This window comes from Kitasatospora sp. NPDC002965, assembly GCF_040611255.1.
Taxonomy (GTDB): Bacteria; Actinomycetota; Actinomycetes; order Streptomycetales; family Streptomycetaceae; genus Kitasatospora.
Genome location: NZ_JBEXNT010000021.1, coordinates 1 through 89,386 on the forward strand (window position 1 = coordinate 1; position 89,386 = coordinate 89,386).

General features: G+C 73.0%; 73 protein-coding genes and 4 tRNA genes. 19 read left to right on the plus strand and 58 right to left on the minus strand.

The window, feature by feature from the left end; all coding sequences use genetic code 11:
• The coding region (locus ABZY91_RS11745; protein WP_355401711.1) for an MFS transporter at positions 1–1,460 on the minus strand (1,460 nt) is incomplete at its 3' end.
• 103 nt (positions 1,461–1,563) lie between these two features.
• Between ABZY91_RS11745 and ABZY91_RS11750 the strand changes: the two genes are divergently transcribed.
• Positions 1,564–2,553 (plus strand): helix-turn-helix transcriptional regulator, encoded by a 990-nt coding sequence (locus tag ABZY91_RS11750; protein WP_355401713.1) that lies wholly within the window; start codon positions 1,564–1,566, stop codon positions 2,551–2,553.
• A gap of 151 nt (positions 2,554–2,704) precedes the next feature.
• Here the strand turns inward: ABZY91_RS11750 and ABZY91_RS11755 are convergent.
• From ABZY91_RS11755 to ABZY91_RS11790, 8 genes are all read right to left on the minus strand, one after another.
• Positions 2,705–2,777, minus strand: a tRNA-Ala gene (locus ABZY91_RS11755).
• 37 nt (positions 2,778–2,814) lie between these two features.
• Positions 2,815–2,887, minus strand: a tRNA-Ala gene (locus ABZY91_RS11760).
• 134 nt (positions 2,888–3,021) lie between these two features.
• A complete protein-coding gene (locus ABZY91_RS11765) occupies positions 3,022–3,669 on the minus strand; it encodes a histidine phosphatase family protein (protein ID WP_329885199.1) in 648 nt (215 codons plus the stop codon).
• Entirely contained in the window at positions 3,666–4,136 is a 471-nt protein-coding gene (gene rsfS / locus ABZY91_RS11770; RefSeq protein ID WP_329885155.1) for a ribosome silencing factor, read from the minus strand. Before rsfS ends, ABZY91_RS11765 begins: the two co-directional genes overlap by 4 nt.
• Before the next feature lie 128 nt (positions 4,137–4,264).
• Positions 4,265–6,160, minus strand: coding sequence for a LytR C-terminal domain-containing protein (locus tag ABZY91_RS11775; protein WP_355401715.1), 1,896 nt, complete (start codon positions 6,158–6,160; stop codon positions 4,265–4,267).
• Between the two features lie 18 nt (positions 6,161–6,178).
• Positions 6,179–6,811 carry a nicotinate-nucleotide adenylyltransferase gene (nadD, locus tag ABZY91_RS11780; protein WP_329885153.1) on the minus strand — a complete coding sequence of 211 codons (633 nt, stop codon included), beginning with the start codon at positions 6,809–6,811 and terminating at the stop codon, positions 6,179–6,181.
• Between the two features lie 153 nt (positions 6,812–6,964).
• Positions 6,965–7,123: a hypothetical protein gene (locus tag ABZY91_RS11785; RefSeq protein WP_327676842.1), complete on the minus strand. Its 159-nt coding sequence runs from the start codon at positions 7,121–7,123 to the stop codon at positions 6,965–6,967.
• 185 nt (positions 7,124–7,308) lie between these two features.
• On the minus strand, positions 7,309–7,455 hold the full coding sequence (locus tag ABZY91_RS11790) for a hypothetical protein (RefSeq protein ID WP_329885152.1): 147 nt from the start codon (positions 7,453–7,455) through the stop codon (positions 7,309–7,311).
• A gap of 299 nt (positions 7,456–7,754) precedes the next feature.
• Here ABZY91_RS11790 and ABZY91_RS11795 point away from each other — a divergent pair, with 299 nt between their 5' ends.
• Positions 7,755–8,837, plus strand: coding sequence for a M48 family metallopeptidase (locus ABZY91_RS11795; protein ID WP_355401718.1), 1,083 nt, complete (start codon positions 7,755–7,757; stop codon positions 8,835–8,837).
• A 78-nt stretch (positions 8,838–8,915) separates the two neighbouring features.
• On the opposite strand, the gene ABZY91_RS11800 is transcribed toward ABZY91_RS11795, so the two are convergent.
• The 11 genes from ABZY91_RS11800 to ABZY91_RS11850 form a co-directional block, all read right to left on the minus strand.
• A complete protein-coding gene (locus tag ABZY91_RS11800; RefSeq protein WP_355401719.1) occupies positions 8,916–10,004 on the minus strand; it encodes a hypothetical protein in 1,089 nt (362 codons plus the stop codon).
• A 124-nt stretch (positions 10,005–10,128) separates the two neighbouring features.
• Positions 10,129–10,716 carry a hypothetical protein gene (locus tag ABZY91_RS11805; protein ID WP_329885149.1) on the minus strand — a complete coding sequence of 196 codons (588 nt, stop codon included), beginning with the start codon at positions 10,714–10,716 and terminating at the stop codon, positions 10,129–10,131.
• Positions 10,717–10,864: 148 nt separating this feature from the next.
• Positions 10,865–12,187 carry a glutamate-5-semialdehyde dehydrogenase gene (locus ABZY91_RS11810; protein ID WP_355401721.1) on the minus strand — a complete coding sequence of 441 codons (1,323 nt, stop codon included), beginning with the start codon at positions 12,185–12,187 and terminating at the stop codon, positions 10,865–10,867.
• Between the two features lie 102 nt (positions 12,188–12,289).
• Positions 12,290–12,814, minus strand: a complete 525-nt coding sequence (locus ABZY91_RS11815) for a hypothetical protein (RefSeq protein WP_355401722.1) — start codon at positions 12,812–12,814, stop codon at positions 12,290–12,292.
• A gap of 141 nt (positions 12,815–12,955) precedes the next feature.
• Positions 12,956–14,092: a glutamate 5-kinase gene (gene proB, locus ABZY91_RS11820; protein WP_329885146.1), complete on the minus strand. Its 1,137-nt coding sequence runs from the start codon at positions 14,090–14,092 to the stop codon at positions 12,956–12,958.
• Positions 14,093–14,346: 254 nt separating this feature from the next.
• Positions 14,347–15,825 (minus strand): GTPase ObgE, encoded by a 1,479-nt coding sequence (gene obgE / locus ABZY91_RS11825; protein ID WP_329951482.1) that lies wholly within the window; start codon positions 15,823–15,825, stop codon positions 14,347–14,349.
• Between the two features lie 112 nt (positions 15,826–15,937).
• Positions 15,938–16,195 (minus strand): 50S ribosomal protein L27, encoded by a 258-nt coding sequence (rpmA, locus tag ABZY91_RS11830; RefSeq protein WP_209416555.1) that lies wholly within the window; start codon positions 16,193–16,195, stop codon positions 15,938–15,940.
• 12 nt (positions 16,196–16,207) lie between these two features.
• Positions 16,208–16,525, minus strand: a complete 318-nt coding sequence (gene rplU / locus ABZY91_RS11835) for a 50S ribosomal protein L21 (protein WP_329885143.1) — start codon at positions 16,523–16,525, stop codon at positions 16,208–16,210.
• 219 nt (positions 16,526–16,744) lie between these two features.
• A complete protein-coding gene (locus ABZY91_RS11840) occupies positions 16,745–20,446 on the minus strand; it encodes an Rne/Rng family ribonuclease (protein WP_355401725.1) in 3,702 nt (1,233 codons plus the stop codon).
• A 396-nt stretch (positions 20,447–20,842) separates the two neighbouring features.
• Entirely contained in the window at positions 20,843–21,643 is an 801-nt protein-coding gene (locus ABZY91_RS11845) for a TIGR03936 family radical SAM-associated protein (protein ID WP_355401727.1), read from the minus strand.
• 238 nt (positions 21,644–21,881) lie between these two features.
• Entirely contained in the window at positions 21,882–23,810 is a 1,929-nt protein-coding gene (locus ABZY91_RS11850) for a TIGR03960 family B12-binding radical SAM protein (protein WP_355401729.1), read from the minus strand.
• A gap of 653 nt (positions 23,811–24,463) precedes the next feature.
• On the opposite strand from ABZY91_RS11850, the gene ABZY91_RS11855 reads away from it, so the two are divergent.
• Positions 24,464–25,753 (plus strand): M14 family zinc carboxypeptidase, encoded by a 1,290-nt coding sequence (locus tag ABZY91_RS11855; protein WP_329885139.1) that lies wholly within the window; start codon positions 24,464–24,466, stop codon positions 25,751–25,753.
• A 100-nt stretch (positions 25,754–25,853) separates the two neighbouring features.
• On the opposite strand, the gene ABZY91_RS11860 is transcribed toward ABZY91_RS11855, so the two are convergent.
• Positions 25,854–26,990: an SGNH/GDSL hydrolase family protein gene (locus tag ABZY91_RS11860; RefSeq protein ID WP_355401731.1), complete on the minus strand. Its 1,137-nt coding sequence runs from the start codon at positions 26,988–26,990 to the stop codon at positions 25,854–25,856.
• A 138-nt stretch (positions 26,991–27,128) separates the two neighbouring features.
• Here ABZY91_RS11860 and ABZY91_RS11865 point away from each other — a divergent pair, with 138 nt between their 5' ends.
• Positions 27,129–27,635 carry a MarR family winged helix-turn-helix transcriptional regulator gene (locus tag ABZY91_RS11865; RefSeq protein ID WP_329951476.1) on the plus strand — a complete coding sequence of 169 codons (507 nt, stop codon included), beginning with the start codon at positions 27,129–27,131 and terminating at the stop codon, positions 27,633–27,635.
• Positions 27,636–27,685: 50 nt separating this feature from the next.
• Positions 27,686–28,339, plus strand: a complete 654-nt coding sequence (locus ABZY91_RS11870) for a nitroreductase family protein (RefSeq protein WP_329885136.1) — start codon at positions 27,686–27,688, stop codon at positions 28,337–28,339.
• Positions 28,340–28,433: 94 nt separating this feature from the next.
• On the opposite strand, the gene rodA is transcribed toward ABZY91_RS11870, so the two are convergent.
• From rodA to ABZY91_RS11910, 8 genes are all read right to left on the minus strand, one after another.
• Positions 28,434–29,633: a rod shape-determining protein RodA gene (gene rodA, locus ABZY91_RS11875; RefSeq protein WP_329885135.1), complete on the minus strand. Its 1,200-nt coding sequence runs from the start codon at positions 29,631–29,633 to the stop codon at positions 28,434–28,436.
• A complete protein-coding gene (gene mrdA, locus ABZY91_RS11880) occupies positions 29,630–31,900 on the minus strand; it encodes a penicillin-binding protein 2 (protein WP_355401733.1) in 2,271 nt (756 codons plus the stop codon). The genes rodA and mrdA overlap by 4 nt, the downstream gene beginning before the upstream one ends.
• A gap of 60 nt (positions 31,901–31,960) precedes the next feature.
• Positions 31,961–32,605 carry a rod shape-determining protein MreD gene (mreD, locus tag ABZY91_RS11885; protein ID WP_355401735.1) on the minus strand — a complete coding sequence of 215 codons (645 nt, stop codon included), beginning with the start codon at positions 32,603–32,605 and terminating at the stop codon, positions 31,961–31,963.
• 3 nt (positions 32,606–32,608) lie between these two features.
• A complete protein-coding gene (gene mreC / locus ABZY91_RS11890) occupies positions 32,609–33,562 on the minus strand; it encodes a rod shape-determining protein MreC (RefSeq protein ID WP_329885132.1) in 954 nt (317 codons plus the stop codon).
• A gap of 89 nt (positions 33,563–33,651) precedes the next feature.
• Complete coding sequence (locus tag ABZY91_RS11895; protein ID WP_327683829.1) at positions 33,652–34,677, minus strand: rod shape-determining protein; 1,026 nt, start codon at positions 34,675–34,677, stop codon at positions 33,652–33,654.
• A 311-nt stretch (positions 34,678–34,988) separates the two neighbouring features.
• Positions 34,989–35,402: a nucleoside-diphosphate kinase gene (gene ndk, locus ABZY91_RS11900; RefSeq protein ID WP_329885131.1), complete on the minus strand. Its 414-nt coding sequence runs from the start codon at positions 35,400–35,402 to the stop codon at positions 34,989–34,991.
• Positions 35,403–35,517: 115 nt separating this feature from the next.
• Positions 35,518–35,868, minus strand: coding sequence for a DUF4233 domain-containing protein (locus ABZY91_RS11905; RefSeq protein ID WP_329951474.1), 351 nt, complete (start codon positions 35,866–35,868; stop codon positions 35,518–35,520).
• Between the two features lie 2 nt (positions 35,869–35,870).
• Positions 35,871–37,262 (minus strand): folylpolyglutamate synthase/dihydrofolate synthase family protein, encoded by a 1,392-nt coding sequence (locus tag ABZY91_RS11910; protein WP_329951473.1) that lies wholly within the window; start codon positions 37,260–37,262, stop codon positions 35,871–35,873.
• Between the two features lie 174 nt (positions 37,263–37,436).
• Here ABZY91_RS11910 and ABZY91_RS11915 point away from each other — a divergent pair, with 174 nt between their 5' ends.
• The 3 genes from ABZY91_RS11915 (at position 37,437) to ABZY91_RS11925 (ending at position 41,821) form a co-directional block, all read left to right on the plus strand.
• Positions 37,437–38,870: a glycosyltransferase family 2 protein gene (locus ABZY91_RS11915; RefSeq protein ID WP_355401738.1), complete on the plus strand. Its 1,434-nt coding sequence runs from the start codon at positions 37,437–37,439 to the stop codon at positions 38,868–38,870.
• Between the two features lie 97 nt (positions 38,871–38,967).
• Entirely contained in the window at positions 38,968–40,128 is a 1,161-nt protein-coding gene (gene wecB, locus ABZY91_RS11920) for a UDP-N-acetylglucosamine 2-epimerase (non-hydrolyzing) (protein ID WP_355401740.1), read from the plus strand.
• A gap of 160 nt (positions 40,129–40,288) precedes the next feature.
• Entirely contained in the window at positions 40,289–41,821 is a 1,533-nt protein-coding gene (locus ABZY91_RS11925) for a glycosyl hydrolase family 18 protein (RefSeq protein ID WP_355401742.1), read from the plus strand.
• A 31-nt stretch (positions 41,822–41,852) separates the two neighbouring features.
• On the opposite strand, the gene ABZY91_RS11930 is transcribed toward ABZY91_RS11925, so the two are convergent.
• The 8 genes from ABZY91_RS11930 to ABZY91_RS11965 form a co-directional block, all read right to left on the minus strand.
• A complete protein-coding gene (locus tag ABZY91_RS11930; RefSeq protein ID WP_329885125.1) occupies positions 41,853–42,374 on the minus strand; it encodes a hypothetical protein in 522 nt (173 codons plus the stop codon).
• A 262-nt stretch (positions 42,375–42,636) separates the two neighbouring features.
• Positions 42,637–45,276, minus strand: a complete 2,640-nt coding sequence (locus tag ABZY91_RS11935) for a valine--tRNA ligase (protein WP_329951469.1) — start codon at positions 45,274–45,276, stop codon at positions 42,637–42,639.
• A gap of 149 nt (positions 45,277–45,425) precedes the next feature.
• Positions 45,426–46,715, minus strand: coding sequence for an ATP-dependent Clp protease ATP-binding subunit ClpX (gene clpX, locus ABZY91_RS11940; RefSeq protein ID WP_329885123.1), 1,290 nt, complete (start codon positions 46,713–46,715; stop codon positions 45,426–45,428).
• 296 nt (positions 46,716–47,011) lie between these two features.
• Entirely contained in the window at positions 47,012–47,674 is a 663-nt protein-coding gene (locus ABZY91_RS11945) for an ATP-dependent Clp protease proteolytic subunit (RefSeq protein WP_329885122.1), read from the minus strand.
• A gap of 50 nt (positions 47,675–47,724) precedes the next feature.
• Positions 47,725–48,330, minus strand: a complete 606-nt coding sequence (locus ABZY91_RS11950) for an ATP-dependent Clp protease proteolytic subunit (protein WP_327683831.1) — start codon at positions 48,328–48,330, stop codon at positions 47,725–47,727.
• A gap of 322 nt (positions 48,331–48,652) precedes the next feature.
• Positions 48,653–50,050: a trigger factor gene (tig, locus tag ABZY91_RS11955; RefSeq protein ID WP_329885121.1), complete on the minus strand. Its 1,398-nt coding sequence runs from the start codon at positions 50,048–50,050 to the stop codon at positions 48,653–48,655.
• Positions 50,051–50,306: 256 nt separating this feature from the next.
• The gene (locus ABZY91_RS11960) at positions 50,307–51,794 is read right to left on the minus strand and encodes an MDR family MFS transporter (protein WP_329951468.1); all 1,488 of its coding nucleotides are present in this window, start codon (positions 51,792–51,794) and stop codon (positions 50,307–50,309) included.
• A 99-nt stretch (positions 51,795–51,893) separates the two neighbouring features.
• Positions 51,894–51,967 (minus strand) — tRNA-Pro (locus ABZY91_RS11965).
• A gap of 144 nt (positions 51,968–52,111) precedes the next feature.
• Between ABZY91_RS11965 and ABZY91_RS11970 the strand changes: the two genes are divergently transcribed.
• Positions 52,112–52,182: transfer RNA gene (locus ABZY91_RS11970), tRNA-Gly, on the plus strand.
• Between the two features lie 99 nt (positions 52,183–52,281).
• Here ABZY91_RS11970 and ABZY91_RS11975 read toward each other — a convergent pair.
• Positions 52,282–52,833, minus strand: a complete 552-nt coding sequence (locus tag ABZY91_RS11975) for a hypothetical protein (protein WP_329951467.1) — start codon at positions 52,831–52,833, stop codon at positions 52,282–52,284.
• Positions 52,834–53,051: 218 nt separating this feature from the next.
• On the opposite strand from ABZY91_RS11975, the gene ABZY91_RS11980 reads away from it, so the two are divergent.
• Complete coding sequence (locus ABZY91_RS11980) at positions 53,052–53,861, plus strand: DUF6348 family protein (RefSeq protein WP_355401746.1); 810 nt, start codon at positions 53,052–53,054, stop codon at positions 53,859–53,861.
• 105 nt (positions 53,862–53,966) lie between these two features.
• Here the strand turns inward: ABZY91_RS11980 and ABZY91_RS11985 are convergent, their stop codons facing one another.
• The 4 genes from ABZY91_RS11985 to ABZY91_RS12000 form a co-directional block, all read right to left on the minus strand.
• Complete coding sequence (locus ABZY91_RS11985) at positions 53,967–54,161, minus strand: hypothetical protein (RefSeq protein ID WP_329885117.1); 195 nt, start codon at positions 54,159–54,161, stop codon at positions 53,967–53,969.
• 515 nt (positions 54,162–54,676) lie between these two features.
• A complete protein-coding gene (locus ABZY91_RS11990; protein ID WP_355401748.1) occupies positions 54,677–55,906 on the minus strand; it encodes a PP2C family protein-serine/threonine phosphatase in 1,230 nt (409 codons plus the stop codon).
• A 322-nt stretch (positions 55,907–56,228) separates the two neighbouring features.
• The gene (locus ABZY91_RS11995) at positions 56,229–56,720 is read right to left on the minus strand and encodes a ribose-5-phosphate isomerase (protein ID WP_329885115.1); all 492 of its coding nucleotides are present in this window, start codon (positions 56,718–56,720) and stop codon (positions 56,229–56,231) included.
• Positions 56,721–56,923: 203 nt separating this feature from the next.
• The gene (locus tag ABZY91_RS12000) at positions 56,924–57,538 is read right to left on the minus strand and encodes a biotin transporter BioY (protein WP_329951465.1); all 615 of its coding nucleotides are present in this window, start codon (positions 57,536–57,538) and stop codon (positions 56,924–56,926) included.
• Positions 57,539–57,914: 376 nt separating this feature from the next.
• On the opposite strand from ABZY91_RS12000, the gene ABZY91_RS12005 reads away from it, so the two are divergent.
• Positions 57,915–59,222, plus strand: a complete 1,308-nt coding sequence (locus ABZY91_RS12005; protein ID WP_329885198.1) for an amino acid permease — start codon at positions 57,915–57,917, stop codon at positions 59,220–59,222.
• A gap of 88 nt (positions 59,223–59,310) precedes the next feature.
• On the opposite strand, the gene ABZY91_RS12010 is transcribed toward ABZY91_RS12005, so the two are convergent.
• Positions 59,311–59,943: a DsbA family protein gene (locus tag ABZY91_RS12010; protein WP_355401750.1), complete on the minus strand. Its 633-nt coding sequence runs from the start codon at positions 59,941–59,943 to the stop codon at positions 59,311–59,313.
• 230 nt (positions 59,944–60,173) lie between these two features.
• Here ABZY91_RS12010 and pepN point away from each other — a divergent pair, with 230 nt between their 5' ends.
• The gene (gene pepN / locus ABZY91_RS12015; protein ID WP_355401752.1) at positions 60,174–62,738 is read left to right on the plus strand and encodes an aminopeptidase N; all 2,565 of its coding nucleotides are present in this window, start codon (positions 60,174–60,176) and stop codon (positions 62,736–62,738) included.
• 102 nt (positions 62,739–62,840) lie between these two features.
• Here pepN and ABZY91_RS12020 read toward each other — a convergent pair whose 3' ends face one another.
• Positions 62,841–64,259 carry a glycoside hydrolase family 18 protein gene (locus tag ABZY91_RS12020; protein WP_355401754.1) on the minus strand — a complete coding sequence of 473 codons (1,419 nt, stop codon included), beginning with the start codon at positions 64,257–64,259 and terminating at the stop codon, positions 62,841–62,843.
• Positions 64,260–64,423: 164 nt separating this feature from the next.
• A complete protein-coding gene (gene acnA, locus ABZY91_RS12025; protein ID WP_355401756.1) occupies positions 64,424–67,084 on the minus strand; it encodes an aconitate hydratase AcnA in 2,661 nt (886 codons plus the stop codon).
• A gap of 337 nt (positions 67,085–67,421) precedes the next feature.
• On the opposite strand from acnA, the gene ABZY91_RS12030 reads away from it, so the two are divergent.
• Positions 67,422–67,838, plus strand: a complete 417-nt coding sequence (locus tag ABZY91_RS12030; RefSeq protein ID WP_355401758.1) for a type II toxin-antitoxin system VapC family toxin — start codon at positions 67,422–67,424, stop codon at positions 67,836–67,838.
• 175 nt (positions 67,839–68,013) lie between these two features.
• Positions 68,014–68,649: a superoxide dismutase family protein gene (locus ABZY91_RS12035; protein ID WP_355401760.1), complete on the plus strand. Its 636-nt coding sequence runs from the start codon at positions 68,014–68,016 to the stop codon at positions 68,647–68,649.
• A 27-nt stretch (positions 68,650–68,676) separates the two neighbouring features.
• On the opposite strand, the gene argF is transcribed toward ABZY91_RS12035, so the two are convergent.
• From argF to ABZY91_RS12050, 3 genes are all read right to left on the minus strand, one after another.
• Entirely contained in the window at positions 68,677–69,678 is a 1,002-nt protein-coding gene (argF, locus tag ABZY91_RS12040; protein WP_355401762.1) for an ornithine carbamoyltransferase, read from the minus strand.
• A 105-nt stretch (positions 69,679–69,783) separates the two neighbouring features.
• A complete protein-coding gene (locus ABZY91_RS12045; RefSeq protein ID WP_355401764.1) occupies positions 69,784–72,570 on the minus strand; it encodes a polynucleotide kinase-phosphatase in 2,787 nt (928 codons plus the stop codon).
• The gene (locus ABZY91_RS12050) at positions 72,567–73,928 is read right to left on the minus strand and encodes a 3' terminal RNA ribose 2'-O-methyltransferase Hen1 (protein WP_355401766.1); all 1,362 of its coding nucleotides are present in this window, start codon (positions 73,926–73,928) and stop codon (positions 72,567–72,569) included. The genes ABZY91_RS12045 and ABZY91_RS12050 overlap by 4 nt, the downstream gene beginning before the upstream one ends.
• 126 nt (positions 73,929–74,054) lie before the next feature.
• Between ABZY91_RS12050 and dapD the strand changes: the two genes are divergently transcribed.
• Complete coding sequence (gene dapD, locus ABZY91_RS12055) at positions 74,055–75,053, plus strand: 2,3,4,5-tetrahydropyridine-2,6-dicarboxylate N-succinyltransferase (protein WP_329951456.1); 999 nt, start codon at positions 74,055–74,057, stop codon at positions 75,051–75,053.
• Between the two features lie 322 nt (positions 75,054–75,375).
• On the opposite strand, the gene ABZY91_RS12060 is transcribed toward dapD, so the two are convergent.
• The 6 genes from ABZY91_RS12060 to ABZY91_RS12085 form a co-directional block, all read right to left on the minus strand.
• Complete coding sequence (locus ABZY91_RS12060; RefSeq protein ID WP_355401768.1) at positions 75,376–76,431, minus strand: DUF6099 family protein; 1,056 nt, start codon at positions 76,429–76,431, stop codon at positions 75,376–75,378.
• Positions 76,432–76,520: 89 nt separating this feature from the next.
• Positions 76,521–76,883 carry a nucleotide pyrophosphohydrolase gene (locus tag ABZY91_RS12065; RefSeq protein WP_355401782.1) on the minus strand — a complete coding sequence of 121 codons (363 nt, stop codon included), beginning with the start codon at positions 76,881–76,883 and terminating at the stop codon, positions 76,521–76,523.
• 32 nt (positions 76,884–76,915) lie between these two features.
• Entirely contained in the window at positions 76,916–78,358 is a 1,443-nt protein-coding gene (locus ABZY91_RS12070) for an ATP-binding protein (protein WP_355401770.1), read from the minus strand.
• Between the two features lie 198 nt (positions 78,359–78,556).
• Positions 78,557–79,387: a putative RNA methyltransferase gene (locus ABZY91_RS12075; protein WP_355401784.1), complete on the minus strand. Its 831-nt coding sequence runs from the start codon at positions 79,385–79,387 to the stop codon at positions 78,557–78,559.
• Between the two features lie 51 nt (positions 79,388–79,438).
• Positions 79,439–80,494 carry an alpha-L-glutamate ligase gene (locus ABZY91_RS12080; protein ID WP_355401772.1) on the minus strand — a complete coding sequence of 352 codons (1,056 nt, stop codon included), beginning with the start codon at positions 80,492–80,494 and terminating at the stop codon, positions 79,439–79,441.
• Entirely contained in the window at positions 80,491–81,549 is a 1,059-nt protein-coding gene (locus tag ABZY91_RS12085; RefSeq protein WP_355401774.1) for a hypothetical protein, read from the minus strand. The genes ABZY91_RS12080 and ABZY91_RS12085 overlap by 4 nt, the downstream gene beginning before the upstream one ends.
• A 282-nt stretch (positions 81,550–81,831) precedes the next feature.
• Between ABZY91_RS12085 and ABZY91_RS12090 the strand changes: the two genes are divergently transcribed.
• Positions 81,832–82,779, plus strand: coding sequence for a GNAT family N-acetyltransferase (locus tag ABZY91_RS12090; protein ID WP_355401776.1), 948 nt, complete (start codon positions 81,832–81,834; stop codon positions 82,777–82,779).
• Between the two features lie 3 nt (positions 82,780–82,782).
• Here ABZY91_RS12090 and ABZY91_RS12095 read toward each other — a convergent pair whose 3' ends face one another.
• Positions 82,783–83,205 carry a fic family toxin-antitoxin system, toxin component gene (locus ABZY91_RS12095; protein ID WP_329879923.1) on the minus strand — a complete coding sequence of 141 codons (423 nt, stop codon included), beginning with the start codon at positions 83,203–83,205 and terminating at the stop codon, positions 82,783–82,785.
• On the minus strand, positions 83,202–83,435 hold the full coding sequence (locus ABZY91_RS12100) for a toxin-antitoxin system HicB family antitoxin (RefSeq protein ID WP_329879922.1): 234 nt from the start codon (positions 83,433–83,435) through the stop codon (positions 83,202–83,204). The genes ABZY91_RS12095 and ABZY91_RS12100 overlap by 4 nt, the downstream gene beginning before the upstream one ends.
• A gap of 178 nt (positions 83,436–83,613) precedes the next feature.
• On the opposite strand from ABZY91_RS12100, the gene ABZY91_RS12105 reads away from it, so the two are divergent.
• Positions 83,614–83,811, plus strand: coding sequence for a hypothetical protein (locus ABZY91_RS12105; protein ID WP_329879921.1), 198 nt, complete (start codon positions 83,614–83,616; stop codon positions 83,809–83,811).
• A 145-nt stretch (positions 83,812–83,956) separates the two neighbouring features.
• On the opposite strand, the gene ABZY91_RS12110 is transcribed toward ABZY91_RS12105, so the two are convergent.
• Both ABZY91_RS12110 and ABZY91_RS12115 read right to left on the minus strand, forming a co-directional pair.
• Complete coding sequence (locus ABZY91_RS12110; protein WP_329951647.1) at positions 83,957–85,318, minus strand: class I SAM-dependent RNA methyltransferase; 1,362 nt, start codon at positions 85,316–85,318, stop codon at positions 83,957–83,959.
• A gap of 371 nt (positions 85,319–85,689) precedes the next feature.
• Positions 85,690–87,771, minus strand: coding sequence for an APC family permease (locus tag ABZY91_RS12115; protein ID WP_355401779.1), 2,082 nt, complete (start codon positions 87,769–87,771; stop codon positions 85,690–85,692).
• Between the two features lie 230 nt (positions 87,772–88,001).
• Between ABZY91_RS12115 and ABZY91_RS12120 the strand changes: the two genes are divergently transcribed.
• Together ABZY91_RS12120 and ABZY91_RS12125 are read left to right on the plus strand one after the other, a co-directional pair.
• Positions 88,002–88,670 (plus strand): TrkA family potassium uptake protein, encoded by a 669-nt coding sequence (locus ABZY91_RS12120; RefSeq protein ID WP_329879918.1) that lies wholly within the window; start codon positions 88,002–88,004, stop codon positions 88,668–88,670.
• The gene (locus tag ABZY91_RS12125; protein ID WP_329879916.1) at positions 88,670–89,341 is read left to right on the plus strand and encodes a TrkA family potassium uptake protein; all 672 of its coding nucleotides are present in this window, start codon (positions 88,670–88,672) and stop codon (positions 89,339–89,341) included. Before ABZY91_RS12120 ends, ABZY91_RS12125 begins: the two co-directional genes overlap by 1 nt.
• Positions 89,342–89,386: the final 45 nt, after the last annotated feature.

Here is an 89,386-nt window from a genome sequence, read left to right on the forward strand (position 1 = left end):
TGCTCGGCGACGCGGCGGCAGCCGTCGTCATCGAGGCCGAACCGGAGGCCGAACGGCGCGGCGCCCCCGTGCTGGCCCGGCTGGCCGGCTGGGGCGGGTGCCGGCACGTCGACCGAGCCGAGGAACACCGAGCCGAGCAGCGCCACCCCGGCGACCTGGCCGAGCTGGATGGTCGTGACCATCACCCCGCTGGCATCCGCCGCGTCCGCCGGGGCGACCCGGCCGAGCGCCCGGGCGAACAGCGGCGCGTAGGAACAGCCCGCGACCAGCCCCAGCACGGCGGTCAGCAGCAGCGCGCCCGCACCGACCCCGGTACCGCCGCCCAGCATCAGACCGAGCAGCACGTAGCCGGGGGCGAGGAGCGCGGTGCCGAGGACCGGCAGGGCGCCGTGCAGCCGGCGGGGCAGCCGCTGCCAGTGCAGGCTCGCGACGCCGAAGCCGACCGCGATCGGCGCCGAGCAGAGTCCGGCGTGCAACGCGCTGTAGTGGAGTCCGGTCTGCTGGTGCAGGGCGAAGGCGAACATGAAGCCCGCGAAGGCCGCCATGATCATGAACAGGGCGCCGGCCGCCGGAAGCAGACCGGCCGCTCCGAGGACCCGGCCGGAGATGAGCGGCTGCCCGCCGCGCCGCGCGATCCGCCGTTCGACCACCACGAACACGACGACCAGCGCGGTGCCGGCGCCGAGCATCGCCCAGCCCCAGACGGGCCAGCCCAGTTCGTGGCCGAGCACCAGCGGCACCACCAGCAGGCCGAGGGCTGCGGCCAGCACGACCAGGCCGGGGACGTCGAAGCCGCGGTCGCGGTCCCCGGGCAGGTCGGGCAGCAGCCGGGCGCCGGCCGCGAGGAGCAGCAGCCCGATCGGCACGTTGACCAGGAACACGGGGCGCCAGCCCGAACCGAACAGGTCGGCGTTGACGAGGATCCCGCCGAGCACCTGACCGGCCGCCACGCCCCCGGCCAGCACGGCCGCGTAGAGCCCGAGCGCCCTGGTCCGGGCCGGTCCGGTGAAGGTCCGCTGCACCAGGCTCATCACCTGGGGCACCATCAGGGCCGCGCCGGCGCCCTGGAGCAGCCGGAACGCGATCAGCCAGCCGGTGGAGGGGGCGAGCCCGCAGGCCAGCGAGGCGGCGGTGAAGAGGGCCAGGCCGTACTGGAAGAGCCGGCTGTAGCCGTACCGGGCGCCCAGCCGGGCACCGGTGATCAGGAGGACCGCGTAGGCGACGGTGTAACCGGCCACGACGAACTGGAGGGCGGCGCCGGAGGCGCCCAGGTCGGTGCGGATGGTCGGTACCGCGACGTTGACGACGGCGGTGTCGAGGACGGCCGTGAACTGGCCGCAGAGCACGAGCGCGAGGAGCAGCCCGGGCCGGGTGCCCGGCGCTGCGGCGGGTGGGGCGCCGAGCGGGTCGGCGGGTGGGGCGGCGCCGGACGGGCCGCGCCGGGTCTGGAGATCCGTCATGGACCGAGCGTCACCGAGCGCCGGTACCGGTGGTTAGAGCCTGCTGATCCTGGTACTGGCAGCACCCTGTCCGGCCCGGGCGGGCTGCGGCACGATGGCGGGTATGACCGTCCTGGACGACCGCGGCGCCGCCGGGCTCACGACCGAACGCCCCACCACTCCGCCCGCCTCCACCACCGGCGGCGCCGCGCCCGGCCGCCGGGACCGCCGCCGGTCCGAGCTCGCCCGGTACCTGCGGGCCTGCCGGGCCCGGGTGGCCCCCGAGGAGGTCGGCCTGCCGCCGGGGCTGCGCCGCCGCACGCCGGGGCTGCGCCGGGAGGAGGTCGCACAGCTCGCCGGCGTCGGGGTGACCTGGTACACGTGGCTGGAGCAGGGGCGTCCGATCAACGCCAGCGAGCAGGTGGTGACCGCGGTGGCGCGGGCACTGCGGCTGGACGCGACCGAGCGCGAGCACCTGCTCCGGCTGGCCGAGGTAGCGGTGCGTCCGCCGGTGCAACCGGAGCCGCCCGTCCTGGACCCGTCGACCCAGGTGATCCTGGACGCGCTGGTGCCGCTCCCCGCCGCCGTCTCCAACACCCGGTTCGACGTGCTGGCCTGGAACGGCCCGTACGAGGCGCTGTTCGCGGCGAGCCGGGCACGGACGGACGAGGGCTGGTTCAACAGCCTCTGGTGCACGGTGACCAGCCCCGCGTGCTGCAACCCCTTCCTGAACCGGGAGGAGGCGCTGCCGCAGATGGTCGCGGTGCTGCGCAACGCGTACGGCAAGCATCTCGGCGAGCCTGTCTGGGAGAACCACGTGCGGGCGCTGGCCGCGGTGAGCGAGGACTTCCGGGAGCTGTGGGCCCGGCAGGAGGTGGCGCCGCAGCGGACGTCGTTGAAGGTCTTCCGGCACCCGGACGTGGGGGTGCTGCGGATGAACGCGACCTACCTGACGATCCCGGGGGTGCCCGAGACGTTCGTGGTGGTCTACACGCCGGACGGGCCGGCGGACCGCGAACGGATCGAGCGGCTGGCCACCCTGCCGCCCGGCGGCTGGGCCAACCCGTGCGACCACTCCGACACCTGTCCCGACCGCTCCGGCGGAACGAGCTGAGCGAGCCGAGCGACCGACCCGACCCACCCGACCGCCACGACCGGCGACCGGCGACCGGCGACCGGACAGGGCCCGCGCGGCGAGCGCCGCCCGGACGCAGCGCACGGCAAGAAGGCCGCCACCCGGTGGGGGGCGGCCTTCTCGTCATCTGTGGAGCTACGGGGAATTGAACCCCGGACCTCTTGCATGCCATGCAAGCGCTCTACCAACTGAGCTACAGCCCCGCGACACGCACGGCCCTCGCGGACCGCAGGTGCGGAGTGGAGCTACGGGGAATTGAACCCCGGACCTCTTGCATGCCATGCAAGCGCTCTACCAACTGAGCTACAGCCCCGCACTCACCGGATTTCCCGCTTCCCTGACCGGGTTGCGTTTCCTCCGTGCGAACGAGGAAGACTCTAACCGGTCAGGCCCGGAACTGCGAAATCCGCTCCCCGTAGACCACTCCACGCCCCCTCCGCGCACCGCTCAGGTGTCGTCGCCGATCACCGGCTCCGGCAGCGTGCCGGCGTTGTGCTCCAGCAGTCGCCATCCGCGCGCGCCCCGGCCCAGCACGGACCAGCAGCAGTTGGACAGCCCGCCGAAGCACTCCCAGAGTTCCGGCTCCAGGCCGAGCATCCGCCCCAGCATGGTGCGGATGGTGCCGCCGTGGCTGACGACGACCAGGGTGCCGTTCTCGGGCAGCTTGTCGGCCGCGTCGAGCACCACCGGCACCGAGCGGTCGGCGACCTCCGTGGAGAGTTCACCGCCGCCGCGCCGGACCGGCTCGCCCTGTGCCCAGGCCGCGTACTCCTCCGGGAACCGGGCGCGGATCTCGGCGTTGGTGAGGCCCTGCCAGGAGCCCGCGTAGGTCTCCTGCAGCCCCTCGTGGTGCTGCACGTCGAGGCCGGTGACCTTGGCCAGCTCCTCGGCGGTGCGCCGGGCCCGCTTGAGGTCGGAGGAGATCAGCAGGTCGGGGCGGAGGCCGGCGAGCAGCCGGGCGGCCCGCTGCGCCTGCAGCACGCCCTGCCCGGTCAGCTCGATGTCCGTGGTGCCCTGGAACCTCGACTCGAGGTTCCAGGACGTCTGGCCGTGCCGCCAGAAGACGATGCGCGGGCCCCGCGCGTCCCGGCTCAGCTGTAGTCCTCGGCGCCGAAGTCGTCCGCGGGCGCCTGCTCGGCCGGGGTGACGGCGTTGCCGACCGCGTCGGTGTGGGCGTCGGGCCGGTTGCGGGAGGCCAGGGCGTCCTCCGGCAGGGGCAGCTCGGGGCAGTCCTTCCAGAGCCGGTCGAGCGAGTAGAAGGAACGCTCCTCGGAGTGCTGGACGTGCACCACGATGTCCAGGTAGTCGAGCAGGATCCAGCGGCCGTCGCGCTCGCCCTCCCGGCGGACCGGCTTGATGTCCAGCTTCTCGCGCAGCTGGTCCTCGATCTCCTCGGCGATGGAACGGACCTGGCGGTCGTTGTTGGCCGAGGCGATCAGGAAGGCGTCGGTGATCGACAGCACCTCGCTGACGTCGAACGCGATGATGTTGTGGGCCAGCTTGTCGGCCGCCGCCTGGGCGGCGACGTTGATGAGTTCCTGGCTGTGGTCAGTGACGGTCACGGTGTTCTTCCGGCTCGGAGGCTTGGGGCGCCCCGGAGCGCGGGGCGCCGGGATCGCCTTCCAGGATCTCACGCCGCCCCGGCGGCCCCGGAACCGTTTTCCGGAGCCGCCCGACGCGAGCCGGGTGCCTACTGCGTCTTCGGCGGGGCGTAGTCCTTGCCGAGAACGACCAGCAGGTCCGCGTTCTGCGCCTCGGTGACCTTCTTCACGGCCGTCTCCGGCAGGCCGAGGCTGGTCGCCAGCGACTTCGCGGCGGCCTGCCGGGCGTCGTCGGTGTAGCGGATCTCACTGGCCGGCTGCGGCGCGGTCCTGGCCCCGCCGGGGACGAAGGTGAGGCCGGCGTTGACCACCTGGACCTGTGCGGCGGCGGCCGCCTGGTCGTTCCCGGTGGCGTCCTGGACGGAGACGCGGGCCGGCGCGTCGGCGGAGGTGGCCGCCTTGACGGTGCCGCCCAGCACGTCCTTGACCTGCTTGCCGGCGGTGGCCTCGTCCAGCGTGCCGTCCGGCTTCACGGTCAGTGCGGTGGCGCCGAACTGACCGTTCCTGGCCAGCTGGGCGAGCTGCGTGAGCACACCGGCCAGGGCGTCCTCGGGCAGCGAGGGGTCGAGCACCGCGTTCATCCGGTGGACGTCGTCCTTGGCGTCCTTGAACTCGACGGGCATGGTGCGCACCACCGCGTCCATCACCTGGCCGAACCGGGCCAGCTGGGCGTCACGGCTCTCGCCCTGGTTCTGCAGGGTGGCGTAGGCGACGGCCGCCTTCCCGTTCAGCAGGGTGTTCTTCCCGGCGGCGGAGAGCACCTTGCCGTCCGGCCTGCCGCCCTCGCGGGTCTCCGCGTCGGTGTCCACCCGGACACCGCCGAGCTGGGCGACCAGCAGTTCCAGGTACGGGGTGTCCAGCCGCCAGGTGCCGGCGACGGGGGCGCCGAGCACGGTGGCCAGGCCGTCGCGGGTTCCGGAGGCGCCGAGGCTGTCCATGGCCTGGCCGACGGTGGTGATCGGCGGGTCGCCCGGGCCGGGCAGCCGCAGGGTGTCCGGGAGCAGCAGGACGGTGCCCTTCTTGCCCGCGGCGTCGTTGACGAGCAGCGCGCTCGACACCTTGCCCTGCAGGTCGCGCAGGTGGACGACGTTGACCTGGCGCGGTCCGGCGGCGACGGCCGCGCTCTCCTTGTCACCGGTGAACCAGAGGTAGCCGCCGACGCCCGCGCCGACGAGCGCCAGCGCCGCGCCGGCGCCGATCAGCCGGTTGCGCAGCTTGCGGCGGCGTTCCGCGCGCACCTCGCTGCGGGACTCGGCGAACTTCAGCCAGTCGATGACGTCCTCGGAGTCCTCCCCCTCCTCGTCGTCGACGAAGGTGAACTCGCCCGTCGGGTAGTCGCCCTTGGGGGCCTTGCCCTTGGCGGCGCGGCTGCCGCCGACCTGCTCGGACGGCGGTTCGGGCCGGGCGGGGGCCGGCTCGGCGGCGGTCGGCCGGGGCAGCCGGGGGCGCGGCGTCACCGGGGCGGGCGCGGGCACGGCGGCGGGCGCCTCGGGCGCGGTCTGCTCCGGCTCGGCCACCACCGGCATCTGCGCGGTCGCGTACGGCTGCTGGGCCTGCTGCTGGTACGGGTCGTAGACCTGCTGCTGCTGGTACGGGTCCTGGTAGCCGTAGCCGCCCTGCTGCGGGTACGCCTGCGGCGCGGGCTGCACCGGCTGCCCGTACTGGTCGTACTGCTGCTGCTCACGCTGCTCGTACGGCTCGTACGCCGGCTCCTGCTGCTGCCCGCCGTAGCCGCCCTGCTGCGGGTAGCCCTGCTGGTACTGCTGCGGGTACTGCCCGGTGGACCAGTCGTCCTGCTGCGGGTACGCCTGCGGCGCGGGCTGCACCGGCCGGCCGTACTGGTCGTACTGCTGCTCGGGCTGCTCGTACGGCTCGTACAGCGGCTCCTGCTGCTGGTAGGCCTGCTGGTACTGCTGTTGGTACTGCCCGGCGGGCCAGTCGTCCGGCTGCCCCTGCTGCCCCTGCGGTCCCCTGCGATCGCTCATCCGTCGGCCCCTCCGGGATCAGGTCCGGTGCGGCGCGTAGAGCGCACGCTTGTCGATGTAGCGGACCACGCCGTCCGGGACGAGGTACCAGACCGGTTCGCCCTTGGCGACCCGGTTGCGGCAGTCCGTGGAAGAGATGGCCAGCGCCGGGACCTCCACCAGGGAGACCCCGCCCACCGGCAGCCCGGCGTCCGTCAGAGTGTGCCCCGGCCGGGTGCAACCGATGAAGTGGGCGAGCGAGAAGAGCTCGTCGGAGTCCCGCCAGGAGAGGATCTGGGCGAGCGCGTCGGCGCCGGTGATGAAGAACAGGTCGGCGTCGGGGTGCAGCGCCCGTAGGTCGCGCAGGGTGTCGACGGTGTAGGTCGGTCCCTTGCGGTCGATGTCGATCCGGCTGACCGAGAACTGCGGGTTCTCCGCGGTGGCGATGACCGTCATCAGGTAGCGGTCCTCGGCGGGCGTGACGTGGCGGTCGCTCTTCTGCCAGGGCTGTCCGGTCGGGACGAAGATCACCTCGTCCAGGTGGAACGCGCTGGCGACCTCACTGGCGGCGACGAGGTGTCCGTGGTGGATCGGGTCGAAGGTGCCGCCCATCACACCGAGGCGCCTCTTCACCGGCGCCGATCCGCCGGAATTCCCGGTCTGCTCTCCCATGGCGCCACACCTTACGCGACGCCCGTTACGGTGCGGGAACGCCCGGGGGCCGGGTCCTCCGGGCACACGTACGGGAGCGGCCGGCTACTCCGCCGGACGCTCCCCCGGGCCGTCGGCCGCCGGGTCGAGCGCCCGGCGGTCGTGTCTGCGGGCCTAGCGGTCCTTGTTGAAGCGGGTGGTCACGAAGAGCAGCAGCAGGAGGACGAACAGGGCGGCGCCACCCGTCAGGTACGGGTTGAGGCTGTCGTGGTTGCCCCCCTCGCCCTCGTTCGCGAGAAGGTTCAGGACGGGGAGTGCGGCGGCAGTGCTCATGGTCGGCGGACCTTCTCGGCTCGGTGACGGGCAGGAGGTGTCGTCGGGCCGGTGAGGGCCCGTCCGTCATCGTACGGGGGGTTACACGGCAACCGCTCGGCGGCCCACCGCGTCTGAACCGCCGTGAGCCCGCGCCCGTGGACGTCCCCGCGCCGATGCACGGCCGACCGCCGGTCCGCGGCAGGTCAGTTGTTGCGGCCGGCCCGGAGCAGGAGCCAGGCGAGCAGGCCGACCCCGACGAACGAGGCCACCACGATGATCCGCAGGAAGATCCCGGGACCGTTCTCCGAGGAGATCGGGGCGGCCAGGCTGACAAGGGCTTCGGTGGACATCTGCGGGCTCCTCGGACTGCTCGGTGCCGCGGCCAGGTCTGGCTCGGCTCTCCCGGGCATTCAGGGTAAACCGGCCTCACACCGGCGCCGCCCACCGCCCCCTCGGCCCCGGAAACGCGTCGCCGGGCACGCACCCGGGCCCCGCCCAGGGCCCGCCAGGGGCGCACGCCCGGGCGCACGTAGGGTGACGGCGGGGACGAGTACGCAACCGCGGACGTTGCAGAGACAGTCGTTGTAGGCGAAGACCAGCGGGGGCCGGCCAGCGGCCGGGGCCGCCGTCGACCAGGAGGTACTCACACATGACCGACACGACCGCGAAGACCCCGAGCCGTCGCCGCCAGCGGTTCCCGGAGATCTCCACCCGGGCCTGGGAGCATCCGGCGGACCGCTCGGCGCTGGTCGCGCTGCGCAAGCTGACCGGCTTCGACGACGTGCTGAAGAAGCTCGCCGGTCTGGTCTCCGAGCGCTCGATCCGCCTGATGTTCCTGGCCACCGCCGTGAAGACCTCGGAGCGCCAGTTCCCCGAGCTGCACGCCATGGTCCGCGACGCCGCCTACGTGCTCGACCTGGACAAGGTCCCGGACCTGTACGTCACCCAGGACCCGGCGGTCAACGCGTTCTGCATCGGCATCGACACGCCGATCATCGTGGTCACCAGCGGCCTGGTGGAGCTGCTGGACGAGGAGGAGCTGCGCTCGGTGATCGGCCACGAGGTCGGTCACGCGATGTCCGGCCACGCGGTGTACCGGACGATGCTGCTGATCCTCACCAACATCGCCGCCCGGATCGCCTGGGTGCCGCTGGGCAACCTGGCGATCATGGCGATCATCACCGCGCTCAAGGAGTGGTTCCGCAAGGCCGAGCTCTCCAGCGACCGGGCCGGCCTGCTGGCCGGACAGGACCTCCAGGCGTCCATGCGGGCCCTGATGAAGCTGGCCGGCGGCCACAACCTGGCCGAGATGAACGTCGACGCCTTCCTGGAGCAGGCCGAGGAGTACGAGAAGGCCGGGGACCTGCGCGACGGCGTGCTCAAGCTGCTCCAGGTGCTGCCGCAGAGCCACCCGTTCGCGGTGGTCCGGGTCGCGCAGCTGAAGAAGTGGGCGGAGGGCGACGAGTACCGCTCGATCCTGGCCGGCGCCTACCCGCGCCGCACCGACGACTCCGAGACCTCGGTCGGCGACCAGTGGAAGGCCGCCGCCGACCACTACACGACCACGGTGAAGGAGAGCAAGGACCCGCTGATGGGCCTGATCCGCGACGTGGCGGGCGGTGCGGCCACCGTCGGCGGCAAGCTGCGCGACACCTTCACCGGCGCCACCCGCAACGGCAACGGCACCAACGGGAACGGCAGCAACGGCGACGGTTCCCGCGACGGCAGCTGACCCGCTCCCCCGCACACCAGGACGGCCCTCGGCACCCGCCGGGGGCCGTCCCGCTGCCCCGGCCCGACGGCTCCCGCCTCAGCTCCCGGCGAGCACCCCGCACATCTGCCACGCCGGCCGGGCGTGGTTGCCCGGATCGACGGGCGGCGGCACCGTCGACGCCGCGGCCGGTGGCGGCGTGGGCGGCGCGGCGGCGTCCGCGGTCGCCAGCACCGGCTGGACGGCGCCGGCCAGCGAGCCGTCGCACGGCGCGGGACCGGCCTGCAGCACCGAGTCCACCAGCCGCAGCCGCGCCGACGCCAGGTCGGTCCGGTCGAACTCGAAGCTCAGCTGTCGCCGCACGGTCTCCAGGGTGACCGGCGCGCCGCTCGGCGCACCGGCCGCCTTCAGCGCGTAGACGAAGGTGTGGTCGGTGGCGATCTCCAGGGTCCCGTTGTCCGCCTCGTCGATCCGCATCGCGCCCGCGACCTTCACCGTGTCGGCGGCCAGCGCGACCTGCGCCGGGTCGAACCGGACCAGCCAGCCGGTCAGCGCGTGGTGCCGGTCGTCGGTCGGCTGGACCACGCTGGCGTCGAACTGCGCCTGCTCGCCCGGCGTCACGAAGGCCCGGACGTCGGCGGTCGCGCCCTGCACCAGCGTGGCGGGCGCGAGCGAGGAGGCGACCAGGTAGCGCTGGACGGTGTCGAGCGCCTTGGTCACCTCGATCCGGGAGAAGTGCCCGGTCGCGGCCCCGGCCGGCGTCCCGAGCCCGACCGCGCCGTCGCCGTAGCCGGGCGGCAGTCCGGCGAACGGGTCGGCCGGGTCGGCGACCGCCCGGACCGCCGAGGCCGGACTCAACGCCACCAGGCTGACGGTCAGTTGACTTCCCTCGGGCCGGGCCGCGGGGCGCGTCGGCGAGCTCACTCCGAAGTAGACGGCGGCGCCGAAGGCCAGCAGGATCACCAGCAGCAGGGCGAGCGCCTGGCGGGGCACGGTGCCCAGCGGCCCGAGGCGGACCTTGGGCCGGGTGGCCCTGCCGTACGCGCCGGCCAGCCGCTCCCGCGCCGACAGCTCCTGGATCCGGGCAGCGCGGACGAACGACTCGTCGAAGACCACGGACCGGTATTCGTCGTCGTTTCCGGAACCACCGTCGGGCGCACCCTCCGGAGGCTCACGCGGGTCACCCATGACACCAGGGTAAGGCGCACCCTCGCCCCGCCACGAGGCCTCTGGCACAGAACACCGGAAGCTCTCCGTGACCGGTGGCAGCCGCCCCGGGGCGCAACGGACCGCCGTCCCGCCGGTCGGCGGCTCAGCCCGCCGGGGCCGTGACCACCAGCGACGGCTCAGCCGGGGGCGGCGCCGGGTCGTTCCCCGGGCTGCTGTTCCCGGACTCGGGCCGCCTGGGCGCGCCCCCGGGGCCGCCCACACCCTGGTAGACGGCGGCGACCGCCATGGCGATCAGGCCCACGCCCATGATCACGGCGAGCACCCAGGCCACCGGCCGGTGCCAGCGCTGCTGGGCGACGTAACGGCCGCGCCGAGCGCCGAGCGGGTCGAAGCCGACCCGGCCCCAGCGGCGCGCACGCCGCTGGGTGGACCGGCCCGGGCCGGTCCACGGATCGGGATAGCGGTGATCGTCGTCGAGTCCGCCCGGGTACGGGCGGAGCTCCAGCGGCACCCCGTCACCGGCCGGGGCTTCGTAGCCCCAGGCCGGACCGGCCGCGTCCGGCTCGAACCGGGCCTCGGCAGCGGCGAGCTGCCGCTCCTTGGCCGTCGGCTCGTGCACGGCGGCGGACCGCACGAAGGCCTCATCGAAGACCACGGTGGCGAACTCGTCGTCCGCACCACCGTGGTCGGCGCCGTCGGGGTACGGCAAGCCCCCCACATCCTCAGCCACGGATTCAGCGTATTACCGGGAGGGCGATTTGTCTGTGGCTCCTCGCAGTTGGTCCATCACCCGTGTGACGCGGGCCTGCCCGGACCGGCCCCCGGTCGCTGCCGGTCTCCGGCCAGGGCCCCTGGCCGGAGACCGCTCCGGACGCCGGTCAGACGGCGTCGGCCGTGCCCCCCACGGTCTGCGTCGCCTCGCCCCGCACATGCCCGTCACCAGTGACGATGTACTTGGTGCTGGTCAGCTCGGGCAGCCCCATCGGGCCGCGGGCGTGCAGCTTCTGGGTGGAGATCCCGATCTCGGCCCCGAAGCCGAACTCGCCGCCGTCGGTGAACCGGGTGGAGGCGTTGACGGCCACCGTGGTCGAGTCGACCAGCTGGGTGAAACGGCGGGCGGCGGCCTGCGAGGTGGTGACGATCGCCTCGGTGTGGCCGGAGGACCAGCGGCGGATGTGCGCGACGGCGGCGTCCAGCGAGGGCACCACGGCCGCGGCCAGGTCGTAGGAGAGGTACTCGGTCTCCCAGTCCTCGTCGGTGGCGGGCAGCACCGTGGCGGCCGTGCCCTCGGCGGCCTTGAGGACCTCGTCGTCACCGTGCACGGTGACCCCGGCCTCGGCGAGCGCGGCGAGGGCGAGCGGCAGGAAGGCGTCGGCGACGTCCTGGTGGACCAGCAGGGTCTCCGCCGAGTTGCAGACGCTGACGCGCTGTGCCTTGGAGTTGAGCAGGATGCCGACGGCCATGGCGAGGTCCGTCTGCGCGTCCACGTAGACGTGGCAGTTGCCGGTCCCGGTCTCGATCACCGGAACGGTCGAACCCTCGACGACGGCGCGGATCAGCGAGGCACCGCCGCGCGGGATCAGCACGTCGACCAGGCCGCGGGCCCTCATCAGCTCCTGGACGGAGTCCCGGCTCTCGCCCGGCACCAGCTGGACGGCGTCGGCGGGCAGCCCCGCCCCGGCGACGGCGTCGCGCAGGACGGCGACCAGTGCGCTGTTGGAACGGTAGGCGGAGGCCGAGCCGCGCAGCAGCACCGCGTTGCCGGACTTCAGGCAGAGCGCGGCGGCGTCCACGGTGACGTTCGGCCGGGCCTCGTAGATGATGCCGACCACGCCGAGCGGCACCCGGACCTGGCGCACATCCAGACCGTTGGGCAGGGTGTAGCCGCGGATCACCTCGCCGACCGGGTCGGGCAGACCGGCCACGTCGCGGACGTCGGAGGCGATCGCGGCGATCCGCTCCTCGGTGAGGGTCAGCCGGTCGATCACCGACTCGGGGGTGCCGGCCGCGCGGGCGCGGGCGACGTCCTCGGCGTTGGCGGCGGTGATCTCGGCCGCGCGGGCCACCAGGGCGTCCGCGACGGCCTGCAGCGCGGAGTCCTTCGCCCCGCGCGGCAGCGGGGCGAGCGCGGCGGCCGCCTCCCGGGCACGGCGCGCTACGGCGAGGACGGGGCTGTCGGCGGTGGCGAGATCGCTGGTCATGCGCCAAGGGTAGCGACTGCCCCGACCCCGCCCGCCGGGTATTTCGCCCGGTGAGACACCCCCGGCCCGACCCGGCCCCCGGGGGTGTCCCGCCGGGGGCGGTCAGTAGGGGTGGACTCCGCCCAGGTGCGGCTGCGCGCCGCCGAACCCCTCGGCGACCCGCTTGTGGTAGGTCGCCCGGTCCACCACCTCCAGGCCGACGATCTCCCACGGCGGCAGGCCGGCGGTCACCTTGTGCTCGCCCCAGAGCCGCAGCGCGATCGCGGCCGCGTCGTGCAGGTCCCGGGCCTGCTCCCAGTACCGGATCTCCGCGTGGTCGGCGGCGTAGCGGGCGGTCAGGAAGAACGAGTGGTCGTGCGCCAGCCGCTCCAGCCCGGCCCGCAGCGCGGTGAGCGGGGTGACCTGCCCGGCGACGCTCAGCACCACGTGCCAGAGCCGGGCCTGCTCGGGCCCGACGGGCGGCTCGGTCTCGTCACGCCGGTCCGGCCGGAGCGGGCGCACCGTGCCCGGCCCCTGGGACGGCGGACCGGACGAACCCGCGGGAGCGTCGCCCCCGCCGCCGTCGATGCTGGTCAGCCGCCGGCCTGCCGTCCCTCCGGTCAGCGCTGCCTCGCGCCTGCTTTCCACCGGCGGCCTCCTGTTCGGCGATGTCGTGTCGTCGTGCCCGCCGGCCCCGGCCCGACGCGTACGGCTGCGCCCCTCCTCGCCCGCGGCCGGACGTGTCCCCGTGCGGAGCCGCCCGCCTTCCGCCGGCCGGCCCACGGCCGGTCAGCCGCGCAGGACGACCAGGTCGTCGCGGTGGACGACCTCCCGCTCGTAGGCGGCGCCGAACTCCTGGGCCAGGTCTCGGGTGGACCGGCCGAGCAGGCGGGGCAACTCCCTCGCATCAAAGTTGACCAGTCCGCGCGCCACGATGTGGCCGTTTTCGGCAAGAAGGTCCACCGGATCGCCCGCGGCGAACTCGCCGTCCACCCCGACCACCCCGGCGGGCAGCAGCGAGGCGCCGCCGGAGACGACGGCGCGGACGGCTCCGGCGTCGAGGTGCAGGGCGCCGCGCGGGCTGCTGGCGTGGGCCAGCCAGAGCATCCGGTCGGAGGAGCGGCTGCCGGTGCGCCGGAAGAGGGTGCCGGTGGGCCGGCCGGACAGGGCGTCGGCGGCGTGGCTGGCCGCGGTGAGCACCACGGGGATCCCGGCGCCGGTGGCGATCCGGGCCGCCTCGACCTTGGTGACCATGCCGCCGGTGCCGACGCCCGCCTTGCCCGCGCTGCCGATCTCGATGCCGTCCAGATCGTGCGGGCCGGACACCTCGGCGATCCGGCTGGTGCCGGGGCGGCTGGGATCGCCGTCGTAGAGGCCGTCCACGTCGGAGAGGAGGACGAGCAGGTCGGCCCGGACCAGGTGGGCGACCAGCGCGGCCAGCCGGTCGTTGTCACCGAACTTGATTTCGGCGGTGGCGACGGTGTCGTTCTCGTTGACGATCGGCATCGCGCCCATCGCCAGCAGCTGGTCGAGGGTCCGGTAGGCGTTGCGGTAGTGGACGCGGCGGCTCGCGTCCTCGGCGGTGAGCAGCACCTGGCCGACCCGGAGGCCGTAGCGGGCGAAGGAGGCGGTGTAGCGGGCGACCAGCAGGCCCTGGCCGACGCTGGCGGCGGCCTGCTGGCGGGCGAGGTCCTTGGGGCGCCGCTCCAGTCCGAGCGGGGCGAGGCCGGCGGCGATCGCGCCGGAGGAGACGAGGACCACCTCGGGGGCGTCGGCGCGGGCGCGCACCTTGGCGAGGGCGTCGACGAGGGCGTCGACGCGGTCGGCGTCCAGGCCCCCGGCCGCCGTGGTGAGTGAGGAGGAGCCGACCTTGACGACGATCCGGCGTGCGGTCAGCACCTCCGTCCGCAGGGAGTCCTCGCTCATCTCGCTGTTCGCCCTTCCGGTGTGGTGCGCTACGGCGGGGCCGGGCCCGGCCGCCACCCCCGCAATCTACGCGATCGGTACGGACCGTCCGCCGCGCGTTCCAGCCGCCGGACAGCGAACCGGACGGCGATCCGGACGACGGCCCGGAGGCGGCCGGACGGCGACCCGGAGGCCGCGCCTTCCGCCGACCCCCCGTCAACGAGCAGGCCCCCGCCTCCCGTTCGGGAGACAGGGGCCGTAGGGGCCGGTACCGGCTACTCTTCCTCGTCGTCGCCTTCCAGGGCGGCCGGACGACCGCTGGAGAGCGCCTCGAAGGCCAGGAACTCCGCCTCGGCGGCGTCCCGGTTCTTCTGCTTGTCACGGCGGCGGTCGACCGCGGGACGCGGGCTGTCCATGCGGTGGTCCTCACCGCGGCGGCCGAGCATCTCGGCGCCGGCAGCCATGGTCGGCTCCCAGTCGAAGACGACGGCGTTGTCCTCCGCGCCGATGATGACGGTGTCGCCCTCGTGGGCGCCGACCTTCCAGAGCTTCTCCTCGACGCCGAGGCGGGCCAGCCGGTCGGCCAGGTAGCCGACGGCCTCGTCGTTGGAGAAGTCCGTCTGGCGGACCCAGCGCTCCGGCTTGACGCCGCGGATGCGGAAGGCGCCGTCCTCCTCGGTGATCGTGAAGCCGGCGTCGTCGACGGCGGTCGGCCGGAGCACGATCCGGGTGGACTCCTCCAGCGGCTTGGCGGCGCGGGCCTCGGTGACGATCTGCGCCACGGCGAAGCTCAGCTCGCGCAGGCCCTTGCGGGAGGCCGCGGAGACCTCGAAGACGCGGTAGCCGAGCTCCTCCAGCGAGGTGCGGGTGAGGTCGGCGATGTCCTGGCCGTCCGGCACGTCGATCTTGTTGAGCGCGACCAGGCGCGGCCGGTCCTCCAGCCCGCCGTACTCGGCGAGCTCGGCCTCGATGGTCTCCAGGTCGCTCACCGGGTCGCGGCCGGGCTCCAGGGTGGCGCAGTCGAGCACGTGCACGAGCACCGAACAGCGCTCGACGTGCCGCAGGAACTCCAGGCCGAGGCCCCTGCCCTGGCTGGCGCCGGGGATCAGGCCGGGCACGTCGGCGATGGTGTAGACCGTGTCGCCGGCGGTGACCACGCCGAGGTTGGGGATCAGGGTGGTGAACGGGTAGTCCGCGATCTTCGGCTTGGCGGCGGAGAGCACCGAGATCAGCGAGGACTTGCCGGCGCTCGGGTAGCCGACCAGGGCCACGTCGGCGACGGACTTGAGCTCCATGACGATGTCACGGGCGTCACCGGGCTCGCCGAGCAGCGCGAAGCCGGGCGCCTTGCGGCGGGACGACGCGAGCGCCGCGTTGCCGAGGCCGCCGCGGCCGCCCTGGGCGGCGACGAAGCTGGTGCCGTGGCCGACCAGGTCGGCGAGCACGTTGCCCTGCCGGTCGAGCACGACGGTGCCGTCCGGGACCGACAGCACGAGGTCGTGGCCGTCGGCGCCGGTGCGGTGGCCGCCGGCGCCGGGCTTGCCGTTGGTCGCCTTGCGCTTGGGCGAGTGGTGGTACTCCAGCAGGGTGGTCACCTGCGCGTCGACGGTGAGGATGACGCTGCCGCCCTCGCCGCCGTTTCCGCCGTCCGGGCCGCCGAGCGGCTTGAACTTCTCCCGGTGTACGGAGGCGCAGCCGTGGCCCCCGTTACCCGCGGCGACGTGGAGCTCGACGCGGTCCACGAAGGTGGTCATGGGGTGTGCCTCCAGTACGAAGAGTGTGCGGTGCGATGTCGCTACCTGCGGTAAAGCACGAAGGGTGGACCGGATCATTCCGGCCCACCCCTCATTGTGAGTCTGGTGTGACTCAGGCCTCGGTGGCCACGATGTTGACGACCTTGCGGCCGCGGCGGGTGCCGAACTGCACAGCACCGGCGGTCAGCGCGAACAGGGTGTCGTCGCCACCGCGGCCGACACCGGCACCCGGGTGGAAGTGGGTGCCGCGCTGGCGGACGAGGATCTCGCCGGCCGAGACGACCTGGCCGCCGAAGCGCTTGACGCCGAGGCGCTGGGCGTTCGAGTCACGGCCGTTACGGGTAGAGCTTGCGCCCTTCTTGTGTGCCATCTCGCTATCCCCTTACTTGCTGACGGAGTCGATGCTCGTGATCCGCACAGCGGTGTGCTGCTGGCGGTGACCCTGGCGGCGACGGTAACCGGTCTTGTTCTTGTAGCGCAGGATGACGATCTTGTCGCCCTTGGTCTGGTCGACCACCTCGGCGTGAGCCTTCACACCGGCCAGCACCCACGGGTCGGAGGTGACAGCGTCACCGTCGACGATCAGGATGGTGGAGAGCTCCACCGAGTCACCCGACTTGGCCTCGATACGGTCGATCTCCAGCACGTCGCCGACGGCGACCTTGTGCTGGCGGCCGCCTGCGCGAACGATCGCGTACATGCGGTACCTACTTTCCTAACTCGGTCGGAGCTCCTGATGCCAGCCGCCTGGGTACGGACACAGGGGCCTCTCCCCGACACCTCTGACGAGGGCCCGGAAGGTGATGTGCTCGGGAGCAAGGCGTAGACACGCCGATGGTCAAGAATACGGACCGGCCGCCTCGGGAGCAAACCGGCACGTACGGGCCCGGGGCGGACTGGGTCCGCCCCGGGCCGGGCACTACTCGGCCGCCGTATCACCCTCGGCGGCCGCCGCCTTCTTGGCCGCCGCGCTGGTCCGCTTGGTGGCGGTCTTGCGGGCGGTGGTCTTCTTGGCCGTCGTCGTCGTCTTCTTGGCGACGGCGGTCTTCTTGGCGGCGGTCTTGCGGGCGGCCCGCTTCTTCGGTGCCGGCGCCTCCTCGGCGGGCTCCTCGGTCACGGTCTCCGTGTCCGAGTCCGTCCCGTCGGCGACCGCCTCGGCGGCCTCCTCCGTGGCGGCCGGCTCGACGGCGACAGGCGCGGCGGCAGGCTCGGCCGGCTCGGCGACCGGCTCGGCCGGGGCCTCCTCGGCGGGCTTCTCGGCGGCCGCGAAGGCCGACTGCAGCGCCGCCTCGGCCTTGGCCTGCAGGACGACGATCTCCGCACCGCCCGGGGCCCCGGCGGGGGCCGTGGCCTTGCGCACGGCACGGCGGCGGGTACGACCGGCCGGCGCAGCGGCGGGAGCCGGCTCGACGGCCTGCGGGGCCTCGACGACGGTCTCGACGGTCTCGACGGCCACCGGCTCGGCGGCGGGGACCTCGGTCCCCGGCACCTCGATCGCCAGCTGTCCCTCGATCTCCTCGCGCACCGGCGCGTCGAAGTCCTCGGCCGCCTCCAGCGTCTCCTCGGTCTCCTCGATCTCCAGGGCCTCGACGGCCTGCGGCTCCTCGTGGGCCGCACCGCCCTTGCCCCGGCGACGGCGCTTGCCGCCACCCGCGCCGGCCTCGACGGCGAGCGCGCCGCCGCCGTTGCCGTGGACGTGGGAGCTCGGCTGCTCCATGTGGACGATCACGCCGCGGCCGTTGCAGTGGACGCACGGCTCGGAGAAGGACTCCAGCAGGCCCTGGCCGACCCGCTTGCGGGTCATCTGCACCAGGCCCAGCGAGGTGACCTCGGCCACCTGGTGCTTGGTCCGGTCCCGGCCCAGGCACTCCAGCAGGCGGCGCAGCACGAGGTCCCGGTTGGACTCCAGGACCATGTCGATGAAGTCGATCACGATGATGCCGCCGAGGTCGCGCAGCCGCAGCTGGCGCACGATCTCCTCGGCCGCCTCGATGTTGTTCCGGGTGACCGTCTCCTCCAGGTTGCCGCCCTGGCCGACGAACTTCCCGGTGTTGACGTCGATGACGATCATCGCTTCGGTGCGGTCGATCACCAGCGAACCGCCGCTGGGCAGCCAGACCTTGCGGTCCAGCGCCTTCATCAGCTGCTCGTCGATCCGGTAGGTGGCGAAGACGTCCACCTCGGAGGTCCACCGCTGGAGCCGCCCGGCGAGGTCCGGCGCCACGTTGGAGACGTAGTCGTGGATGGTGTTCCACGCCTCGGTGCCGGAGACGATGACCTTGGTGAAGTCCTCGTTGAAGATGTCGCGGACGACCCGGACGGTCATGTCCGGCTCGCCGTACAGCAGCGCCGGGGCGTTCCCGCTGGTGGCCCGCTTCTGGATGTCCTCCCACTGCTGCTGCAGCCGCTGGACGTCGCGGGTCAGCTCCTCCTCGGAGGCGCCCTCGGCGGCGGTGCGCACGATGACGCCCGCGTCGTCCGGGACGATCTTCTTGAGGATCTGCTTCAGACGGGCGCGCTCGTTCTCCGGCAGCTTGCGGGAGATGCCGGTCATCGAGCCCTCGGGCACGTACACCAGGTAGCGGCCGGGGAGCGAGATCTGGCTGGTCAGGCGGGCGCCCTTGTGGCCGATCGGGTCCTTGGAGACCTGGACCAGCACGGACTGGCCGGACTTCAGCACCGACTCGATCCGGCGCGGGCCGCCGTGGCCGCCCAGCGCGCCGAAGTTGACCTCACCGGCGTACAGGACCGCGTTGCGGCCCTTGCCGATGTCGACGAAGGCGGCCTCCATCGACGGCAGCACGTTCTGGACCTTGCCCAGGTAGACGTTGCCGACGTACGAGGTGGCCTGCTCCTTGTTGACGTAGTGCTCGACCAGCACGCCGTCCTCAAGGACGCCGATCTGGGTCCGCTGGCCGTTCTGGCGCACCACCATGACGCGCTCGACCGACTCGCGGCGGGCCAGGAACTCGGCCTCGGTGATGATCGGCACCCGACGGCGGCCCAGCTCGCGGCCCTCGCGGCGGCGCTGCTTCTTGGCCTCCAGACGGGTGGAGCCCTTGATGGACTGCACCTCGTCCGGGTCGAACGACGGCTCGGTGGAGCGGCGGCGCGGCTCGCGCACCTTCACCACCGTGCGGACGCCGTCCTCGGTGGTCTCGGCGGCCTCGACGGCGCCGGACTCACCGCTGCGGCGGCGACGGCGACGGCGACGGCGGGAGGAGGACAGGCCGGAGGCCAGGTCGTCCTCGTCGTCCTCCTCGTCCTCGGCGGCGGCGAGCGCAGCGTCGGCGGGGTGCACGGTCTCCGGGGCCTCGGCCTCGGTCTCCTCGGCCTCACCGCGGCGGCGGCGACGGCCACCCCGGCGGCGGCGGCGCGACGGGCGACCGTCCTCCCACTCGTCCTCGGCCTCGGCCTCGGGGCCGGTGGCGGGGGCCTCGACGACGGGCGTCTCGACCGGCTCGGCGACGACGACGGGCGCGGGACGCTCGACGGCGGCCGGACGCTCGACGACGGGTGCGGGCCGCTCGACGGCGGCCGGACGCTCGACGGGCGGCTTCTCCGCGGCGGCCCTGCGCTGCCGGCCCGAGGACTGCACGCGGACCTGGGTGCGGGTGCGACGACGGCGGCCGACGCCGCTGTACTCGAACTCGTCCTCCTCGCCACGCTCCTCCGGCACGGCGGGTGCCTCGACCGGGGCAGCCGCCGCGGCGGGCTGCGCCGCGGGTGCCGCGGGCGGGGCGACGTAGGGGGCCGGCTCCTGGAAGACCGGAGCCTGGAAGATCGCGGTGGACGGGCGGACCGCGCGGCGGCGCACCCGGCCGGTGACCGGCTCGGGCTCGGCGACCGGTGCGGGCGCCGCGGCGACGGGCTCCGCGACGGCGGGCTTCACCTCGACGGCCGACTCCTCGGCCGGCTCCTCCTCGGCCACCGGCTCCTCGACAGCCGGCTCGACCGGGGTCTCGACGACCGGGGCCGCCTCGACCACACGGCGGCGGCGGGGACGGCGGGCCGGCGCGGCGGGCGCCTCCTCCACCGGAGCGGCCTCGACCGGCGCCACCTCGGCGACGGCCGGCTGCTCGGCGGCGGGCTGGTCCTCGATGGCCGGTGCCTCGACCGGAGCGGCCTCGGCCTTCTTGCGGGTCCTGCGGGCCCGCACGGGCTTCTCGGCCGCGGGCGCCTGGTCGGCGGCCTTCTCGGCCGGCTTCTCGGCCTTCGCGGCCCTTCCGGCGGGCTTCTCGGCCGCCGGGGCCTCGGCCTCGGCCGGGACGGCGCTCGCACCGGCGTCCGGCGCGGTGACGACGATCGAGGTGGCCTCGGGCGCACCGGCGGGCGCCTCGGCCCGCTTGCGGGTCCGACGGGCGCGCACGGGCTTCTCGGCCGCCGGTTCGGCGGCGGGCGTCTCGGCGGCGGCCGGCGTCTCGACCGGCTTCACCTCGGCATCGGCCGGGATGACCGTCTCGGCGACCGCCGAGGCCGCGCCCTGCGGGGTTCCGGCCGGGCGGGACACCGCGCGGCGGCGCCGACGCGGCGGCGCGGCGGACGCGCCGTCGCCACCGGTCACGGTGGTGTCGTTCTGTTCCGTTGCCGCGGACTGCTGCGGATCGGTGTTATCGAGCATGCGGGTGGATCTCCCGTCAGGCCCCCGGGCTCCGCATCCTGGCACGGCGGGGCACCGGTGGCGCCGGCCGGCATCATGACGATGCTCGGGCCGGACCCTTTCACGGTGCCGCCGCGCGGACGCGAGGCCGCACAGGGGCTCGTAGTCTCGCTCGGCGCCCCGCACTCGCGGGGTGTCGAAAGTCTTCTGGTCTGACCAGTCTTCTGAGGTTTTCCCAAGCTGCGCCGTTCCCCAACCCCGGGTGGCTCCCGGACGGGGTCCTCGGGCCCACCGACCATCGGGGTCGGCGGGCCACAAGAGGCCGGCCTGTGCTTCGACGACGCTCGCTCCCCTGGGGAGCAGCGGGGGCCTGGAGGACCAGCGGGCCCAGTGTGAACTGGACCCGGCCTCCGCCCGCTAGGCGGACGCGGTTGCGCGCGGCTCGCCGGCCGTCAGAGGGCCGGCCGTGGCCGCGGCGCGGTCGAGCGCCAACGGGTCGGTCACCGTGCCGGTCTCCTCGTCTAGCGGCCCCTGCGCCAGCCTGGTCACCTCTGCGGGGACCGGCGGCGCCAGGTCGGCCGTCACACGGAGACCGGACAACACGTCGTCGGGTCGTACGGCGGGTGTGGCCTGTCGTACTACCAGGCGCAGTATCGCACAGGGACGGCCGGTCCGAACATCGCGGCCCCCTTCGCCGTCCGTGTCCGCACCGCCGTCGACCTGCGGCGAGGCGATTTCGAGCGCCGCCACCGCGCCGCGCGCGTCGAAGACACGCACGCCGTTCTTGGTGAGGCGTTCGACCTCGACCCGCTCCTCGGCCAGGAACGCCGCGATCGCGCGGGCCGCCTCCTCCGGGGTGACACCGTCCAGACGGACCAGCCACTCGGAGGCTTCCAGGCGCTCCACGAAGTTCGGCGTCCGCACCTCGACGGCGTCGATGACGTCCAGACCCGCGGGGAGCGATTCGTCCAGTTGGGCGCGCAGCTCCTCGGGGTCGCGCAGTGCGGCGAGGCCGATCTCCAGGTACTCCGCCTCGCTGGCCACACCGGTCGGCGCGGCGTTGGCGTACGACACCTTCGGGTGCGGAGTGAAGCCAGCCGAGTAGGCCATCGGCACGGCCGACCGGCGCAGGGCGCGCTCGAAGGCGCGCTGGAAGTCGCGGTGGCTGGTGAAGCGGAGCCGGCCGCGCTTGGTGTAGCGGAGACGGATCCGCTGCACGGTCGGTGCGGGCGGCGGACCGTCGGGCGTGCGGCGTGCCAGGTCGCTCAGTCCTTAGTCAGTTGTCCCCGTCCGTCGCAACGGCGGTTTCCCGCCACTGTCCGGACTCTGTCACCCCAAAGGGTACGCGTCCCCGCCACCCCCTCGCTCCGTTCCTGCTCAGGGGGGTCCGGTCCGGCGTCCGGAGACGACGGGACGCCCCCGCCGGACAGGTCCGGCGGGGGCGTCCCGGGTGCCGCTACTTGCCGACCACGCTCAGCGGGAGGAGCTTCTTCCCGGTGGGGCCGATCTGGATGCTCGTGTCCATCTGCGGGCAGACGCCGCAGTCGAAGCAGGGGGTCCAGCGGCAGTCGTCCACCTCGACCTCCTCCAGGGCGTCCTGCCAGTCCTCCCAGAGCCAGTCCTTGTCGAGACCGCTGTCCAGGTGGTCCCAGGGCAGCACCTCCTCGTAGGTGCGCTCACGGGTGGTGTACCAGTCGACGTCCACGCCCGTGCCGGCCAGGCCCTTCTCGGCGGAGGCCATCCAGCGGTCGTACGAGAAGTGCTCGCGCCAGCCGTCGAAACGGCCGCCGTCCTCGTAGACCGCCCGGATGACGGCGCCGATCCGGCGGTCGCCGCGCGAGAGCAGGCCCTCGACGATGCCGGGCTTGCCGTCGTGGTAGCGGTAGCCGATGTTCTTGCCGTACTTGCGGTCGCCGCGGATGGAGTCGCGCAGCTTGGCCAGGCGGGCGTCGGTGGCCTCGGCGGAGAGCTGCGGGGCCCACTGGAACGGGGTGTGCGGCTTGGGCACGAACCCGCCGATGGAGACGGTGCAGCGGATGTCGTTCTGGCCGGTGACCTCGCGGCCCTTCTGGATGACGTTCTTCGCCATCTCACCGATCTGGAGCACGTCGTCGTCGGTCTCGGTGGGCAGGCCGCACATGAAGTACAGCTTCACCTGGCGCCAGCCGTTGCCGTAGGCGGTGGCGACGGTGCGGATGAGGTCCTCCTCCGACACCATCTTGTTGATCACCTTGCGCATGCGCTCACTGCCGCCCTCGGGGGCGAAGGTGAGCCCGGAGCGGCGGCCGTTGCGGCTCAGCTCGTTGGCGAGGTCGATGTTGAAGGCGTCGACGCGGGTGGACGGCAGCGACAGGCCGATCTTGTCCTCGGTGTAGCGGTCCGCGAGGCCCCTGGCGATGTCGCCGATCTCGGTGTGGTCGGCGGAGGAGAGCGACAGGAGGCCGACCTCCTCGAAGCCGGTGGCCTTGAGCCCGCGTTCCACCATCTCGCCGATGCCGGTGATGCTTCGCTCCCGCACGGGGCGCGTGATCATGCCGGCCTGACAGAAACGGCAGCCGCGGGTACAGCCGCGGAAGATCTCGACGGACATCCGCTCGTGCACGGTCTCGGCGAGCGGGACGAGCGGCTGCTTGGGGTAGGGCCACTCGTCGAGGTCCATGACGGTGTGCTTGGAGACCCGCCACGGGACGCCGGGGGCGTTCGGCACGACGCGGCCGATCCGGCCGTCGGGCAGGTACTCGACGTCGTAGAAGGCGGGCACGTACACGCCGCCGGTGCGCGCGAGGCGCAGCAGCAGCTCCTCGCGACCGCCGGGGCGGCCCTCCTCCTTCCAGGCCCGGACGATCCGGGTGATGTCGAGCACGGCCTGCTCGCCGTCGCCGACCACGGCGCAGTCGATGAAGTCCGCGATCGGCTCGGGGTTGAACGCGGCGTGGCCGCCGGCCAGCACGATCGGGTCCTCGTCGGTCCGGTCCCGGGCGTTCAGCGGGATGCCGGCCAGGTCGAGGGCCGTGAGCATGTTGGTGTAGCCGAGCTCGGTGGAGAAGGAGAGCCCGAACACGTCGAAGGCGCGCACCGGCCGGTGGGCGTCAACGGTGAACTGGGGGACGCGGTGCTCGCGCATCAACGCCTCCAGGTCCGGCCAGACGCTGTAGGTGCGCTCGGCCAGCACACCCTCCTGCTCGTTGAGCACCTCGTAGAGGATCATGACGCCCTGGTTGGGCAGGCCGACCTCGTAGGCGTCGGGGTACATCAGCGCCCAGTGGACGTCGCAGGCGTCCCAGTCCTTGACGGTCGAGTTGAGCTCGCCGCCGACGTACTGGATCGGCTTCTGGACGTGCGGGAGGAGGGCCTCCAGGCGTGGGAAGACCGATTCGACAGTCATGTACTAGGAACCCTTACGACGTTTGATGGCCGCCGTGCTCACCGATGGGCGACGGCTGGGAGGGGTGACCCTCAAGGGTAGCCGAATCGCGGCAGGCTCATCCCGGCCGGCCCGTGCCGCGCTCCGCGGCCGGGGCCGCTCCGGCGGGTGAACGGCGCCCTACGGCGCGGCGTCGACGGTGGTTGACACGTTCGAAGGACGCGTGCGCTACTGGCAAGGCTCTGCCGGAGGGTCCTGCACGCCGTCGAGGCAAGGGAGTTGACCATGCACAAGGCAACCGGCCCCGGCCTCCTGCCCGGGACCGTGGTCCTCCCGCCCGGAGCCGCGGGCGGCTGACCCCGCGGGCGGCCCGGCGCAGGCCCCGGCGCAGGCGCCCCGTCCACGCGCGGTATCCGGACGCCCCACCGGGGTATGTCCCGCAGACGGGTCTCACCGACCGGCCCTCACCGACCGGTCTCCGTCGTACAGCCTTCACAGCCTTCGCCGAACAGCCCCCACGGATCGGCCTTCACCGGTCGGCCCCCGCAGTGCCCCCTCGCATTCCCCCACCGCATTTCCCACCGCATTCCCCCGTCGAAACGACCCCGAGGACAGCCCCCGAGGACAGGCCACAGCGCCGCCCGCACACGGGCGTGCCCGAGGACAGGAGAGCCATGACCGACACGGGCCCACGGGTACGCCGGATCGGACCGCCGCGCCAGGACATCGAGAGTTACCCGACGGTCGCCCGCGCGGTCGCGGCCGCCCAGCGGCTGGCCCGCCGCCACCCCGACCGCTGTCGCGTCCGCGAGGTGGGCCGCTCCCGGGCCGGCCGGCCGCTGGTGCTGCTCTCCGTCGACGACGGGGAGCACACCGTCCTGGCGGTCGGCGGCCCGCACCCGAACGAGCCGGTGGGCATGGCCGCCGCGGTCCGGCTGGCCGAGCGGGTGCTGGAGCTGCCGCCCCGCCCGGGGGTCGGCTGGCACGTGCTGCTCTGCCTGGACCCGGACGGCGCCGCGCTCAACGAGGGCTGGCTGCACGGCCCGCTCACCCCGGCCCGGCACTACGAGCACTTCTTCCGGCCGGCGTTCGACGAGCAGCCCGAGCTGCCGCCGGCCCCGGACGGCGACCGGCCGCCGATGCCGGAGAGCCGGGCGCTGACCGGCCTGATCGACGAGCTGCGCCCGGTGCTGCAGTGTTCGCTGCACGGTGTGGACTTCGGTGGCGCGTTCGTGCAGCTCACCCGGCCGCTGCCGGGTCTGGCGGAGGGGTTCGCACGGTCGGTGGCGCGGGCCGGCATCCCGCTGGACGTCGACTCCTACGACGCGGTCGGCTGGGACAGCCCGGCCCCGGGGGCGTACGTGATGCCGGCGCCGGGCGGCGGTTCGCAGGCGCTGCCGGACCGTCCGGAGCTGTCGACCTGGTCGTACGCGGGCCGGTACGGCGGGGTGACGGCCGTGCTGGAGGTGCCGATGTGGGCGATCGACGCGGTCGGCGACTCCCGTCCGTACCCGGACGCGCGCGCCGCCGTGGGGGCCGCCGCCCGGACGCTGGGCGACCGGGTCGAGGAGCTGGTCGGGATGCTGCCGCAGGTGCCGCCGCACGCCGGGGTGGCGTACGGGCCGCTGCTGCGCTCGATCGAGTTCAACCTGGAGGTCTGCCCGCTGCTGCTGGAGGAGTGGCGCACCGAGTGGTCGGTGGCGCCGCTGTCGGTGTCCCGGGTGACGACCGCCCGGATCGTCGCGGCGCGGCTGCCGCTGCGGGTCGCCTCGATGCTGCTGCGGCTGCTGGCGGACTCCGGGGGCCCGGCGGCCGACGCGGCCAGGGCGCGGGCCCGGGCGATCGTGGCGGCGAGCCTGGACGGCCTGCACCGGCTGGGCACCCGCTGGGTGCCGGTCGACGCCCAGGTCTCCCACCAGGCCCGGGCGGCACTGGCCGCCGCCGACCTGCTGCTGCCGGTCTGATCGCGAACCGGTCCGATCGCGGTACGGGCCGATCGCGGTACGGGCCGGCCCGTACCGGTCCGATCGCGGGCCCGGCCGATCACTGGCCCGTCGATGCCGGTCAGAGTCGGCCAGGTCCGGTCGGGGCCGGTCGGAACCCGCCGACCAGCGGCCGCAGGTGGGGGTCGACCAGGCCGGCCAGCCGGTACTCCCCCTGCGGTGTCGGGTGCAGGCCGTCCGCGTACAGGCCGTCCGCCTCGGTGACCGGCAGCACGTCCCGGCCGTCCACCAGGTGCAGCCGGCGGTCGCCCAGCCGCTGGAGCACCCGGACGGCCGCACCGGTCAGGTCGCGGACGTCGGCCAGGGTCAGCCCGGCCGCGTTGACCACCCGCTCGCGCTCCACCGAGGGGAGCGCGGCGATCACGGCGATCGGCGTGTCCGGGTGCCCGTCCCGGATCGTCTCGACGAAGCCGCAGACGGCGGGGCCCCAGCTGCGGGCGGTGAAGACGGAGCGGATGTAGGCGTTGGTGCCGATCTCCAGGGTGACCAGGTCGGCGGGGGTGTCGCGGATCACCCGGGCGACCAGCGGGTCCAGGTAGGCCTCGCCGGCGAACCCGAGGTTGCGCAGCCGCCAGCCGTGGCGGCGGGCGAGCAGCGCGGTCCAGCTCGCGGACGGCCCCTCGGGGAACATGGCGTGGGTGAGGGAGCTGCCGTAGGCGATCCAGCGCGGGCCGGTGCGCCCGACGGGGGCCAGCAGCCGGTGGCCGCGGAGGCCGACCGCGGCGAGCCGGGTGCGGGACAGGTGCGGCAGCCAGACCTCCACCTCCGTCGGGCCTCCCGGCAGTGCCAGGTCGAGGCGGCGCCGCCCGGGGTCGAGGTGGCGCCGGTGGAGGAGTACGCCGTCGGCCAGGACGTCCACCGGCGCGGCGCCGGGCTCGGCGTCGAGGTCCAGCAGCAGTTCGGTGGCGTCGGTGCGGACGGCGAACCGGACGCCGGCCGGGATCCGGGCGAGCCGCACGAAGTTGTCCGAGAGGGCGGTGGCGATCCGCTCCTGCGGGATCCTCAGCGGCAGGACGGTGCCGCCGACCCGTTCGAAGCCGCAGACACCGTCCCAGCCGAGCCGTGCGTCCTCGGGGTCGAGCCACTCCTCCCTCCGCCTCGCGCCGGTCGCCAGGGCCGTCGCCCCGTCGCGGCCGGCTGCCGCGCCTCCCCCGTCGCCGCCGCCCGCCACCGTGCCCGCGTCGTCGCCCCCGGCCATCCCGACCCCCAAATTAGTCTGTTGGACAACAATCTGATGTTCAATCACGTACGATCGGAAAGTAGCAGCGGAAATCATCTACCGTCAAACAATCTCTCAGGAGCGTTATGCTGGCCGTCCACCACCGAAGGAGTCCCGATGGCCAGCGCCCCCCGGACCGCCCGCCTCGCGTCCCCGAGCCGGGCGGACGACGGCGGCGAGCGCCGGCGGTACTTCGCCGCGCTCACCCAGGACCGCCCCGACGTCGCCCTCTGCCGCGCCACCACCGTGGTCGCCCGGACCATCGACGAGCAGCTCTCCGGAAACCCGCTGACGGTGGCCCAGCACCTGGTGCTCAAGATGCTCGACGCCGTCGGCAGCTGCTCCCAGCAGGAGCTCAGCGAGCAGCTGCGGATCGACCGCAGCGTGATGGTCGGCTGCGTGGACGCCCTGGAGGACGCCGGCCTGGTACGCCGCGAGCGCCACCCCCGGGACCGCCGCGCCTACGCCGTCACCCCGACCCCCGACGGGGCCGCCGCCCTGGCCGACGCCGAGCGCGCCATGGCCCCCGTCCTGGACCACGCCTTCGCCGCCCTCACCCCGGACGAGCGGGCGACCCTGGTCCGCCTCACCCGCAAGCTCCTCGACGTCCCGCCGGCCGACTGAGACCCCGCCCCGCGCGGCCGGTCGGCCCATCCCGACCGGAGGCCACGGCCGTGCCGTATCCCGACCTGACCGCTGAACAGCTCCTCACCACCACCCGCGCCGTCCGCAAGCGGCTCGACCTCACCCGCCCGGTCGCCCGGGAACTGGTCGAGGAGTGCCTCGCGCTCGCCACCCAGGCCCCCACCGGCCGCAACCGCCAGCGCTGGGACTTCGTGATCGTCACCGATCCGGCCCGGCGGGCCGCCCTCGCCGACCTCTACCGGCTCGGCCTGGTCAACCCCCGCCGACCCGTCGTCCGCACCGGCCTGGACCGCACCACCGAGGACACCGCCCGGCGGCTGCGCCTCGCCGAGAGCGCCCAGCACCTCTTCGACCGTCTGCACGAGGTGCCGGTCCTGGTGGTGCCCTGCGTCCGGATCGAGGGCCGGCACGAGTTCGACTCCCACGTCGGCCAGGCGAACGCCTGGGGCTCGATCCTCCCCGCCACCTGGCAGTTCATGCTGGCCGCCCGCTCCCGCGGCCTCGGCACCGCCTGGACCACCCCGCACCTGCACTACGAGCGCGAGGCCGCCGACCTGCTCGGCATCCCCTACGAGACGGTGGCGCAGGTCGCGCTCGTCCCGCTCGCCCACACCGTCGGCACCGACTTCCGCCCCGGCCCGCGCGTGCCCACCGACCGGATCACGCACTGGGACGCCTGGTGACCACCGCCCCCGACGACGACGGCGGGGCCGGCCCGGGATCTCCCCGGACCGGCCCCGCCGTCGGCACGCCGCCCACCCTCCGGCGACGCGCCGGTCAGGCCGCTATCGGCCGCTGGCTCTGCACCGCCTGCAACAGTCCGATCGCCACCCAGGTCGAGAACATCGACGACCCTCCGTAGGACACGAACGGCAGCGGGATGCCGGCCACCGGCATGATGCCCAGGCACATCCCTATGTTCTCGAACCCCTGGAAGGCGAACCAGGCGACCACCCCGGCCGCCACGATGGTGCCGTACAGGTCGGTGGCGTGCCGGGCGATCCGGCAGGCCCGCCAGAGCACCACGCCGAGCAGCACGATGATCGCCATCGCCCCGAGGAAGCCCAGCTCCTCGCCGGCCACCGTGAAGACGAAGTCGGTCTGCTGCTCCGGCACGAACTGCCCGGTGGTCTGCGTCCCGTGGAACAGCCCCTTGCCGGTCAGCCCGCCCGAGCCGATCGCGATCCGGGCCTGGGCCGTGTTGTACCCGACGCCGGAGGGGTCGAGCGCCGGGTTGGCGAAGGCCGCGAACCGGTCGATCTGGTACTTGCTCAGCACGCCGAGCTTCCAGATCGCCACACAGCCGCCGACCCCGGTCAGGATCAGCCCGAACACCCAGCGGTTGGCCGCGCCCGAGGCGAGCAGGATGCCGAGCACGATGACGGCCATCACCATCACCGAGCCGGCGTCCGGCATCAGCATCACTATCGCCATCGGCAGCGTCGCCCAGACCAGGCCGCGGAAGACCGCCCGGTTCGCCGGGAACTCCCGCTCACCCGCGTCCACCTGCTCGGACAGCACGACCGCCATCACCAGCACGATCGCCAGTTTGGCGAACTCGGCCGGCTGCACCGAGAAGCCGCCGCCCAGCTGGATCCAGGAGTGCTGGCCGTTGATGGTCGAGCCGAGCGGGCTCAGCGTGGCCAGCAGCAGCACGATGACGCCGACGTACAGGAACGGCACCACCGTCCGGAACCGCCGGCTCCCTATCGCTATCACCACCGCGCACAGCACGGCGCCGATCATGACGTTGGTCAGGTGCCGGTACAGGAAGTACTGCGGGTCCCCGTGGGTGAGCGAGTCCCGCCCGCGGGTGGCCGACCAGACCAGCAGCGAGCTGCCGAGCGAGAGGACCACCGCGGCCAGCAGCAGTATCCAGTCGATCCGCCAGATCGGGGAGTCCTTGGCGAGTGTCCTGGGGACCCCGCGGCGCTGCGGGGCGAGCCGCAGCTGACGGTACGAGCCGTAGGAGCTCATGCCCGGCCCCTTCCGGTGGAGCGGGTGGGTTCGACGGCCGCGACCGCCGCGACCGGTACGACGACCGTCCCGGAGGGCTGCGCCGGGTCCAGGAAGACCCGCGGCGAGCCGCCGGTGACGCCCGGGTCGCCGAACGCGCCGGCGGGGTCCCCGCCGAACGACGCCGGCTTGATGATCGCGGTGCCGTCCGCGTTGAACTTCGGCAGCTCGGCCTGCGGCGTGGACAGCAGGGCCTTGCCGTTGTCGACACCGCCCTTGTCGTCGACGCCGTAGAGCGCCTGGTAGATGCGGCGGACCGCGTCACCGGAACCGCCGGAGCCGGTGCCACCCTGGCTTATCGTCATCACGACCGCGTAGTCGCGACTGTAGGTGGTCAGGTACGAGGTGGTCTGCTTGCCCTCGACCTCGGCGGTGCCGGTCTTGGCGTGCAGCTCGATCTTCCCCTGCGGCCAGCCTGCGCCGGTGAACTTCCACGCGGCGGTACCGGTCGAGACGACGCCCTTGGTGGCGTCGTCGATGTACTGCAGCGTCTTCGCGTCGGTCGGCAGCTTGCCGTCCTCGTGCGGGGCGATCTCGCGGACCAGCTCGCCGCTCGGGCTTATCACGGCCTTGGCGACGGTCGGCCGCCACAGCGTGCCGCCATTGGCCAGCGCCGAGTAGATCCGCGCCATCTGCAGCGGGGTGACGAGGGTGTCGCCCTGCCCGATCGCGTAGTTGACGGCGTCACCGGCACGCAGCACGTAGCCGTCGGCGCAGTTCTCCTTGGCGATCAGGTCGGAGTACTCCTTGCCGCCCTTCTCGGCCTGCTTGCACCAGGCGTCCTTGTTGTTGTCGTAGAAGGACTGCTTCCACTGCCGGTCCGGCACCCGGCCGGTCGCCTCGGAGGGCAGGTCGATGCCGGTCTTGGCGCCGAGGCCGAACTGGTGGGCGGTCTTGTAGAACCAGTCCCCGGTCTCCTTCTTCGGCTTGATGCCGCCGTCGGCCAGCCACTGGTCGTAGGCGAGGCCGTAGAAGACGGTGTCGCAGGAGACCTCCAGCGCCTGGGCCAGCGTGATCGAGCCGTGGCCCTGACTCTCGAAGTTCTTGAACTCGCGGCCGCCGATGGTCATGCTGCTCGGGCAGGCGTAGTTGCCGTTGAGCGCGTAGCCGGCCTGGGCGGCGGCGGCCGTGGAGACCACCTTGAAGGTGGAGCCGGGGGCGGACTGACCCTGTATGGCCCGGTTCAGCAGCGGGTAGTTGGAGTCCTTGTTGGTCAGCCCCTGGTAGTCCTTGCCGGAGATGCCGCCCTGCCAGATGTTCGGGTCGTAGCTCGGGGCACTGGCCATCGCGACGATCCGGCCGGTCTTGACGTCCATCACGACCGCGGCGCCGGAGTCCGCGTCGTAGTTGCGCTTGGTGTTCTTGTCCCAGGTCTTGCGGGCGTCCGCCATCGCCTGCGCCAGGTTGTCCTCGACGACCTTCTGCACCCTGGCGTCGATGCTGGTCACCAGGTTGTCGCCGGTGCGCGGCGGCGCCTTGTCCGCGGTGCCGATCACCCGGCCGAGGTTGTCGACCTCCAGCTTGGTGATGCCGGCGGTGCCGCGCAGGTCGCGGTCGTACACCGACTCCAGCCCGGCCCGGCCGATCTGGTCGGCCGGGAGGTAGCGGTCCAGCCCGGCCTTGTCGGCGGTCTTGGAGACCTCCTCGTCGGTGACCGGCGAGAGGTACCCGAGCACCTGGGCCATGTTGGCGCCCTCGACGCCGGTGTAGTGGCGTACGGCGGTGGGCTGCGCGGTGACCCCGGGGAAGTCCTCGCGGCGTTCCATTATCTGCATCGCCTGCTGGGTGGTCGCCTCCTTGGTGACCGGGATCGGCTGGTAGGGCGATCCGTTCCAGCAGGGCTGCGGGGTCTTGGCGTCACAGAGCCGGGCCTTCTCCTGGACGTCCTTGGCCGGCATCCCGAGCACCTCGGCGAGCCTGGTCAGCACCGCCTTGCCGCCGTCCTTCTGCTGGAGCAGCGAGGTGCGGCTGACGGAGACCACCAGCTTGGTCTCGTTGCCCGCGAGGATGCGGCCGGAGGCGTCCAGGATCTCACCGCGGACGGCCGGTTCGACGACCTCGCGGATGTGGTTGCCGGTCGCCTTGGCCGTGTACTCCTTGGCGTTGCGGATCTGGAGGTACCAGAGCCGTCCGCCGAGGGTGGCGAGCAGCGACAGCACCAGGATCTGCAGCACCACCAGACGGATCGTCACCCGCCGGGTTCGGCCGGTCTCGGGGATGTTGCTCACGTCTCGTGCGCTCCAGGAAATCGCGAGGGCGGTCTGGTCGGATCGGGGGCCGGGGCCGGACTACGGGCGCTTGCCCGCGCCGAGCAGGCGCTTCTTCTTGTACATCGGGCGGGACGCGGCGTCGCGGGTGGTGCGGTAGCGGGCCAGGGTGCCCAGACCCGGGCCGCCCTCGTCGTCGCCGGGGCCTGCGGCGGCCACCGGGTCCTTGCCGAAGCGGCGGCCGAGCACCATCACGACGGGCACCACGAACGGGGCCAGCAGCAGGTCGTAGAGCATCGCGGTCAGCACCAGCGAGCCGAGCCCGACGTGCCGGGCGGCCGTGTCGCCGACCAGGGCGCCGACCATCGCGTACAGCAGGGTGGAGGCGATCGCGGCGACGGAGACCACGAGCAGCGCGCCGGAGACCGAGCGCTGGCGGCCGTGCTCGGGGCGGAGCAGCCCGGCGGCGTAGCCCATCAGGCAGAGCACCAGCGCGTACCGGCCGATGGCGTGGTCGGAGGGCGGTGCGACGTCGGCGAGCAGGCCGGCCGCGAAGCCGACCAGGCAGCCGCCGGTCGGCCCGTAGACCATGGCCAGGCCGACCACGACGAGCAGCAGTATGTCCGGGGTGGCCCCGGGGAGTTGCAGCCGGCCGAAGACGCTGACCTGGAGGATCAGGCCGAGCAGGATCAGGGCGGCGGAGACGGGGATGCGGGCGAGGCGCATGGCTCAGTTCCCCCCATTGGGCTTGGCGGGCGGGACGGCGGCCTGGGCCGCGGGGGCGGCGGGCGCCGCCGGGGCCTGGCCCTGACCGGCCGCCGCGGGGGCGGGCGGCAGGACGGCGTCCCGCGGGTCGGTGCGCGGCGGGACGACGACGACGCCGACCAGGTCGAGCCGGGTGAACTGGACGAACGGCTCGACCAGGACGGTCTTGGTGAGCTGACCGGGGTTGGCCTCGACCTGGACCACCTTGCCGACCGGGACGCCGGGCACGAACGGGCGGCCGCTCTGCGAGCCGAAGGTGACCAGCCGGTCGCCCTCCTTCACCTGGGCCTTGCCGTTGAGCAGCGAGACCTTCATGGCGCTGCTGCCGCCGCCGGAGGCGAAGCCGATCTCGCCGGTGCCCTCCAGCCGGGTGCCGGCGGAGAAGCCGGGGTCGGAGGCGAGCAGCACGGTGGCGGTGGTCGGGGCGACGGTGGTGATCCGGCCGACCAGGCCCTGCCCGTTGACCACGGTCATGTCCCGGGTGAGCCCGTCGTCGCTGCCGGCGTCGATGGTGATGGTCCAGGAGAAGCCCTGGGCCGGGCCGATCGCGATGGTCTGGGCGGCCTTGACGGTGTATCCGCCGGCGCCGGCCGTGCGCAGCAGGTCGTCGAGCTGCTGGGTGCGCCCGCCGGCCATGTCGGAGGAGGCCAGCTTCTGCCGCAGTTCGGTGTTCTCGCGGGCGAGCTGGTCGGTGCGGCCGCTGTGGGCCGCGGCGTCGCGGAAGGCCCGGACGGTGTCGGCGACCGGGTCGACGGCGGTGGCGGCGCCCCGTTCGACGGGTCCGAGGACGGAGGCCGCGGCTCGCCGGGCGCCGCCGAGCGGGGAACTCTCACCGCCCTTGATGTCGACGGTGATCAACGCGAAGGCGACGGCCACCAGCAGGATGAGCAGCAGCCGGCTCTCTCGTGTGTCCCTCACGGTGCTGGTGCTGCCCCTTCGTACCTGGCCCCTCCGCCCGGGCTGTGGACCCGGGCGGGGACCCGCTCAGTTCGGACGTTTCGGTTCTGTTAGCGGCGCGGTGCGGCGTCGAGCACCTGCTGGAGTGCCTCGAACTCCTCGACGCACTTGCCGGATCCGAGCGCGACGGAGTCCAGCGGGTTCTCGGCGATGTGGATCGGCATGCCGGTCTCCCGGCGCAGCCGCTCGTCCAGGCCGCGGAGCAGGGCGCCGCCGCCGGTGAGCACGATGCCCCGGTCCATGACGTCGCCGGCCAGCTCGGGCGGGCACTGGTCGAGGGTGGTCTTCACCGCGTCGATGATCGAGTTGACCGGCTCGTCGATGGCCTCGCGGACCTCGGCGGCGGAGATGACGACGGTCTTGGGCAGGCCGCTGACCAGGTCGCGGCCCCGGATCTCGGCGTGCTCGTCCTTCTCGCCCTCCAGGCCGAAGGCGGAGCCGATGCTCATCTTGATCTGCTCGGCGCTGCGCTCGCCCAGGAGCAGCGAGTACTCCTTCTTGATGTGCTGGACGATGGCGTTGTCCAGCTCGTCGCCGGCCACCCGGATGGACTGCGCGGTGACGATGCCGCCGAGCGAGATGACGGCGACCTCGGTCGTGCCGCCGCCGATGTCGACGACCATGTTGCCGGTGGGCTCGTGGACCGGGAGACCGGCGCCGATCGCGGCGGCCATCGGTTCCTCGATGATGTGCACCTGGCGGCAGCCGGCCTGCAGGGAGGCCTCGATGACGGCGCGGCGCTCGACCCCGGTGATGCCGGAGGGCACGCACACGACGACGCGGGGGCGGGCGAGGAAGCGGCGGCGGTGGATCTTGAGGATGAAGTAGCGGAGCATCCGCTCGGTGATCTCGAAGTCGGCGATCACGCCGTCCTTGAGCGGGCGGATGGCCACGATGTTGCCCGGGGTGCGTCCGATCATCTTCTTGGCCTCGGAACCGACGGCCAGGATTCCCCCGGTGTTGGTGTTAACCGCTACCACCGACGGCTCGTTGAGGACGATCCCCTTGCCCCTGACGTACACCAGCGTGTTGGCAGTTCCGAGGTCGATCGCCAAGTCGCGGCCGATGAACGACAGGTTGCTCGCCATGGGGTGTGGGTGCCTTCCCGGGCTCGGTGTCATGGAGGTGGACGGAATGCGCGCGCCCACGCTTGGGCGGAGACCAGCTGAGCTGCCTTACCGGGCCCTTGAGTCGCGTCCATCGTAGTCACGCCGGCCGGCACGGACGTCGACGTGGGGCGTACCGTCCATTGTCCGGAGCGTGATCGCTTCTCCGGGCATTGGGACGCCGTGTCGGCCCCCCTGGTTCCCTATTTCCCGATAAGAATGCCCCGGCCGGGCCAATGGTCCCGACCGGGGCACCCGAAGGTCCCTGGAGCCCGTCCGGATCAGGCGTGGGCCGGGAAGAAGATCTTGATCTCGCGCTCCGCGGACTCGGACGAGTCGGAGGCGTGGATCAGGTTCTCGCGGGTGATGGTCGCGTAGTCGCCCCGGATGGTGCCGGCCCCGGCCTCCAGCGGGTTGGTGGCGCCGGCCAGCATGCGGATGCCGGCGACGACCTCCTCGCCCTCGACGATCAGGGCGAGGGACGGGCCGGAGGTCATGAACTCCAGGAGCGGCTCGTAGAACGGGCGGCCGACGTGCTCCGCGTAGTGCTGCTCCAGCGTCGCCCGGTCGAACGTGCGCAGCTCGACGGCGGCGAGGCGCCAGCCGGCCTTGCGCTCGATGCGGCTGATGATCTCGCCGGTCAGGCCTCGCTTGACGGCGTCGGGCTTGAGCAGGACGAGAGTGCGCTGGGACACGGTGCGTCTCCTGGGGAAATCGGTACGGATCGCACGCCGTTCGACGTGCGGAGTGCGACTACCGCAGAGGTTACCTTGCGTGAGCGAATGCCCGGCCGCCCGTCGGAGGTCCGGTCTAGGCCGCCGGCGCCGGTTCGGCGGCGGCGGTCCGGGCGGCCTTGATCTCGTCGATCTTCCGGCCGTAGTGCACCGAGCACCACCAGAGGCCGGCGAAGACGAGGCCGAGGCCGAACATGGTCGGCAGGACGAAGCCGCTCGCGATGAGCCCGACCTGGAGCGCCCAGCCGACGGCGACCGCGCCGGGCCTGTTGATCATGCCGCAGAGCAGCACGCAGAGGGCCATCGCGATGCCGCTGACGGTCCAGACGGTGCCCGCGGGGACGTCCGAGAGCTGCATCGCCACCAGACCGGCGAACATGATCAGCAGTGCCTCGCCGATCAGCGTCGAGGAACAGAGCGTCCTCATCGTCACTTCCTCCCGAGCAGCAGGCGGGCCTCGCCCACGGTGATGACCGAACCGGTGACCAGCACCCCGGCGCCGCCGAGGTCGCCCTCCTCCTCGGCGAGGGTGACGGCGGCGGCGATGGCGTCGTCGAGCCGGGGCTCGACCTGGACGCGGTCCTCGCCGAAGATGTCGACCGCGAGCGCGGCCAGCGCGTCCACGTCCATCGCGCGGTGGGTGGAGTTCCGGGTGATGACGACCTCGGCCAGGAGCGGCTCGAAGACCTCCAGCAGACCGGCCACGTCCTTGTCGCCGCTGGTGCCGATCACGCCGACCAGCCGGGTGAATCCGAAGGACTCGCCGATCGCGGTGACCGCCGCCTGGGCGCCGTGCGGGTTGTGCGCGGCGTCCAGGAGGATCGTCGGGCTGCGGCGGACGATCTCCAGGCGGCCCGGCGAGTCGACGCCGGAGAACGCCTGCCGCACCTTGTCCACGTCCAGCTTCCCGCCGCGGGCACCGCCGACGCCGAAGAAGGCCTCGACCGTCGCCAGGGCCAGCGCCGCGTTCTGCGCCTGGTGGCCGCCGTGCAGCGGGAGGAAGACGTCCTCGTACTCCTCCCCGCCGAGGCCGCGCAGGGTGACGAGCTGGCCGCCGACCGCGACCTCACGGCGGATCACGCCGAACTCCATGCCCTCGCGGGCCACCGTGGCGTCGACCTCGACGGCGCGCCGCAGGATGGTCTCGGCGGCGTCGAGCTGCTGGTGGGCGACGATCGCGATGGCGTCGGGCTTGATGATCCCTGACTTCTCCACCGCGATCTCGCCGGTGGTCCCGCCCAGCTTGTCGGTGTGGTCCAGGCCGATCGGGGTGATCACCGCGACGGCGGCGTCGATGACGTTGGTGGCGTCCCAGGAGCCGCCCATGCCGACCTCGACGATGCCGACGTCCACCGGTGCGTCGGCGAAGGCGGCGTAGGCCATGCCGGTCAGCACCTCGAAGAAGGACATCGCGACCGGCTGGCGCTCGTCGACCATCCGCACGTAGGGCTCGATGTCGCGGTAGACCTCGACGAACCGCTCGGGGGTGATCGGGGCGCCGTCGAGGGTGATCCGCTCGGTGACGCTCTCCACGTGCGGGCTGGTGTAGCGGCCGGTGCGCAGCTCGAAGGCGTTGAGCAGCTGCTCGACCATCCGGGCGGTGGAGGTCTTGCCGTTGGTGCCGGTGATGTGGATGGAGGGGAAGGACCGCTGGGGCTGGCCCAGGATGTCCATCAGCGCCTCGATCCGGTCGAGCGATGGCTCCAGCTTGTTCTCCGGCCAGCGCTCGGAGAGTTCCACCTCGACGTCGTGCAGGGCGTCGCCGGCGGCGCCGTCGGCGGGACGGAGGGTGTACGGGTTCGGGTCGGCCTTGTCGCTCACGTCCACAGTCTACGGAGCTGCGCCGGGCGCTCCCGACGGGGTGAGAACGACCACTTTGCCCCGGGTTGGCCGTTTCCCGCGTTTACTATCGATTTAGCGACATCAGGCCGCAATGGAGCAGCGATTCGCGCGTCAAGGAGACATATCGCCTTTGATCACGAGGAGCACAGCGCCTTGCCCGACACCCTGCGCAGTTTTGTCGAGCTCCGCCGGGACAGCATCGTCTGGATCGCCGGACTGATCTCGCTGGCCCTGCTGGTCTACATGGCCCTCGTCTTCGGGCGCTTCCTCCTCTACTGGGCCGGCTCCCGGCACGCCTTCCGGCACAACTCCGCCGCCGAGCCCGGCGACCCCTCCGCCTTCCAGTGGCACCTGATGGTCCCGTGCCGCGACGAGGAGGCCGTGATCGCCCAGACCCTCGCCGGCCTGCGGGCCGTCGCCCCGGCCGCCCACCTCTGGGTGATCGACGACGACAGCGAGGACGCCACCCGCGAGCTGGTGCTGGCCGCCGCCGCGCACGACGACCGGATCCACCTCGTCCAGCGCCGCCGCCCGCACGCCCGGATCGGCAAGGGCGCCGCCCTCAACGCCGCCTACCGGGAGATCTCCGACCGCCTGCCGGCCGGCACCGACCGCTCCCGGGTCGTGCTCGGTGTGGTCGACGCCGACGGGCAGCTCGACCACGGCACCCTCGAACAGGTCTGCAACGACCGGGCGCTCGGCCGCCCCGACACCGGCGCCGTGCAGATCGGCGTCCGGATGCGCAACGCCGACGACGAGCTGCCGCTGCCCGGCCGCGGCCGGCTCGCCAACGCGTTCGCCCGCGCCCTGGTCCGGATGCAGGACGTCGAGTTCCAGGCCAACAACGCCGGTATGCAGATGCTGCGCCGCCGCACCGGAAGCGTCGGACTCGGCGGCAACGGCCAGTTCGTCCGGCTCACCGCCCTCGACACGCTGACCGCCGAGGAGGGCCGCGCGGGCCGGCCGTGGCCGGAGCGCGCCCTGCTGGAGGACTACGAGTCCGGCCTGGACCTGCGGCTGGCCGGCTGGCGGCTCACCCACGTCACCGAGGCCGCCGTCTCCCAGGAGGCCCTGGTCTCCTACCGGCGCTTCCTCACCCAGCGCACCCGCTGGGCCCAGGGCAACATGCAGTGCCTGCGCTACACCGGCCGGGTCCTGCGCTCCCCGCACTACCGGCCCGCCGGCAAGGCCGAGGTGCTCTACACCTTCCTCCAGCCCGTGGTCTGCGTGCTGCTGGTCGTGCTCACCCCGGTGTCGATCGCGATCACCACGGCGGGCCTCGTGCTCTTCCCCGAGGAGACCGCCGAGTTCCAGCTCCGCTTCGGCCCCTGGATGGTGCTCGCCTTCGTACTGGCCACCCTGCCGATGCTCTTCTGGGGCTTCGCCTACCGCCGGCTCGTCCACCCCGACCGCAGCCGGCTCACCGGTCTGCTCTGGGGCGTCATGGTCTGGCTCTACGCCTACCACCTGTTCGCGGTCGCGGCCCGGGCCGCCGTCCGGGTGCTGCTCGGCCGCAACGGCTGGGCCAAGACCAGGCGCAACGCCGAGAAGGTCGCGCTCGGCGCGCCCACCGCCCTCGAATCCTGACCCCGGCCGCCGACCCGACCCTTCCGGCTCGCCGCCCCGACCGCTCGCCCGGCCCGACCGCTCGCCGCCCGCCCGGCCCGACCCCGGAGTTCCCGTCATGTCCTCGTGCCTCCCGCCGAATCCCGCCGCCCGCCCGCTCGCCCCCGGCAGCGTCGCCGTCGTCCTCGGCACCCGCCCCGAGCTGGTCAAGCTCGCCCCGCTGATCCACGAGCTCGGGCCGGCGACCCGGCTGGTCCACACCGGCCAGCACTGGGACGAGGCGATGTCCGGCCGCTTCCTGCGCGACCTCGGCCTGCCCCGCCCCGAACTGCTCACCGGGGTCGGCGGCCGTCCGCGCGCCGGGCAGATCGCCCAGTCCCTCGGCCAGCTCGACGCCGCCTTCGCCGAGGACCGTCCGGCCGCCGTCGTCGTCCAGGGCGACACCAACGCCACCCTGGCCGGCGCGCTCGCCGCCAACGCCCGGGAGATCCCGCTGGTCCACGTCGAGGCCGGGCTGCGCAGCTTCGACCGGGCGATGCCCGAGGAGCACAACCGGGTGATGGTCGACCACGTCTCCGACCTGCTCTGCGCCGCCACCACCGACAACGCCGCCAACCTGCGCGCCGAGTCACTGGCCGAGGAGCGGATCGCCCTCACCGGCAACACCGTCGTCGAGGTGGTCCGCCGTCAGCTGCCCGACGCCCGGACCCGGGCCGCGCTGCTCGCCAGGCACGGGGTCGAGGAGGACGGCTACGTGCTGGCCACCGTGCACCGGCCGGAGAACACCGACACCGCCGAGGCGCTCGGCGCCGTCCTCGGGGAGCTGGACCGGATCGCCCGGGCCGGGACCCCGGTGCTGTTCCCGATGCACCCGCGCACCCGCGCCGCCGTCGAGCGGTTCGGGCTGGACGCCCTGCTGGAGCGACTGGCCGTCACCGGACCGGTCGGCTACGGCGACTTCCTGGGTCTGGCCCGGCACGCCGCGCTGCTGGTCTCCGACTCCGGCGGGGTGCAGGAGGAGTGCACCGTGCTCGGCCGCCCGCTGCTGGTCGTCCGCCGCTCCACCGAACGGCCGGAGGCGGTCGACGCCGGCTTCGCCGCGCTGGTGCGGCCGGGCGAGGAGCTCGGCGACGCGGCCCGCGCCTGGCTGGCCGACACCCCCGAGCGGCTCGCCCGGCTGGCGGTCACTCCCAGCCCCTACGGCGACGGACTCGCCTCGGCCCGGATCGCCGGGCTGACCGCGCGGCTGGCATCGCCGCAGGTCACGGCCGCCGCCTGACCGTCCTCTTGACAGGCGGATTGGTCTACTCCACCTTGTGAGGCAAGTCTCCTTCCCCGACAGGGACTTGAGTTGTCGGTAGCTCCCACACGCGCACCATCGACACCCGGACGGCTCTCCCCCACAGGAGCCGACGGCCTCCCCCACAGGAGATGGAGTCATGCCACTTGCCCGACACCGGCGCCCACGCGCCGTGTATTCCCTGCTCGCCGGCGCCAGCGCGATCGCGGTGGGCCTGAGCGGACTGGTCCTCGCCGGCGGCACCGGTGCGCACGCCGCCGCCGACGCCGCCGAACTGATCACCAACGGCGGCTTCGAGGACGCCAACCACCTCGGTGGCTGGACCTGTTCCTCCGGCGCGACGGAGACCGCCACCGTGCACTCCGGCTCGGCCGCACTGCGCTCCACCCCGGGCAACAGCGCCACCGGCGAGTGCAGCCAGACCGTCACCGTGAAGCCCTCCTCGACGTACACCCTGAGCAGCTGGGTCCAGGGCTCGTACATCTACCTGGGCGCCCGCGGCACCGGCGGCACGGACCCGAGCACCTGGACCCCCGGCGGCACCGGCTGGTCCAAGCTCAGCACCACCTTCACCACCGGGGCCGGCACCACCAGCGTCACCGTCTACCTGCACGGCTGGTACGGGCAGCCGGCGTTCCTGGCCGACGACGTCTCGCTGCTCGGCCCCGGCGACCCCAAGCCCACTCCCACCCCCACCACCGCGAGCCCGACCCCGACGCCGACCGACTCGCCGACACCGACCGAGACGCCGACGCCCACCGTCACACCCACCCGGCCCGGGCCCAAGCACCTGCTGACCGGCTACTGGCAGAACTTCGACAACAACGCCACCGTGCAGCGGATCAGTGACGTCCCGGCCGCGTACGACATCATCGCGGTCTCCTTCGCCGACGCCACCAGCACGCCCGGCGGGCTCAGCTTCACCCTGGACCCGGTCCTCTCCTCCAAGCTCGGGGGCTACACCGAGGCCCAGTTCAAGGCCGACATCGCGGCCAAGAAGGCGGCCGGCAAGAAGGTGATCCTCTCGGTCGGCGGCGAGAAGGGCACGGTCTCGGTCAACAGCGCCGCGTCCGCGACCAACTTCTCCAACACCGCCTGGTCGCTGATGCAGACCTACGGCTTCGACGGCGTCGACATCGACCTGGAGAACGGCGTCAGCGCCACCTACATGGGCCAGGCCCTGCACAGCCTGGCGGCGAAGGCCGGCAAGGGCTTCGTGCTCACCATGGCGCCGCAGACCATCGACATGCAGTCGACCGGGATGGAGTACTTCAAGCTGGCGCTGAACGTGAAGGACATCCTCACCATCGTCAACATGCAGTACTACAACTCCGGCGCCATGCTCGGCTGCGACGGCCAGGTCTACTCGCAGGGGAGCGTCAACTTCCTCACCGCACTGGCCTGCATCCAGCTCAAGGGCGGGCTCCGGCCCGACCAGGTGGGGCTCGGCGTCCCCGCGTCCACCAGCGCGGCCGGCGGCGGGTACGTCAGCCCGAGCGTGGTCAACAACGCGCTGGACTGCCTGGCCGCCGGCACCGGCTGCGGCACCTTCAAGCCCGACACCAAGTGGCCCGGGATCGGCGGCGCCATGACCTGGTCGACCAACTGGGACGCCAAGGCGGGCGGCGGAATCGCCTCCACCGTCGGCTCGCACCTGCACGCGATGCCGTAACCTGCCCCGTCCGGCGGGCCCGGGCCGGGGTTCAGCCCCCGGCCCGGGCCTCCGGGATCTCGGCGCCGCCGTGCCGGCGCCGCAGCTCGGCGGTGATCTCGGCCAGCTCGCCCTCCGGCAGCAGCGGCAGCATCATCGCGACGCCCTGGAGCAGGCCGCCGAGCAGGAACGTGGTGTCCGGGGTCGCCGCGACCAGGCCGCGGACCTCGGCCACCTCACCGGCCGCGACCGCCTCGATCAGCCGGGCCGCGTCCACGCTCTCCTCGTCGACCTCCACCGCGCCGGTGTCCCGCGGCGCCCGCCGGGCCATCGCGCGCAGCACCCGGTCACCGACCTCGGGCGCGTAGGCCTTGCGGACGGCCTCGGCGGCGATCCAGGCGAGCAGGGTGGTCACCTCGCGCTCGGCCTGCTCCTCGAACAGCCGGTCCAGCGCGTGGTCGAACGCGAGCTGGTTGCCGTGCCGGAACGCGAGCAGCAGCACCGCCGCCCTCGCCTTGGCCTCCTCGACCACCTCGGCAGGCAGTTCGTCGACCAACTCCTCGGTCACCACCACGCCACACCCTCCCGTCGCTCCTCGGCTCTGCGGAACTCGAAGCACACCGTACACATCCCACCTGCCAACTTCCGCGAACGCGCGCGGGCAAGAGCGGAATGAATTCGGGCGGAAAGGGACCTCACCCGGTCCAGGATGAATATTCGCCGGAAGGGAGCAAGGGGATTGGGCTATTGGGACGCACGATTACCCGACGTCCGGAAAAACGGAGGAGCCGCACCCCGCGTCGGCGGGGCACGGCTCCTCGGGATCCGCGTCCGGATCAGCCCTGCGGCAGCGCCGCGAGCTGGGCGGTGATCCGGGCGATGTCGGCCCCGGCGGCCTCCTGCCGGACCCGGATCTTGGCGACGACGTCGTCCGGCGCCTTGGCGAGGAACGCCTCGTTGCCGAGCTTGGCGCCCGTCTGGGCCTTCTCCTTCTCGGCGGCCGCGAGGTCCTTGGCGAGGCGCTTGCGCTCCGCCGCGACGTCGATGGTGCCGGACAGGTCGAGCGCCACGGTGGCGCCGGCGACCGGGAGCGAGGCGGTGGCCGCGAAGCCCTCCTCCGGGACGGTCAGCCGCAGCAGCGCCCGGATCGCGTCCTCGTGGACGGCGAGCACGGTGCCCTCCAGGTCCAGCCGGGCCGGGACCCGCTGCGCAGGCTGGAGGCCCTGGTCCGAACGGAAGCGACGGACCTCGGTGACCACCTGCTGGAGCGTGGCGACCTCGGCCTCGGCCCCGGCGTCACGGAAACCGGCGTCCTTCGGCCACTCGGTGACGACCAGCGACTCGGCCCCGGTGAGCGTCGTCCAGAGCGCCTCGGTGACGAACGGGACGATCGGGTGGAGCAGCCGCAGCGTGACGTCTAGGACCTCGCCGAGCACCCGGCGCGAGGCGTCGGCCTGCGCGCCGCCCTTGGCCAGGGTGGTCTTGGAGAGCTCGACGTACCAGTCGAAGACCTCGTCCCAGGCGAAGTGGTAGAGCGCGTCCGAGGCCTTGGCGAACTCGTAGTCGTCGTAGAGCGCGTCGACCTCGGCCACGGTCGCGTTGAGCCGCGAGAGGATCCAGCGGTCGACCGAGGTCAGCTCCTCCGGCGCGGGCAGCGGGCCCTCGACGGTGGCGCCGTTCATCAGCGCGAAGCGGGTCGCGTTCCAGATCTTGTTGCAGAAGTTCCGCGAGCCCTTGACCCAGTCCTCGCCGATCGGCACGTCGGCGCCCGGGTTGGCGCCGCGCGCGAGGGTGAAGCGGACGGCATCGGCGCCGTAGGCGTCCATCCAGTCCAGCGGGTCGACGGCGGTGCCGGAGGACTTCGACATCTTCTTGCCGAACTCGTCACGGACCAGGCCGGTCAGGGCCACCGTCTTGAACGGCGCCTGGCCGTCCATCGCGTACAGGCCGAACATCATCATCCGGGCGACCCAGAAGAAGATGATGTCGTGGCCGGTGACCAGGACGTCGGTGGAGTAGAACTTCTCCAGGTCCGGGGTCTGCTCCGGCCAGCCGAGCGTCGAGAACGGCCAGAGACCGGAGGAGAACCAGGTGTCCAGGACGTCCGGGTCCTGGTGCCAGCCCTCGCCGGTCGGCGGCTCCTCGTCCGGTCCGACGCAGACGACCTCGCCGTCCGGGCCGTACCAGACCGGGATCCGGTGGCCCCACCAGAGCTGGCGCGAGATGCACCAGTCGTACATGTTGTCGACCCAGTCGAAGTAGCGGCGCTCCAGCTCCTTCGGGTGGATCTCCACCTTGCCGTCACGGACCGCGTCGCCGGCGGCCTGGGCCAGCGGGGCGACCTTGACCCACCACTGCAGCGACAACCGCGGCTCGACCACGGTGTGGCAGCGCGAGCAGTGGCCGACGGCGTGCATGTACGGGCGCTTCTCGGCGACGATCCGGCCCTGCTCGCGCAGCGCGCCGACGACGGCCGAGCGGGCCTCCAGACGGTCCAGACCGAGGAAGGGGCCGTGCACGGTGATCGCGCCGCGCTCGTCCATGATGCTCAGGTTCGGCAGGTCGTGGCGCTGGCCGATGGCGAAGTCGTTCGGGTCGTGCGCCGGGGTCACCTTGACCGCACCGGTGCCGAACTCCGGGTCGACGTGCTCGTCGGCGACGACCGGGATCTCGCGGTCGGTGAGCGGCAGCTTGATGGTGCGGCCCACCAGGTGCCTGTACCGCTCGTCCTCCGGGTGGACCGCGACGGCGGTGTCACCCAGCATCGTCTCGGCCCGCGTGGTGGCGACGACGATCGAGTCCGCGCCGTCCCCGTAGCGGATCGAGACCAGCTCGCCGGGGACCTCCTCGTGCTCGACCTCGATGTCGGAGAGCGCGGTGAGACAGCGCGGGCACCAGTTGATGATGCGCTCGGCGCGGTAGATCAGGCCGTCGTCGAACAGCCGCTTGAAGATGGTCTGGACGGCCTGCGACAGACCCTCGTCCATGGTGAACCGCTCGCGCGACCAGTCCACGCCGTCACCGAGACGGCGCATCTGGCCGAGGATCCGGCCGCCGTAGTTCTCCTTCCACTCCCAGACCTTCTCGACGAAGGCCTCGCGGCCCAGGTCGTGCCGGGAGAGGCCGGACTCGGCGAGCTGCTGCTCCACCTTGTTCTGGGTGGCGATGCCGGCGTGGTCCATGCCGGGCAGCCAGAGGACCTCGAAACCCTGCATGCGCTTGCGCCGGGTCAGCGTGTCCATCAGCGTGTGCTGGAACGCGTGGCCCAGGTGCAGCGCACCGGTGACGTTCGGCGGGGGGATGACGATCGTGTACGGGGGCTTGTCGCTCTTGGCGTCGGCGGTGAAGTAACCGCGCTCTACCCAGCGCTCGTACAGCTCGCCCTCTACGTCCGCCGGAGCGTAGGTCGTCGGGAGGGTGGCTGCTTCGTCCCCGGCGGGCGTACTCGCGGGGCGCTGGTTCGTGGTGTCGGTCACGACGGACAGTTTACGTAGTCCGGGAACCGGGTTACGAACCGCTTTCCCCCGGGAGCGCCGGGACGGGCCCCCGGAGCGGCCCGGACCGCACGGCGGGGGCCCCGGAACCGTGAACGGTTCCGGGGCCCCGGCCGACGACGTGCGGCAGGTCAGGCGCTCTTGTCGCGCCGCTCCCGCTTGATCATGTCGCGCGGCACCAGGGTGGGGATGGCGTGCTTGGAGACGACGTCCCCGGTCACCACCACACGGGCGACGTCCTGACGCGAGGGGACCTCGTACATCACGGACATCAGCACCTCCTCCATGATGGCCCGCAGACCGCGCGCGCCGGTGCCGCGCAGGATCGCCTGGTCGGCGATCGCCTCCAGCGCGTCCCGGGAGAACTCCAGCTCCACGCCGTCCAGTTCGAAGAGCTTCCGGTACTGCTTGACCAGCGCGTTCTTCGGCTCGGTGAGGATCTGCAGGAGCGCCTCGCGGTCCAGGTTGTGCACGCTGGTGATCACCGGGAGGCGGCCGATGAACTCGGGGATCATGCCGAACTTGACCAGGTCCTCCGGCATCACCTGACGGAAGTGGTCGCTGGAGTCCACCTCGCGCTTGGAGCGGATGGTGGCGCCGAAGCCGATGCCCTTGGCACCCGCCCGGCCCTCGATGATCCGCTCCAGGCCGGCGAACGCGCCACCCACGATGAACAGCACGTTGGTGGTGTCGATCTGGATGAACTCCTGGTGCGGGTGCTTGCGGCCCCCCTGCGGCGGCACCGAGGCGGTGGTGCCCTCCAGGATCTTCAGCAGCGCCTGCTGCACGCCCTCGCCGGAGACGTCACGGGTGATCGACGGGTTCTCGCTCTTTCGGGCGACCTTGTCGATCTCGTCGATGTAGATGATCCCGGTCTCGGCCTTCTTGACGTCGTAGTCCGCCGCCTGGATCAGCTTCAGCAGGATGTTCTCGACGTCCTCGCCGACGTACCCGGCCTCGGTCAGCGCGGTGGCGTCGGCGATCGCGAACGGCACGTTCAGCATCCGGGCCAGGGTCTGCGCCAGCAGCGTCTTGCCGGAGCCGGTCGGCCCGAGCAGCAGGATGTTGGACTTGGCCAGCTCGATGGCGTCCTCGCGGCCGTTGCCGCCGCTGCGGCCGGCCTCACCCGCCTGGACCCGCTTGTAGTGGTTGTAGACGGCCACCGACAGCGCCTTCTTGGCGAGGTCCTGGCCGACCACGTACTGGTCCAGGAACTCGTAGATCTCGCGTGGCTTCGGCAGTTCCTCGAAGCGCACCTCGGAGGTCTCGGCGAGCTCCTCCTCGATGATCTCGTTGCACAAGTCGATGCACTCGTCGCAGATGTACACGCCTGGGCCGGCGATCAGCTTCTTCACCTGCTTCTGCGACTTGCCGCAGAACGAGCACTTGAGCAGGTCGCCACCGTCTCCGATGCGTGCCACGAGGTGCTTCCCCTTCGCCAGGGGCCCCGCGGGGGTTCCGGGGCCTGGTGCTGTGGACCGTCGACGCCGACGGCGAATCGGTCTCGCTATCCGACGGTACTCTGCCGAGCCGCTGATTCCGTCCTCTTCGCCGGGTCTGCCCTACGCCCTGGGCGAATTGATACCGAACAGATGCCGTTGCGGGAGCCGCCGGTGTGCCGGGGCGGGGCGCGCGGACCTGCCGCACGCCCCGCCCAGGAGCTCCGTCCTCGCGGTCCCGCCCGCCCGGTGCCGGGTGAGCGGGACCCTTGCCGGCCTCAGGAGGTCAGCGAGGCCTTGCGGGTGGAGATGACCAGGTCGATCAGACCGTACTCGACGGCCTCCTCGGCGGTCAGGATCTTGTCGCGCTCGATGTCGTCGCGGACCTGCTCCACCGACTTGTTGGAGTGCTTCGACAGCATCTCCTCCAGCTGCTCGCGCATCCGGAAGATCTCCCGGGCCTGGATCTCCAGGTCGGACACCTGGCCGCGGCCGGTCTCCGTGTACGGCTGGTGGATCAGGATGCGGGCGTTCGGGAGCGCCATGCGCTTGCCGGGGGTGCCGGCCGCCAGCAGGACGGCCGCCGCCGAGGCCGCCTGGCCCATGCAGACGGTGGTGATGTCCGGCTTGACGTACTGCATGGTGTCGTAGATGGCCGTCAGGGCCGTGAACGAGCCGCCGGGCGAGTTGATGTACATCTGGATCTCGCGGTCCGGGTCCATCGACTCCAGGCAGAGCAGCTGCGCCATGATGTCGTTGGCCGACACGTCGTCCACCTGCGAGCCGAGGAAGATGATGCGCTCCTCGAACAGCTTGGCGTACGGGTCGTACTCGCGGATGCCCTGCGAGGTGCGCTCGACGAACCGCGGGACGATGTAGCGGCCCTCGGCTCGCATGTCCTCGACGCGCGCCTTGGCACTGGAGAGGCTGGGGATGTTCATGGGGGTTCTTGTCCTCCGGAGCGTTGTGGCTGTGGTCTCGTGGGCCAGGCTCAGGCGCCCGTGCCGCCGCCGCCGGGGACGTCCGCGGCGCTGTGCATGATCGCGTCGATCAGCCCGTACTCCAGGGCCTCCTCCGGGGTGAACCAGCGGTCACGGTCGGAGTCCGAGGTGATCTGCTCGAAGGACTGGCCGCTGTGGAAGGCGATCAGCTCGGACATCCGCTTCTTGGTGCGGAGCAGCTGCTCGGCCTGGATGCGGATGTCGGTGGCCGAACCGCCGAGGCCGGCGGAGGGCTGGTGCATCAGGATGTTGGCGTTGGGCAGCGAGAAGCGCTTGCCCTTGGCACCCGCGGTCAGCAGGAACTGGCCCATCGAGGCGGCCATGCCCATCGCGATGGTGACGACGTCGTTCTTGATGTACTGCATGGTGTCGTAGATCGCCATGCCGGCCGAGATCGAGCCGCCCGGGGAGTTGATGTAGAGGAAGATGTCCTTGTCCGGGTCCGCGGCCAGCAGCAGGAGCTGGGCGGTGATCTTGTTGGCGATGTCGTCGTCGACCTGCTGGCCGAGGAAGATGATCCGCTCGTTGAGCAGCCGGTTGTAGACCTGGTCGCCGAGGCCGCCCAGCACGTCACCAGAGGCGGCGTGCGGCGCCATCGGGCCGGGCATCTGCATCTGCGGGTACGTCACTTAGCCACCTGCTCAGTCGATTTGGACGGTCGCTCCGCGACCGTCACGGTGTCGCACAGCTTCCGGGTATCACGTCGTGATTGTTGCTGTCCATGGACCCTAACGCGCAGGCCGGGCCACTGAATCCCTCACGCAGAACTGTTCGCTGTGAGCGCAGGGTTCACGCCCGACGGGCCCGGCGGCACCGGGAACGCGGCACGGAACGCCGCGGGCGCGGCCGGGAACACAGCGGGCCCGGACGCCGTACGGCGTCCGGGCCCGCTGTCGCGCCTCAGGGCGACCGGGGAGGTCAGGCCTCGGTCTTCTCCTCGGCCTCGGCCTCGGCGGCCGGGGCCTCGACGGTCTGAGCCGACTCGTCGGTCTCGTCGTCGTCGAAGTTGATCTCGTTGCCCTCGGTGTCGACGACCTTGGCGGCCTCGACCACCGTGGCCAGCGCCTTGCCGCGGGCGACCTCGCCGACCAGCAGCGGCACCTGGCCACCCTGGACGACCTGCTGCGCGAACTGGTCCGGGGTCAGGCCCGAACCGGCGGCACGGCGGATGAGGTGCTCGGTCAGCTCCTCCTGGGAGACGTTGAGCTCCTCGTCGGCGACGATCTGGTCCAGGACGAACTGGGTCTTGATGCCCTTCTTCGCCTGCTCCTCCAGCTCACCGAGGTACTCCTCCTCCGACTTGCCCTGGGTCTCCAGGTAGGTCTTGAGGTCGAGGCCCATCGGCTCCAGCTGGTGGTGCTCCAGGTTGTGCTTGCGGGTCTCGATCTCGTCCTTGAGGAGCTTCTCCGGGAACTCGATCTCGACCAGGCCGAGCAGCGCGTCCAGCACCTTCTCCTGGGCCTGGGTGGCCTGGTCGTACTCCTTCATGCGCTCCAGGCGCTTGCGGGAGTCGCCACGCAGGTCCTCCAGGGTGTCGAACTCGCTGGCCAGCTGGGCGAACTCGTCGTCCAGCTCCGGCAGCTCCTTCTCCTGGACGGCGGTGACGGTGACGGTGACCTCGGAGGTCTTGCCCGCCTGGGTGCCACCCTTGAGCTCGGTGGAGAAGGTGGCGGTGCCACCGGCCTCCAGGCCGATGACGGCCTCGTCGATGCCGTCGATCAGACGGCCCGAGCCGATCTCGTAGCTCACGCCGGCGGCGGTGCCGTCGTCGGGCACCTCGCCGTCGACCTTGGCCTCCAGGTCGACGACCACGGTGTCGCCGTCGGCCGCGGCGCGCTCGACGTCCTTGACCGAGGAGAAGCGCTCGCGCAGCTGCTCCAGGGACTTGTCGATGTCCTCGTCGGTGACCGCGATCGGGTCGACGGTGACCTCGATGGTCGAGAAGTCCGGAAGGGTGATCTCCGGGCGGATGTCCACCTCTGCGGTGAACTTCAGGTCACCGCCGTCGGCGATCTTCTCGACACCCTCGATGTTGGTGATGTCGGGCTGGCCGAGGACCTCGATCTTGCCCTCGTCGACGGCCTGCGTGTAGAAGCGCGGCAGGGCGTCGTTGACGGCCTCTTCCAGCACGGCACCACGGCCGAAGCGCTGGTCGATGACACGGTTCGGGATCTTGCCCTTGCGGAAGCCCGGGACCGAGACCTGCTGGTTGATCTTCTTGTACGCCGCGTCGAGGCTGGGCTTGAGCTCCTCGAAGGGCACCTCGACGGTGAGTCGAACCCGGGTCGGGTTCAGAGTCTCGACGGCGCTCTTCACGGTTGGGTCTCCTATGGGCTTGCGGTCAGGTTGTCTCCGCCCTCCCCGGCCACCGGCCTGGGGCCGGTAAGCGGACGGATCGGGCGAGACGGGCGATGGGCGGTTGGAGCTGCATCTCCCGTGGGGGGTGGACGGTGAGCGTGACTCCTCGCCCTCATGCGGTTGACCTGGGTGGACGCCGCAGGGACTACCGCCAGCGCCCCATCCTACCGGTACCACGAAAGGCGGACGCCAGGGCGACGCCGTCGGGGGCCGCTCAGGCCCTGCCGACGGGCTCCGGGGCGGGTTCCCGGGCGGGACCCGCACCCTCCCGGCCGGGGGCCGGGCGCATGGTCGCCGCAGCGTCGGAGTCCCGCACCAGCAAGGCGATCAGGGCTGCCAGCAGGGCCAGCCCGGCGGCGGTGAGGAAGGCCGCGCGGTAGGCGACGAGGTTCGCCACGGGCGTACCCGAGGCGTTCACGGCGAACGGTCCGACGGCGGTGAGGACGGTGCCGAGGACGGCGACACCGAGCGCCGATCCCAGCTGCCGCTGGGCGTTGTAGAGGGTGGAGGCGGCGCCGGTGTCGGCCGGGGCGACGGTGGAGAACGCGGCGGTCTGCGAGGGCATGAAGACGTGCGCCATCGCGAAACCGGTGACGAAGAGCAGCACGCGGACGGCCCAGAGGTTGCTCTCCGGCCCGATCGCGGCCATCAGGGCGAGGCAGCCGGACACCACGGCGGCGCCCGCGACGAGGAGCCGGCGCGGGCCGAACCGCGGGTAGAGCCGGCCCGCCACCTGGGAGGCGAGCATCACACCGAGCGCTTCCGGGAACACCATCAGACCGCTGTGCAGGGCGTCCATGCCGAGCGCGTCCTGCATGAGCAGCGGGAAGAGGTAGAGCATGCCGAGGAAGGCCGCGCCGGAGAAGAGCGAGAGCAGGTTGGTGGTGCGGAAGATCCGGTCCCGGAAGAGCCGCAGGTCGAGCATCGGCTCGGGGCGGCGCAGCTCGACCACGACCAGGGCGACGAGCGCGAACAGCCCGCCGAGCGCCGAGACGAGGATCCGTGCGCTCCCCCAGCCCTCCGACGCGCCCTCGGAGAGCGCGTACATCGTGGCGCCGAAGCCGACGGCGGAGAGCAGGAAGCCGGCCGCGTCGAACCGGCCGACCCGCTCGGCGCGGTAGTCGGGCAGGAAGAGCACGCCGAAGACGAGGGCGGCGAGGCCGACCGGCACGTTGACGATGAAGACCCAGTGCCAGGACCAGCCGTCCACCAGCCAGCCGCCGAGCACCGGCCCGGCGGCGGGGGCGACGGCGGTCGGCAGCATCAGCACCCGGGTGGCGCGCATCCGCTCCTCCTGGGGGAAGGCCCGGAAGAGCATGGTCATCCCGACCGGGGTGAGCAGCCCGCCGGCCGCGCCCTGGAGGACCCGGTACAGGGTGAGCGAGGTCATCGAGCCGGCCGCACCGCAGAGCAGCGAGGCGACGGTGAACAGGGCCAGCGAGAGGAGGAAGACCCGGCGGGTGCCGTACCGGTCGCCGAGCCAGCCGGAGAGCGGGACGAAGACGGCCAGGCTGACCAGGTAGCCGACGTTGATCACGCCGACTCCGGCCGGATCGGTGCCGAACTCGCGGCCGATCGCGGGCAGGGCCACGTTGACGATCGTGGTGTCCATGATCGACATGAACAGCGCGGCGACGAAGACGACGCCGACCGCGATCTTGGGATTCATCCGCGCCGGGTTCGTCCGTGTCGGGCTGCGCATCGAGGGCTCCTGGATAAATGAAAAATCAACCACCCACGATGCCGGACGGGACCCGGAAACGACAACAGGGCCTCGTCGACGACGAGACCCTGCGCACTGTCGGGGTGACCGGATTCGAACCGACGGCCTTCCGCTCCCAAAGCGGACGCGCTACCAAACTGCGCCACACCCCGTGGTGCCGAGAGGAAGCGTACACGCCGTGCCCTGCCGGTTCGGCGAGATATTCCGAGCCCCCGAAACGAATGTGGTGTGCACGCAGCCGACCGAACCAGGTACGCTGTTCCCGACCTTCCGTCCGGCAACGGCCGGGGGATCGCGCGGGCGTAGCTCAATGGTAGAGCCCTAGTCTTCCAAACTAGTCACGCGAGTTCGATTCTCGTCGCCCGCTCAGAAGTCCGGCCCCGGAGTGATGCCCCGCATCGTTCCGGGGCCGTTCGCGTACCCCGGCGGGCCCCGCCTGCGGGCCCTCCCCCCTCCCGACCGCGGGTCAGAGGCCCAGCCGGGCCGCCCGGGCGGCGGCCCGGTCGAGCAGCCGGTGGACGTCGGACTGCCGGGTGGCGGGCCGGTCGTTGTACTCGTCCGGGGAGTTCACCGGACGACCGGTGGCGTGCAGGACCTCCATCAACTGGACCCGGGCGGTGCGGACCGTCGCCGGGGTGCCGAAGCCGTGGGCCAGGACGGCGGCCTGCGCGCCGAGCAGGCAGACCCGGCCGTCCGCGTCCCACATCGCGCCCTGGAGCCAGCCGTGGGCGGCGATGTACCGGGAGGCGAGGCCGAGGTGCTCGGCGGCGGTCACCGGCGCGGGGCGGGGCGGGCGGCGGAGCGCCCGGTCCAGCAGGGTGGCCCGGGGCACCCGGTGCCCCGCGTACCAGGGGCGGAGCGCGGAGCCGAGCGGGCAGACGTACGGGACCGGCGTGCGCGCGGGGGCGGGCAGCGTGGCCAGGTACGCCTCGATCTCGGCGACCAGGCCGGAGCCGCCCGGGGTCGGCCGGTCCGGGGCGAACAGGACAGGAGGCGGCGTCAGTTCGGTGCGGGGCATGCGGGTTCTCCCGGCGGGGCCGATGGTTTCCGCTACCCAAAATGGTGCATAGGGGGCATTTCTGCGACCGGAGCGCGCCTCGTGAGGGCTCGGCCCCGGGCCGGCGGCGGCCGCGGTGCGGTTTCCCGGGGAGCCTCCGGGCCGATAGCCTCGGCGGCGTTCGAAAGCAGTTCGACGGAGGTTCGCGACGTTCGGAGCCCGAGAGTGGAGGAGTCCCCGTGCGCCCTCAGGACCGACTGGCCGTCATACAGCGATCCGTGGTCCGGGAGATGGGGCGCCTCGGGCAGCAGTTCACCGTCGACGGCGAGGTGGTGCGCGGCCCGGGGACGACCGCGGTCGCCGTCCGCGAGCACCCGGGCGGCGAGGGCGCCGGCCATGTCGACCTCGGCTACGTGCTGGAACTCGGCCGGGCCGACGCGCCGGTGGTCTGGGACTGCACGGCCGGTCTCGGCAAGACCGAGGAGGAGAAGCTCGACAGCGCGGTGCGGATGTGGGCGACCACGACCGCCTCGGCCCTGGTCGAGCTGCGGGAGGGCGGCGGCAGGCACGGCGACCACGCCGACCATCCCGAGCTGCCCGGCTGGCACGCCGTCCAGGGACCGGCGGCGGTGTTCGGGTTCGGCAACGAGCGGCTGGCCGGCTGGCTGGCCGAGCACCGGGTCCTGCCGGCGCTGGCGCCCGCCCTGCTGCCCGCGCTGGGCGGACCGGACGGGCGGGGCGGACGGGGGCCGCACGGGGTCAAGCTGTTCCTGGGCGGCAAGGCGGGGGACGACGTCGCCGAGGTCCGGGTCGACGGAGAGGTCTCCGAGGCGGCATCGGCGGCGCTGCGCGCGCTGGACTGGCCGCGCGGCGAACGGCTCTGCTGGGCGCGACTGTTCGCGGTGCTGACGGCCCAGGGCACGGCGGTGCCGACGGCCGCGCCGGCCGGTGCCGGCGAGGTCGCGGCGGCCCGGCCGGCGGCCGTGGCGGCGGCGCGCCCGCAGGGCCTGTTCGCCCGATGGCGGCAGGCGAGACGCGCCGGCCGCTGACGGACGGCCGCTCCTCGGCCCACCGGCTCGCGTCCGGGCCCGGACGCCGCCAGGGGCATGCGTCGGACCGGCCGCGTCGGATCGGCCTGTGTCGGCCGACCCGGGTCAGCTGGCGATGTTGGAGATGGACTTGGCGACCTGCGCCAGGAAGTCCTGGATCGGCTTGGCGGCCGTGCTCTGGTTGAGCATGAACCCGAACAGCGCGGCCAGGATGAAGTGCCCAGTCTTCAGCTGCTTGTTGCGGATGAAGATGAAGCAGACGATGCCGAACAGGACCAGAGCGGAGACGGAGAGTGCCACCCGGACTCACTTCCTCGATTCGTATCGGGGTGCCACCGGCTGACAGCCCCTGCGAAGCCGGACCCCGGCCTGTCCGACGGTCCCGAGGCGGAACGGCAGATCGCCCGGCACGTCGAGGCCGGAGGAGGAGCCCGGTACGGCCGCACGGTGCCCGTCGTGCCGCATGTGACGCCCCCCATCCCCCGAATCCTGAACAGTCCCGCCCGGACTCAGTGTGGTCGACCGTGCCGATTGCGTAAAGGTCTGACTGTCAGCCGAACGCCGATATCCTGCGATGCGAGACGAGTTTCCGCCGACCGAGACGATAGTCGAGACGTTCTGACGAATCATCGGCGGGGCACCGCTGAGCGGCCGGGAAACGTCCGGGGGGCCGGACCGGAACCCGCTGGTCCGCTCTGCCGCCGGGGCACCGGAATTGGCCGAAGATCAGCTCCCAGGCTTGACAGCAGCTGCCGTTGGCATGTGCCTCCGCACGACGGTGCCCGCGACCTCGACCGGAGCCGGGCGACGGGCCGTCAGTCGCGCCAGAGCAGCAGCACCGCACGGTCGTCGTTGATGTCCCGGGCGACCGTCTCGATCAGCCGGGCGGCCGCTCCGCCGCCCGTGCCCGGACCGCTGCCCGGCACCAGCCGGTCCGCCTCGCCCATCAGCCGGTCCATGCCCTCGGAGAGGTCCCGGCCGGGCGCCTCGACCATGCCGTCGGTGCAGAGCATCAGGACGTCGCCGCGGTTCAGCCTCCCGCGCACGCCCTCGAACTTCGCGCCGTCGTAGATGCCGAGCGCCGGGCCGTCCGCGGCCTCCTTGAGGTCCCAGCGGCCGGCGCCGGCCAGCCGCTGCATCCCCGGCAGGTGTCCGGCCGAGAGCAGCTCGTACTCCCCGCTGTCCAGGTCCAGCACCAGGTGGACGGCGGTGGCGAAGCCCTCCTCCCAGGACTGCCGGAGCAGGTAGCCGTTGGCGGCGGGCAGGAAGTCGTGCGCGGGCAGGGAGCCGAGCAGCCCGCCGAAGGCGCCGGAGAGCAGCAGCGCCCGGGAGCCGGCGTCCATGCCCTTGCCGGAGACGTCCGCGAGGACGACCTCCAGCACCCGCCGGCCCGGGCCGGTCCGGTCGGCGACCACGAAGTCGCCCGAGAAGGACTGCCCGCCGGCCGGGCGCAGCGCCATGTCGGCGTGCCAGCCGTCCGGCAGCCGGGGCACCCGGCTCTGCACCCGGAGCCGCTCGCGCAGGTCGAAGAGCATGGTCGAGCCGCCCCACCAGGGCACGCCCACCCGGCTGCGGAACTGGGCCAGCAGCAGACCGCCGACCCCGGCCGCGCCGACCACCAGGGCGGCGCCGGGGGTGACCCCGTAGGTGTAGGCCTCGGGGTTGTCACTGGCCACCCGCTGCCCGGTGTGGATCACCGACTCGGCGGAGAGGCCCAGGGCGGCCAGCGCGTAGAGCACCACCAGGGAGCCGGGGCGCAGCAGCAGGGCGGCGGCCAGGATCGGCAGCACCAGGGCGGTGGGCGGGGCCCAGGCGGGCCACCAGATGTTGAGCAGGATCAGCAGCGGCACCAGCAGGGCGAGCGCGCAGAGCACCGGCCAGTCGGCGGCGCCGCCGCGGAAGTAGTCGACCCCGGCTGTGCGCAGCCTTCGGCGGACCCGGCGGAGCCTCTTGCGCAACCGGGCCGTCACGGGGTCGGACGCCGTGGCGGCGCCGGGCCTCGTCGCAGTCGTCTGGGGCGGTGAGCCCGGCGGTCTGCCAGCCATGGGGACCGACCATATCCAGCGGTCGCGGTCGGCGTCGACGGCCAGGACGCGGGCGGCCTCGCCGTGGCGCGGGCCCGTCAGCGGGTTTCGGCCGATTGCGGCGGGCGGCGACCGGTGCGTCAGGAGGCGTGCGCCGGTTGGGCGTACGAACCGCCCGCGCGGCGCACGCGCCCCGCGTGCGGGCACTGTGGCGCGCTGCGCACCGGGGCGGGTGCTGTGGCCGATCACACAGGGGCTCGCGGGTCCCGAACGTACGGCGACCGGCCGCGCCTGCGGGGCGCGGCCGGTCGCCGGGAGGGTTGCGGGGGGACGGGCGGGAGGGTCAGCCCTCCTGCTGCGGGTGGTGGGCCGGGATCGGCGGGAGCTCCCCGGTGATCTCGTAGACGCTCAGCATGTCGATCCGGCGGGTGTGCCGCTCGTCGCCGCTGTACGGGGTGCCGAGGAAGACCTCGACGAACCGGGTGGCCTCCTCCTGGGTGTGCATACGGCCACCGATGGAGATCACGTTGGCGTTGTTGTGCTCGCGGCCGAGAGCGGCGGTCTGCTCGCTCCAGGCCAGCGCCGCACGGACGCCCTTGACCTTGTTGGCGGCGATCGCCTCACCGTTGCCCGAGCCGCCGATCACGATGCCCAGCGCCTCCTTGTCGGAGGCCGTGCGCTCGGCGGCGCGCAGGCAGAACGGCGGGTAGTCGTCAAGGGCGTCGTAGATGTGCGGCCCGCAGTCGACCGGCTCGTGGCCGGCCTCCTTCAGCCACTCCACGAGGTGGTTCTTGAGTTCGTATCCGGCATGGTCGGAGCCCAGGTACACGCGCATGCCCATGAGTGTGGCATGCGGGTGGACCCGGGCTCCGCAGGGGGCCGGACGAGCCGGACGGAACCGGCAGGTCGATTCCCGAAGGCGGTCGGTTCCCGGTGGCTGCCGGTTCCCGGTGGGGGTCGGCTTCCGAAGGCGGTCGGTTCCCGGTGGCGGTCGGATCCCCGCCGGCGACGCGGTCGCCGACCGGCGTCCCGGTTCCCCTACCGGCGGCCGAGCAGCTTCCAGGCCAGCGGGAGGGCGCCGGCCGCCAGCGCGGCCTTCAGGGCGTCCCCGACCAGGTAGGGGTAGAGGCCGAGCTCGGCGGCGCGGCCCAGCGACACGTCCAGCGCGAAGGCCAGGTACGGGACGCCGACGGCGTAGATCGCGAGGCTGCCGAGGACCATCGCCGCCGCGGTGCGCAGCGGGGAGCGGTCGGCGCCGCGGCGGGCCAGCGCGCCGACGAGGCCCGCGGCCAGCACGAAGCCGATCGGGTAGCCGAGCGAGGGGATCGACCAGCCGGAGGCGGTCTGCGCGAACCACGGCAGGCCCGCCATGCCGGCGAGCAGGTAGAGGGCGAGCGAGGCGATGCCGCGCCGGGCGCCGAGCGCGGTGCCGACCAGCAGGGCGGCGAAGGTCTGGCCGGTGACCGGCACGGGGGAGCCTGCGACGTTCACCGACAGCTGGGCGGCCAGTCCGGTGAGCGCGGCGCCGCCGGCCACCAGGGCCAGGTCGCGCGCCTGGGTGCCGAGCCGGGTGCCCGCGGCGGGCAGCAGATCGGCGAGGACGGCACGGTTCAGGGTGGGGGTACCGGCGGTCGGGGTGCTGGCGGTGGCCATCGGGCTTGTCTCCTCGGTTCGTCCGTTCAGGTGAGTGAACACCTGTGAACCTACGCGTCGATCACGCCCGGCACCGTCAGGGATCCGGACAAAGCCCCGGCCACCCGCCTTGTCGGGTCCGGCCTCCGGGAGCGACGGAACGTGACGGACGGCGAAGGTCTGCGTCACGATCCGGTCCGCATACTGGTCCGGATCGGGGCATCCTTGGCATGGACAGCCTTGTCACCGGATATTGGGCAACTCGCACCGCATGTCGAACAGTCTGGATCCCTTCCCCATGGCCCGTACCTCCGCGCCCCCGGCGCCCGGGACCACGCCCGCTCCCCCGGCCGGCGGCCAGCAGCTCTCCCACGGGCTCAAGCAGCGCCACCTCTCGATGATCGCGCTCGGCGGGGTCATCGGCGCCGGCCTCTTCGTCGGCTCCGGCGCGGGAATCGCGGCGGCCGGTCCGGCGATCATCCTGGCCTTCGTCCTCTCCGGCCTGCTGGTCATGCTGATCATGCGGATGCTCGGCGAGATGTCGGCCGCCCGCCCGGCCTCCGGCTCCTTCTCGGTGCACGCCGAGAAGGAGATCGGCCCCTGGGCCGGGATCACCGCCGGCTGGATGTACTGGGTGATGCTCTGCTGCGGCGTCGCCGCCGAGGCCACCGCCGCCGGGCGCATCGTCAACGGCTGGATCCCCGGTGTCTCCGCCTGGGTCTGGGTCGCCCTGTTCATGGTCTTCTTCTGCGCCAGCAACCTCACCGCGGTGAAGAACTTCGGCGAGTTCGAGTTCTGGTTCGCCGCCGTCAAGGTCGCCGCGATCCTCGCCTTCCTGGTGCTCGGCGGGCTCGGCATCGCCGGCGTGCTCGGCCCCGGCGCCCCCGGCACCGCCAACCTCACCGGCCAGGGCGGCTTCCTGCCCAACGGGATCGACGGCCTGATCGTCGGCCTGCTCGCCTCCGTCTTCGCCTACGGCGGTCTGGAGACCGTCACCATCGCGGCGGCCGAGTCCGAGGACCCCCGGAAGAACGTCGCCAACGCGGTGCGCACCGCGGTCTGGCGGATCGCGATCTTCTACATCGGCTCGATGGCGCTGGTCGTGACCCTGGTGTCGTGGAAGGACCCGTCGGTCGTCGAGAACGGCCCCTACGTCACCGTGCTGCAACACCTGAGCGTGCCCGGCGCCGGGACGATCATGGAGATCGTGGTGCTGATCGCCCTGCTCTCCGCGATGAACGCCAACATCTACGGCTCCTCCCGGATGGCCTACTCGCTGGTCGCCCGCGGTCAGGGCCCGAAGGCGCTGGCCAAGGTCAGCGGCGGAGTGCCGCGCCTGGCCGTGATCGCCTCCTGCCTGTTCGGCTTCGGCGCCGTACTGGCCTCCAAGTTCTGGCCGGACACCGTCTTCACCTGGCTGATGAACACCACCGGCGTCGCCATCCTGGTGGTCTGGCTCTTCATCTGCCTCGTGCAGCTGCGGATGCGCCGCCGGCTGGAGCGCGAGTCGCCCGAGCTGCTCACCGTGAAGATGTGGGGCTTCCCGTACCTGACCTGGGTGGCGATGGCCGCCGTGGTCGGCATCCTCGCCCTGATGACCACCACCGAGGGCAACCGCCAGCAGCTGTACGCGGCCGGTGTGCTGGTCGCGCTGCTCAGCGGGGCGGGCCTGCTCAAGCAGCGCCGGGACGCCGCCCGCGGCTGACCGCGGGGCCGACCCGGCCGCAGGACACGGAGAGGGCCCGGAACCGCCGCGAACGCGGTTCCGGGCCCTCGTCGTACGCGGGTGCGGCCTACTCGAAGGACGGGCTGGCCGTACGGGTCCGCTTGATCTCGTAGAAGCCCGGGGTGCCGGCGACCAGCAGGGTGCCGTCCCAGAGCCGCGCCGCCGCCTCGCCGCGCGGTATCGGGGTGACCACCGGGCCGAAGAACGCCACCCGCTCGCCGTCGGCGCCCTCGACCGCGATCACCGGGGTGCCGACGTCCTCGCCGACCAGCGTGATGCCCTCCTTGTGCGAGGCGCGCAGGGCCTCGTCGTACGCGTCGGTCTCCGCCGCGTCCGCCAGCTCGACCGGCAGACCCGCCGCGACCAGCGCCGCCTCGACGGTCTCCCGGTTCTGCGGCAGGCCCTGGTTGTGGAAACGGGTGCCCAGCTCGGTGTAGAGCCGGCCCAGCACCTCGTCGCCGTGCTGCTGCGCGGCGGCGATGCAGACCCGTACCGCGCCCCACGCGTTGTCCAGCAGCTCCCGGTACTTCTCCGGCAGGTCGCGGTGCTCGTTCAGCACCGACAGGCTCATCACGTGCCAGTTCACGTCCACCGGGCGGAGCTGCTGCACCTCGATCAGCCAGCGGGACGTCATCCAGGCCCACGGACAGGCCGGGTCGAACCAGAAGTCGGCGGTCTTGCGCTCAGCGGCAGTCGTCACGGCTGTCGTCCTTCGAGAGAGATCCGGAAGTCGGTGGTGCGGGCCCGCACGGGGCATCCCACCCAGCGCCAACGCCCGCCCGACACCGCTGATTCCGGGCCGCCGCCCCGAGTTGTGCAATGGTACCGACGTGAGGGGCGTGAAAGGATGCCCCCGCGACACCACAGCGCCGCACCAACCGCACCGCCGAAGACCGCACCACCGTGCGAGCCGGACAAAGGAGTACCGCCGTGCCGGGCAAGAACCTGAGCCGCGACGAAGCCCAGCAGCGGGCCAGCATCCTGGGCGTGGACGCGTACCGGGTCCGGCTGGACGTGACCTCGGCCACCGACCCCGCGGCCGCGACCTTCCGGTCCACCACCACCGTCGCCTTCCGCTGCACCGAGCCGGGGGCGTCGACCTTCCTCGACCTGCTCGCCGCAGGCGTCCGCGCCGTCACCCTCAACGGCCGCGCCCTCGACCCCGCCACCGCCTTCGACGGCGCCCGGGTGCACCTCGACGGCCTCGCCGCGGAGAACGTCCTCGTCGTCGACGCCGACTGCGCCTACAGCCGCACCGGCGAGGGCCTGCACCGGTTCACCGACCCGGTCGACGGCGAGACCTACCTCTACACCCACTACGAGCCGGCCGACGCCCGCCGGGTCTTCGCGACCTTCGAGCAGCCCGACCTGAAGGCGCCGTTCACCTTCACCGTGACCGCGCCGGCCGCCTGGAACGTCTGGTCCAACGCGCCGCACGAGAACGTCACCGAGGACGGTGCCGCGCGCACCTGGGAGTTCGCGCCGACCCGGCCGATCTCCACCTACCTCACCGCCGTGGTCGCCGGTCCGTACCACGTCGCCCGCGACCACTACAGCCGCACCCTCGCCGACGGCACCGTGCTGGAGATCCCACTCTCGGCGATGTGCCGCCGCTCGCTCGCCCCCTCCTTCGACGCCGACGAGATCCTCGGCGTCACCAAGCTCGGCCTCGACTTCTTCCACGAGCAGTTCGACTACCCGTACCCCTTCGGCAAATACGACCAGGCCTTCGTCCCCGAGTACAACATCGGCGCGATGGAGAACCCCGGCTGCGTCACCTTCCGCGAGGAGTTCGTCTTCCGTTCGAGGGTCACCGACGCCGCCTACGAGGGCCGGGCCAACGTGATCCTGCACGAGATGGCCCACATGTGGTTCGGCGACCTGGTCACCATGCGCTGGTGGGACGACCTCTGGCTGAAGGAGTCCTTCGCCGACTTCATGGGCTCGTACGGCCTGGTCGGCGCGCGGACCCGCTACTCGGGTGCGTGGGTCACCTTCGCCAACCAGCGCAAGGCGTGGGCCTACCGACAGGACCAGTTCCCCACCACCCACCCGATCACCGCGGACATCCGCGACCTGGAGGACGCCAAGCTCAACTTCGACGGCATCACCTACGCGAAGGGCGCCTCGGTGCTCAAGCAGCTGGTGGCGTACGCCGGTTCGGAGGCGTTCTTCGAGGGCGCCCGGCGCTACTTCAAGCGGCACGCCTTCGGCAACACCGAACTCGGCGACCTGCTGGACATCCTGGAGGAGACCAGCGGCCGCGACCTCAAGTCCTGGGCCGCCGCCTGGCTGCAGACCGCGGGCGTCAACGCGCTCACCCCCGAGGTCACCGTCGACGCCGAGGGCCGGATCACCGAACTCGCCATCCACCAGGACGGCGAGGTGCTCCGCCCGCACCGCATCGCGGTCGGCCTCTACGACCGGGACGCCGACGGCGCCCTCGTCCGCACCCGGCGGATCGAGCTCGACGTCACCGAGGCCCGCACCGTCGTGGCCGAGGCCACCGGCCTGGCCCGGCCCGCGCTCGTCCTGCTCAACGACGACGACCTCACGTACTGCAAGATCCGCTTCGACGCCGAATCGCTGGAGACGCTGCGCGCCGGCCTCGGTGACATCGAGGACGACCTGGCCCGCGCGCTCGCCTGGTCCGCCGTCTGGAACCTCACCCGCGACGCCCTGATGCCGGCCCGCGACTACATCGCGCTCGTCCTGCGGTTCGCCGGCCAGGAGGCCAACATCGGCGTCCTGCAGTCGCTGCACAGCCAGGCCAAGAGCGCCGTCGACCTGTACGCCGACCCGGCCTGGCGCGGCGAGGGCGGCCGCCTCCTCGCCGACGGCGCGCTCCGCGAACTGCGCGCCGCCGCCCCCGGCAGCGACCACCAGCTGGCCTGGGCCCGGTTCCTGGCCCAGACCGCCAACGGCTCCGAGCACCTGGGCCTGGTCCGCGGCCTGCTGGCCGGCACCGCCCGGATCGACGGGCTGGAGGTCGACCAGGAGCTGCGCTGGGCGCTCTGGCTGGCGCTCGCGGCGGCCGGCCAGGCCTCCGACGAGGAACTCGCCGAGGAGCTCGCCACCGACAACACCGCCAGCGGCCGGCGCCAGCACACCCAGTGCCTGGCCGCCCGGCCGACCCCGGAGGCCAAGGCAGCCGCCTGGTCCGCCGTGATCGACTCGGACGAGCTGCCCAACGCCCTGGTCGAGGCCAACATCGCCGGCTTCGCGCTGCCCGGGCACCGCGACCTGACCTCGCTCTACGCGGCGCCCTACTTCAAGCTGCTGGAGCGGATCTGGGCCGACCGGACCATCGAGATCGCCATGCGGATCGTCGGCGGGTTCTTCCCCCAGGCCCAGGTGAGCGAGGCGACGCTGGCCGAGGCGGACGGCTGGCTCGCCGGCCACCCCGACGCGGCGCCCGCGCTGCGTCGGCTGGTGCTGGAGCGCCGGGACGACCTGGCCCGGGCGCTGCGGGCGCAGGCCTGCGACCGGGCCTGAGGACCGCTCCCGTACCGGCACCCGAGGGGCCGGACGTGCTGAACGGGCTGGGCCCGCCCCGACGGATGTCGGGGCGGGCCCAGCCCGTTCGCACTCCGGCGGTCAGTTGCCCCGCAGCCCGCGGTCCAGGGCGGCGATCCCGCTGCCCCGGGCGTCGTCGCCGTCCAGCGACCAGACCATCACACCGGCCAGGTCGTTCCATCGCGCGTACCGGGCCTTCGCGGTGAGCACCTCGGCCGAGTCGTAGCTGTAGAAGGTGGAGCCGTCGTACCGCCAGGACGCGCCGTGGTCGCGGTCCACGTAGGTGGTGCCGGGCAGGGCGTTGATCTCCTTGTAGGAGCGGTCCGGCACGGTGCCGGTGGCCTTCTGGTAGAGGCCGTGGCGGGCGCCGGCCGGCACGCCCGTCCAGCCGTGGCCGTAGAACGGGGTGCCGAGGACGGTCTGCCGGGAGGGCAGGCCGCGCTGGGCGTAGTGGTCGACGGCCTTGTCCGCGCTGCGCTGCCGTGCGTCCGAGTCGGTCGGGTCGGAGTAGAGGTTGGCGTGGTGGTTGGCCGGGCCCTTGCCCTCCCACGGACCGTGCAGGTCGTAGGTCATCAGGTTGAGCCAGTCGACGGTCCGCGCGAGCTCGGGCAGCTCCAGCCGGTCCGCCACGGTCTCGTTGGCGGCGACGGCGGCGGTCAGCAGGTAGTGCTTGCCCTTGCCCCTGCCCTTGCCTTCGCTCGTGCCGTCGCTCGTGCCGTCGCTCGTGCCGTCGCTCGTGCCGTCGCTCGTGCCGTCGCTCGTGGCGTCGCTCGTGGCGTGCGGGCCGCGCTTGCCGCCGAGTTCGTCCAGCTGCTTGCGGAACTCGGCCATCAGCAGGGTGAAGTTGCGGCCGTCCTCGGGGCGGACGACGTTGCCGGCGTCACCGCCGCCGCCCGGGTACTCCCAGTCGACGTCGATGCCGTCGAACACCCCGGCGGCCACGCCCTTGCCGCCCTCCGGGGAGCCGGCGAGCTGCGGCACGTCGCCCTTGAGGTAGAGGTCGATGCAGGAGGAGACGAACTTCCTGCGCGCCTCGTCGGTGGCGGCCGCGTCCGAGAAGTACTTGGACCAGCTCCAGCCGCCCAGCGAGATCACGGCCCTGAGCTGCGGGTTGACGGCCTTCAGCTTGCGCAGCTGGTTGAAGTGGCCCTTGAGCTTCTGGTCGGGGGCGTCGGCCACGCCGTCCACCGAGTCGGCGGCGGAGAAGGCGCGCTGGTAGTCGTTGTAGGCGTCGCCCTGGCCGGCGTCGTTGGTCTCGAAACAGGTGCCGTCCGCCGAGACGTTGCCGAAGGCGTAGTTGATGACGGTGAGCTTCCCGGCCTGGCCGGACTCCTGCACCCGCTTCGCGGAGCTGTCGGCGCCCCACTGGGTGAAGTAGCCGACGCGCTGACCCTTGAGCTGGGGACCGTGCTGGGTCCCGGCGGCGTTGGCGGTGACGGGGGCGACGAGCAGCGCGGCGACGGTGGCGGCGGCGAGCAGGGCGGAGGAGCGAGTGGGCATACCGGACCTATTCTCTGAAGCAGCGTCAATTGGTCTGGACCAGCTGGCATAGAGATTTAGTCCATCGCGCCACGGCGCACAAGAGGACGTGCCCGGACGGGGCAGCATGCAAAAGAGGCCGGACCGCGGGAACGCGGTCCGGCCTCTCGGCAGCTGTCGGAGGATCAGCCGATCAGCGAGCGCAGCACGTACTGCAGGATGCCGCCGTTGCGGTAGTAGTCCGCCTCACCGGGGGTGTCGATGCGGACGACCGCGTCGAACTCCTTGGTGGCGCCGTCCGTGCCGACCGCGACGACCTTGACGGTCTTCGGGGTGCGGCCCTCGTTGAGCTCGGTCACACCGGTGAAGGAGAAGGTCTCCTCGCCGGTCAGACCGAGGGAGTCGGCGTTCTGGCCCTCGGGGTACTGCAGCGGGAGGACGCCCATGCCGATCAGGTTCGAGCGGTGGATGCGCTCGTAGGACTCGGCGATGACGGCCTTCACGCCGAGCAGCGCGGTGCCCTTGGCGGCCCAGTCGCGGGACGAGCCGGAGCCGTACTCCTTGCCGGCCAGGACGACCAGCGGGGTGCCGGCGTTCTGGTAGTTCTGCGAGGCGTCGTAGATGAACGACACCGGCGCGTCGGCCTGGGTGAAGTCGCGGGTGTAGCCGCCCTCGGTGCCCGGCGCGATCTGGTTGCGCAGGCGGATGTTGGCGAAGGTGCCGCGGATCATCACCTCGTGGTTGCCGCGACGCGAGCCGTACGAGTTGAAGTCGCGCTTCTCCACACCGTGCTCGGTGAGGTACTGCGCGGCCGGGGTGCCCGGCTTGATGTTGCCGGCCGGGGAGATGTGGTCGGTGGTGACCGAGTCGCCCAGCTTGGCCAGGACGCGGGCGCCGGAGATGTCGTTCACCGGGCTCGGGGTCTTGGCCATGCCCTCGAAGTACGGGGGCTTGCGGACGTAGGTGGACTCGGCGTCCCACTCGAAGGTGTTGCCGGTCGGGACCGGGAGCGACTGCCAGCGGTGGTCGCCGGCGAAGACGTCCTGGTAGCCCTTGTCGAACATGGCCTCGTCGATGGAGCCGGCGACGGTGTCGGCGACCTCCTTCTCCGACGGCCAGATGTCGGCGAGGAACACGTCGTTGCCGTCGGCGTCCTGACCCAGGGCGTCACGGGTGATGTCGATGTTCATGTTGCCGGCGAGGGCGTAGGCGACCACCAGCGGCGGGGAGGCCAGGTAGTTCATCTTGACGTCCGGGTTGATCCGGCCCTCGAAGTTGCGGTTGCCGGAGAGCACCGAGACGACCGCGAGGTCGGCCTCGTTCACCGCGGCCGAGACCTCCTCGGGCAGCGGGCCCGAGTTGCCGATGCAGGTGACGCAGCCGTAGCCGACCAGGTTGAAGCCCAGCTTCTCCATGTACGGGAGGAGGCCGGCCTTCTCGTAGTAGTCCATGACGACCTTGGAGCCGGGCGCCAGGGTGGTCTTGACCCAGGGCTGGACGCGCAGGCCCTTCTCCACGGCCTTCTTCGCCAGCAGGGCGGCGCCCAGCATGACGGAGGGGTTGGAGGTGTTGGTGCAGGAGGTGATCGAGGCGATCACGACCGCGCCGTTGTCGATCTCGTAGGACGAGCCGTCGGGGGCGGTGACGGTGGTCGGCTTCGAGGCCTCGGCCGAGTAGGTCGGCAGCGCCTCGGCGAACCTCTCGGCGGCCTCGGCCAGGATCACGCGGTCCTGCGGGCGCTTCGGGCCGGAGATCGACGGGACGACGGTGGAGACGTCCAGCTCCAGGTACTCGGAGTAGACCGGCTCGACCGACGGGTCGTGCCAGAGGCCCTGCTCCTTGGCGTACGCCTCGACCAGGGCGAGCTGCTGCTCGTCACGGCCGGTGAGCTTCAGGTAGCTGATGGTCTCGGCGTCGATCGGGAAGATCGCGCAGGTCGAACCGAACTCCGGCGACATGTTGCCGATGGTGGCGCGGTTGGCCAGCGGGATCGCGGTGACGCCCTCGCCGTAGAACTCCACGAACTTGCCGACCACACCGTGCTTGCGCAGCATCTCGGTGATGGTGAGCACCAGGTCGGTGGCGGTGGTGCCGGCCGGCAGCTGGCCGTTGAGCTTGAAGCCGACCACGCGCGGGATCAGCATGGAGACCGGCTGGCCCAGCATCGCGGCCTCGGCCTCGATGCCGCCGACGCCCCAGCCCAGCACGCCCAGGCCGTTGACCATGGTGGTGTGCGAGTCGGTGCCGACACAGGTGTCCGGGTAGGCCTGGCCGTTGCGGACCATGACGGTGCGGGCCAGGTGCTCGATGTTCACCTGGTGGACGATGCCGGTGCCGGGCGGGACGACCTTGAACTCGTCGAACGCGGTCTGGCCCCAGCGCAGGAACTGGTAGCGCTCCCTGTTGCGGCCGTACTCGATCTCGACGTTCTGGACGAAGGCGTCCGGCGTACCGAACTTGTCGGCGATGACGGAGTGGTCGATGACCAGCTCGGCCGGGGCCAGCGGGTTGATCTTGGCCGGGTCGCCGCCCAGCTCCTTGACGGCCTCACGCATGGTGGCGAGGTCGACCACGCACGGCACGCCGGTGAAGTCCTGCATGATCACGCGGGCCGGCGTGAACTGGATCTCCTGGCTCGGCTGGGCGTCGGCGTCCCAGGTGCCGAGGGCGCGGATGTGGTCGGCGGTGATGTTGGCGCCGTCCTCGGTGCGGAGCAGGTTCTCCAGCAGCACCTTGAGGCTGTACGGCAGCCGCTCGGAACCCTCGACGGCGGAGAGCTTGAAGATCTCGTACGACTCGTCGCCCACCTGCAGCGAGCTGCGGGCGTCGAAGCTGTTCGCGGACACGACTGACTCCTTCTAGGTGCTTCGTGCGGTATTCCGGCCGCCACGGTGGTAAGGTCAGCCTTACTTAGGCTGACCTTGCCCGCACCGCCGGTGAGCGCCTCTCGGCAAGTATCTTGATGTCGAGATATATCGTAGAGGGCAGTTATCTCGATGTCGAGATAAACCATAGTGCATGGCGTCGGCTCCGCCACGTCGGCACCTCCTCAGTACCACGCGGGCGCCGAACCGGCACCACCCCAGGCTGCCCCCGGTTCGGACGGCCCGCTCGCCGGAGGAGCGACACCCCCCGGTACGGTGACCGGAGAGTGACACACCGGAGCAGGCCGGGGGCCGACTGATGATCGTGGTGGACGCGTCCGCGCTGGTGCTCGCGCTGGCCGACGAGGGTGAACGCGGGGCGGCCGCCCGGGCCGAACTGGCCGCGGACGACGAGTGGGCGGCGCCCGAGCACCTCGTCATCGAGGTGATGCAGTCGCTGCGCGGCCTGTACCTGGCCCGCGAGCTCACCGCCGAGCGGGTGGGCGAGCTCGCCACCGAACTGCCCGGCCTCGCGATCCGCAAGGTGCCGGTCGGGCCGCTGCTCGGGCGGATCTGGGAACTCAAGGACAACCTCACGCCGGACGACGCCGCGTACGTGGCGGTGGCCGAGCAGTACGGGGTGCCGCTGGTCACGGCGGACCTGCGGCTGATGCGGGCCAGCGGGCCGCGGTGCGAGATCCGCGGCATCGGCCGGCCGGGCGGGGGCGCCGGGTAGCAGGGCCGGCCGGGGGCCCGGGGTCGGCGGGGCCGGCACCGGAGCCCGGGGCCGTGTCCGGGGCGCGTGTCCGGGGTCGGCGGGGCGTGTCCGGGGAGCGGCGGGCGGCGTTGAGCAGGGTGTCCGCTCTTGCGTGCGCCCTCCGGGAGCGCGCCCAGCCCGAGAAGGTCCGCCGATGTCCGCTCCGCTCGCCGCCGCCCTGCTCCCGCTCGCCCTGCTGGCACCCGCCGCCGTGCCGGTCTCGACCACCGACGCCGTCTTCGACCCCGCCACCGCCTTCGTCCCGCCGACCGCGATCAGCCACGCGCCGGACCTCGTTCCCTACGGCTCGCACGTACGGGTGGTGGTCGACCGCTCGGCGCCCGGCCGGACGGTACTGACCATGAGCGTGACCGGGGTCGCCGCCGACCGCGAGTTCCCGGTCCACCTGCACACCGGTCCGTGCGGGGCCGACCCGGCCGCGTCCGGCCCGCACTACCAGGACGCGGTGGACCCGGTCCGCCCGTCGACCGACCCCGCCTACGCCAACGACCGCAACGAGCTGCGGCTCGCCCTGCGCACCGACGGGCACGGCGACGGCACCGCCGCGACGGTGGTGGCCTGGCAGCCCCGGGCCGGGGAGGCCCGCTCGCTGGTCCTGCACGCGGGCGGCCCGACCGACCCGACCGGCGCGCGCGGCCGGCACGGCGCGCAGGATGCGGCCGGTGCGCACGGTTCGGCCGATGCGCACGGTTCGGCCGGTGCGCACGCTCAGCGCGGTCAGCACGGCGCCAACGACCGGGTCGCCTGCGTGAAGCTGGAGGAGCTCTAGCCGCTCACCGGCCGGGCCCGTCCGCCGTCAGGACCCGAGGGTCGCGACCAGGACGGCCTTGATCGTGTGCAGGCGGTTCTCCGCCTGGTCGAAGACGACGGAGTGCTCCGACTCGAACAGCTCGTCGGTGCACTCCAACTCCGCCATCCCCGTCTCCTCGAACAGCTGCCGGCCGACCACCGTGCCGAGGTCGTGGAAGGCGGGCAGGCAGTGCAGGAACTTCACCGCCGGATTGCCCGTGGCCCGCACGGTGCCCATCGACACCTGGTACGGCTTGAGCAGCGCGACGCGCTCGGCCCAGACCTCCTTGGGCTCCCCCATCGAGACCCAGACGTCGGTGTAGAGGAAGTCGGCGCCGGCCACGCCCTCGGCCACGTCCTCGGTGAGGGTGATCCGGGCGCCGGCGCCCTCGGCGAGCGTCCGGGCGGCCTTCTGCACGTCCTCGGCCGGCCAGAGCGAGCGCGGCGCGACGATCCGGACGTCCATGCCGAGCAGCGCGCCGGTGACCAGCAGCGAGTTGCCCATGTTGGAGCGGGCGTCACCGAGGTAGGCGAGCGTCACCCCGGTGAGCGGCTTGGCGGTGTGCTCGGTGATGGTCAGCACGTCGGCGAGCAGCTGGGTGGGGTGCCACTCGTTGGTCAGGCCGTTCCAGACCGGCACCCCGGCGTGGGCGGCGAGCTCCTCGACGATCTCCTGGCCGTGCCCGCGGTACTCGATGCCGTCGAACATCCGGCCGAGCACCCGGGCGGTGTCCTTGATCGACTCCTTGTGGCCGATCTGGGACCCGGCCGGGTCCAGGTACGTGGTGGTGGCGCCCTGGTCGTGGGCGGCGACCTCGAAGGCGCAACGAGTCCGGGTGGAGGTCTTCTCGAAGATCAGCGCGATGTTCCGGCCCCGCAGCCTGGGCTGCTCGGTACCCGCGTACTTCGCCGCCTTGAGCTGAGCGGCGAGGTCCACCAGGAAGCGGAACTCCTGGGGCGTGAAATCGAGCTCCTTGAGGAAGTGCCGGTTCCGGAGGTTGAACGCCATGCCAGGCTCCTGGGGTGACGGGTCGGGCGGAAAGCAGCAAGTCTATACGATGCTCGGAATTTCTATGCAAGAGCCTGCGGCTGGTCCACCGGAACCGGTCGACGCCTACAGCCGGGGGTCCACCGGCTCGGCCTCCAACGCCAGAACGGCGAAGACCGGCTCGTGCACCCGCCAGAGCGGCTCACCGCCGGCCAGCCGGTCCAGTGCCTCCAGACCGAGCGCGTACTCGCGCAGCGCCAGCGAGCGCTTCAGCCCGAGCGCGCCGCCGCGCGGACGCTCCCGGTGCCCCCGCTGCCCCCGCTGCTCCGGGTGGTCCGGGTGGTCCAGGTGGTCCGGGCTCTCCGGACCGTGGACCAGCCGCAGGTACTCCCGGCCGCGGACCTTCACCGCCGGCTGCACCAGCCCGCCCGGACGGCCCTCCCCCGCCGCGCCCCGCACCGGCGACGCGGGTGGCTTGACCACCATGCCCGGCGCACCGCCAGCCCCGGTCAGCTCCTCCCACCACGCCACGGCCGCGGCCGTCGACGCCTCGTCCCCGGTGTCCACCGCCAGCCGGGCGGTCGGGTACAGGACGGGACCGCCCATCCGGTCGACCGGTGCTCCGGGCCCGGCCGCACCGCCGGCCACGGGGCCAGCGGCACGGTCCGCCGCGACCAGCCGGTCGATGCGGGCCAGCTGCTCCTCCCGCGGGCGGAGCGCCAGGTTCGCCCCCTCCCCGGCCAGCACCTGGAACGGCGCCAGCCGGACACCCGACTGCCCCTCCCCGGGACGCGCGAACCGGCGGTACGCGTCGGTGAACGCCCGGACGTCCGCCGCACGGCGCCGCTGGCGGCCCGCCTGCGCCGCGACCTCCAACCCGCGGTCGGCAGCCCGCTCCAGCGCGGCGAGAACCGACGGGAGCGCGGCGCCCGCCACCGCGCCGAGCGCCGCGTACCCGCGGTGCGGCGAGGGCCCGTCGGCCGTCACCGGCCACGCCGCCAGGGTCGCGTCCAGCAGCAGCCAGCCGGTGTCCAGCTCCTCGAAGAGCCCGGCACGCTCGGCCGCCGCCCGCAACCGGAGCAGCAGGGCGGCACACTCCTCCTCGCCCAGCAGCGCCCCGCCCGTCCGTGACCAGACCGCCCCCGGGCCCGCCGGGCCGAAGCGCCGGGCCAGCGCCGCGTCGTCCCGGGACACCAGCACCACCGCGCGCGAGCCCGGATGCCACTCCTCGCACAGGACGTGCCGGACCCCGTCCGCGCGGTACGCGGCGAAGACCTCGTCCGGGTGCTCCCGGTACCCGGGCCGGTGCGCGGCGGGGCCCGGCGGCACCGCCGGCGGCAGGTGGACCAGCAGCCGCGGGTCGACCGCCGAGCGGCTCATCGTCTCCAGTGCCGCCGCCGCGCTCTCCGCCCGGACGGCGACCGGGCCGTGCAGCGCCGTCTCCACCACCCGGCGGCCCGCCACGTCGGCCAGGTCCAGCGGACGGCCCTCGCGCCCGCCCGGCGCGTCGCTGAGCAGCGGGCGGACCGGCGCGTACCACTGCCGCTCCGCCTCGACGGTGACCAGCTCGCGCTCCGGGTAGCGCAGCGCGGTCAGCTCACCGCCGAAGACGCAGCCGGTGTCCAGGCAGACGGTGTTGTGCAGGAAGCTCGCCACCGGAAGCGGCGTGTGCCCGTAGACCACCAGCGCCCGCCCCCGGTACTCCTCCGCCCAGGGGTGGCGCACCGGCAGGCCGTACTCGTCGGTCTCGCCGGTGGTCTCCCCGTACAGCGCGTGCGAGCGGACCCGGCCGGACGAGCGGCCGTGGTAGCGCTCCGGCAGGCCCGCGTGGCAGACCACCAGGTCGCCGCCGTCCAGCAGGTAGTGGTCGGCCAGGCCGCGGATGAACTCCCGGGCCTCGGACCGGAAGCCCTCCGGCTCGGACTCCAGCTGTTCGAGGGACTCGCGCAGGCCGTAGGAGAGGGTCACCCGCTCGCCGTCCAGCGCCCGGGCGAGCTTCTGCTCGTGGTTGCCCGACACGCAGAGCGCGTGACCGGCCGCCACCATGCCCATCACCAGGCGCAGCACGCCCGGCGTGTCCGGGCCGCGGTCGACCAGGTCGCCGACGAAGACCGCCGTCCGGCCGGCCGGTGGGACGGCGTCGACCGGGCGGCCCGCCTCGTCCCGGACGATCCGGTAGCCGAGGCGGGGCAGCAACGACTCCAGCTCGGCGCGGCAGCCGTGGACGTCGCCGACCAGGTCGAACGGGCCGGTCAGATGGCGCAGGTCGACGCGCCGCTTCTCCCGTACCACCTCGGCGGCGGCCACCTCGTCCGCGCCGTGCAGCACGTGCACCCGGCGGAAGCCCTCCTTCTGCAGACCGGCCAGGGACGCGCGCAGCTCGCGGTGCTGGCGCGGGATCACGGACGCGGGCAGGTCGCGGTCCTGCCGGAGACGGGTGCGCTCGGCGCAGACGCCCGGCGGCACGTCCAGCACGATCGCCGCCGGCCTCGCGTCGTGCTCGTGGGCGATCGCGATCAGCCGTTTCCGGGCCGCGGCCTGGACGTTGGTGGCGTCCACCACGGTCAGCCGGCCGGCGGCGAGGCGCTTGCCGACGATGTAGTACAGGACGTCGAAGGCGTCGGCGGAGGCGGACTGGTCGTTCTCGTCGTCGGCCACCAACGCGCGGCAGGTGTCGGAGGAGACCACCTCGGTCGGGCGGAAGTGGCGTCGGGCGAACGTGGACTTGCCCGCGCCGCTGGTGCCGACCAGCACGACGAGGGAGCCCTCGGTCACCGTCACCGTCACGGCCGCCGGCGCCTCGGCGTCGGCGTCGACCGCGGCCTCTGCCGCCACTGTCGCCGCCGCCGGGAGGCTGCTCGGCCCAAGGGTCCCGGGAGCGGGGGCGCCGGGGTTCGTTTCGTCGCCGGTCATCGGGACTCGCCTCCTCCGAGGGTGGGGGTACCGCGTCTGAAGAGGGCCGGCCCGGCCGGGGCGGCCATGGTGACGGTGTAGCCGTGCTCGGCCGCCACCCGTTCCGCCCAGGTGCCGAAACCGGGATCACCGGCCTGCGACGTGACGACGACCGCCGCCGGGCGCACCGTCCCGAACACCGCGTGCTCCAGGGCCGGACGCCGGTCCGGGTCCGCCCGCCCGACCACGTCGGCGTCGAGCACCGCCGCGTCGAAACCCCTCAGCCTGGCGTCCGCGTACATCAGCGCGCCCTGCACCAACCCGACCCGGACCGTCCGCCGGGTGGCCGCCCACTCCGGCGCCGGCTCCGTCGTGCGCTCCAGCCCGAGGCGGTGTGCGGCGGTGGACAGCGCACGCAGCGAGACGTCCACCCCCAGCAGTTCGGTGAACCGGGCGTCCGTCAGCAGTGCGTCGATCAACTCGCCCCGGCCGCAGCCGAGGTGCACCACCCGGGCGGCACCGACCTCGCGCAGCGCGGCCAGGACCGCCGCCCGGCCCGCCTCGACGGCGGCCGTGCGGCCGTCGCCGTCAGCACCCTCGGCCGGGCTGTCCGGTTCACCGTCGCCGTACCCGGCGCCGTCGGCCCCGGGCGGCCCGTGGTGGTCCAGGCGACGGGCGATCAGTTCACGTTCGGGGTGCCGGGCCAGCCAGTCCGCGTCGGCGGAGAACAGATTGCCGACCCCCTCCGGCGCGACCCACTGGTCCGTGACGCCCTCCAGCGCCGGCAGCAGTACGGCCAGTTGTCGGAGCGCGTCGGCCGGTCGGGCCGACGCCGCTTCCAGTGCGAGCCGGACGTACGGCGACTCCCCCCACGCGGGGAACTCCTCGTCCAGCGGGATCGCCGCCGCCTCGACCCGCCAGCCCAGCGGCTCGAACAGTCGCCGCACCAGCGCCACACGGCCGCCCTCGCCCGCACCGCTCCCGAGGCCGCGCTCACCGTCGACGCGGACGGCGGGCAGCTCGATGCGCAGCGGGAGAGCGCGATCGGCCGGGTCGGCGGCCGTGATCACCGCCCGGAAGACGGTGCGCAGCGCCGCCGCGAACCGTGACGACACGACGTAGGGGCGATCGTCGCCGGCCCGGACGCGCGCGAGGTCCGACGCGCCGGAAGGCCCGCCGCCCCGCCCCTTGCGGGACGGTGCCGGATCCGCCTCCACCAGCAGGACGGCCGTGCAGCGTTCGTCGCCGGCCTCCGGGAAGAAGACGTGCGCCTCGCCGTACGCGGTCGCGGCCCGCTGGACCGCGTCCGGCGGCCGGTTCAACAGGCGCGCCAGGTCGGTGGCCGGGCTCCCGGCGGTGCCGGTGGCTGAAATCGACATGAACACCTGTCCGAGTATCGCCCAGCTCCGAGCCCTCGGACAGCCGGTTTTCGTCCGGATGCGGCGGCTCCCCGGCCCTGTCCGGACGGTGAGCGTGTTCGGCACCGGGGGCCCGCATTCGTTAACGTGCACGATGTGACTGCAGAATCCACCACCCCCGTGAGCGGCGCCGTTGCCGCCGGTCTGGCCACCATCGCCGCCGACGGCACCATCCTCGACACCTGGTACCCGGCCCCCGTGCTGGCTGCCGACCCCGGCCCCGCCGGGACCGTCCTCCTGACCACCGAACAGGCCGAGGCCGAGCTGGGCGCCGGCGCCGCCGAGGCGCTGCGGGCCGACGCCCGCCGCGGCGTCGACGTGGTCGCCGTGCGCACCACCATCGCCTCGCTGGACGAGAAGCCGATCGACGCGCACGACGCCTACCTGCGTCTGCACCTGCTCAGCCACCGCCTGGTGAAGCCCCACGGCCAGAACCTCGACGGCATCTTCGGTCTGCTCGCCAACGTGGCGTGGACCAGCATCGGCGCGGTGCCGGTGGAGAAGGTCGAGCAGGCCCGGCTGGCCGTGCGCGCCCAGGGCGGGCAGCTCGCCGTCTACGGGATCGACAAGTTCCCGCGGATGACCGACTTCGTCGCCCCGTCCGGTGTGCGCATCGCCCACGCGGACCGCGTCCGGCTCGGTGCGCACCTGGCCGTCGGCACCACCGTGATGCACGAGGGCTTCGTCAACTTCAACGCCGGCACGCTGGGCACCTCCATGGTCGAGGGCCGGATCAGCGCCGGTGTCGTGGTCGGCGACCACAGCGACATCGGCGGCGGCTCCTCGATCATGGGCACCCTGTCGGGCGGTGGCAAGCAGGTCGTCTCGGTCGGCGAGCGCTGCCTGCTCGGTGCCAACGCGGGCATCGGCATCTCCCTCGGCAACGACTGCGTCGTCGAGGCCGGCCTCTACGTCACCGCCGGCACCCGGGTGACCACCCCGGACGGCACCGTGGCCAAGGCCGTCGAGCTGTCCGGCCAGGACAACCTCCTCTTCCGCCGCAACTCCCAGTCCGGTGCGGTCGAGGTGATCGCCCGCTCCGGCTCGTGGGGCGGCCTCAACGCCGACCTGCACGCCCACAACTGACACCTGTCTCCTTCGAGGGTGTGGTCTCTTCCCCCTTTCCCGCCGTGCCGTCCGCCTCGTGAACGCGGGCGGCACGGCGGGGAGGGTGTCCGAGGGCCCCGGCGCCGCCGCTGCGACGCCGGGGCTCTTCCCGTCCCCGGCGGCGAGCGATCACGTGCGGCGGCCCGCGTCTGACCGAGGAGGCCGCGCGGCGGCAAGCCGAGGTCACCCGGGAGGCTGACGGCCTGCGCCGGTCGGACCGCATCGGGTGGTCGTCGGTGACTCCGGTTCGGGGAGTTCGTTGGTTGCAGCGGCGGGGCGCGTCAGGCCGCCGCCGACGGCTTCACGCCGCACCACCGATCCGAAGAGGTCCCCTCATGCCCGACTTCCGGTCCGAGGCGTCCGCCGCCCCGCAGCACTCCGCCGACGACGGGTCGGCCGCGCCCGCCTCCCCGAGGAGCCTGCTGGAGCAGATGCAGGAACTACTCGCCTCGGTCACCGCGGACCTCGCCGAACTGCAGTCCTCGGGCATCCGTACCCCCGCCGCGGGCGGTGCCGGCCCGACCGGCACCGGCGACAACCGGGCCGCCGGCCCTCGTACCGACGAGGCCGGCGATCCGACCGCCACCCGCTGACCGGGCAGCCCGGCCGCCCCGCCCCTCGGCACCGCCACCTTCGCCGCCTTCGCCGCCGCGCCCGGCGGGTCGAGCCGGACCACCAGTAACGGCCCCCTCCGCCCGGCCGCCGGTGCGAGCAGCACCGGTCCGTCCTTCTCCTGCGGACACACCTCCTCGGCCCGAGCCTCCTCGGTACGGTCCGCCCCCACGCGGTTCTCCTGCGTGTGGTTCTCCTGCGTGCTTCCGTCCTCGCCGGGCGGGCCGTCCTCCTCCGTCACCCTCCCGACGGCCTGCAGCAGTCGGCCGACGAGATCGGTGCACTCCGCCCCGGCGTCGACCCCGTCGATGCACGTCCAGTAGAGGCTCTCGGTGTCGGCCCCGCAGGCCAGCACCACCAGCGTCTCGCCGACGTCCCGCAGCAACCCGCCGAGTTCGCCGAGGGCCGGTCCGAGGTCACCGAGGTCGGTGAGCCGCCCCGCCCTGCCGCCGACGCCGAACGCCGTCACCGCCGACGCGTCACCTCCCGACTGGTCCAGACAGCCCGCCGCGTGGGCCGCCGACTCGACCAACTGTTGCCCCAGCCCGGCGAGTTCACCTTCGTCCGACTCGGCCAGCCGGGCACCCACCGCCTCGGTGAGCAGCGCCGCCTGTCGCGCCTCGGCGAGCACGTCCGGCACGTTCCTGGTCTCCGCCAGGGCGTGCCGGGCCGTCTTGATCAGTCGCAGCGCCTCCATGTCCGACCACCCTTCCCTCGCCCGTGCGGCGCCCTGCCGCACGGTCACGGCGACAGCGTGCGGCCCGAGAAGGAGGGTCCGCACCGGACGGCCGGAGAGCTGTGGACAACCCGGGGGCTGTGGACAACTTTTGTCCCTCACACGGGCGATGATCCGCTCTCGGAATTGACGTCACCGCCTTCGGAGGGGGCTCCGGGCACCGGGAAGCGCAGCTCGTTCCGCTCGATCTTGGCCGCCAGCGCCGTCAGCGGATCGACCCCGACGGCGGTGCAGAACTGGAGCAGGTAGGCGAACACGTCCGCCACCTCGTCCCGCACCCGGTGCGCGCGGTCCGGGTCGGCCATCACCGCTGACGCCTGCTCGGGCGTGAGCCACTGGAAGATCTCCAGCAGCTCGCCGGCCTCCACGGTCAGCGCCGACGCCAGGTTCTTGGGCGTGTGGAAGGGCTCCCAGCGGCGTGCCGCGGCGAACTCCGTCAATCGCTGCCGCAGCCCCTCCAGGGTCGGGGCCGCGGACTCCGTCTCTCGTTCGTTCACCCGTCCAGGTCTACCGCACCGGCGTCCGCCACCTCCCCGGCGGCCACCCCGGACCGGCCGGTCCCCGGGGAAACGGCCGCCGACACGGCCGCCCCCGGGAAGGCCGTCGCGTGGGCCGACCCGGCGCACCGCGCCGCCTGCGCCGGCACCCGGGCCGTCTCGGCACGCAGCACGGTGTGTCCGGAGTCGGGGTCCCGTCGGCACTCCACCAGCGCGGCCCCGGGCGGCAGGTCGCCGGGCCCGCCGAGCGCCTCGCGGGCGGCGGCCGGCTCCTGGAGGGTGGTGAGCACGCGCAGCTGGTTGCGTCCGGACATGTCGCGGGCGAGCCGCAGCAGCGAGGCGGTCTGGTCGGTGCCGAGCCCGGCGCCGAGGTCCTCGGCGAGCACGGTGAGCTGCCGGTGCGCCCACGGCACCTCGGCGGCCACGTCGAGGTCGAGCACCCCGGCGCCGGTGAGCAGCACGGCCGAGAAGGCGAGGTGGCGGAGCATGCCGTCGGAGGCCTGGTCGGCGCCGGTGCGGCCGAGGACGCCTTCGTCGAAGACGGCGAGCACCCGCCGGTCGGCGCCGCTGCCGCGGTGCGCGAGGTCGAGGCCGAGCAGCGGGTGCGGCGCGGCGTCCTGCACCACGCGCAGCAACTGCCCGTAGCGGCGCCCGCATTCGTTGCTGAGCCGGGCGATGACGGCGGAGATGTTGGCGGCGTTGCCGAGCAGCCGGGCGCGCGGGTCGGGGCGGGCCCAGCCGCGCATCAGGGCGGGCACGGGGTGGACGGGGAAGACCTCACGGAGCGCGGTGAGGAGCTGTTCGGCGGCGGCCAGCACCTTCCGCTCGCCGGGCGAGGAGCCGGCGACGCGCAGCGGGATCTGCGCGGTGATCAGGGTGCCGCTCGGGAAGGGCGCGCGGATGTCGCCCTGCCGGGTGTCGTTGTGCCAGCTGACGTTGATCCGCCGGTTGCGGAGGTCCTGTTCGCCGGTCTCGACGAGGGTCCGGCCGTCCAGGGTGAGCTGTTCCCGGGCGATCCGGACGGGCCCGTCGGTGCGGACGACGATCTCCAGGCCGACGGGCCCGTCGGCGGACCGGACGGTGCAGCCGAGGATGACGGCGTTGCGGCCGTGCGGGACGCAGCCGTCCAGACCACCACGGACGGGGGTGGCCAGGGGGCCGGCGGCGCCGGGGACCCCGTCGAGGGAGTCGGCGATCTCCTCCCCGAGGGCGAGCCGGGAGAGCACGGCGAGGGCGTCGAGCGCGTTGGACTTGCCGACCCCGGCGGGCCCGTGCAGCACGGTGAGGGGCGCGAGGGGCAGCACCGCGCGCCGGTAGGACTTGAACGAGGTGAGCCGGACCTCCTCGACGGTCGGGCGCCGGGCGGCCGGTGGGCCGGGTTCCGAGGTGCGCTGCTGTGGGTGGGCCGGCACGGCGGTCCGGGTGGCGTCGCGGTTCACCCGTCGGACGTTAGCCTCCGGTCGAGCGGCAGAAACGTGCCTGCCCGGCAGATTCATCCCATCGGGGTCGAACCGCGGGACCCGGGCACCCGCGGCTCCGGCGGATCCGCCACCCGGGCACCGTCCGCCGCCGCACGGACAGCCGCACGGGCACCGTCCGCCGGCACCCGGACAGCCGCACGGGCCCCGACCGGGGCCTCAGCGCCGGTAGGCGGCGACGGTGACGGAAGCGGTCACCTCGACGGGGTCGGGCAGCTCCGCGAGCCGTGCCGCCAGCATCTCCGGGTCGGTGTGCCAGGCGCTCGGACCCATGCCCACCACGGTTCGCACGTCCTCGGCCGAGAGCCGCAGCGTGAACTCGACCTCCCGCCGCCCGGCGGGCGTCAGGTGGGGACCGAGCTTCTCGTCGATCCGCCGCTGCTTGTCCTCGTCGACCGAGAGGAGACCGAGGGCGGTGACGAGCTCCCGCAGGTGGCGCGGGGTGGGTGAGACCAGCAGCAGGGTGCCGCCGGGGCGCAGCACCCGGCGGATCTCGGGGCCGTTGCGCGGCGCGAAGACGTTGAGCACGAGCCCGGCGGAGGCGTCCAGGAGCGGCAGCGGCCGCCAGGCGTCACAGACCACGGCGCCGATCCGGGGGTGGGCCCGCGCGGCGCGGCGCAGCGCGTACTTGGAGATGTCGAGGGCCGCACCGGGCCGTCCGGGGAGGGCGTCGAGGACGTGGGCGAGGTAGTGGCCGGTGCCTGCCCCGAGGTCGGCGACGAGCCCTTCGGGATCCGCCGCGACCGCCGACTCGGCGAGGGCGTCGGCGATCGGCCGGTAGTGGCCGGCGGCGAGGAAGCCGCTGCGGGCGGCGACCATCCCGGCGGTGTCGCCGGTACCGGTGTGGGCGTCACCGGCGAGCAGGCTGACGTAGCCCTGCTTGGCGAGGTCGTGGCTGTGCCCGCCGGGGCAGCGCAGGGTGCGCCCGTCGAGGGTGAGCGCCTGCGCGCAGTGCGGGCAGGCCAGGTAGGGCTCGATGTCCTGCAGCAACGGTCCGTCTTCTCTCGCCATCCGGTCGCGTGGTCCGGCCGGAGGGCCAGCCTAACGACCGGCGCCGCCCGGGCCCGCATCCGCCGGACCGGCCGTCCGGCCGCCCACCGGCGGCGAGCCGTCCGCCCACGGGCCGGCACGAAGGCCGCCACGGGAGTCCGGCCGGGAGTCGGTACCGGACCCGGCCCGGGTGTCGGACGCCCGGGTGTCGGACGCCCGCGGGTCGACGGCCCCCGGCCCGGTTCCGGCCGGTCGCTGCGCCGGGACGGACCGCGGGCCCGCGCCGCCGACCCGCAGCGCGAGCGCGGCCAGCGCCTCGGGGGCGCCGGCCTGGCCCCGGATGCCGGGGAAGGCGTTGACGTCGACCACGACCGGTTCGGCGGGTCCGTCCAGCAGGTCGACGCCGTACACGTCGAGGCCGAAGACCTCGCCGACCCGGAGCGCGAGCCGGGCGCGGTCGGCGGGCAGCTCCGCAGGGCCGAACGCCCCTCCGGGGTGGTGGAGTTCACTGACGCCCGGGTCGGTGAGCTCGGAGCGCCGGCGGGCACAGAACACCTGCCCGGCGACGACCCAGAGCTTCTGGTCCCACCCGGTGCTCGCCAGATAGGGCTGGACGACGACGGATTCGCCGGGCCACTCCCCGGCGAGGGCGCGCAGCCGGGCCGCGTCGTCCACCCGGGCCACGAGGTCGTGGCGGCGGCTGTGACGACTCTTGACGACGAACGGGAAGCCGGGGGCCGGGTGGTCGGGCTGCGCCACCAGATCGGCCAGCTCGGCGACGGTGCGGGTGGCGGCGAAGGGCAGCCCGGCCCGGACCGCGAGGTCGGCCATGGCGGTGCGGTCCTGGCAGAGCTCGGTGGCCGCAGCCGAGTTGACGACGGGTGCGCCGCGCCCCTCCAGGTGCCGGGCGAGCGCCAGGGCCCGCGGCGTGTGGGCCTTGAGCAGGTAGACGTCGGCGAGTGCGCCGGGGCCGATCCGCTCGGACGGCTCGCCGGGGCCGGTGGTCGGGTCGAGGTCCTCGACCAGGTGGCCCCGGGCGGTCAGCAGCGCCGCGGTGGCGGCGAGCACGGGGTGGTCCGGGTTCGAGGCGAGCAGGCCGATCCTCATATCGCGCCGCCGGCTCCCCCGGCGCCGACGCCCGCCCCCACGGCCCCGCCGCCCTGCGCGGGCAGCCGGACCGGTTCCGGCCCGTTCCCGACCGGCACCCCGGGCTCGGCCGCCGGCGGCCCGCCGCCCGGGCCGGGCGCCCCCACGCCCGACACGCCCAGGCGCATGGCCGCCAGATCCGCCGCCGCGAGGCCGGGCACGCCCAGGCCCGCCGCCCCCAGCGCGGCCGGGGCGGTGACCGCCGTGCCGGTCCGGGCGAGCCGCAGCACCGCCCGCGCGACCCGCGCGACCGCGTCGGGCACCTGCCGGAAGCTGGGGAAGTCATTGATGTCGACGACCACCGGCCCGTCCGGCCCGAGCAGCACGTCGACGCCGTAGAGGTCGAGCCCGAACACCTCCCCGACCTGCCCCGCGATCCGCGCGACCTCGGGGGCGAGCGGCACCTGCCGCTCCCGCACCCCCTGGTCGGGGTTGAGCGGGGAGCGCCGCTCGGTGGCGTACAGCTCGCCGTCGACGCAGTAGACCTTGAGGTCCGTACCGGAGTTGGGAACGTAGGGCTGCGCGATCAGCAGGCCCTCGCCGGCCAGCAGGGGACCGAGTTCGACGAGGTGTCCGGGGTCCCGGACGAGCCGCACCGCCCGCCCGGAGCTGCCGTCGGCCGGCTTGACGACCAGCGGGTACTCGGCGGCCGGGATCTCGGCGAGCCGCTCCCAGCGGGCGGCGGCGTAGGTGACGGGGACGGGCAGCCCCCGGGTGCGGGCGATCACCGAGGCGAGCGCCTTGTCCCGGACACCGCGGATGGAGCGGGCGTCGTTGACGGTCGTGAGGCCGACGGCGGCGGCCGCCTCCAGCAGGGTGAGGCCGGGGCCGCCGGAGACGGTCTTGAGCACCCAGGCGTCGTGGCTGCCGGCCCGGACCGCCTCGGAGACGGCCATCAACGAGTCACCGGGGCGCAGCACGTCCACCCGGTGCCCCCACGCGGTGAGTTGGCGCACGACGTCGAGCGGCATGCCGTCGTACCGGTAGTGCTCCTCCACCAGAAAGCAGAGCTTCATGAGCCTGTCCATCCCCCTCGCTTCACCCAGCGCGGACGTCCGCCGTTCCCGTCCGGCAGAGCTGTAAAGGCCCCAGGATGCCACGCGGCCCGTACGCAAGATCGCCCGGCCTGTAAGCGTTCGGCAACAATCGCGCCGAAATGCCCGGGCAGGGCCGCACCCGGCTGCCCCCGGACCTTGCCGCCACCGGCCCGTCCGCATGCGCACCGGCTGCCGGCGGGAGCTTCGCCGCCCCGGCAAATACCGTGGCGGGAACCCGGCGGTCCTGCTTGGATGCACGGCGTGACTTCTGCCGATCATGACCCCGCCACCCACGACGCCCACGCCCCCGGCGCCCTCCTCGACGAGATCGAGCGCTACTACGACGCGGTCCCGCGCGCCGCCGCCCGCGTCGAGGACTTCGGACCGCTCAGCCTCTTCGTCCGCGAGGGCGAGGGCTGGCCGTACTACGCCCGTCCCGCGCTGGGCCACGACGGCCCGGCCGCCACCGCCGGGGACGTCCGCCGGGTGCTCGACCGCCAGCGCGAGCTGGGGCTGCCGGAGGCCTTCGAGTGGGTGGCCGAGCACGATCCGCTGCTGCGCGCGGCGGTCGAGGAGGCGGGGCTGGTGGTGCACGAGCACCCGCTGCTGGTCCTCGGCCCGGAGGACGAGCCGAGTCCGGACGGCGGACCGGCCGACGGCGTGACCGTCCGGGTGCTGGCTGTTGGCGACCCGGCGCTGGCGGCTGCGGTGGCCGTCCCGCATCTGGCGTTCGGCGAGCCGGGTACCGGCGTGGGGAACGCCGGGCCGGAGGAACTGACCGCGCTGGCCATGGAGTTGGCGTCCAACGGCACGGTGGAGCGGACCGCCGGGCGGATCTCCTCGGGGCGCACCGTGGTCGCCGCCGCCGTGCAGGACGGGGCGGCGCTCTGCGCGGGCCAGCACAACCCGGTGGGCCCGGTCACCGAGGTGGCCGGCGTCGGAACCCTTCCGACGGCGCGCCGGCGCGGCCTCGGTCTCGCGGTCACCGCGGCGCTGGTCGCGCACGCGCGGGCCAACGGGGTGCGGACGGTGTTCCTGTCCGCCGCCGACGAGGACGTCGCCCGGATCTACCGCCGGGCGGGCTTCCGCACCTTCGCCACCGCGCTGATCGCCGAACCCGCCGGGCCCGGCGCACCCGCCGCCGAAGCCACCCGAGCCGCCGAAGCCGCCGAAGCCGCCGCCGGCACGACCGGGCCCTCCCCCGCGTGATCCTCAGTCCGAGTCCTCGTCCTCCTCACCGCTGACGCCCTCGCCCTCGGCCTCGTCCACCACCCACGCGGCCAGCCGGTCCGCCACCCCGGAGACGCCCAGCCGCCCCTCGCGGATGGCCCGGGCGAGGCTGCGCACCTCGCGGGCGGTGGTCGCCACCGTGCAGCCGCTGGCCACCAGGTAGGCGTAGGCGACGGCGGTGGCGAACAGTTCGTTGGTCTTCTCCAGGGACGGCACCCGGATCAGTTGGTGCATCAGGGCGGCCGCCCGGTCCTGCGGCTCGGGGTAGACGGCGATGTCGAAGATCTCGGCCTGGTGCCGGGAGACCGCCGCGAGCAGCGATCCGTAGTCGGTGACCTGCGGGTCACCGGGTGTGTACTGCTCGGCGGTCATGAGCAGCCACGAGAGGTCGACCTCCAGGTTCAACGACGCACGTCCTGGAGGTCGGCCCCGCCGAACTCGGCCAGGAAGGCCGTCTCGTACTCCTTCATGAACTGCGCGGCCGCGTCGACGAACACCCGCCCGGCCTCGCCCATGTCCTGCTGGACGAGGCGTTCGATGTACTGGTTCATGCTGATCCCCTGCTGCTCCGCCCGTTCCCGGGCCATCTCCGCGGTGGTGGCGTCCACCCGGACGTTCAGCTGTTTCTTACCCATGAATCCCAAGCTAGCGCTGAAGTGCTAGCACAACAAGGGCGCGCGCACGCACCCCGCACGCGGGTGGCGACGCGCGGGCGCCCACGGAGAGTGAGACTTGAAGAGTTCTTCACCTTCGGAGAACCTGAAGTGCCCTGAGCATTCCCTGGAGCGGCACCGACCGGTGTGGAGGCCGGCAATGACAGCCATGTTCGACCAGGAGCTGCGCGAGCAGCTCACCCAGGCCCGCAAGGAACTCGCGGCCGCCCGCGCCGAAGGGGACGCCGACGGCGTCCAGGCGTACGAAGGCCGGATCGCCGGGCTGATCCGGCTCGCCGCCCAGCACGGCATCACGCTCCCGCACGGTGTCGACGAAGAGGAGCAGAACCTGCGCTGACCCCGCCCGCGCGCCCGACAGCACGGGCTCCCCGACCGACGACGGAGGCGGTACCCGGGAACCCGGGTACCGCCTCCGTCACATCCGCTCCGTCCGACCGGCCCCGCGGGGCGGCTGTCCGTCCCCGCCCGGCACCGGCGGACCGCTACTCGCCGCCGACCGGCTCCAGGATCGCCACGCACTCGAAGTGGTGCGTCATCGGGAACAGGTCGAAGGCCCGCAGCGAGACCGGCCGGTAGCCGCCCTCCCGGAAGAACGCCAGGTCCCGGGCGAGCGCCGCCGGGTCGCAGGCCACGTACGCGATCCGGCGGGCGCCGAGCCCGGCCAGGTGCGCGACGGTCTCCCGCCCGGCACCCGCGCGCGGCGGGTCGAGGACGATCAGGTCGGTGGCGGTGATGCCGGTGCGCGGCAGGAGCTTCTCCACCCGGTCGCACTCGATCCGGACGTTCTCCAGCGCCGCCAGGTTGTGCCTGGCGTCGGCCACCGCCTGCTTGGAGGACTCGATGCCGAGCACCGCGCCCTCCTCGCCGACCCGGTCGGCCAGCGCGCCCGCGAACAGGCCCACGCCGCAGTACAGGTCGAGCGCGTTCTCGCCCCACTGCGGGTCCAGGCCGTCCAGCACCGCGTCGACCAGGGTCTCCGGGGCCTCCGGGTGGATCTGCCAGAAGCCGCCGTCGCTGACCCGCCAGGTCCGCCCGGCCGCGCGCTCGCGGACGAAGTTGCGGCCGTGCACGCGGTGGGGGTCGCCCTGCTCGTCGATCCGGGTGATCGAGACCGGCTGGTCCAGCTCGACCAGCGGCAGCTGGGCGCCCGGCGCCGGGGTGAGGACCACCTGGCGGTCGGAGGAGCCGGACGCGGCGATCGCCTCGACCGAGACGATGCCCGGCCAGTCCCGGGCCTCGATGCCCAGCTCGGTGACGCCCGCGGCGGCGATCAGGCAGCGGTCGACCGGCTGGATGTCGTGCGAGCGGTGCTTGCGCAGCCCGACCTTGCCGGTGGCCGGGTCCACGGCGTACTGCACCCGGGTCCGCCAGGCGGGCACCTCACCGGGCGGCAGCTTCCCGCCGACCGGTTCGACGCTGCCGTCCCAGCCGGCCTCGACCGGGGTCAGGCCGGCGAGCTTGGCCAGCTGCTCGGTGAGCACCTGCACCTTGAGCTTGCGCTGCCCGCCGGGCGACACGTGCTGCCAGTCGCAGCCGCCGCACTTGCCGGGCCCGGAGAAGGGGCACGGCGGGGCGATGCGCTCCTTGGCGGGCTCCAGCACCTCGACCGCGTCGGCGCGCAGGAACCGGGACTTGGTGGTCCCGTCGGTGACCTGGACGATCACCCTCTCACCCGGCAGCGTGTGCCGGACGAACAGCACCCGGCCCTCGTGCCGGGCCACGCAGTGCCCGCCGCCGTGCGCCACCGGGCCGACCTCGACCTCGTAGCGCTCGCCGACGAGCGGGTCGCCGCCGGGGCCCCGGGGCGCAGCCTCGGCCCGCGGGGCGCGGGTCGTGGACCGCAGCGCGCGCGGCGGTCGCACCGCCTGCTTGCGCGGGCGGGCACCGTCCTTCGGCTGATCCGCACGCGCCTCCCGGCGGTCGGACCGCTGCTGCCGGTCGGAACGCTCGGAACGCTCGGAACGCTCGGAGCGCTCGGAACGCTGCGGGCGCTCGGACTGCTCCGGACGCTCCGGGGCACGCTCCTCCGGCGCGAGCGGCGCCGTCTGCGCGGTGAAGCCCTCGCGGTCGGTGGCCGCAGGCCGGAACGGCTTGCCCCAGCGCGGCCGGGCGACCTGGCCGGGCTTGCCGGCGCCACCCTTGCGGGAGCCCTTGCCGGAGGCACCGGAACGGGAACCACCGGACGAGCCGGACGAACGGGGCGGGGTATTGCGGGTCACTGGGAGGAGTCCTTGCTGCTGTCAGCGGGGGCGGCGGTCGTGCCTTCGGGCTTTGCGGAGACCTCCGACTTTACGGCCTTCGGCGCCCGGGGCTCACCACGACGGACGGCACCCGGCGCCGACCAGGCCTTCTGCGGCTTGCGCCGTTCGGACGACTCCAACTGCCACGGTACCGAGGTCACCATCACTCCCGGCTTGAACAGCAGCCGCCCCTTGAGCCGCAGCGCGCTCTGGTTGTGCAGCAGGTGCTCGTACCAGTGGCCGACCACGTACTCGGGGATGTAGACCGACACCACGTCGCGCGGGCTGCTGCGGCGCAGGTTCTTCACGTAGTCCAGCACCGGGCCGGTGATCTCCCGGAACGGCGAGTCCAGCACCTTGAGCGGCACCTCGATGCCCCGCTCGTCCCACTCGGCGCGCAGCGCCGCGGTGTCCGCCGGGTCGACGTTGACGGTCACCGCCTCCAGCGTGTGCGCGCGGGCCAGCCGCGCGTAGGCCAGGGCCCGCAGCGCCGGCTTGTGCAGCTTGGAGACCAGGACGATGGCGTGCACCCGGGTGGGCAGCACCACGTCGTCCGGCTCCTCGGCCGCGACCAGCTCCGCGGAGACCCGGTCGTAGTGCCGGCGGATCGCCTTCATCACCACGAACAGCACGACCATCGCGGCGATCGCGATCCAGGCGTGGCTGATCTTGGTCGCGAGCACGACGATCAGCACCGCCATGGTCATCACCAGGCCGAAGCTGTTGATCGCCCGGCTGCGCTGCATGTGCCGCCGCTTGGCCGGGTCGGTATCGGTGCGCAGCAGCCTGGTCCAGTGCCGGATCATGCCGGACTGGCTCATGTTGAAGGAGACGAAGACGCCGACGATGTACAGCTGGATCAGCCGGGTCGGGTCCGCGTCGAAGGCGATGATGAACAGGATCGCGGCCAGCGCCAGCAGGATGATGCCGTTGGAGAAGGCCAGCCGGTCACCGCGGGTGTGCAGCTGGCGCGGCAGGTACCGGTCCTGGGCGAGGATCGAGCCGAGCACCGGGAAGCCGTTGAACGCGGTGTTGGCGGCCAGCACCAGGATCAGGCCGGTGACGGCCGCGACGAAGTAGAAGCCGGGCGTGAAGTTCGAGAAGACGGCCTCGCTGATCTGGGCCAGCGCGGTCTTCTGGTGGTAGTCGGCGGGGGCGCCGCCCAGCTGGTGCTCGGGCTCCTCGGCCATCTGGACGCCGGTGAGCCGGGCCAGCCAGATGATGCCCATGAACATCACCACGGCGATGCTCGCCATCATCAGCAGGGTGGTCGCGGCGTTCTTGCTCTTCGGCTTGCGGAACGCCGGCACGCCGTTGGAGATCGCCTCGACACCGGTGAGCGCGGCACAGCCCGAGGAGAACGCCTTGAGCAGCAGGAACACCATCGCGAAACCGGCCAGCGACTCGTTCCCGGGGGTCGCCTCCAGCTGGAAGCCGGCGCTCTCGGCGGGGATGTCCTGCCCCAGGCCGAAGTGCCGGACCACGCCGTACACCACCATGCCGAGGACGCCCACCATGAAGGCGTACGTCGGGACGGCGAAGGCCGAGCCGGACTCCCGCACCCCGCGCAGGTTCATGCCCATCAGCACGATCACCAGGACGACGGACAGGGTCAGCTCGTGGCCGCGCAGCGCGGGCACCGCCGAGACCACGTTGGCGACACCCGAGGTGGTGGAGACCGCCACCGTCAGGATGTAGTCGACCATCAGCGCGCTCGCGACCACCAGGCCCGAGTTCGGGCCGTGGTTCACGGTGGCGACCTCGTAGTCACCGCCGCCGCTCGGGTACGCGTGCACGTTCTGCCGGTACGAGGCCACCACGGCGAGCATCACGATGGCGACGACGACGCCGATCTGCCACGAGAAGTGGATGGCCGAGACACCCGCCAGGGACAGGGTCAGCAGGATCTCCTCGGGCGCGTACGCGACCGAGGAGAGCGCGTCCGAGGCGAAGACGGGCAGCGCGATGCGCTTGGGGAGCAGCGTCTCCCCGAGCTTGTCGCTGCGCAGCGCACGCCCGATCAGGATGCGTTTCGGTAGGTCAGTCGGCATAGGCACGTTAAGGAATCGTAGGGGTAGTCGGCCGTCGGGTCAGACGGACATCCCCCCCTTCGTCGCGACTGTGTTCGGTGGACCGGCTAGCGTGTCGGATACGAGCAGGCGGGCAACACTCAGGTTGTCGTACCGAGCCACACGAGGACGCCCACCCCGGAGACCGGGGCGGGGAAACGGAGAACAGCGGTGTTTGCGCAGGTCAAGGCCCAAACGGGACGGGTGAGGTAGCGCCGGTGCACATCGTCATCATGGGCTGCGGCCGGGTGGGCTCCGCGCTCGCCCGAGCGTTGGAGAAACAGGGCCACTCGGTGGCCGTGGTGGACCAGGACCCGACGGCGTTCCGCCGCCTGGGCGCCGGGTTCAACGGTCGCCGGGTCACCGGCGTCGGCTTCGACCAGGACACCCTGCGGGAAGCCGGCATCGAGGAGGCGGGCGCCTTCGCCGCCGTCTCCAGCGGTGACAACTCCAACATCATCGCGGCCCGGGTCGCCCGGGAGAACTTCGGCGTGGAGAACGTCGCGGCCCGCATCTACGACCCGCGGCGCGCCGAGGTCTACCAGCGGCTGGGCATCCCGACCGTCGCCACCGTCCGCTGGACGGCCGACCAGATGCTGCGCCGGCTGCTGCCGAGCGGCGCCGAGCCGCTCTGGCAGGACCCGAGCGGCGCCGTCCAGCTCGCCGAGGTCGCCTACGCCCCGGACTGGGTCGGCCACCGGATGAGCGAACTCGAAGAGGCCTCCGGCACCCGGGTGTCGTTCGTCACCCGGCTCGGCGAGGGCATCCTGCCCGCGCCCCACATGGTGGTGCAGGAAGGCGACCTGGTGCACGTGATGCTGCGCCGGGCCGACCTGACCGCGGTCGAGGCCGCGTTCGCGCAGGGCCCGGAGAAGGAGGGTCACTGATGCGAGTCGCCATTGCCGGAGCCGGTGCCGTCGGCCGCTCGATCGCGGGCGAGCTGCTGGAGAACGGCCACGAGGTCCTGCTGATCGACAAGAACCCGAACTCCATCTCCGTGGAGCGGGTGCCCATGGCGGAGTGGCTGCTGGCCGACGCCTGCGAGATCACCTCCCTGGACGAGGCCGCCCTGCAGCGCTGCCACGTGGTGATCGCCGCGACCGGTGACGACAAGGTCAACCTGGTCGTGTCGCTGCTCGCGAAGACCGAGTACGGGGTGCCCCGGGTGGTCGCCCGGGTGAACAACCCCAAGAACGAATGGCTCTTCAACGAGTCCTGGGGCGTGGACGTCGCCGTCTCCACCCCGCGCCTGATGTCCGCCCTGGTCGAGGAGGCCGTGAGCGTCGGCGACCTGGTCCGGCTGATGCGCTTCAGCCAGGGCAACGCCAACCTCGTCGAGCTGACCCTCGCCGCCGACACCGAGCTGGTCGGCACCCGCGTCGGCGACGTGCCGTGGCCGCCGGACACCGCACTGGTGACGATCATCCGCGAGGGCCGGGTCCTGGTGCCGCGCAAGGACGACACCCTGGAGGGCGGCGACGAGCTGCTCTTCGTCGCGGCCCAGGAGCGGGAGGAGGAGCTGGAGAACCTGCTCTCCGCCTCCTCCGGCGCCCAGTAGCACCCGCGCACGAACGTCGAGGGACCCGTACTCGGTGAGTACGGG

Bases quoted from the DNA above. Each gene is read 5' to 3' on its own strand.
- ABZY91_RS11860 (WP_355401731.1), bottom strand. From the start codon at position 26,990: ATGGCCGGGGGCGACGACGCGGGCACGGTGGCGGGCGGCGGCGACGGG.
- ABZY91_RS12050 (WP_355401766.1), bottom strand. From the start codon at position 73,928: ATGTCGATTTCAGCCACCGGCACCGCCGGGAGCCCGGCCACCGACCTG.
- ABZY91_RS11925 (WP_355401742.1), top strand. From the start codon at position 40,289: ATGCCACTTGCCCGACACCGGCGCCCACGCGCCGTGTATTCCCTGCTC.
- ABZY91_RS12035 (WP_355401760.1), top strand. From the start codon at position 68,014: ATGTCCGCTCCGCTCGCCGCCGCCCTGCTCCCGCTCGCCCTGCTGGCA.
- mreD (WP_355401735.1), bottom strand. From the start codon at position 32,605: ATGCGCCTCGCCCGCATCCCCGTCTCCGCCGCCCTGATCCTGCTCGGC.
- obgE (WP_329951482.1), bottom strand. From the start codon at position 15,825: ATGACCACCTTCGTGGACCGCGTCGAGCTCCACGTCGCCGCGGGTAAC.
- ABZY91_RS11905 (WP_329951474.1), bottom strand. From the start codon at position 35,868: ATGAGGACGCTCTGTTCCTCGACGCTGATCGGCGAGGCACTGCTGATC.
- ABZY91_RS11960 (WP_329951468.1), bottom strand. From the start codon at position 51,794: ATGCGCAGCCCGACACGGACGAACCCGGCGCGGATGAATCCCAAGATC.
- ABZY91_RS12045 (WP_355401764.1), bottom strand. From the start codon at position 72,570: ATGACCGGCGACGAAACGAACCCCGGCGCCCCCGCTCCCGGGACCCTT.
- ABZY91_RS11990 (WP_355401748.1), bottom strand. From the start codon at position 55,906: ATGGCTGGCAGACCGCCGGGCTCACCGCCCCAGACGACTGCGACGAGG.
- ABZY91_RS12100 (WP_329879922.1), bottom strand. From the start codon at position 83,435: ATGGGTAAGAAACAGCTGAACGTCCGGGTGGACGCCACCACCGCGGAG.
- ABZY91_RS11800 (WP_355401719.1), bottom strand. From the start codon at position 10,004: ATGGGTGACCCGCGTGAGCCTCCGGAGGGTGCGCCCGACGGTGGTTCC.
- ABZY91_RS11790 (WP_329885152.1), bottom strand. From the start codon at position 7,455: ATGTCCACCGAAGCCCTTGTCAGCCTGGCCGCCCCGATCTCCTCGGAG.
- ABZY91_RS12000 (WP_329951465.1), bottom strand. From the start codon at position 57,538: ATGGCCACCGCCAGCACCCCGACCGCCGGTACCCCCACCCTGAACCGT.
- rodA (WP_329885135.1), bottom strand. From the start codon at position 29,633: ATGAGCTCCTACGGCTCGTACCGTCAGCTGCGGCTCGCCCCGCAGCGC.
- ABZY91_RS12005 (WP_329885198.1), top strand. From the start codon at position 57,915: ATGATCGCGCTCGGCGGGGTCATCGGCGCCGGCCTCTTCGTCGGCTCC.
- ABZY91_RS11750 (WP_355401713.1), top strand. From the start codon at position 1,564: ATGACCGTCCTGGACGACCGCGGCGCCGCCGGGCTCACGACCGAACGC.
- ABZY91_RS12125 (WP_329879916.1), top strand. From the start codon at position 88,670: ATGCGAGTCGCCATTGCCGGAGCCGGTGCCGTCGGCCGCTCGATCGCG.
- ABZY91_RS11995 (WP_329885115.1), bottom strand. From the start codon at position 56,720: ATGCGCGTGTACCTGGGCTCCGACCATGCCGGATACGAACTCAAGAAC.
- ABZY91_RS11840 (WP_355401725.1), bottom strand. From the start codon at position 20,446: ATGCTCGATAACACCGATCCGCAGCAGTCCGCGGCAACGGAACAGAAC.
- ABZY91_RS11865 (WP_329951476.1), top strand. From the start codon at position 27,129: ATGGCCAGCGCCCCCCGGACCGCCCGCCTCGCGTCCCCGAGCCGGGCG.
- ABZY91_RS11855 (WP_329885139.1), top strand. From the start codon at position 24,464: ATGACCGACACGGGCCCACGGGTACGCCGGATCGGACCGCCGCGCCAG.
- ABZY91_RS11975 (WP_329951467.1), bottom strand. From the start codon at position 52,833: ATGCCCCGCACCGAACTGACGCCGCCTCCTGTCCTGTTCGCCCCGGAC.
- ABZY91_RS11945 (WP_329885122.1), bottom strand. From the start codon at position 47,674: ATGAACATCCCCAGCCTCTCCAGTGCCAAGGCGCGCGTCGAGGACATG.
- wecB (WP_355401740.1), top strand. From the start codon at position 38,968: ATGTCCTCGTGCCTCCCGCCGAATCCCGCCGCCCGCCCGCTCGCCCCC.
- ABZY91_RS12020 (WP_355401754.1), bottom strand. From the start codon at position 64,259: ATGCCCACTCGCTCCTCCGCCCTGCTCGCCGCCGCCACCGTCGCCGCG.
- ABZY91_RS11795 (WP_355401718.1), top strand. From the start codon at position 7,755: ATGACCGACACGACCGCGAAGACCCCGAGCCGTCGCCGCCAGCGGTTC.
- rplU (WP_329885143.1), bottom strand. From the start codon at position 16,525: ATGTACGCGATCGTTCGCGCAGGCGGCCGCCAGCACAAGGTCGCCGTC.
- proB (WP_329885146.1), bottom strand. From the start codon at position 14,092: ATGAGCGAGGACTCCCTGCGGACGGAGGTGCTGACCGCACGCCGGATC.
- ABZY91_RS12030 (WP_355401758.1), top strand. From the start codon at position 67,422: ATGATCGTGGTGGACGCGTCCGCGCTGGTGCTCGCGCTGGCCGACGAG.
- ABZY91_RS12080 (WP_355401772.1), bottom strand. From the start codon at position 80,494: ATGAGGATCGGCCTGCTCGCCTCGAACCCGGACCACCCCGTGCTCGCC.
- ABZY91_RS11785 (WP_327676842.1), bottom strand. From the start codon at position 7,123: ATGAGCACTGCCGCCGCACTCCCCGTCCTGAACCTTCTCGCGAACGAG.
- rpmA (WP_209416555.1), bottom strand. From the start codon at position 16,195: ATGGCACACAAGAAGGGCGCAAGCTCTACCCGTAACGGCCGTGACTCG.
- ABZY91_RS11775 (WP_355401715.1), bottom strand. From the start codon at position 6,160: ATGAGCGATCGCAGGGGACCGCAGGGGCAGCAGGGGCAGCCGGACGAC.
- nadD (WP_329885153.1), bottom strand. From the start codon at position 6,811: ATGGGAGAGCAGACCGGGAATTCCGGCGGATCGGCGCCGGTGAAGAGG.
- ABZY91_RS11810 (WP_355401721.1), bottom strand. From the start codon at position 12,187: ATGACCAGCGATCTCGCCACCGCCGACAGCCCCGTCCTCGCCGTAGCG.
- argF (WP_355401762.1), bottom strand. From the start codon at position 69,678: ATGGCGTTCAACCTCCGGAACCGGCACTTCCTCAAGGAGCTCGATTTC.
- ABZY91_RS12105 (WP_329879921.1), top strand. From the start codon at position 83,614: ATGACAGCCATGTTCGACCAGGAGCTGCGCGAGCAGCTCACCCAGGCC.
- ABZY91_RS11950 (WP_327683831.1), bottom strand. From the start codon at position 48,330: ATGGCGCCGCACGCCGCCTCTGGTGACGTGCTGGGCGGCCTCGGCGAC.
- ABZY91_RS12085 (WP_355401774.1), bottom strand. From the start codon at position 81,549: ATGAAGCTCTGCTTTCTGGTGGAGGAGCACTACCGGTACGACGGCATG.
- ABZY91_RS11850 (WP_355401729.1), bottom strand. From the start codon at position 23,810: ATGACTGTCGAATCGGTCTTCCCACGCCTGGAGGCCCTCCTCCCGCAC.